Here is a 115,343-nt window from a genome sequence, read left to right as displayed (position 1 = left end):
TGCTTAATAGAGAGAAAGGCGCTGCAAAAGAAAAAGGCTTAAAGTTATTAGAACGTGTAGGCCTATCCAGTCATGCGAACAAATACCCAGCTCAACTTTCTGGCGGTCAACAACAGCGTGTCGCCATTGCTCGTGCTTTATGTATGGATCCTATTGCAATGTTATTTGATGAACCGACATCCGCACTTGATCCTGAAATGATTAATGAAGTCCTTGATGTAATGGTAGAGCTTGCAAATGAAGGTATGACGATGATGGTAGTGACCCATGAAATGGGTTTTGCTAAAAAGGTTGCTGACCGTATTATTTTTATGGATGAAGGTCGAATAGTGGAAGATAGACCTAAAAATGACTTTTTTGATAATCCAAAATCAGCACGAGCCAAAGATTTCCTCGCTAAAATTCTGCATTAATCGCTGCATCTCCTCTGCTGGCGTGCTTTTTTAGCACGTCAGCCCAAAATAATAATTTCGATTAACCTCGCAACTAAATATCAAAAAAACTTATTTTCTCGCAATATCAAAATTATTTTTTCAGAAAATACGCATTTATTCTCTTTTTGGTTTAACTCTTTTCAAGATATCTCGCAATTGTCTTGAAAAAGTTATGCAAACAGTGGCTTTCATTAAGATCAATAGTTGTGGCTATTAGACAAAATCAGCTATGCTATGCAAGTCTTAATTTCATAATAGCGGTTACCCTCCGGTAGCCATTAATTCACCATAGGATTATCGGTGCCATGCAAGAACAATATCGTCCCGAAGATATAGAGCAAACTATCCAGGAACACTGGGAAAAGAACAACACATTTAAAGTGACAGAAGATAATAACAAAGAAAAATATTACTGCCTGTCAATGCTACCTTATCCTTCTGGCCGACTACACATGGGACACGTCCGTAACTACACCATTGGTGACGTGATTTCCCGTTATCAACGAATGCAAGGTAAAAACGTCTTACAACCTATTGGTTGGGATGCATTTGGCTTACCTGCAGAAGGTGCCGCTGTAAAAAATAATACCGCGCCAGCGCCGTGGACTTACGAAAATATCAATTACATGAAAAACCAGTTAAAAAAACTGGGTTTTGGTTACGATTGGGATCGTGAAGTCACTACTTGTACACCAGAATATTATCGTTGGGAACAGTGGTTCTTTACTAAGTTATATGAAAAAGGCTTAGTGTATAAAAAGACCTCCGCCGTTAACTGGTGCCCACATGACTTAACCGTATTAGCTAACGAACAAGTTATTGACGGCTGTTGTTGGCGTTGTGATACCCCTGTAGAACGTAAAGAAATTCCACAGTGGTTTATCAAAATTACCGATTACGCAGAAGAACTGTTAAACGATTTAGATACGTTAGATGAGTGGCCAGAACAAGTTAAGACCATGCAACGTAACTGGATTGGTCGTTCAGAAGGTGTCGAAATTAAATTTGATGTGGCCGATAGCGACGACACAATGACCGTTTATACAACGCGTCCTGATACATTTATGGGCGTCACTTATGTTGCAGTTGCAGCAGGTCACCCATTAGCGCAAAAAGCTGCTCAAAATAACCCTGAAGTTCAGCACTTCATTGATGAATGCCGTAACATGAAAATGGCAGAAGCCGATATGGCAACAATGGAGAAAAAAGGGATTGCAACGGGTCTTTATGCTATCCATCCATTAACTAAAGAGAAAGTAGCTATTTGGGTTGCTAACTTTGTATTAATGGAATACGGCACAGGTGCTGTAATGGCGGTTCCAGGTCATGATGAACGTGACTGGGAATTTGCAACTAAATACAATTTACCAATTAAAGCTGTTATTGCGGATGCTGAAGGTAATCAACCTGACTTATCTGAAGGCGCATTAACCGAGAAAAATAGCCTGATTAACTCTGGTGAATTCTCTGGATTAGACAACCAAGCTGGCTTTAACGCAATTGCAGATAAACTAGCACAAATGGGTGTTGGTGAACGTAAAGTTAACTACCGTTTACGTGACTGGGGTGTTTCTCGTCAACGTTACTGGGGCGCACCAATTCCAATGGCTACCTTAGAAGACGGTACAGTTGTTCCTGTTCCTGAAGATCAACTGCCCGTTATCCTGCCAGAAGATGTAAAAATGGATGGGATAACCAGTCCAATTAAAGCTGATCCTGAGTGGGCAAAAACCACCATTAATGGTCAGCCAGCACTGCGTGAAACAGATACTTTTGACACCTTTATGGAATCATCTTGGTATTACGCTCGTTATACCTGCCCTGATTACGATAAAGGCATGTTAGATCCAAAAGCAGCTAACTATTGGTTACCTGTTGACTGGTATATTGGTGGTATTGAACACGCCATCATGCACTTAATGTATTTCCGCTTCTTCCATAAACTGATGCGTGATGCCGGTTTAGTGAACTCTGATGAACCAGCAAAACGTTTACTGTGTCAAGGTATGGTATTAGCGGATGCGTTCTATTACACCGGTGAAGATGGTGCTCGTCATTGGGTATCTCCTGCTGAAGCTATCGTTGAACGTGATGAGAAAAACCGCATCATAAAAGCGACTGACAGTGAAGGACATGAGCTGACTTATGCTGGCATGAGCAAAATGTCTAAATCTAAAAATAACGGTATTGACCCACAAACGATGGTTGAACGTTATGGCGCAGATACCGTCCGTTTATTTATGATGTTTGCCGCTCCACCAGAATTAACACTTGAATGGCAAGAGTCTAGTGTTGAAGGTGCAAATCGTTTCTTACGTCGTTTATGGCGTTTAGTTCATGAACATACACAAAAAGGAGCGACACAGTCACTTGATCTTTCTGCTCTGACAGAAGAACAAAAAGATTTGCGTCGTGACTTACATAAAACAATTGCAAAAGTATCTGATGACGTAGGTCGTCGTTTAGCCTTTAACACCGCGATTGCAGCCATTATGGAGTTAATGAATAAATTAACTCGTGCAAGTCAAGATACAGAGCAAGATCGTGCATTAATGCAAGAAGCATTAGAAGCCATCGTTCGTATGCTTTCTCCAATCATTCCTCACGCTTGTTTTGTTATGTGGCAGGCATTAGGTGGAAAAGAGGACGTTGATGTTGCACCATGGCCGGTTGCTGATGAAGAAGCAATGATCGATGACACCAAGCTAATAATCGTTCAAGTGAATGGTAAAGTGCGTGGTCGAGTCACTGTTCCGGCTAATTCAGAAAAAGAATATGTTCAGGAAATGGCGACAAAAGAGTACAGTGTTGCTAAATACTTGGAAGATGTGACTATTCGTAAAGTCATTTATGTTCCAGGAAAATTACTGAACATCGTTGTTGGCTGATAAGGAGGCCTAGTGCGATATCTATTTTCGCTATTTTTCGGTTTAGCGGTGTTAATCACCGCTGGCTGCGGTTTTCACTTACAAGGGAAAACTCAGGTTCCAGCAGAATTAAAAACGCTTTATCTTAGCTCTGGTGACCCTTATGGCCCATTATCTCGTGTAATGCGTCAACAACTCAGACTTAGTGATGTTCAGCTTGTTGAAAATCCAACAGCAGATATCCCTATTCTCAAAATTGTCGGTTCGTCAGAGAGTACAGAGACCGTTTCTGTGTATCAAGACGGTAAATCAGCAGAACGTCAGCTAACATTTGTGCTAGATGCGCAAGTGATTATGCCTGATGGAACGATTTACCCAATTTCATCACAGGTTTCACGCCCATTCTTCGATAACCCATTAGAAGCACTCGCAAAAGATGCTGAAAATGACATTATCAAGCAAGAGATGCGTGAACAAGCGACAGCAATATTAGTGCGTAAATTATTGGTTGTTCACAATGCTGAACGCCAAAAAGCTGCACAAGCTGAGCAAGCAAAACAGATAATCTCTCCGGCCAAATGATCCGCTTATATCCAGAACAACTGAATGCGCAGCTCCAAGAGGGGCTGCGCCAAAGTTATCTACTCTGGGGTAATGAACCTCTGTTACTCCAAGAGTCTCAAGATGCCATCCAATCTGTTGCTAAAGCCCAAGGATTTATTGAACACTATCAATTTACTCTTGATAATAATACGGACTGGAATGAAATTTACTCACTTTGTCAATCGCTAAGCCTTTTTTCTCAAAGGCAATCTCTTTTGCTGCATTTACCTGAAAATGGCCCCAATGCAGCCATGTCAGAGAAACTCACAAGGTTATCTCAAGAGTTACATCAAGATTTATTGTTGATTTTACGTGGCAATAAACTCACTAAGGCTCAAGAAAACAGTGAATGGTTTAAAACATTAAGCCAGAATGGAACGTATATTTCTTGTCTGACACCTGAACTTGATAAATTACCTAATTGGGTTGCTCGTCGAGCAAAACAAAAAGGATTAGCGCTGGATGAACAAGGTAACCAACTACTTTGCTACTGCTATGAAGGTAATTTGCTCGCATTAGCACAAGCGATAGAGCGTCTTTCCCTACTTTATCCTGACGGTAAATTGACATTACCTAGAGTAGAAGCGGCCGTTAATGACGCGTCACATTTTACCCCTTATCACTGGGTTGATGCATTACTGACAGGAAAAACACAACGTGCATGGCATATCTTGCAACAACTCAAAAGAGAAGATTCTGAACCTGTTATTTTACTTAGAACTTTACAACGTGAGTTAATGCAGTTGATTACACTACATCGTGAATCTAAAACAGCTTCGTTAAAAACGATTTTTGATAAGCATCGAATTTGGCAAAACAGGCGCCCAATATTCACAGCAGCACTACAGCGTTTATCCGAGCATCAATTGCTAACGGCAATACGGTTATTAGCCAGTATCGAAATGACCATCAAACAAGATTATGGTCAAACTGTTTGGCCATCTCTTAACGCGTTAGGCTTATTGCTTTGTGGGAAAGCATTACCAGAAGGATTTGTAAATCATGCCTAAAAATAATGATCCTACACCTTTAATTAATCAAGCTATCGCCTTATACGGTGGCACATTTGATCCAATTCATTATGGGCATTTACGTCCTGTTGAAGCACTTTCAGGATTAATTGGCTTAAAAGAAGTGGTATGGCTACCCAATAATATTCCCCCTCATCGCCCTCAACCGGAGGCATCTTCTCAACAACGACTTGAGATGGTGCGACTTGCTCTTGAACCCTATTCCTCATTTAAAGTGGATACCCGTGAACTTGAGAAGCCAACACCTTCTTATACTATTGAGACATTAAGAGACTTCAGACAAGAAATTGGTAATAAACAACCTTTAGCATTTATTATTGGCCAAGATTCATTACTTTCAATTAATACATGGCATCAGTGGGATGAACTATTAGATGTATGCCATTTGTTAGTTTGTGCTCGCCCTGGTTATCAAACTCATTTCGAGTCAGCCCAAATGCAAACTTGGCTAACTCAGCATCAGACAAAACAGCAAGAAGATATTCATTGCTTACCTTCTGGCAAAATTTTTCTGGCCGATACACCTCTTTATAATATTTCAGCAACAGATATTCGGGCTCGTCATAAAGCGGGATTAGACTGCCACGATTTACTACCAAATGCGGTTGAAAACTATATCCGCCAACACCAACTCTATAAATAATTTATTATTTCTAAAGTTGTTCTCTGAGATAATCAAAAGCTTGCGGATAAAGTGAGAAGTAGCGTTGATGAATCAAATAATCATCAGGATAAACACTTAGCCAATATTGAAGTAAATTATAAGGCTTGGAAAAAGGCACAACACCTTGACGATATAGCAAAATTGTCTGTGCCAGTTCTTGTTTTTGTTGTGAGTTTAGATTTCGCTTAAAATACCCTGCCATATGCATTAACGCATTAGTTTGCCCTTCTCTATTCGCTGCAACACTGAATGCCTTCATTAGCTTTTCCAGATATTTCGATGCAACTTCTTCAAGGGGAATGGCATCAGAAAAATTAGCAATATCACGCCCCAATTCTCGATAAGCTGCTAGTGAATAAGCCATAATTAAATATTTGTATCGGCTATGAAATTTAACTAAAGCCCCTTTAGTTAATGATTGATTAACCTGTTGTTGGTAATCAAACAGTGTGAAAAATTGGGTAAGAAAATGATCAAAAACAATAGGCTGTAAAAGTTGGTCAATATTTAATTGAGGTAAAGTAAAATTCACGGGTGAGATAAGGCTGTCTCCTTTTTTTCCAATATAACCATAAAGTGGCAACAGGTTATCTCTATTTTGAGCCTCTATCTGCATAATGCCTATCTTTTCTGCCTGAACAGTATCGCAAAGCAAAGCTAACTTTTCTTGCAATTGGTGATTGGTGTTACTCATAATTTCTGAAGATATCCCGAGATAATTCACTTTTCTTTCCATTCTTTTTCTCTCCAATTAAAAAGTCTGAGCATTACACCGTATAATCTGAACACAACAAAGTAAAACACACCTAATTAGGTGTTTGATGAGCATTGACAGACGAGGTTTAGCTGTTATTCTCACCCTCTGTTCCCTTAAGGGAACTGTAAGGTAAAACTGTCGTCTAAATGGAAAAGTTCTTATCTGCCTTCTTTTTGTTATTTATTATGACGCAGTTAATGGACATATATGAATTTTTCTAAATCAAACGTCGAAAAACAAGAAAATGAGATTTATGTTCTTGTTATTGCTAACTGGAATTAATCATCCAGTAAAATAGATTTATTGGTATAAATTCCTTTAAAATAGCATTCATATTCTAAATAATTTGAGGCGCAGTTAGACAACAATTGAAGTAAGTCGCTAGGAATATACCCAAGTATATAACTAGTGCGAATAAATGTAGTCAACAACGCTGCAACTTAAAGTATCACGAGTATGTTATTTTTCGGTTGAATTAACTCATTAGATTAAAGGTGATCCTTTTGCAAGGTTCTGAATTACAGCAATTTATTATTGATAAACTTGAAGATTCTAAAGCTCAAGACATTATTGCATTAGATGTCCGCGGAAAATCAAGTGTAACTGATTACATGATTATTTGTACGGGTACATCAAGCAGACACCTGATGTCTGTTGCAGATAACCTCGTTGATGATTGCCGCGAAGCGGGATTACAACCGTTAGGTGTTGAAGGACAAGGCGTTTCTGACTGGATTGTCGTTGATCTTGGTGAAGCCATGGTACACGTCATGCAAGAAGATAGTCGCCGTATGTATGAACTAGAAAAACTCTGGAGCTGAGTTTGAAATTACAGCTCATTGCCGTTGGTACAAAAATGCCGGACTGGATACAGACCGGCTTTATGGATTATCTTAATCGATTCCCCAAAGATATGCCTTTAGAACTTATCGAGATCCCCGCAGGCAAGCGTGGAAAGAATGCAGATATCAAACGTATTCTCGAAAAAGAAGGTGAACAAATGTTAGCTGCAGTAGGTAAAGGGAATCGTATCGTCACTCTCGATATTCCTGGCGCTCGCTGGGATACGCCAAAACTTGCAGAACAACTTGATCGATGGAAGCTTGATGGTAGAAATGTCAGCTTACTCATTGGCGGCCCTGAAGGATTAGCACCTGCTTGTAAAACTGCGGCTGAACAAAGCTGGTCTTTATCTCCTTTAACCATGCCACATCCCCTTGTTCGTGTCGTGGTTGCAGAAAGCCTTTATCGAGCATGGAGCATTACCACAAACCATCCTTATCATCGTGAATAATCAATAAATTGGCGGGTCAGTAAGTGAAGTCAAATGGGATGAAAAGAAAAAAACGTACCCCGTTTCGAGATTATACTGCGGAATCAAAGCTATTTATCCGTCGTGTGATTGTCGCATTTTCAGTAATTATTATATTGAGTGGTGTTTTGGTTTTTAACCTCAATCACTTACAAATCACTCGCCATGACGATTATCAAACACGTTCAAATGATAACCGAATTAAATTAGTACCGATTGCGCCCAGCAGAGGCATTATTTACGACCGCAATGGTATCCCTCTTGCGCTCAATCGTACTATCTATCAATTAGAAGTTGTGCCTGAAAAGGTAGCAAACTTACAAGAAACACTTGAAAGTTTAAGAGATATTGTTGACTTAACTGATGAAGATATTGCTGCATTCGAAAAAGAGCGCAAACGCTCACGCCGATTTAGCTCTATTGCCTTAAAAACAACATTAAGCCAAGTACAAGTCGCCCGTTTCGCAATCAACCAATACCGCTATCCTGGTTTAGAAATTAAAGGTTATCAGCGTCGTTATTATCCTTATGGCTCAGCATTAACGCATGTGATTGGTTATGTTGCGAAAATTAACGATAAAGATGTTGAACGCCTTGATAAAGAAGGTTTATCACCTAACTATGCAGCGACTCACGATATCGGCAAGTTAGGCATCGAACGTTATTATGAGTCTGTTTTACATGGCACAACGGGCTATGAGGAAGTTGAAGTTAATAGCCGTGGTCGAGTTATTCGCCAATTACACGAGCAGCCTCCACAAGCCGGTAAAGATATCTATCTTACCATCGACCTTGAACTGCAAACCTATATTGAAGAATTACTCACCACAAGCCGAGCCGCGGTTGTAGTAACCGACCCTCGCAATGGTGAAATTTTAGCGCTTGTATCAAACCCTAGTTATGATCCTAACTTATTTGTCGGTGGAATTTCGAATACCGATTATCAAGGGTTACTAAATAACCCAGATAGGCCACTGATCAACCGTACAACCCAAGGTCTTTATCCGCCAGCATCAACCGTGAAACCATTTATGTCTGTTGCGGCATTAAGCGAAGGTGTAATCACAGCCAATACAACAATTCATGATCCCGGTTGGTGGCAACTTCCTGGTTCTGAAAAACGTTATCGAGATTGGAAACGTTGGGGACATGGAAAACTTAATGTGACAAAATCTATCGTAGAATCTGCGGATACCTTCTTCTACCAAGTTGCTTATGATATGGGGATTGATCGCATATCAACTTGGATGAGTCGCTTTGGTTATGGTGAATATACAGGTATTGATTTATCTGAAGAGCGTAATGGGATCATGCCAACACGTGAATGGAAACAGCAACGTTATAAAAAACCTTGGTATCAAGGTGACACGATCCCTGTAGGAATTGGACAAGGCTATTGGACAGCAACGCCCATTCAAATGGCGAAAGCTTTAATGACATTAATTAATGACGGCCAAGTTAAAACTCCTCACCTGCTTTATGGTACAAAACTTGGCAATGAAATGTTGCCTTATGTTGATAAGGAAACACGCCAAATTGGTGATATCAACTCAGGTTATTGGGAATTAGCAAAACACGGTATGTATGGTGTGGCTAACTTCCCAAATGGTACAGGCCGCCGAAGTTTTGCTGATGCACCTTATAAAGTAGCTGCAAAATCAGGAACAGCACAGGTGTTTAGTTACGAAACCTACAATGCAAGCCAATTGGCTGAACATCTTCGTGACCACAAATTGATGATTGCCTTTGCGCCTTACGATAACCCAACCATAGCCATCTCTATTATCCTAGAAAATGGTGGTGCTGGCCCTTCTGTTGGTGATATTACAAGACAAATTCTTGACCACATTCTCCTTGGTGATAACAACACAGTATTGCCAGCTTCTCCACCCGCACCGCGTGGTTCAGAGGAATAATACTTATGACTGAAAATAACAAGAAAAAATCCTTCTGGACACGGATCCATATCGACCCTTTATTCTTGCTCTGTATTATTGCTTTATTAGGATACAGCGCATTTATTATGTGGAGTGCCAGTGGACAAGATCCAGAAATGATGCAACGTAAGTTAGGGCAGATTGCAATGGGTTTTATGATCATGATAGTCATGGCTCAAATCCCACCACGAGTCTATGAAAGCTGGGCTCCTCATCTCTATTTCTTCTGTGTTATTTTACTTATTCTTGTTGATGTCTTTGGTCAAATCAGTAAAGGGGCTCAACGTTGGCTAGATTTAGGCATTGTGCGTTTTCAGCCTTCAGAAATCGCTAAAATAGCCGTGCCTTTAATGGTCGCTCGATTTATGAATCGCGATGTGTGCCCTCCGACATTGCGTAATACTGCTATTGCTTTAGTCATTATTTTTGTGCCAACTTTATTAGTCGCAGCACAGCCTGACTTAGGAACCTCTATTCTTGTTGCCGCATCGGGTTTATTTGTTCTTTTTCTTGCAGGAATGAGTTGGCGCCTTATCACTGTAGCCATAGTTCTTGTTGCTGCTTTTATCCCCATACTCTGGTTTTTCCTTATGCATGATTACCAACAAGCTAGGGTAATGATGCTACTTGACCCTGAATCTGATCCACTCGGCGCCGGATATCATATTATCCAATCTAAAATTGCCATTGGTTCTGGCGGATTACATGGAAAAGGATGGTTACAAGGCACGCAATCTCAATTAGAATTCTTACCTGAGCGCCATACAGACTTTATTTTTGCTGTATTGGCTGAAGAACTCGGATTAATTGGTGTTTTGATACTGCTAGCTCTTTATATACTCTTAATTGCGCGAGGCCTTTACCTTGCAACGAAAGCACAAAATACATTTGGCAGAGTAATGATTGGCGGATTAATGCTAATCTTCTTTGTCTATGTCTTTGTCAACATAGGAATGGTGAGTGGTATTCTTCCTGTTGTCGGTGTTCCGTTACCGCTAATGAGTTATGGAGGCTCGGCCCTAATTGTCTTAATGGCAGGATTTGGCATTGTTATGTCTATTCATACACACCGAAAACTATTATCGAAAAGTTTATAATGAGGTTTCTATGCGTCTGCAATGGGTTTTGGTAGGTATCAGTGCATTGCTACTTTCAGGATGTGTTGTTGATAAGCCGAACACGAATAAACAGCCTGCACCATTACCCAATGTGCCAGCTCAACGTGTTCTTGGTGCTGAACCTCGTTACGAGCCTTATCACCCAACAGCAAATCAAGATTACCGAAAAAATGGTGTGATCTATCGTATTGTGACTGATCCTGCAAACTTTAGTGAGCGAGGAGAGGCTATTGTTTATGATAGCTTAGCGATGAGTCGTTTAACGACTATTGGTGAACGTGTCAATCCCTATGAATTTGCGGCTGCACATCCTACATTACCCATTCCAAGTTATGTAAAAATTACAAACTTACTCAATGGGCGCACAATGGTTGTACGTATTAACGACCGTGGCCCTTACGTTAATGGAAAACAAATTCAAGTCACTCCAGCGGTTTCTGATAGCTTACGTTTAATGCCGACAACCCCATTACTTATTGAAGGGATTGTTGTTGATCAAACTGGCCATATGAGCGGTATTGGTACGCATGGTGCGCAAATAGAAAAGAAAACAACGGCATTACCTGAGCGCCCTAATTTTAATGCTCAACCAGCTGCGCCTGCGCCATTAACAACATCAACGCCTACCAACAACAATATGCCAGTTGAGTCACCTGCGCCAACTCCAGTTCCAGCAAAAACACCAACTCCAGTGCTAGTTCCAACGCCAGCAGAGACGGAAACAAAAGCGTCAAAACCAGTATTATCGGCAAACTCCATAGCGCAAGGTTTTTATGTCCAAGTCAGTGCTCTAAGTAACGAAAATAATGCACAGTTTTTGCTCAATGATTTATCGTCATTATTTAACACACAAGGTGTGATAAATAAAACAGATGGATTATATAAAGTGCAACTCGGCCCTTATTCATCTAAAGAGCAAGCCGAAACGATAAAAAACAAGCTAAAACAAGTTAAAAATATCACTGGGTTTATTATTACCCAATAAAAGATAATGTTACGTAAAATTCTTTTTATATCAGCAAATTCAAGCGTAGAATCATCCGGATTTGCTGATATTTTATTTATCGGTTCCTATTTTTCCCTGAATTTTGGATAAAACAAACAGAATGAAACAGATACTCCCAGCAAAACGACTAAGAACCAGCTTATTAAGTGCCACGTTTGCTTTACTCACAGTCAGTCATCAAGGTATTGCCGAAGATTCCCTAAAAACAATGATACCCGCTGTTCCTAGTATCGAAGCCGAATCTTATATTCTGATTGATTATAATTCTGGGAAAGTATTGGCTGAAATGAATGCTGATGTTCGCCGTGATCCTGCAAGTTTAACCAAGATGATGACCAGCTATGTTATTGGTCAATCTATTCGTGCTGGTAAAATATCTAATAGCGATATTGTACCCATTGGTGAAGAAGCATGGGCAACGGGCAATCCTATTTTTCGCGGCTCTTCTTTAATGTTCTTAAAACCAGGTGATCAAGTTACAGTTGCACAGTTAACACGTGGTATTAACTTACAATCAGGTAATGATGCTTGTGTCGCAATGGCCTCTTATGTTGCAGGAAGCCAAGATACATTTGTGGCTATGATGAACGATTACGTTAAGCGTCTAGGTTTACAAAATACACAGTTCCAAACCGTTCATGGCCTTGATGCCCCAGGACAATACAGCACAGCACGTGATATGGCACTAATCGGTGCTGCATTAATTCGCGATGTACCGGATGAATATGCCATCTATAAAGAAAAAGAGTACACTTACAACAATATCCGCCAAACTAACCGAAATGGCTTGTTGTGGGATACCAGTTTAAACGTTGATGGTATTAAAACAGGTCATACTGCATCCGCAGGCTATAATCTTGTCGCCTCTGCAACTGAAGGCAATATGCGTTTAATTTCTGCAGTTATGGGCGGTCACTCACCTAAAGGTCGTGATGTCGAAAGTAAAAAACTACTTACTTGGGGTTTTCGTTTCTTTGAAACCGTAAAACCATTGCAAGTGGGTAAAGAATTTGCGGCAGAGCCTATCTGGTATGGTGAAACAGATAAAGTACAATTAGGGGTAGATAAAGATGTTTATTTAACTATTCCTCGTGGTCGTTTAAAAGATTTAAAAGCAAGCTATGTTCTTGATAATGTAGAATTACATGCACCAGTCACTAAAAACCAAGTTGTAGGAACAATTAATTTCCAACTTGATGGACAAGTTATTGAGCAGCGCCCGCTTGTTGTGATGAATGAAGTAAAAGAAGGTGGCTTCTTTAGTCGTATTATCGATTACATCAAATTATTATTCTCACACTGGTTTGGCTAAGACTTGAAAAAGGTAAATGTAACCACATATAACTTACATATAGATATTGGCATAAACACATTTACCATTACCATATTTACCCTAATGACTAGTATCGCATTCCTTATTATGTAGGGAATGCGCTTTTTATTTGCTAAGATTAGGTATAGAAATAAATTATTAAAACAACAGCACCTGTTGTCTTAAGGAATTACATTATGATGAAAACAAAATTAAACGAGCTGTTAGAGTTCCCATGTTCTTTCACTTATAAAGTGATGGGTCATGCAAAACCAGAATTAGTGGATCAAGTTGTTGAAGTCATTCAACGCCATGCTCCTGGTGATTACACTCCTTCAGTGAAACCAAGTAGCAAAGGTAATTACCACTCTGTTTCTATTACCATCAACGCCACTCATATCGACCAAGTAGAAACGTTATATAAAGAATTAGGTGAACTTGAACTGGTACGTATGGTTCTATAATCTCTTTTACTCTCCTCGTATTTATTCTCGAGGAGAGTCGCTTTCCTCTCTTTCTCAACATGTAAGATGCACTCTCGTTTATCTAACTTATTAACTTTCTAATACACCCCATTTTTTTAGAATCACATGTTTAGGACTAGGTGATATCTCATGTTTTTTTGGTATAAATATATTTTTTGAACAATAAATAATAATAAAAAGTTATTCAAATAAGCTAAGTTATATCACCTAATTAATTAAGCAAAAACACTTAATTAATTTAACAACAAAAGAGAAGATAATAATTATTTACAGTTTAAAATAATAAAAAATTTAATATTATTAAACAATTAGTATTAGTATTAGTATTATCACTTATTAATATCATCTTTTTTTGTCTTATTAAGCTTATAAACAATAAACAAAGAATAAACAAATACTCTAATTTTACTCTATATAATTGTATTTAGTTATATTGTCTTCTACTATTAATCTAGTACGCTTATTTAGAATACTACTCTTCATCATTTATTTGAGTGAAAGACATGAATAACACTTTACTAGACAAATTACGTAAGAAAAAAATATTTTCTTACTTTATAATAGCATCTCAATTTTCATTTCCTATTGCACTATCATTAACACCTACTATTCAATCTTATGCCGCTACGGTAGAAGAAAATAAATTATCAACAAACACAGAAAATAATAACGGGCGATGGCTTGCTCAGCAAACAAGTCAATTAGGGACTATATTATCTAGTGATAACACCCATGATGCTGCTTCACAATACCTAATAAATCAAGCTAATAGCAAAGTTAATAGAGAAATTGAAAATTGGTTTAATCAATATGGTAAAGCTCAAATAAATTTAGGTGTAGATAAGCATTTCACTCTAAAAAACACAGAAGCTAAAGTCATTATTCCTTTTTACGAAACAGACAATTATCTTTTATTTAATCAAACAGCATTCCATCGTAGTTATGATAGAAACCAAGGTAATATAGGCTTTGGTATCCGTAAATTTGATAATACTCAACTCTATGGTTTTAATACGCATTTTGACCACGATTTTTCAGGTAAAAATAGCCGTATAGGGGTTGGTCTTGAATATCGTCGAGATTATTTTTCAATTAGTTCAAATTATTATAATAGAATAACAGGTTGGAAAGACTCAAGTATTGTAAAAGGTTATAATGAACGTCCCGCAAATGGTTGGGATATTAGAACACAAAGTTATCTTCCTGCTTACCCTCAATTAGGCTTTAGAGCCAATTTTGAACAATATTATGGTGATAACGTTGACCTTTTTAATAACACATCAAACTTATCTAAAGATCCATACGCTATCACTGCGGGGCTTAATTACACTCCTTTTCCACTATTAACAATTAATGCTGAACATAAATTAGGTAAAAGCGGTGATAATGATACTCAATTGGGTCTTTCATTTAATTACCAATTCGGTACACCAATTAATGCTCAATTAGATCCAAATAATATAAAACCATTACGTTTACTTGAAAATAGTAAATATGACTTCGTTGATAGAAATAACAATATCGTATTTGATTATCAAGAGCAGTCTTATCTTTCTTTAAAAACACCTGATTTAATAGAAGGTTATAGTAATGAACAAAAGACTGTCACCATTAGTGTAGAATCTAGTGCGGGTCTTGATTACATTGATATTGACGGTAGCCGTTTTCTTCAACACGGCGGTAGAATTATTGAACAAGGTCAAAATAGCTATCTACTCTATTTGCCTTATTATGATCAACAAGAAGGGGCAACAAATACCTATAATATTGTAGCGACAGCATACGATAAAAAAGGTCGGGCTTCCTCATCTGAAACGACTAAAGTTGTTGTTTTAAAAAGTGGTATAGTGCAAAAAGCCGCTATCTCAGCAACACCACAAAAAATAGGTATCGATGATACATCAATCGTATCCTTAAGCTTTACAAATAATGATGGTGAGCCCATTGAAGTTGATGATGCAAGTATTATCATGAGTAATAGTGCTAAAGGTGCATTGTCTAAAACACAATACAATGCAAAAGATAAAGTTTATCAAGCTAAATTTATTAGTACAGCTCCTGAGATCGTCCATTTTTACGGCTATTTTAACCAAACCGTTCATCAAGATATTTCCACAACAGTGACTGTAGAAAACCAGACGCCTGTTTATAATCAGCTGACGCTAAAAGCAGATAAAAATGATATTACGCTAGGACAGTCAACAATATTACGACTCACTTTCTTTAATAAAGAGATGCAATCAATAGAAGTTGATAATGCAAATATTTTATTAATAAATAGCGATAAAGGTGAGATCTCAAATACAACGTACGACTCGGCAACAAAACAATATATTGCAACCTTTACTGGTAAAAATGTAGGTGATGCTATTTTCCAACCATCTATAAATAATGAAGTTATTACGGATACCAAAGAGAAAGTTAAAATATCTACATTTAAAAATATTGATTTGACTGCTGCAAATGAAATGTATGTTGGAGATTCATCTAAAGTTATCATGACAATATTGGATGATAATAATCAGCCAATGGAAGCTGATAACGCAGTAATCCAAATTGTCAAAATAGATAACCAAACAGGTAACGGTGTTATCTCCGAGACTACCTATAATGCCGCTGAAAAATATTATTCAGCTCAATTTACTGCAACAGAAACGGGTAAAGTAACCTTCTATCCTTATGTTGCAAATACCCCTTATCCTGATAGTAAAGCTGAAACATCTATTCTTTCTCATTCAGAAAAATATAAGATTGTTTCTTTAAAAGCCACCCCTGAGCAAATTATCCAAAATAGAACCTCTGTTATCACAGCAGAAGTGCAAGATAATAAAGGCCAACCTGTCACAGATAAACCTGTTGAAATCGTTTTAACAACAAATATTGGTTCATTGAGCAACACCACCGCAGTATCAGGGAAACCTGGAGTCTATCAAGCAACCTATACAGGTACACAACCGACAACAGCAACTTTTGGCGTTAGTATTGATGATGTTCAAAACAATGATACTAAAGTAAATGTTGTAGTCTGGGGAATGAATGATTTAAATGCAAAACTTGTTGCAGATAAATCATCATTAGATCTAAAAGAAGCGGATCACAGTACAGTATTAAGACTTTCGTTAACAGATAAAAATAATAATCCATTACCAACAGATGATGCGATTATTTTACAAGAGACATCAAATTACGGCACCTTGTCTAATACTCAAAAAATTAACTCAACCCAATATACTGCGAATTTTGATGCAACTGCGGTGGGTACAGCTAAATTCTTTGTCACTTTAGAAGGAGTACGCTTAAATACCACAGCTGAAATTTCGGTGATTGATAGCTCATCTAAAGTTGATTTAGATAACGCCAGTATTATGTCTGATCCAAACCACATCTATGGAACAAAAGAAGAGCAAGGAAAAAATCCACATTCCCGTAGCCTGGATAACGATTGGCGTACCTCTACCATTACTTTAGATATCAAAGATCAATACGGTAATTTATTCCATCCCAATGTTCCCATTGATATTGTTATCAAAGATACACGTAATGGACGAGTGTCTGATGCCACTGAAGATAAATTAAACCCTGGTCGCTATCAGGTCACCTATACCCCAACAGAAAGGAATACAACATATACGGCAACATTCTATGCCGTTATTAACAATGAGAGACAAAATTCACTTTCAGCAACCGTGGTTGTCGATCCACTAAAGCATGATTTTATCGATGGTGCTAATTTAGTGGCGTCACCAAATAGCATTCCAGTTAGTGATAAATCAGAATTGAGTGTTATTTTCTACAATGATCTCAATGAACCATTTATCCCTACTGATCCTGTTGAAATTCGTTTAGCATCTGATTCAACAACATTAGGTCAAGTCAGTAAAACTTTACCAGATGGTAAAGCTTTCAAAGCAATATTTACAAGTGAAAATGTAGGTACCGCAAATTTTGAAGTTTTTGTTAATAATCAACCTTATACTAAAGGTAATACGAGTGCTAGCGTTAGGGTAACTGAATTATATAAAGGTAAATTAGGTTCAGATCCTCGCTCAATTCGTATCAAAGAAACTTCAGTGTTATCACTACAAGTGACAGATCATAAGGGGAAGCCTGTCAATGCTGGTAATGACGTACAAATTATTATGCAAAATAGTAACAGTACGGCGAAAGGAAATATCAGCGAAACTATTTATGATGCAAATTTAATGACCTATAAGGCAACCTTTACAGGTACTAAAGAAGGTGAAGCAGATTTTATCCCTGTCATTAATGGTCAAACCTATAATGATATTACCGCAGACGTAATGGTTAAACCTCTGTTTAGCTCAGCGAGTATGGATAAGGAGTCATCTCCTATTACGCTAAACAATACATCTGATGTTTATCTTACATTAAAAGATGCAGATGGTAATTCTCTCCAAACTGATAATGTGTCTATTGCATTAGATACCCCAACTTTAGGAAATCTAACACTGACTAAATGGGATAATGTCAATAAACGCTATGTGGCAACCTTTAAAGGAACTCAGATTGGAATTGCTAACTTTAGTGCTAATGTAGAGAGTAAAAAGGTAGATGGCGTAAGTACCTCTATCGAGGTCAAAGATAGTCCTGATGCATTCTATAATCCAAATTTGACACCGTCACCAAGTGTCATAATCGTAAACAGTACATCAGAAATTACGTTAACACTCCAAGATATAAATGGTTTACCAATAAAAGGTAATAGCGCGACTATTGTACTCGATACACCTGCATTAGGTACATTAACTGAAACATCTTGGGATAGTAAAACAAACGCCTATAAAGCGACTTTTACAGGTAATCAGGTAGGTAAGGCTAATTTCTCAGCAACAATTAATGGGAAAGTTCGCCAAGCTGAAACATCTATTCAAGTTAATCAAGCTTATAATTCAGCAACATTAACGCCTAATCCAAGTAGCATTATTACGGGAGACTCTTCTGATTTAACGCTTGCGCTATTTAATGAATCAGGTGAACCCGTTAGGATCCAAAATGATAATGTCAGTATCAATTTGATTACCCCCAAATTGGGGACATTAGGCTCAACAAGCTTTGATCCAAAGGCGAAAGTCTATAAAGCTAAATTTAATAGTTTTGGATTGGGTACAGCACAATTTAATGTTTCTATAAATGGCATCTTGCGTTCAGATATCACTGCAAATGTTATTATCAAAAAACCTTATGAAAGCGCATCATTAGTTGCAGAACCTGCTTCAATTTATACAGGCAAAACATCACAATTAACTCTTACGTTTAAAGATGCTAACAATAAGCCAATTGAAGTAGAAGGTGCGAAAATTATCTTACTTAATGATGATGATGGACAATTAACTAGTACGACTTATAACAAAACCCAAAAGGTTTATACCGCTACATTTACTGGTACAGTAGCGACTAATGCTAATTTTAATGCCTCTATTAACAATAATGTTGATGAGTCAATTAAGACAACGGTAGAGGTTAAGGATTTATCCTTAGATAATTTTAATTATCAGCTGACCAGTACGCCAAACTCTATTTATATTAATGACCAATCTGCGTTGGAATTTAAAATAACAGATGATAAAGGCACCGCAGTTTACCTTGATGATGTCAGTATTGCTCAATCATCAAATAACCTTTATGGATTACTAGGTAAAACAACCTATAACAGTAAAACGGGTACTTATTCAGCTACTTTTACAGGTAAAAATGTAGGGACTGAGATATTCAATGTGATTATTCAGCAAACTATGCTGAAAAATGTGAGTGCAACGGTCACTGTGAATAAAGTCGTTCCAATAACAGATATTGCTTACATTAACGCCAAAAATTATTCATTCGAATTAGATGAAGGGTTCCCAACAACGGGATATCGCAATGCGACATTTAATTTTGTTATGAAAAATGGAACTCGTACCAATGATTATAATTGGTCATCCAATCAACCGTGGGTTACTGTAGGTAAAAATAATGGCGAAGTAAGACTCTCTGGTACACCAACGAGTGCGAATAAAACGGTAACAATTACTGCTATTCCTATCGTCGATGGTAAAGGAACTGCATTTAGTTACACATTCACCCCATCTTACTGGTTTACCTTCTATGCAGGTCAAAATATGTCAGCTCCAAGCTCATGGAAAGTGTGTGAAAATAACAACCTAAGTACCTCTCCTGCTAATTTATTAAGTTTAGGACTAAATAATAGAGGTATCGGAACTGTTTTCTCTGAATGGGGTAAAGGTGGTGGATCATTCCAAGCTTGGTCATCAACAACTGAAGGGTCCGATGTTGCCTCAATCAATTTTTCAAATGGTATTATTCAATATGCCGCGGGGCATCACCAATATGAACCTGTCTGTAGAACAGATTTATAATTGGTAACTTTGATTAAGTAAGAGAGTAAATTAAAGTTTATAAGGCCTAATTTCAGTATATTACTGACGTTAGGCCTTTTATCTATTCGAACGAAAATGATCTATTTAGCTTACTATCTAATAATTATATTTTCGTTTGAATTCATAATAATGAATTACACCCCATGTAACACTTTTAAAAAAACGATATGCAATAATCATCATCTCAATCTGGTAGTTCATTTGCTGGGGCGTTATACTGCCCTTCACAATTACGCTACAAATGAAGATTTTCACGGTGCAAGACAAGACAATCATTATTCGCCAATTAGGTGTGAAACCCTATTTACCGGTTTCTGATTCTATGCATCAGTTTACGGAAAAACGGGAAAGTCACACACCTGATGAAATATGGCTCGTTCAACATGAACAGGTTTTTACCCAAGGCCAAGCAGGTAAAGCTGAACACTTATTAAACACAGGAACTATTCCTGTTATTCAGTCTGATCGTGGTGGCCAAGTAACTTATCATGGTCCCGGTCAGCAAGTGATGTATGTTTTAATTGACTTAAAACGCAATCATATCGGTGTTCGTCAACTAGTTACTGCTCTTGAAAACACGGTTATTGATACGCTGGCAGAGTTTAATGTAGAAGCTTATGCTCGCGCTGATGCACCCGGCGTTTATGTAAAAGGTGATAAAATTTGCTCTTTAGGATTACGTATTCGTAAAGGTTGCTCCTTTCATGGACTTGCGCTCAATATCGATATGGATTTATCCCCTTTTGCACGAATAAATCCTTGTGGTTATTCTGATCTCAAAATGACGCAGTTAATTGATTTTGCACCAAATACGTCAACGACACAGGTAGCACCGTTATTAGTTAAGCATTTTTGTACACATCTAGGATTTCAACCACAGCAATAAAAATGCTATAATTTTTTTAACATTTATCATATTTTTTTAAAACCCTGATTACCTCAGTCACATCGTGTTAATCACTCTAGATAACTGGAACTGGCACAATTATGAGTAAACCTATTCAGATGGAACGCGGAGTTAAATATCGCGACGCCGATAAAATGGCACTTATTCCTGTTAAAACAGTCGCTACAGAACGAGAACAACTGCTACGCAAACCTGATTGGATGAAAATAAAGCTACCCGCTGACTCAAGTAAAATACAGGGTATCAAAGCAGCAATGCGTAAAAATGGTCTTCATTCGGTCTGTGAAGAAGCCTCTTGCCCTAACCTTGCAGAATGCTTTAACCATGGAACGGCAACCTTTATGATTTTAGGGGCAATCTGTACACGCCGTTGCCCATTCTGCGATGTCGCTCATGGCCGCCCAAATGCTCCCGATCCACAAGAGCCAGAAAAACTCGCTCAAACAATCAAAGATATGGGGTTACGCTACGTCGTAATTACCTCCGTAGACCGTGATGATTTACGTGATGGTGGTGCTCAGCATTTTGCGGATTGTATTGCTGCAATTCGAGCAAAAAATCCAACCATCCGTATTGAAACATTAGTTCCTGATTTCCGTGGTCGTATGGATAAAGCACTGGAAATCCTCACGGAAACCCCACCTGATGTCTTCAACCATAACTTAGAGAATGTTCCTCGTGTTTATCGTCAAGTACGTCCAGGCGCTAACTATCAATGGTCATTGACTTTGTTAGAGCGCTTTAAGCAAGCTCACCCTGATATTCCCACCAAATCAGGTTTAATGGTCGGTCTTGGGGAAACCAACGAAGAAATTATTGACGTTATGCGTGATCTGCGTAAACATGGGGTAACGATGCTGACTTTAGGGCAATATTTACAGCCAAGTCGTCATCATCTTCCTGTTCAACGTTACGTCAGTCCTGACGAGTTTGAATATATGAAAGAGCAAGCACTCGCGATGGGCTTTACCCACGCTGCTTGTGGGCCGTTTGTTCGCTCGTCTTATCATGCTGATCTTCAAGCTCAGGGGATTGAGGTTAAATAACAATTAATTTCTCATGCTTAATATTGCAATTGCTGTATTTATAGGTGGTGGTTTAGGTAGCGTATTACGCTGGCTGATTAGCTACCGCCTAAATTCTATTTTTCCTCATTTTGCCACAGGCACCTTTGTTGCTAACTGTATTGGTGCTTTTATTATAGCCTTTGGTATCGCTTGGTTTAGCAAAGCCCCCAATATTGATCCTATTTGGAAAATTATGCTAACTACGGGTTTTTGTGGCGGTCTGACAACATTTTCAACCTTTTCTGTCGAAGTTGTCGCACTCTTAACTGAGGGAAAGATAGGATGGGCATTAAGTACGATGGGCGCTAACTTAGCGGGTTCATTTTTAATGACCGCATTTGCGTTTTGGTTACTACGAGAAATGTAATACTCAGAATATAAAAACCCGTTAAACAACGGGTTTTTACTGTCTCAAAGAAGTCGTTAATTAGATAGCGACAACGTTTGCAGCAGATGGCCCTTTCGCGCCGTCAGTAACTTCAAACTCTACTTTTTGACCTTCAGCAAGGGTTTTAAAGCCTTCTGATGTAATAGCGGAAAAGTGTACAAATACATCTTTGCTGCCATCTTCTGGAGTGATAAAACCAAAACCTTTAGTTTCGTTAAACCACTTAACGTTACCTTTTAATTTAGACATCAAGTTTACCTTTAAAATAGAAAATAAACGCAAGCGTTTTGCGTTGACTATAGTAAAACAAAAATGATGATTCCCTGTCCACAGCCTAGATCACGAAACTCACATTTTTTTTCTGCTAAATGATTAATATTCAGACAAATCCCATGCCTTAACGCATAGTTCACTTAAGAAATAATACTTAATACTTACTATCTGAACTATTCATCAATTTCTACTTTTTCATATTGAAGTAGCCAACGCTTAATATCTAACCCACCAGTATAGCCGACTAACTTACCGTTATGACCAATAACTCGGTGGCAAGGAATAATTAAAGAAATTGGATTGCGTGAGTTTGCCATTCCTACCGCTCTGCAATAATTGACTGAACCTAATGTAAGCGCCAATTTTTTATAACTCCAAATTTCGCCATAAGGGATTGTCTGTAATGTCTTCCAAACACGGCTTTGAAACTCTGTTCCTTCTGGTGCCAAAGGCACAGAAAAGGCGGTACGTTTACCCGCAAAATACTCTTTGAGTTGTTTTATACATTGATTAATTACGGAGCTTGGATTCACAGCAACATCTTTGTCATTTACAAAATAGAGGCTAGTGATCCCTTTTTCATTGGCTGTAATAGAAATATAAGGTTTTGGGAAGCCAACAGGGGCATCGAGATAATCTTGGTACATAATATTTTCTCTGCTGATTTGTCTGTAGCACTAAGAGTAAATCATGCCTGATTGATAAAGCAATCATCTAATTACTCGTATATCTAATAAAAATTGATCAATCGAGCGATCTAAAAATAAAATTAATGCACTAACTATTTAATTTTAATGATAATCATTATCAAAAATCAAAATCACCATATATTGTGTGGTTGAAAATAAATAACTCTATATATAGTATTTAATCACTTTCCATTATGGATGTGAAAACAGACGCATCCATATTTTTATAAGGGTTATTTTTATGTCTGTTATCCTCTATACCAAACCGAATTGCGTTCAATGTAGTGCCACAGAGCGCGCCTTAAAACAGAAAAACATTCCGTTTGTTGCTGTTGATCTCACCCAAGATACGCAAGCCCTCGCTCACATTGTTTCTATGGGATATCGCCAAGTTCCCGTTGTTGTTCATGGTGACCAGCATTGGTCCGGTTTCTGCCCTGATAAGATCAGACAGATCACGCTCTAAAGGAGCATTTCATGCAAACTGCACCTTTGATCTATTTTTCAAGTCGCTCTGAAAACTGTCATCGTTTTGTACAAAAGCTCAACTTAAAAGCGACCAGAATTTTTGAAGATGAAACATTGCTTGCAACACAGCCATTTGTGTTGCTTTGCCCTACTTACGGTGGCGGCAGTACTAAAGGTGCGGTGCCTAAAGCGGTTATTCAGTTTTTAAATATTTATGAAAATCGCCAACTAATACGCGGTGTTATTGCTTCTGGAAATACAAATTTTGGTACAGCTTATGGATTGGCTGGCGACATCATTGCACAAAAATGCCAAATCCCTTTTTTGTATCGATTTGAATTATTAGGCACGCCAGAAGATGTAAACCGCGTAAAAACGGGTTTAAGCGCATTTTGGTCAAGCCTTACTGACCAATGCGCCATGAGATAATTAACATGACACAATCAATAGAACAACTTGATTACCATGCCTTAAACGCCATGCTAAACCTGTATGATGAGCAAGGTAATATTCAGTTTGATAAAGACAAATTAGCGACACATCATTTTTTTCGCCAACATGTAAATCAAAACACGGTATTTTTTCATGATTTAAAAGAAAAACTTGAGTTTTTAGTACAACAACACTATTACGAAGCTCAAGTATTAGAACAATATGAATTTGCTTTTATCAAACAGCTATTCAAACATGCTTATAGCAAAAAATTTCGCTTTCAATCTTTTTTAGGCGCTTTTAAATACTATACCAGTTACACCTTAAAAACCTTTGATGGTGAGCGTTACCTTGAGCGCTATGAAGATCGCGTCTGTATGGTAGCGCTTACTCTTGCACAAGGTGATACTGATCTCGCTATTCATCTTGTTGATGAAATCATTAGTGGTCGTTTCCAACCCGCAACACCCACTTTTTTAAATTGCGGGAAACAACAACGCGGTGAATTAGTTTCCTGCTTTCTATTACGTATAGAAGATAATATGGAGTCTATCGGTCGATCGGTAAATTCTGCATTACAGCTTTCTAAACGTGGCGGCGGCGTTGCATTTTTGCTCACTAATTTACGTGAAGCAGGCGCCCCCATTAAGCGTATAGAGAATCAATCTTCTGGCGTTGTTCCCGTTATGAAGATGCTTGAAGATGCTTTTTCCTATGCTAATCAGTTAGGAGCAAGACAAGGTGCTGGCGCTGTTTATCTTCATGCTCATCATCCAGATATTTACCATTTTCTTGATACCAAAAGAGAGAATGCAGATGAAAAAGTTCGAATAAAAACCCTCTCTTTAGGGGTTGTTATTCCTGATATCACTTTTGAATTAGCGAAACGTAATGAAGATATGTACCTCTTCTCTCCTTATGATGTAGAGCGTGTTTATGGCGTACCTATGTCAGAGATCAGTATTAGTGAAAAATACAGTGAAATGGTAAATAACGCGCAAATTCGTAAGAAGAAAATTAAAGCGAGGGAGTTTTTCCAAACATTAGCCGAAATTCAATTTGAGTCTGGCTATCCTTATATCATGTTTGAAGATGCGGTAAACCGCGCAAATCCTATTGCGGGTAGAATAAACATGAGCAATCTCTGCTCTGAAATTTTACAAGTCAACAGCGCAAGTGAGTATCACCCAGACTTAAGTTATCGCCATATCGGTCATGACATCAGTTGTAACTTAGGTTCTATGAATATTGCTATGGCAATGGACTCGCCTAACTTTGCCCATACTGTCAGCACAGCAATTAGAGCATTAAGCAATGTCTCTGAAATGACGAAAATAGAGTCTGTTCCTTCTATTGAAAAAGGTAATCTCGCTTCTCATGCGATTGGTTTAGGGCAAATGAATTTACATGGCTACTTAGCTCGTGAAAGGATTTATTACGGCTCTGAAGAAGCGTTAGATTTCACCAATATCTATTTTTATACCGTCACTTATTATGCGTTATTCGCCTCAAATCAATTAGCTATTGAGAAAAAACAGTACTTTAAAGGTTTTGAAAAATCAAAGTACGCAACAGGTGAATATTTTAATAAATATGTATCACAACCGTGGTTACCTAAAACTCAAAAAGTCCACCAGCTATTTAGCCAATCTAATATTCATATTCCAACACAAGAAGATTGGCAGACTCTCAAGCAATCTATTATGACGCATGGGATCTATAACCAAAATTTACAAGCAATACCGCCGACAGGATCTATTTCCTATATCAACCACTCTACATCAAGCATTCATCCTATTGCCGCGCCAATAGAAATTAGAAAAGAAGGTAAGATTGGACGAGTTTATTACCCCGCCCCCTTTATGACTAATGAAAATCGCCAATATTACCAAGATGCGTATGAAATTGGTGCAGAAAAGATTATCGATACCTATGCAGAAGCGTCACAACATATCGATCAAGGCTTATCACTGACATTATTCTTTTCGGATGAAGCCACAACAAGGGATATTAACAAAGCACAAATCTATGCCTGGCGTAAAGGAATTAAAACCTTGTATTACATTCGTATCCGACAATCCGCATTAGCAGGCACTGAAATCAAAGGCTGTGTTTCGTGTGCACTTTAATAATTACAATAAGGAGAACATAGCATGTCATCACCTTTATTAAGTCATGTTAATGCGATTAACTGGAATCGTATTGAAGACGAAAAAGATTTAGAGGTTTGGAACCGTTTAACCATGAATTTTTGGTTACCTGAAAAAATTCCACTCTCCAATGACATTCCTTCATGGAGTACATTAACTCAAGCCGAAAAACAGCTCACTATTCGTGTTTTTACTGGGTTAACGTTATTGGACACTATCCAAAATACAGTAGGTGCGCCGACATTGATGCCCGATGCATTGACGCCACATGAAGAAGCGGTGTTATCCAACATCTGTTTTATGGAGGCTGTTCATGCTCGCTCTTACAGTTCGATATTTTCTACACTCTGCTTAACAACTGATGTCGATGAAGCATATCGTTGGAGTGAGGAAAACCCTTACTTACAAAAGAAAGCAGAAATTATTTTGCGTTATTACCAAGATGAAGATCCTTTAAAGAAAAAAATTGCCAGCGTCTTTTTAGAATCCTTTTTATTTTATTCAGGATTCTATTTACCAATGTATTGGTCAAGCCGAGGAAAATTAACTAATACAGCCGATTTAATTCGACTCATTATTCGTGATGAAGCCGTTCATGGTTATTATATTGGCTATAAATTTCAAAATCAGTTATTAAATAAATCCGAATTAGAGAAACAAGATATTAAAGATTTTGCATTCTCATTATTATTAGATTTATATGACAATGAAGTGAAATATACTGAAGATCTTTACGACACTGTAGGTTGGACAGAAGATGTCAAAAAATTCCTTCATTATAATGCAAATAAAGCATTAATGAATTTAGGGTATGAAGCTTTATTCCCTGATGAAATAACCGATGTAAGTCCTGCGATTCTTTCTTCATTATCACCAGATGCAAATGAAAATCACGATTTCTTTTCTGGTTCCGGTTCATCTTATGTTATTGGAAAAACGATTAACACTGAAGACGATGATTGGGATTTTTAAGATTTATTAGCCAAATTGAAGGTAAGAGAAACAACAAAATACATTCAATTTGATTATGTATCACATATAAAACATAATGCACTGAAAAATATAGATTATTTTTTTGTGCATTTTTATTTGAGCAATAAACAATCTAATCGATTGATTTTTGCCGTTCAATATTGTCAAAAAATCAATTTTTTTCGAATCATTTCAGCTTAAATTTCGTAGATAAACCTTATCACAAGAGAATAAATATTAATTATACTAATGATTATTGGTTTTTTTTCATTTAATTTTCATCTATTTCATCCTCTATTTTGAGATTAAATTTTCATTTTTATTGAGATCCTAATCAAAATAATAACATCTATAAAAATAAAGTTATTTCAGTTAGTTAGATAGAAATATATCTTTTAATCAATTTTATTTATTTCACTTTATTTAATTATTAATCATATAAAAAATAAAGAAATTACAGCTAAATAATTTAGTTAATTATAATTAACATAGGGTTGTCAGACTCAATCATTGTGGTAGGGTATTTCCCTTACTAAAATTTTATTTAGGAAAAACAATAACACTTATTAATTAATATTTAATTTATTCCTTTCAATATTTAAATAGGAAACTATATATTGCATGGCAATTAAACTCGAAGTAAAAAATCTCTACAAGGTATTTGGCGAGCACCCTAAACGCGCTTTTGAATTATTAGAGTCTGGTATGAACAAAGATCAGATTTTTGATAAAACAGGGCTTACGGTGGGCGTTCAAAATGCAAATCTGGCAATTGAAGAAGGCGAAATATTTGTCATCATGGGATTATCTGGCTCAGGTAAATCCACCCTAGTCCGCCTTCTCAATCGTCTGATTTCTCCTACAAAGGGAGAAGTGCTTATTGATGGTGAAAATATTGCCACCATGTCTGATAAAGAATTACGACAAGTACGCCGTAAAAAAATCAGTATGGTGTTTCAATCATTTGCATTAATGCCCCATATGAACGTGCTTGATAACACTGCATTTGGCATGGATCTCGCTGGATTAAGCAAAGACGAACGTTATAAAAAAGCGATGGATGCCTTAGAGCAAGTCAATTTAGGCAGTTACGCAAACTCTTGGCCTGATGAACTTTCTGGTGGGATGCGTCAACGTATTGGTCTGGCTCGCGCACTTGCCAATGATCCTGATATCTTGTTAATGGACGAGGCTTTTTCAGCACTTGACCCATTAATTCGTACTGAAATGCAAGATGAGTTATTGAGCTTACAAGGCGATAAACAGCGTACGATTGTGTTTATTTCTCATGATCTCGATGAAGCCATGCGTATTGGTGATCGCATTGCCATTATGCAAGGTGGTGGTGTTGTTCAAACGGGCACACCGGATGAAATACTCAACAATCCAGCGAATGATTATGTACGTACCTTTTTCCGTGGTGTTGATATTAGCCATGTATTTAGTGCAAAAGATATTGCCAAACGTCGCCCAGAAACCTTACTGCATATTGCCCCAGGTTTTGGCCCACGCTCCGCCTTGAAAGTACTCGAAGATGAAGATAGAAATTTTGGCTATCTCATTGAACGGGGAAGAAAATTTATTGGCATCGTTTCCGTTACGTCTCTTGAAGAGGCGCTCAAAAATAAACAACCTATTGAGTCAGCTATTCTACCTGAGCCTTGTGCCATTAATGGGGATACACCGTTAAATGAGCTGATTTCAACTGTTGCACAATCTCCCTGTGCTATTCCTGTTATTGATGAAAAAAACCGTTATATCGGCTTAATTTCTAAAGGAATGTTACTACAAGCACTGGATAAGGAGACGCCAAATGAGTAATACAACAGATAAAAATACGACTGTGGATACAGATATCCAAGAAACCATAACAAGCGAGACAGCTCAAGAGACAACCAATAATGCCAATGATGATCCTTGGGCAACAACAGATACTAGCACAACAGAAAGCGATCCTTGGAGTAGTACTGACAGTTCATCAACAGATGCCGATCCATGGGGTGCAGGCGGTGGTGGTGACATTGATACATCATCCGCTGGCAGTGATTGGCTTGATGCCGCACCGACGGATGCCGCACCGACGGATGTCGCACCCGATTCATTCAATCTAATGGATCCGTTTCACAATACGCTGATCCCATTAGATTCATGGGTTACCGATGCGATTGACTGGATTGTGTTGCACTTTCGCCCAGTTTTCCAAGGTATTCGTGTACCCGTTGATTTGGTATTAAGTGGTTTTGAAAATTTCTTAACCTCAATGCCTGCACCTATCGCCATTATTCTGTTTTCTCTGATTGCATGGCAACTTTCAGGCAAAGCCATGGGTGTCGCTTCTTTTATCTCATTAATATTAATTGGTGCAATAGGTGCTTGGTCTGAAGCTATGGTTACCCTTGCATTGGTACTCACTTCATTACTGTTTTGTCTTATTATCGGACTTCCATTAGGGATATGGCTAGCTAACAGCGATAGAGCATCCAAAATTGTCCGGCCTTTACTGGATGCGATGCAGACAACACCTGCGTTTGTCTACTTAGTGCCTATCGTCATGTTATTTGGTATTGGTAACGTCCCTGGCGTTGTGGTCACCATTATTTTTGCTTTGCCACCTATTGTGAGATTGACCATTTTAGGGATCAAACAAGTCCCTGAAGATTTAATTGAAGCAGCACAATCATTTGGTGCAAGTCCTCGCCAAATGCTGTTTAAAGTGCAATTACCGCTCGCCATGCCAACGATTATGGCAGGTGTAAACCAAACACTGATGTTAGCGCTTTCAATGGTTGTTATTGCATCAATGATAGCCGTTGGTGGATTAGGTCAAATGGTATTACGCGGTATAGGCCGTCTTGATATGGGACTTGCTGCTGTAGGGGGCGCAGGTATTGTTATTCTCGCAATTATTCTTGACCGATTAACGCAATCTTTAGGTCAAAACAGCCGTCATAAAGGCAATCGATGCTGGTATATGACAGGGCCTATTGGCTTAATTTGCCGACTCTTTGGCAAAAAAGCATCGTAATAAATATTTTACTATTAATTAAAAATCAATAAAGAACATCACGTTCAATCAATATAAGAAATAGAGGCGACAGTTCGCTGTCGCTATTTATCTCTTACCATAACAACAGAAGGAAAAACTATGCGTAATCCAGTTCTCTGGGCAACAGTATTGTCCGCCACACTGATAAGCACCCAGTTATCCGCTGCTGATTTACCTGGAAAAGGGATTTCGGTTCAACCCGTGCAAAGTACGATTTCTGAAGAAACCTTTCAAACTTTAATCGTCAACAAAGCATTAGAACAATTAGGTTACACTGTTCAGCCAATTAAAGAAGTAGACTATAACGTTGCTTACTCCTCTATCGCCAATGGTGATGCGACCTTTATGGCAGTCAGTTGGGTTCCTCTTCATAATTCACAATATGCAGCGGCAGGAGGTGATAATACCTTTTATCGTAAAGGGGATTATGTCGTTAATGCAGCTCAAGGTTACTTGATTGATAAAAAAACGGCAGAGAAATATAACATCACCAATATTGAGCAATTAAAAGATCCTAAAATTGCCAAACTCTTTGATGCCGATGGTGATGGCAAAGCCGATTTAACGGGTTGTAATCCGGGATGGGGTTGTGAAGAAGCTATTAACAATCACTTGAAAGCCTATGGATTAGAAAAATCTGTCACACATAACCAAGGTAATTACGCGGCAATGATGGCAGATACTATTACTCGCTATAAAGAAGGTAAACCCATTTTTTATTACACTTGGACGCCTTACTGGATAAGTGATGTATTAAAACCAGGTAAAGATGTTGTTTGGTTACAAGTGCCTTTCTCTTCATTACCGGGTGATGATAAAACCGATACTACATTAGCAAATGGTAAAAACTATGGTTTCCCGCCAAGTACTATGCATATCGCAGCGAATAAAAAATGGGCTGAAGAAAACCCTGCAGCGGCAAAACTCTTTGAAGTCATGAAAGTGTCTGTTGCCGATATTAATGCGCAAAACTTACGTATGCATAATGGTCAAAAATCGCAGGCAGATATTGAACGTCATGCTAATGCTTGGATCAAAGCACATCAAAAAACCTTTGATGGCTGGATTGAACAAGCTCAGGCTGCTGCAAAGTAATTAATAAATAATCTTAAATTAAGATTATCACAAAACAGGTCACACTATTGTGGCCTGTTTTTATTTATAAAAAACTATAATTACATGTAATTAGGCAGAGCTAATTTATATAAAAATAAAAAGATCTTAATACTATTTCATTATTAAGATAATTCTTTTTATTAATGGCAAAGATATACCTGTCTTTCATTCTCTCATTTCTTCAATTATGATTATCGTTTTCTCCAGTTGCCATTTTGGCATTCTCATTTTTATATTTATTATTTTAGATAAGGAATAAACTGTGTCTTACACTAACAAACCAGTACCTGAAGAAATTAAACGTTGGAACTGGGGTGCTTTCATGTTTAATATTATTTGGGGTTTTGGTAATAAATCCTATCTTCCATTATTAGCGCTTGTTCCTTTACTTAACTTAGTTTGGATCTTTGTCTGTGGTATTAAAGGAAATGAATGGGCTTGGAAAAGCGGTGATTACGATTCTGTTGAAACCTTTATGAAAGTGCAAGAAACATGGAACAGAGCTGGCTTTGTTTACTTTATTATTAGTATCGTTATGGCTGTTCTTTTCTTTATTTTCTTCTTCACAACCATGATGGCAATGATTGCAACTTCTGCATCACAAGGTTATTAATTCAATATATTGAGTATGAACTCGTAATGACAATAAAACCCCATAATATCTATGGGGTTTATTCGTTTTTATTTTCATAATATTCGAAACATCTTGCCACTGTAACTCGTTGATTACACTATTGATACCCCTATTATATTTAAATCTCATTTAAAACAATACATTAAAAATAAATCAAACTACTTCATCAGCTGTTATAAAATGTTTAATATCCCTTATTTTCATTCCCTTCTTTTAATTCTCTAATTATAATTACGCACACATTTCTAAAGAAAAATTAATCATTCTAAAAATAAAAAATAAACACAAATACAGAACAATCCGATAATTACAATTATATGCATTTGATTTTTGTTTTATTTTTAGAGCTAAATAATTATTAAATCAGGTAAATTTCAGAAATTAGTTTTATGGCTAAATCGTAAATAAATTAAATATTTGAAATAAAGATATTCAATGAGATAAAAATCAGCTAATAATAAATCAATAATTTTGAGATAGTATACGTACTTTTGAACACAAGGATGCGTCATGACAATTTATGACTTAAAACCCAAATTTCAATCTCTATTGCGCCCTTATGTAAAACAATTATTTAAAAAAGGGATCACCGCAAATCAAGTTACACTTTCTGCCTTACTCTTATCCATTGCCGTTGGTGGACTACTTTTGCTTCATCCTTCCCCTCGTTTATTTTTATTACTCCCTTTTGTCCTCTTTTTTCGGATGGCGCTTAATGCCATTGATGGCATGCTTGCGCGAGAACATAAGCAAAAAAGTGCGCTTGGCGCGATATTAAACGAAGCTAGCGATGTTATTTCAGACATTGCACTCTATTTACCTTTTGCTTTTATTTTTCCACAGGCCTACTGGTGGATCATGCTGGCACTTTTTTTAATGATAATGACTGAGTTTTTAGGTGTTCTTGCCCAAACTATTCATGCGTCTCGTCGTTATGATGGCCCCATGGGAAAAAGTGATAGAGCCTTTATTTTCGGTACTATTGCGCTTTTTATCGGAATATTCCCCTCACTGACATTATCAGAAAACATACATTATCTTTTTATTATTATTAATTTATTACTTTTGTTGACTTGTTATCACCGTATTCATCGAGCACTAAAAGAAGCAAAGATGACAGATAAAGATAAGGATACATCGTTATGAATCAACAACCGCAATATCAAACTCAAAGGAATATGATTGAGTCTGAATTTACCACCAGCGATAAGACACCGTTGTATTATCGCCATTGGCCTGCTCAAATCACCACTGAATCAAAAGCAATTATTTTATTTCACCGAGGTCATGAACATTCGGGGCGTGTTTCTCATCTAGTTGATGAATTAGATCTTCCTGATTTTTCAATGTTTGCTTGGGATGCTCGTGGACATGGTAAAAATGAAGGTGCTCGCGGTTATAGCCCATCAATGGGAACATCAATAAAAGATATAGACGAATTCGTTCGTTACGTTTCATCTAACTATAGTATTCCAATGGAGAATATTCTGGTTGTTGGTCAAAGTGTCGGTGCTGTTTTAGTTACTGGTTGGGTACACGATTATGCCCCGAAGATCCGTGGTATGGTGTTGGCCTCTCCTGCATTTAAAGTGAAGTTATATGTTCCTTTTGCACGCACCGGCCTCGCCTTAATGCAAAAAATTCGGGGCCTTTTTTACGTCAATTCATATGTGAAAGCCAAATACTTAACCCATGACCAAAGTCGTATCGACTCTTTTAATCAAGACTCGCTAATCACTCGCCCTATTGCCGTCAATATTTTATTAGAACTTTATAAAACGGCCGATCGCGTGGTTGAAGATGCAAGTGCGATTACTTTACCAACACAATTATTTATTTCAGGTAATGATCATGTAGTTCACGCCAAACCTCAACATCTTTTCTATGAACGTTTAAATACCTCTATTAAAGAAAAGCATGTTTTACCTGGTTTTTACCACGATACATTGGGCGAGAAAGACAGAGCAATCCCCATCAATAAAATGCGTCACTTTATTGAAACATTGTTTGCACAACCGCTTTATCAACACGATTATCAAAATGAAGATATATGGAGCCATAGTGCTGATGTTTATCGCGCATTACAGACCCCTCTTCCTAAATATTGTCCAAAAAAACTTTATTATAAATTAATTAGCCGTTCTATGAGCACGTTAGGTAAAGCGTCTGAAGGGGTTGCTCTGGGTTACGATAAGGGTTTTGATTCTGGATCGACTCTGGATTATGTCTACCGTAATCAACCTCAGGGAAAAGGCTTATTTGGTCGTATCATTGATAAACAATATTTAAACAGTATTGGTTGGCAAGGTATTCGCCAACGTAAAATCAATATTGAAAATACGATCAGATACGCTATTCGCCAATTAACACAAAATAATATGCCAGTACATATTATGGATATTGCTGCAGGACAAGGCCGTTATATTTTTGATGCGGTTAATGACTATGGTAAGGTCGATTCAATTTTAATGCGCGACTATAGCCCGATTAATGTTGAACAAGGCCGACTTGCCATTAAAGAACGCCATTTAGAAGACAAAGTGCGTTTTGAAGAAGGTAACGCTTTTGATGCAGAAAGTTTGAGTGCTGTTTCGCCTTCACCCACTTTGGGTATTGTCAGTGGACTTTATGAATTATTCCCTGAAAACCATCTGCTAAAAGAGTCTTTAAAAGGACTTTCGCTAGCCATTCCAAGTGGTGGCTTATTGATTTATACCTGTCAACCTTGGCACCCTCAACTTGAAATGATTGCGCGCGTATTACCAAGTCACCAAAACGGACAACCTTGGATCATGCGTTGCCGTAGTCAAGGTGAAATGGATGCTTTAGTCAATGAAGCGGGATTTGAAAAGTTAGATCAACAAATTGATCATTGGGGGATTTTTAGTGTATCGATAGCAAAACGTCGCTAATAGAATACACTACCAATAACAGGGCTATCACTATATGTCACTGTATAGCGGTAGCTTTAAGTCCTTGTAAAAAAACATAAACAAATAAAGGGATCTTTGTATGGGGGGAAACCAACACTCTCAAATAACATCATCAAGAAAAAGTATCTGGCTCGCTGGTATTGTATGGCTGTTATGTCTTGCCCCATTTTTCTATTTAACTTATATGCAAGTTAACACTTATACTTCCACTTTATCTGATGTTCCTTCTTTTGTTTATTCGTGGGAAAAAGCAATCCCCTTTTTACCCTGGACAATCATTCCTTATTGGAGTGTAAATATTGCCTATGGTATTTCACTGATTATTTGTACAACGCTAAAAGAACAATTTATACATGGGCTACGTTTAATTGTTGCCTCGCTTATTGCTTGTGCTGGTTTTTTATTATTCCCTTTAAAATTTAGCTTTATTCGCCCAACAACAGAAGGGGTTTCTGGCTGGTTATTTACCCAATTAGAGGGTTTCGATTTACCTTATAACCAAGCCCCTTCTTTACATATTATTTTATTGTGGATTATTTGGTTACGTTTCCGTGCTCATACGCCAAAATCATGGCAATGGCTTTTAAATTTATGGTCATTGCTTATTGCTGTGTCTGTACTAACAACGTGGCAACATCACTTTATTGATATTATTACGGGTTTTGGTGTCGGCGTATTTATTTGCTATTTATTACCAATAAATTCGCGTTGGAAATGGCATTTTACTGGTAGCAAACATAGTTTGCGTATTGGTAAAAACTATGCGTTATCCGCAATGGTGTTTTATCTGTTATCTTTTGGTTTGCAAGGATTCTTTTGGATCTTTCTATGGCCAGCAATCACATTAACTTTTGTAACGTTAGGCTATTTAGGTGCTGGAGCTTCTATTTTTCAAAAAAATGCGCAGGGTGAAGTCCCTCTTTCTGCACAGATAATCCTATTACCTTATCGCTTCTTTGCGTGGTGTACTTATCGTTATTATTTAAAACAGTGCCAAACACCGAGTTTAGTCACTGAAGGTATTTTATTAGGTGGACGCCCTCTTTATAAATTAAAAGCGAACGCTGTTTTTGATTTAACTTGTGAATGGCCAAGAAATAAGTTTAGTCAAAATAAACTTTATTTAGCACAGCCTCAAATTGATTTATTACCTTTATCTCCAGATGATATTAACAAAGCAATGTTATCAATGGAGCAACTCAATCAAGCAGGTACTGTTTATATTCATTGCAAATTAGGCTATTCACGCAGTGCAACTATTGCGGTTGCATGGCTCGTTTATAATGGCACAGTAAATACTCTGCAAGACGCAATAAAACAAGTGTATCAAACTCGCCCTCAAGTGATTTTAAATTTAGAAACACAAGAGGCATTACAAATGTGGTATTCACGTTTCCAACAAAATAGATCACGAGGTAACGATGCTGACAACAAAAACTAGCGGTAAAGTCATTGTATCTTTAACCCAAAGTTGGCGTTATTTACTGCTGTTATCACTGTTACCTTATATAAACACATGGCCTGTTTTTAGCCTTCACTTTCACAATAAATTAGCATTCTTTGGTGCTTCTCTTTTATTTTTATTTACGCAATATCATCTTTTTCGTTTATGGCTTGATAGTCATTTTTTTCAAGCTCTTTATCGCTATCAAGACAATATTAGCTTTGATGAAAGTCTCTCTACATTATTTCCTAAACGCCCGAAAAAACAGACAATGGAAGCCCGCTGGTTGGGAACTAAACGTCTGTTTTCTTTTGCCGTGATTGGTATTTCAGTTCAATGGATATGGTGTTTGACGATGCTCTTTTTTACGTTTTTTAGTTATTAGAATGTCCAGTTAATAACCTTATTTAGCATATAAAACAATATGTTATAACAATTAAATATAAAAGGTTTATATCAAATTAATTGAACATTTCTATCACAGTAATTCTTTTCCCAAAAAAATGACTCATGTTACTATCATTTACCTTACAAATGATTCGTTATGAGTATTATGGAAAACACCGCACCACAAACATCACTAAGCAAAGGCCTTATTTTACTTATGGCGGTTGCCACAGGCATGGTTGTTGCCAGTAACTACTACGCACAACCTCTGCTTGATTCAATCGCAAACTATTTCCACATATCGGCTACTTTGGCCGGATTTATTGTCACTACAGCGCAATTCAGTTATGCCATAGGGTTAATGTTATTAGTACCTCTTGGCGATATTTTTGAACGTCGCTCACTCATTATTACCATGACATTAATTTCAGCGAGTGGTCTATTGATTACCGCTATGGCATCTAATATTTGGGTGATGTTAATAGGAACGGCGCTCTCAGGTATGTTCTCCGTTGTGGCTCAAATTCTTGTTCCTTTTGCTGCTACGCTTGCCGCGCCACATCAAAGAGGAAAAGCCGTCGGAACGATTATGAGTGGTCTTTTACTCGGGATCTTACTGGCGAGAACTGCATCTGGGTTAATGGCATCATTTACTAATTGGCAGGGTATTTTCTGGGTGGCAAGTATTTTTCTGGCCATTTTAGCGATCACTTTATGGCGCTGTTTACCCACTTATAAAAGTGAAACTGACTTAAATTATTTCCAATTGCTAGGCTCTATTTTCAAATTATTTGCAACAACGCCCGTGTTAAGGACTCGCTCATTAGTTGGTGCACTTATTTTTGCTCACTTTGGTTTATTATGGACTTCAATGGCTTTTTTATTGGCTTCTGATCCTTTTAATTACTCAGATGCTGTGATTGGTTTATTTGGTCTTGTAGGCGCCGCAGGTGCATTGATGGCGGGTAAAGCGGGTGTATTAGTTGATAAAGGAAAAGGCAAGAAAACGACTACCGTGGGATTAGTCATCCTCTTTCTTTCTTGGGGTTTTATCGTTATTGCACCTTATTATCACTGGATTGGGCTCATCAGCTTTATTATTGGCGTTGTCCTGCTAGACTTAGCGGTTCAAGGTGTTCATGTCACCAATCAGAGTACCATATATCGTATTTTACCGGATGCTAGAAACCGCCTAACTGCCGCTTATATGACAAGCTATTTTATCGGTGGTGCATTAGGATCTTTACTATCGGGCTATGCTTATCATCAATATGGATGGACAGGCGTTTCTATCGCTGGATTAGTCATTGGTGTTATTGGTCTTATTGTTTGGTTTTTAGGTTATAAAAATGATCCAATAATCCACACTGAATAATTTTCAGACCCAAGGATGGGTTATATTATTTCTTCAATCCTACTCTAATCAGAATAAAATATGAATGTTTTAACAGCGTGATTACTATTAATGTATATCATCATCCTATTCTTTATTAAGAAAATTATATCAATCTTCCCAATAAAGCACTATATAAATAATTTCATTTCGATATCATAAACATAACAACCATTGGTAGTGATAATAAATTTATTACGTGTTTTATCGTAAAAAATGATCCATTTTTTCGTAAATAGACTACTATTCATTGTCAGATAAGTGATAAATTGATTTTATTAACTTATAACAAAGAGATAAGTACCTATCTTTTTTTTTGTGTTATCATTCAGAAAATTTATGAATCAGGTAACATAATCAAAAAAACATAGTGACTATAAATAATAAAAATTGCTAAATTGTGTGTTTAATATACCATTTAACATGTTGATAACAGCATTATCCTAATTTTCGAAACTAACAAGGTGTCTAAAAATGGAAAGCTCATTTACGCCAACAGAAGAATTACTAAACACTCGCGCTACACAACAGAAATCGCTTAACAAAGATATTCCTTATCAAGAAATTTTGTTAACTCGACTTTCTATGCATGTTCAAAGCAAACTTCTTGAAAGTCGTAATAATATGTTGAAGTCTCAGGGTATTAACGAGACATTATTTATGGCATTAATGATATTAGATACGACAGAAAATCGTAGTATTCAACCATCAGAATTAAGTGCGGCTTTAGGCTCTTCAAGAACAAATGCAACTCGTATTGCTGATGAGCTTGAAAAACAAGGTTGGATTGAACGCCGTGAAAGTCATAATGATCGTCGTTGTTTACATCTCCATTTAACTGATGCTGGTGAAGAGTTTTTAAATAGCTTATTACCACCGCAACATCAGTGTTTAAAACAAATCTGGTCTGTATTAGATCAATCTGAACAAAGACAGCTTGAAACGCTAATGCGTAAGCTATTATTACAATTAGATACTTTGGCTGAAAAGGCTTGTGAATAAGTAGCATAATAGATAGTTTTATTGATCTAATCCTATTTAAGCCATAAATCGGCAAACATACTTACCCATTAGCATTTATAATTTATCCTCACGCTAATAATTATTCTAAGATTGACTTTATAATTATGTTTCCAGTTTTAATACTGGAAACATATCTAATGATGTTTTTCTGGTTTTATGGAGATCTTCTAAATGAGTGTTAATGAGGAAAATACCCCCCCTCAGGCTCCCATTCGCAATAAAAAACGAACTCGCCGAAATGTTCTACTGTTTCTAACTATCTTATTTATTGTTGCTGGCATAGCTTACACAGCTTATTGGTTTATGGTGCTAAGGCATCATGAAACGACAGATAATGCTTATGTGACTGGTAATCAAATCATGGTAATGCCTCAGATTTCTGGTTCTGTTACCACTGTTTATGTGGATAACACCGATTTTGTAAAAGCGGGAGAACCCTTAGTTTTATTAGATTCAAGTGATGAAAAACTGGCATTAGAAAAAGCAAAAACAGCATTAGCGAATAGTGTTCGCCAAATGCATCAACAAATCATCAACGGTCGCCAATTAAAAGCAAACATCGTTTTGCGCGAAACGGAGCTCACTAAATTACAAAATGATCTTCGTCGCCGTGAAGTTTTAGGCGAACGCAATGTGATTGGTAAAGAAGAACTTCAACACGCCAGAGAAGCTGTTTCCACTGCAAAGGCTGCTTTAGAAGTTGCAAGAGAGCAATATAATGCTAATCAGGCAATTATCTTAAATACACCAATTGCACAGCAACCTTCCGTTTTACAAGCATCAACCGATGTTCGTAATGCATGGCTCGCTTTAGAACGTACTAAAATTTTAAGTCCAACCGATGGCTATGTTTCACGTCGTAGCGTTCAAGTAGGTGCACAAGTCGCACCGGGTAAACCTTTAATGGCTATTGTTCCCATAACAGGTATGTGGATTGATGCCAATTTTAAAGAAACTCAGCTCGCTAATATGCGTATCGGCCAACCAGCCAAAATTACAACTGACTTTTATGGTAAAAAAGTGATTTATCATGGCACTGTATTAGGTTTAGATATGGGAACTGGGAGTGCTTTCTCATTATTACCTGCTCAAAATGCCAGTGGTAACTGGATAAAAGTTGTTCAGCGCTTACCTGTTCGTATTTCATTAGATGAAAAAGAGTTAGCGGAAAAACCACTGCGTATTGGTCTTTCTTCTGAAGTGACCGTTGATACAATTAACCTCGATGGAAAAGTATTATCACACAGTGAACGCCAAGTACCTGCTTATCATACTGATGCATTAACTATTGATATGTCAGCGATTAATAAACTGATCAATGAAATTATTGAACAGAATGCAGGACAATAAAGGCGAGGTGTAAAGGTGATTAAAGAGCCATTACAAGGAGGAAAACTTGCCTTAATGACCATCGCTCTTGCGTTGGCCACCTTTATGCAAGTTCTCGATTCTACAATCGCTAACGTAGCCATTCCAACTATTGCAGGAAACTTAGGTGCCTCTAACTCACAGGGGACTTGGGTTATTACCTCTTTTGGTGTAGCAAATGCTATTTCTATCCCAATTACAGGTTGGTTAGCAAAACGTATTGGTGAAGTTCGACTCTTTATGTGGTCAACGGCACTTTTTGCGTTAACCTCATGGCTTTGTGGTATTTCACAAAGCCTTGAAATGCTGATTTTCTTTCGTGTGCTTCAAGGTTTAGTTGCCGGACCGCTTATTCCTTTATCACAAAGTCTGTTATTGAATAACTATCCACCAGCAAAACGAAATATGGCACTTGCACTATGGTCAGTAACCATAGTTGTTGCACCGATTTTAGGACCTATTTTAGGTGGCTATATCAGCGATAACTATCACTGGGGATGGATATTCTTTATTAATGTCCCATTTGGTGTGTTGATTATCATGTGTATATCAAACACATTAGCTGGGCGAGAAACAAAAACCGAAATTAAACCAATTGATACCATTGGTCTTGTTTTACTTGTTATTGGTATAGGTGCTTTACAAATCATGCTCGATCAGGGTAAAGAGCTTGATTGGTTTAACTCAACAGAAATTATAGTCCTCACCATTGTGGCTGTGGTTGCACTTAGTTTCTTAATTGTTTGGGAGTTAACAGACGACCATCCGGTGATAGACCTTTCACTCTTTAAGAGCCGAAACTTTACCATTGGTTGTGTCACGCTCAGTCTCGCCTATATGATCTATTTTGGTACCATTGTTTTACTGCCACTACTTTTACAAGAAGTCTTTGGTTATACAGCAACATGGGCTGGATTAGCATCTGCATCAGTAGGTTTATTGCCTTTAATTATCACACCGATTATAGGCAAGTTTGGTGGTAAAGTAGATTTACGCTATATCATCAGCTTCAGCTTTATTATATTTTCTGTGTGTTTTTATTGGCGAGCTTATACCTTCGAACCAGGAATGGATTTTGCCACTGTGGCATGGCCTCAATTTTGGCAAGGCTTAGCGGTTGCATGTTTCTTTATGCCGTTAACAACAATGACATTATCTGGATTACCCCCAGAAAAAATGGCATCTGCGTCAAGTCTTTCAAATTTCTTAAGAACATTGGCAGGGGCAATTGGTGCATCGTTAACTACGACAATTTGGACACAAAGAGAATCACTTCACCATGAAACCTTTGTAGAAAAAATTAATCCACTTGATCCTGATTCACAAATGGCATTCCAGCAAATGAATGATCTTGGTCTTTCAAATGAACAGGCATCGGCCTATTTAGCGAAAACCATTACAGAACAAGGATTAATTATTTCAGCCAATGAGATTTTCTGGTTAGCTGCAGGTATTTTCCTTATCATGATGATAGTGGTTTGGTTTGCTAAACCGCCATTCTCTCCAGGAAAATAACGCAATTCACGTAGATCTTATACATAAAAAAAACCGCTTAAATCACAATGATTAAGCGGTTTTTTATCATTTTTTATTTAACACTATAAAGCAATTAGCCTTGGTGCTGACGCCACCATTCTGCTAATAATACACCTGAAGCTACAGAAACGTTTAAGCTTTCAACGTGTCCAGTACCACCGATGTAAATGCTCATATCACCTTGATTTAAAGTGCTTTCACTTAAGCCATCTTTCTCTTGACCTAAGATAAGTACCATTTTCGCTGGTAATTGTGCTTTTGATAATGGCACACTGCCTTTATGGCTTGATGTTGCCACTAGTGTATAACCCGCCTTTTTAAATTTATCTAAAGTTTGAGCAAAATTATCAGCATCAATACCTTGGATATATTCAGCGCCACCTTCTGCGGTACGAACAGCCGCACCAGATTCTAATACAGCAGAATCAGGAGAAATAACCCCTTTCACACCAAAATGCGCACAACTACGCATAATTGCACCTACGTTATGTGGATTCCCCACATCTTCAAGTGCTAATACGCAATCATGTTCAGGTGCATCTTTCAGATAAGTTTCTGCATCATGACCGACACGTTTTTTAATTAAGAAGCATACACCACCATGGTGATCGGTACGGGCGGCTTTGACCATCTCTTCTTCTTCAACAACGTGATAGGCTTTACGATTTGCAGCCATCCATTTTAGTGCATCACGAAAGCGTGGTGTCACATCTTGTAAAAACCAAGCACGAACAATCGCGTCAGGACGATTTTTAAACATTGCCTGACAGGCATTTTCACCATAAATGCGAGTTTCTTCTAAACGCTGGCGACGTAGCTGTTCTGGATCGATTTGGCTCTTACCAGTAATGCCATCGTGCTCTTTAATTGCCTCTTCACCAGCAGGGCGAGAAACCGTTTTCCATGGAGAAAAACTTCCGCCTTCGCTATCGCGAGAAGGTTTTGATTCATTACGTGATGCGCCACGCCCTGAAGGCTTACCTGCTGCACCGCGGTCATCGCGACGAGAAAATTTGTTATCACCACGTCTGTTATCGCGATTTTTATCGTCGCGGCTATCACCACGTCTATTATCACGATTTTTGTCGTTACGGTTATCACCACGACCATTTTCAGGACGGCGGGATGGTTTTTTAGGTTTATTATCGGCATTGTCCTCACTACGGACATACATCACTTTTACTTTGCCGTTTTTACCTTCATAAGAATCGTTCATTTGTCTCTCCAACTGCAATAGGGGCGCAGATTACATGATAGTTTAGCAACTGTCACCGAGAGAATCACGCAGAGTAAGAGATAAACCTATATCAAAAAACTCTCACTTTAAAAATAAAATTAGATTTAACTTTTTCTCAATAAAAAACAATTGGTATATCAATATGTAAGAGAGCTATTCATTACTAGATTTAAAAAAATTAAAAAGTGTATCCATGATTAATGTTTTCCTAAAATCATGATTAAATGTAGTTTGCTCTTCATCACTCAGGTTAAGAAAATTTTTCCCTGTATTGTGTAATACCGTTTCTATTGTGGATGTTAAATCAGTTTCTTTTCCATTATTTAAGTTATTTAATTCATTTTGTAAACTATCAATATAATTAAGTGCAAAAAGACCACAGCCATTAGGTACATTTTTTTGTAAGTTATCTTCTATATTAAAGGTATTAAATCCTTTTTTTTCTAGACTAGTTAATAATTCATGACGTTCATCATTATCTTCTTTGTTTGAAGATAATGAATCACATAAAAAACAGCTATTTTTATAAGTAAATAAAGCAACCCAATGGTTACCGTTGACTAAAACCACATGATTTTTTAACTCATCAGATTTATTATTCTTTTCTATTTTATTAAGTATTGTTTTATAGTGACCAATATCACATTGATAGGATTGAAGTGAAACCCAAGACTGTAATTCTGATGCAGAGATATAACGATTACTGCTACTTACGCTTTCAGCATTATTAGCAAACACGCTTTTAGTAGATTCTATATTTAAATAATTATCAATCGCTGAGATAAAAACATTATTCCCTTTTCCCTGTTGCCCAGCAATCGCATCCCCACAAGCCATGGCGCTTAATAAAGGTCGCTCTTTGAAATATTCTTTATCGTCTCTTACTTTTATTTCATAGAGTGATTTAATAAATTCTTTAATATCACCTCTTATTGAATTATTTAATTTTGAATAAATTAAATAGAGTTGATTAGTGGCATATAAGCTTATTTCTTTATTTTCATGAAACATGATATTGACTAAATATTCTAAATCTTTTGAACTTCCATTTCTTATTGAATCAGCGAGTTTATCTATTTGACTTTTAGCAATATTAATATTACAAAGTTTAATACCAAAGCTATCAAATAGCTTTTGAATTTCATTATCGTTAATACTCTGTTGATTCGCTATAAAAGAGATTGGCGTTATATTCATATGTCACCACAACTTATTAAATAATAATAATCCTATTACCATCCTATAAATTAACTTTCATAAAAAAAACAACTGATAGTAGACCTTTGGGTATCATGATAATATTCGATTCTTTTTTATCAGTATTGGTCAATCTGTTATGCGTGACAATGCAGTCTCTCGACTTCGTCAATATCGACTTTCAATTTCAACTCGTCCTTTTAAAGCGCGAGGTTTTCGTACAAAACGTTGCACTTTTTGCTTATTACCAGAAAAACAGTGTCTTTGTGATACGATTGTCAATCAACCAGCAAAAAGTCAATTCTGTTTATTGATGTATGATACTGAAGTGATGAAGCCAAGTAATACGGGGAAATTAATTGCCGATGTATTACCAGACACACAGGCTTTTTTATGGTCCCGAACGACTCCAGAACAGGCCTTGCTTGATCTAATCAATACACCAGAAAGGCAAGCTTATGTTGTCTTCCCTGAAAGCTATGCATCAAAAGAACGTATTGTATACAACCAACTCCCTGCAAATAGCAAACCACCTTTATTTATCCTTCTTGATGGTACTTGGAGTGAAGCACGAAAAATGTTTCGCAAAAGCCCCTATCTTGATGCTCTGCCCATCTTCTCTTTAAACGAAGCCAGCAAATGTGACTATGTACTTCGCCAAGCAGCAAGAGAGGATCAACATTGTACTGCAGAAGTTGCGGCTTCTATTTTAGAGAATGTCGGCGATATTCAAGCTTCACAACAACTTTTTTCTCATTTTAGTTACTTTCGTCAACAATATTTACTTGGAAAACCAGACCGAAGTCAGGCAAAAGAAGAGCAAATCAGCTACATTGAATAGCAGTTGATAATGAAACGCTGGAGCGAATATGAGCCAACGAGGTCTTGAAGCATTATTACGTCCTAAATCTATTGCAGTGATCGGTGCCTCTGAAAAATTGGGTCGAGCAGGAACAACAATGATGAGAAACCTGCTCAGCGGCGGGTTTAATGGCCCAGTATTTCCGATTAATCCCTCTCGTGGCTCTGTTTCTGGTGTTTTTACTTATCCTTCTATTGATAAATTACCTCAGATCCCTGATCTCGCGATTATTTGTACACATCATCACCGCAACCTTGAGCTACTAAAACAATTAGGTGAATCAGGTTGTAAAGCCGTTATTGTGCTTTCCGCACAACCTGAACAATTTCAACCAATAAAATTACTTTGCCAGCAATATCACATCCGCTTACTTGGCCCAAATAGCTTGGGGCTTTTAGCGCCGTGGCAAGGTTTAAATGCCAGCTTTTCACCTCTGCCAGTTAAAAAAGGAAAGTTGGCGTTTATTTCTCAATCAGCGGCTGTCGCCAATACGATTTTAGATTGGGCTTATTATCGTAATATTGGTTTTTCCTATTTTATTGCGTTAGGTGATAACCAAGATATCCAAGTTGATGATTTATTAGATTTTCTAGCAAGAGACAGTAAAACCAGCGCTATTTTATTGCACCTCGAACATATCAAAGATGCACGACGTTTTATGTCGGCATCTCGTAGTGCTTCGCGTAACAAACCGATTTTGGTGATAAAAAGCGGTCGTACTCAAAAAGCTCAACTGTTATTAGGCGATACACCGAGTTATGACGTCGCTTATGATGCTGCTTTTCAACGTGCGGGGTTATTACGAGTACAAGATACCCATGAAATGTTTTCTGCCGTTGAAACACTTAGCTATATGACGCCTTTAAAAGGCGAAAGATTGATGATTATGAGCAATGGCTCTGCGCCTGCGGCCATGGCGATAGATGAGTTATTTTTGCATTCAGGCAAGCTGGCGAAACTGACAGATGAAACAACGCAAAAACTACAAATGGTTATTCAAGAAGAAAATAGCATTCGTAACCCACTAAACTTAGGTGATGATACAACCGTTGATCGCTATATTGCAACGCTCAATTGCTTATTAGATAGTCATGATCATGACGCTTTATTACTTATTCATACCCCAAGTGCTATTGCACCTAGTATTGAAACAGCACAACGCGTCATAGCAGCAATTAATCAGCATCCTAGACGAAAATGGCTCACCGTTTTTACTAACTGGGGTGGAGAATATTCATCTCAGCAATCGCGTAAATTATTTAGTGAAGCAGGAATTCCAACCTACCGAACACCCGAAGGTGCCGTCACCGCATTTATGCATATGGTGGAATATCGTCGAAATCAGAAACAATTAAAAGAAACGCCAGCATTACCTTTAGATGTCAAAATGAATACGCAACAAGCACATCGTTGCATTGAAGAAGCATTAAAAAATAAGCAATATCGATTAGATACACACCAAGTTCAGCCCATTATGGACGCTTACGGTTTTAATACACTTCCTACTTGGATTGCTCATAATGCACAAGAAGCTGTAAATATAGCGGAAAAAATTGGCTATCCCGTTGCACTAAAATTACGTTCTCCTGATATTCCTCATAAATCTGAAGTACAAGGTGTCATGCTTTACCTACGTGACAGCACTGAAGTTTCATCAGCGGCCCATGCCATTATTGAACGAGTAACCGAACTCTACCCTGAGGCTCAAATTCAGGGTTTATTAGTGCAAAGTATGGCAAATCGAGCAGGCTCTCAAGAACTACGAGTCGCAATAGAGCAAGATCCGATTTTTGGCCCATTAATTGTATTAGGTGAAGGGGGAGTTGAGTGGCAAATAGAAACGAAAGCCGCAGTTGCTTTGCCACCTCTTAATATGGCGCTTGCTCGCTATCTGGTTATTAATGCAATAAAAAGCGGAAAGATACAGCCAAGAAGTGCTTTACAGCCTCTAAATATCTTAAGTTTAAGCCATTTTTTGGTACAGGTTTCTCACCTACTTTTAGATTGTCCACAAATAGTTAGGCTAGATATTCACCCATTACTGGCTTCTGGTAATGATTTTACACTATTAGATGTTGCAATGGAGTTAGCTCCACTGCAAGGTGATCCTCACCAAAGGCTCTCTATCCGCCCTTATCCTAATGAATTAGAAGAAACATTTTATTTAAGAGATAGCAATCCTTGTTTTATTCGCCCTATTTTGCCTGAGGACGAACCTCTACTAAAAACGTTTATTAATCAAGTGACAAAAGAAGATCTTTACTATCGTTATTTTAGTGAGATAAGTGAATTTACTCATGACGATCTCGCGAATATGACGCAAATTGATTACGATCGAGAAATGGCTTTTGTCGCAATCCGAAATCCTGAAGATCAACCTGAAATCATTGGTGTTGCCCGCGCAATGGCAGATCCAGATAATCAACATGCAGAATTTGCTATCCTTGTACGTTCTGATTTAAAAGGAAATACCTTAGGCCATCAACTTATGACTAAACTTATTAACTATACTAGAGAACATGGCATTAAACGTTTAACCGCAATAACCATGCCTGAAAATCGCAACATGATAAGTTTAGCAAAAAAACTAGGGTTTTCTGTTGAAGTACAATTTGATGAAGGAATAGTCAATCTTGATTTGCAGCTTGAACCATCAAAAAATAGCCTAATGCTATAATCATAAAAGAAAGTTTCTTTATGTGATTGTTCACGCATCCTTTGATAAATTAGCTATATATGATGATTTTATGCGTACATCCCATATAACTAATGTTATGATCAGTAGATCGGTTAAAGAAAATCCACATGGACGATGGCTCCATCTGCCATCATAAACAAGAGAATTAAGCACTGTGATGTTGTCTAAACTAAAACTTGCTAAGCATCAACAACACCTTGCACAACTGCCTAAATTAGCTCAGTCAGTTGCTGATGTTGAAACGCTTTATCAAACATCCGCGTTTCGCAGCACCTTATTGAAATATATTGCTCAAGCCCAAAAAGAGATCTTTATTACAGCTCTTTACCTAGAGCACGATGAGGCCGGTGAAGAGATCCTTGATGCGCTTTACACCGCAAAACAACAACGTCCTGAATTATCCATTACCGTTATTGTTGACTGGCACAGAGCTCAACGTGGGCGAATTGGTGTCTCTGCTGATGCGACAAATGCAGATTGGTATTACCATGTTGCACAACAGCATCCTGATATAGAGCTCCCTATTTATGGGATACCTGTTAATACTCGTGAAGCGCTAGGTGTATTACACCTTAAAGGCTTTATCTTTGATGATACGGTTATTTATAGTGGTGCAAGCATTAATAATGTGTATTTGCATAAGCTAGATAAATATCGCTATGACCGATATCATATTATTCAAAATAGTGAATTAGCAACCACAATGAAACAGTTTATTGTGGACGATCTTCTGCAATCTGAAGCTATTCAACGTCTTGATATCAAAGATAGAGTTCGTTGTGCTGAAATAAAAAATTGCATACGTCAATTTCGTTTTAATTTACGCACGCGTGATGGCTATGATATTAAAACCAATGCTTCTAATCATGAATTAGCCGTCACGCCTTTAGTAGGTTTAGGTAAGAAAAATATCTTAAATAAGACCATTTCTCACCTAATGGCTTCTACAGAAGAAAAATTAGTTATTTGCACACCTTATTTTAATTTACCAGCGATCCTTGTTCGTCAAATCAGCCATTTATTAAGAAATGGCAAACAAGTCGAAATTATTATTGGTGATAAAACGGCAAATGACTTTTATATTCCACCTGAAGAGCCGTTTAAAATTATTGGAGCCCTACCTTATCTCTATGAGATCAATCTGCGTAAATTTACCCAGCGTTTCCAGCGGTTTATTGATAATGACCAATTAACAGTAAGGCTCTGGAAAGACGGTGATAATACCTATCACTTAAAAGGTATGTGGGTTGATGATAATTGGCAATTGATTACAGGTAATAATCTTAACCCACGAGCATGGGGATTAGATTTAGAAAATGCGATATTAATTCATGATCCTAAACATGAATTGCATGAACAACGGCATAAAGAGCTAGATTGTATTCGCCAAAAAACACGTATTGTAAAACACTACCAAGAGCTAGAAAGTATTAAGCTTTACCCACTTAAAGTGAAAAAATTAATCAAGCGGTTACGACGTATTCGTGTTGATAGATTAATTAGCCGTATACTTTAACCAATGCTTCATTCGATAAGCCTTGCTAAATTACAGCAAGGCTTTTTTGTTTAATAATATTGTTTTCTCAAATCAACCTTTATCTTTAATAATCTTCTATATTAAAAACACTCTTATCAATGAAAAGGCTTTTATTTTTTATGAAATTAAAGCTCAAATATTGCTCTCTGATTATTTTATTATCAATAATGACTTTAAATGGGTGCACATCATTTCATTTTGCCAATGATAATTGGCAAGGCAAAGATAAAGCTCAACATTTCTTATTTTCTATGGCAGCCTCTGCGGGAGCAAATGCGTATACAGATCATCAAAAATATGGTCATAGAGAGGGATTATTAATTGGGCTCTCGTTTTCGATTAGTTTAGGGGTAGCAAAAGAGCTTTATGATAGTCGTCCTGAAGGTACTGGTTGGAGCTGGCATGATTTTGCTTACGATGTTGCTGGGGCAGTAGCGGGTTCATTGCTTTATCAGCAATTAAAGTAACACAAAATAGTATTCATAATAGAACAACTATTCTGTATTCCTTTAAGATATGATGAGTCAGCAATATAATATTAATATCGAAACATTATGGGTTATAAGTCCAAGAGTAATGATTAAAAATATCAAACCTTGAATGTGGATTTGTTTTATTGATCTGTTTAAAAACCCCAAAACGCAAAAAAGCCAACCCATTGGGTTGGCTTTCTCGTCTTAATTAATGCCTGGCAGTTCCCTACTCTCACATGGGGAGACCCCACACTACCATCGGCGCTACAACGTTTCACTTCTGAGTTCGGCATGGGATCAGGTGGGACCGCTGCGCTATGGCCGCCAAGCAGAATTCTTCAAATTCTTTAATTATTCGTCTCTTCCTGAGACTCACCCCATTGGGGCCAGTGCTCCGCACTGTTCCAGTTTGTTCCAGACAAACTGGTCGATTTTATTACCCGCTTCTTTCCTTTCGGTCAGTCGCCAGCAATATTCAATCTTAAACAAGCTTACTTCATTAATCTTTGTCTCTCAGACAAAACACCTTTGGTGTTGTCAGGTTAAGCCTCACGGTTCATTAGTACTGGTTAGCTCAACGTATCGCTACGCTTACACACCCAGCCTATCAACGTCTTAGTCTTAAACGTTCCTTTAGGTCACTCAAGGTGACAGGGAAGACTCATCTTGAGGCAAGTTTCCCGCTTAGATGCTTTCAGCGGTTATCTCTTCCGCACTTAGCTACCGGGCAATGCCATTGGCATGACAACCCGAACACCAGTGGTGCGTTCACTCCGGTCCTCTCGTACTAGGAGCAACCCCTCTCAATCTTCCAACGCCCACGGCAGATAGGGACCGAACTGTCTCACGACGTTCTAAACCCAGCTCGCGTACCACTTTAAATGGCGAACAGCCATACCCTTGGGACCTACTTCAGCCCCAGGATGTGATGAGCCGACATCGAGGTGCCAAACACCGCCGTCGATATGAACTCTTGGGCGGTATCAGCCTGTTATCCCCGGAGTACCTTTTATCCGTTGAGCGATGGCCCTTCCATTCAGAACCACCGGATCACTAAGACCTACTTTCGTACCTGCTCGAGCCGTCACTCTCACAGTCAAGCTGGCTTATGCCTTTGCACTAACCGCATGATGTCCGACCATGCTTAGCCAACCTTCGTGCTCCTCCGTTACTCTTTAGGAGGAGACCGCCCCAGTCAAACTACCCACCAGACACGGTCCCCGACCCAGATTATGGGCCTAGGTTAGAACATCAAACGTTAAAGGGTGGTATTTCAAGGTTGACTCCATGCAGACTGGCGTCCACACTTCATAGTCTCCCACCTATCCTACACATCAAGGCTCAATGTTCAGTGTCAAGCTATAGTAAAGGTTCACGGGGTCTTTCCGTCTTGCCGCGGGTACACTGCATCTTCACAGCGAGTTCAATTTCACTGAGTCTCGGGTGGAGACAGCCTGGCCATCATTACGCCATTCGTGCAGGTCGGAACTTACCCGACAAGGAATTTCGCTACCTTAGGACCGTTATAGTTACGGCCGCCGTTTACTGGGGCTTCGATCAAGAGCTTCTCCCTAAGGATAACCCCATCAATTAACCTTCCAGCACCGGGCAGGCGTCACACCGTATACGTCCACTTTCGTGTTTGCACAGTGCTGTGTTTTAATAAACAGTTGCAGCCAGCTGGTATCTTCGACTGGCTTCGGCTCCGTCCGCAAGGGACTTCACTTACCGCCAGCGTGCCTTCTCCCGAAGTTACGGCACCATTTTGCCTAGTTCCTTCACCCGAGTTCTCTCAAGCGCCTGAGTATTCTCTACCTGACCACCTGTGTCGGTTTGGGGTACGATTGTTGGTAACCTGAAGCTTAGAGGCTTTTCCTGGAAGCAGGGCATCAATTGCTTCACCACCTTAGTGGCTCGTCATCACACCTCAGCATTAAGTGACCGGATTTGCCTAATCACTCTGCCTACATGCTTGAACCGGGACGACCGTCGCCCGGACAACCTAGCCTTCTCCGTTCCCCCATCGCAGTTACCACCAGTACGGGAATATTAACCCGTTTCCCATCGACTACGCTTTTCAGCCTCGCCTTAGGGGTCGACTCACCCTGCCCCGATTAACGTTGGACAGGAACCCTTGGTCTTCCGGCGTGCGGGTTTTTCACCCGCATTATCGTTACTTATGTCAGCATTCGCACTTCTGATACCTCCAGCATACCTCACAGTACACCTTCGCAGGCTTACAGAACGCTCCCCTACCCAACGAACGTATCCTTAAATTCGCTTAATCTCGCTTTCGCCTCGACTTTGATGGACGCATTGACGTCACTTCGTTCCGTCAATCGGTTCATCACAAACAAATTTAAGTGATACGTTCGCTGCCGCAGCTTCGGTGCATGGTTTAGCCCCGTTACATCTTCCGCGCGGGCCGACTCGACCAGTGAGCTATTACGCTTTCTTTAAATGATGGCTGCTTCTAAGCCAACATCCTGGCTGTCTGAGCCTTCCCACTTCGTTTCCCACTTAACCATGACTTTGGGACCTTAGCTGGCGGTCTGGGTTGTTTCCCTCTTCACGACGGACGTTAGCACCCGCCGTGTGTCTCCCGTGATAACATTCTTCGGTATTCGCAGTTTGCATCGAGTTGGTAAGTCGGGATGACCCCCTAGTCGAAACAGTGCTCTACCCCCGAAGATGAGTTCACGAGGCGCTACCTAAATAGCTTTCGGGGAGAACCAGCTATCTCCCGGTTTGATTGGCCTTTCACCCCCATCCACAAGTCATCCGCTAATTTTTCAACATTAGTCGGTTCGGTCCTCCAGTTAGTGTTACCCAACCTTCAACCTGCCCATGGATAGATCACCGGGTTTCGGGTCTATACCCTGCAACTCATTCGCCCAGTTAAGACTCGGTTTCCCTACGGCTCCCCTATACGGTTAACCTTGCTACAGAATATAAGTCGCTGACCCATTATACAAAAGGTACGCAGTCACCCCATAAAGAGGCTCCTACTGCTTGTACGTACACGGTTTCAGGTTCTTTTTCACTCCCCTCGCCGGGGTTCTTTTCGCCTTTCCCTCACGGTACTGGTTCACTATCGGTCAATCAGGAGTATTTAGCCTTGGAGGATGGTCCCCCCATATTCAGACAGGATAACACGTGTCCCGCCCTACTCGTCGAGTTCACAATAACAGCATCTTCGGATACGGGGCTATCACCCTTTACTGCCGGACTTTCCAGACCGTTCTCCTGATGCTGCTATTGATTAAGACTCTGGGCTGTTCCCCGTTCGCTCGCCGCTACTAGGGGAATCTCGGTTGATTTCTTTTCCTCGGGGTACTGAGATGTTTCAGTTCTCCCGGTTCGCTTCCTAACACTATGTATTCATGTCAGGATAATATCCATTGGATATTGGGTTTCCCCATTCGGAAATCGTCGGGTATAACGGTTCATATCACCTTACCGACGCTTATCGCAGATTAGCACGTCCTTCATCGCCTCTGATTGCCTAGGCATCCACCGTGTACGCTTATTCGCTTAACCTCACAACCCGAAGGTGTCTTTTCTTGAAGACATCTGGGTGGTGATGGCTGCGCAGATTACATTTCGTCGTTGGGCAGTGCTCGCCATGCTCACATACTTATGTATGTTGCGCTGGCTGTGCGCTGGCCGCCTCGAACTGTAAATTGCTCGCTCATCCCACTTTGATGTCGAAAAACACATTCAAAGTTTGAGATTTTGAGAGACTCATCAATATACCTCGGTGATATATTGATTTGTTTTCAATTTTTCAGCTTGTTCCAGATTGTTAAAGAGCAAAATAATTCGCAGTATACTATTGCTAATATACTCTGAATTATTAGTTTATATTCAAGAGATTATGGTGGAGCTAAGCGGGATCGAACCGCTGACCTCCTGCGTGCAAGGCAGGCGCTCTCCCAGCTGAGCTATAGCCCCATAATGCATTCTTAATACCGTTTTTGTTACTCAGCTTTCTTTCTTATCGGAAATGTTCCTTTAATTAAGAATTGAGCTAATCGTAGTGAGACAAGGCGTGGAGTCACGAAGTTTACTTACAGTAAACGAGTGAGTTCACAACGCAGTATCAATACGATTTGGTAGGCCTGAGTGGACTTGAACCACCGACCTCACCCTTATCAGGGGTGCGCTCTAACCACCTGAGCTACAAGCCTATACCGGTATTTCTGCTCGTTCTTCATCAGACAATCTGTGTGAGCACTGCACATAACACGTATCTCTTAGGTAAGGAGGTGATCCAACCGCAGGTTCCCCTACGGTTACCTTGTTACGACTTCACCCCAGTCATGAATCACAAAGTGGTAAGCGCCTCCCGAAGGTTAAGCTACCTACTTCTTTTGCAACCCACTCCCATGGTGTGACGGGCGGTGTGTACAAGGCCCGGGAACGTATTCACCGTAGCATTCTGATCTACGATTACTAGCGATTCCGACTTCATGGAGTCGAGTTGCAGACTCAATCCGGACTACGACAGACTTTATGAGTTCCGCTTGCTCTCGCGAGGTCGCTTCTCTTTGTATCTGCCATTGTAGCACGTGTGTAGCCCTACTCGTAAGGGCCATGATGACTTGACGTCATCCCCACCTTCCTCCGGTTTATCACCGGCAGTCTCCTTTGAGTTCCCGCCATGACGCGCTGGCAACAAAGGATAAGGGTTGCGCTCGTTGCGGGACTTAACCCAACATTTCACAACACGAGCTGACGACAGCCATGCAGCACCTGTCTCAGCGTTCCCGAAGGCACTCCTCTATCTCTAAAGGATCCGCTGGATGTCAAGAGTAGGTAAGGTTCTTCGCGTTGCATCGAATTAAACCACATGCTCCACCGCTTGTGCGGGCCCCCGTCAATTCATTTGAGTTTTAACCTTGCGGCCGTACTCCCCAGGCGGTCGATTTAACGCGTTAGCTCCAGAAGCCACGGTTCAAGACCACAACCTCTAAATCGACATCGTTTACAGCGTGGACTACCAGGGTATCTAATCCTGTTTGCTCCCCACGCTTTCGCACCTGAGCGTCAGTCTTTGTCCAGGGGGCCGCCTTCGCCACCGGTATTCCTCCACATCTCTACGCATTTCACCGCTACACATGGAATTCTACCCCCCTCTACAAGACTCTAGCCAACCAGTTTCAGATGCAATTCCCAAGTTAAGCTCGGGGCTTTCACATCTGACTTAATTGACCGCCTGCGTGCGCTTTACGCCCAGTAATTCCGATTAACGCTTGCACCCTCCGTATTACCGCGGCTGCTGGCACGGAGTTAGCCGGTGCTTCTTCTGCGGGTAACGTCAATTGACAAAGGTATTAACTTTATCACCTTCCTCCCCGCTGAAAGTACTTTACAACCCTAAGGCCTTCTTCATACACGCGGCATGGCTGCATCAGGCTTGCGCCCATTGTGCAATATTCCCCACTGCTGCCTCCCGTAGGAGTCTGGGCCGTGTCTCAGTCCCAGTGTGGCTGATCATCCTCTCAGACCAGCTAGAGATCGTCGCCTAGGTGAGCCTTTACCTCACCTACTAGCTAATCCCATATGGGTTCATCCGATAGCGCAAGGTCCGAAGAGCCCCTGCTTTGGTCCGTAGACGTCATGCGGTATTAGCCACCGTTTCCAGTAGTTATCCCCCTCTATCGGGCAGATCCCCATACATTACTCACCCGTCCGCCGCTCGTCAGCAAGAAAGCAAGCTTTCTTCTGTTACCGCTCGACTTGCATGTGTTAGGCCTGCCGCCAGCGTTCAATCTGAGCCATGATCAAACTCTTCAATTAAAAGTGTTTGATGCTCAAAGAAATCGAAAACTTAGCTATTCATAAATGAATTTACTTTTGTTGTTCACTCTTCAAGACTTGATACATCTAATATTTTAGAAGATATCGTCTCTGCGAGTGCCCACACAGATTGTCTGATAATTTGTTAAAGAGCAGTGCAACCTTCGCTGCCGTTTCCGGTCTTCTGCGTTGTTGCGAGGAGGCGTATATTACGCTATTCCTCTGAAGAGTCAAGAGTTTTTTCAAACTTTTTTCTTTTCTCTTCACCGTCCTGCGTGGCTTGTTGTTTGCTCATCGCCAGTCAGTGGATGCGCATTATAGGGAGATCTCGGATTAGCGCAAGTGTTTTTTTAAAAAAACTTACCAAGCGAATGCTTTATAAGCAAACACCCCATATTGGTATAAAAAATAGACATCGTTTGTTTAAAAAAGTTTCAATTTTATCTGTGATTCTTAGCGATTTAACGGTTAAATCTTCATTTATAAATTAAGAGCATAAAAAAGAGGCTTAAATAAGCCTCTTTTCAGTTTCACGACATCTCTTATTACTATAGAGAGGATGCTCTATTACTGTTTTGCAATTATCTTATTATTGTCCAAATCTAAGATAATCTCTTTACCTGGTAATAATTTACCAGACAAGATGTCTTGAGCTAATGGGTTTTCAACCTCTTGCTGGATAGCCCGTTTCAATGGACGAGCACCATAAATTGGGTCGAATCCAACTTCGCTCAATTTCTCTAATGCAGCCCCAGTAATAGTAACGTGATAACCACGCTCTTCTAAACGCTGGTATAAACGACGCAACTGAATTTGTGCAATCGCTGCAATGTTTTCTTTGCCTAATGGATGGAATACCACAACTTCATCAATACGGTTGATAAACTCTGGTCTGAAATGATGGCCAACAACATCCATCACAATAGTTTTCATTTCTGGATAATCAATTGTCCCGAAACGTTCTTGAATTAAATCAGAGCCCAAGTTCGATGTCATAATCACAACTGTATTACGAAAGTCGACTGTTCTACCTTGTCCATCCGTTAAACGACCATCATCCAATACTTGCAATAAGATATTAAATACGTCTGGATGCGCTTTTTCAACTTCATCTAATAAGATGACTGAATAAGGACGACGACGAACTGCTTCTGTTAAATATCCACCTTCTTCGTAACCAACATATCCTGGAGGCGCACCCACTAAACGAGAAACGGAGTGTTTTTCCATAAACTCAGACATGTCGATACGAACCATTGCATCATCACTATCAAACAAGAAGTTTGCTAATGCTTTACATAATTCTGTTTTACCCACCCCTGTTGGTCCTAAAAATAGGAACGAACCAATTGGGCGATTAGGATCAGACAACCCAGCACGACTACGGCGGATCGCATTTGATACTGCACTTACAGCCTCAGCCTGACCAATAACACGTCTATGTAGCTCTTGTTCCATTCTGAGCAGTTTTTCACGTTCCCCTTCTAACATTCTAGATACAGGAATACCTGTCCAACGCGCTAAAATTTCAGCGATTTCAGCATCAGTGACTTTATTACGTAACAGCTTCATATGCTTATCTTCAGCTTTATTTGCTTCAGCAAGCTGTTTTTCTAATGTCGGGATTTGTCCATATTGGATCTCCGACATTTTCGCTAAATCACCACTACGACGAGCCTGCTCTAAAGCAATACGAGCCTGCTCTAATTCAGATTTAATATGTTGAGTGCCAGTAAGCTCTGCTTTTTCAGCTTTCCACTCTTCTTCTAAAACAGAATACTCTTTCTCTTTCTCAGCAAGTTCTTCATTTAGCATCTCTAAACGTTTTTTACTTGCATCATCAGACTCTTTTTGCAGTGCCTGTTGTTCAAGTTTGAGCTGAATGATACGTCTATCAAGTCTATCTAGTGCTTCTGGTTTTGAATCCATCTGCATACGTAGGCTTGCACCCGCTTCATCAATTAAATCAATTGCTTTATCTGGCAACATACGGTCAGAAATATAGCGATGAGATAAAGTCGCAGCTGCAACGATAGCTGGGTCTGTAATTTGAACATGATGATGAAGTTCATAACGTTCTTTTAGACCACGTAAAATAGCAATAGTATCTTCAACTGTAGGCTCAGCCACATACACTTTTTGGAAACGACGCTCTAATGCAGCATCTTTTTCAATGTATTGACGATATTCGTCAAGTGTTGTTGCCCCCACACAGTGTAATTCACCACGAGCTAATGCAGGCTTTAGCATATTTCCCGCATCCATAGCACCGTCGGCTTTACCTGCACCAACCATTGTATGTAATTCATCAATAAACAGAATGACACTGCCTTCCTGTTTAGATAAATCATTTAAAACAGCTTTTAAACGCTCTTCAAACTCACCACGATATTTAGCACCTGCTAATAACGAGCCCATATCTAAGGAAAGTACGCGCTTATTCTTTAAACCTTCAGGGACTTCACCATTAACAATGCGTTGAGCCAAACCTTCAACAATCGCCGTTTTACCTACACCCGGCTCACCAATAAGTACAGGGTTGTTTTTAGTACGACGTTGTAAAACTTGAATGGTTCTTCTTATTTCTTCATCACGACCAATAACAGGATCGAGTTTGCCTTGTTCTGCTCTTTCCGTTAAATCCACAGTATATTTTTTCAATGCCTGACGTTGGTCTTCTGCATTTTGATCGTTCACTGTTTCTCCACCACGTATTTTTTCAATCGCTATCTCAAGAGTCGCTTTATTCGCTCCGGCCGCTTTTAGCATGTCAGCAACTTGACCACCCGTTTCCATGGCAGCTAAAAGAAAGAGCTCTGACGAAATAAATTCGTCACCTTTTTTCTGTGCCAACTTATCGCACAAATTAAGGTGTTTAATTAAATCATTTGAGGGATGAACCTCTCCACCAGCACCTTCGACTTTAGGTAATCGAGATAAAGCATCATTAATTCGCTCATTAAATTGCGATGCATTAACACCTACAGATGTTAATAAAGGGCGAATTGAGCCACCTTGTTGATTAAATAACGCACTCAGTAAATGTATGGGTTCTATAAATTGATTATCGTTCCCAAGTGCCAATGACTGGGCGTCTGCGAGAGCTTGCTGGAATTTATTGGTTAATTTATCCAGACGCATAACACCTCCAAGTAAAATTTAAAGTAAAATTCGTAACTGGAGAATAGATGAGGTCATTTTGACAATATTCAAGCTCAAAATAAAAATTTTGAGCAAAAATATTTATCAGTATTTGAGATAAGTGAGAAAAACGGTTAAGAGAAGTTTATTTAATCCAGATTAATGACGCCATTCGACCTGTTATCTGTTCGCGTCTATATGAAAAGAAACGCGATTTCTCTGTCACAGTACAGAAATTACCACCGTAAATCTGAGTTACCCCATTTTCCTGTAAAATTATTCTCGCTAACATATAGATATTAGCTAAATATTTACCATTATGAGGAATAAATGCAGGATCAAAGGCCTTATTTTTTTCAATAAAGGCCAAACGGACTTCAGAGCCTACCTCAAAAGCAGTTGGCCCAATTGCTGGCCCTAACCATGCCATTATTTGATGTTTTGGTGCTTTAAACTTCGCTAGTGTATTTTGTAATACACCATGGCAAAGCCCTCGCCATCCACCATGAGCTGCGCCAACTTCTGTTCCATCAATAGTTGTAAAAAGAACAGGTAGGCAATCTGCCGTCATAATTGCACAAACTTTTTTCTCAGTAGCGGTATAAAGGGCATCACCTCGTACTTCATTATTTTTCTCAGTATTTAGCGTAACAACATGGGTACCATGAACTTGTTCAAGCCATAATGGCATTTCAGGCAGTTGAGCTTGCTGACAAAGTCTGCGTCTATTTTCTTCAACATCAGATAATTTATCACCAACATGAGCACCTAGATTGAGGCTATTATAAGGTGGCAGACTAACCCCCCCCTCTCTCAAGGTACTGCAAGACCCAATATTTTCAGGCTGTGGCCAATCTGGAAAAACCAATGAAGTCATTTACCAATCCATTTCATCTTTAAACTGTTCAACGTCAGCTTTTAGCACATCGATAAGCTTAACCATATCATCAGGTAATGGTGCATGCCATTCCATTTCAATACCTGTTATTGGATGATAAAGACGTAGCATCGTTGCGTGCAAAGCTTGTCTATCAAATAAACGTAACGTTTCTCGTAATTCATCTGAAGCCCCTTTTAAAGGGCGAGGTCTTCCTGCATAAAGCTGATCACCAATTAAAGCATGATGTATATGTGCCATATGAACACGAATTTGGTGAGTACGACCGGTTTCTAAACGTAAACGCAAACGTGTATGAGCACGGAAATGCTCCATAACACGATAATGTGTTACTGCAGGTTTACCCATTGGGTGTACAGCCATATGTGTACGTTTAGTTGGATGTCGAGAAATAGGTTCATTCACTAATCCTCCTGCTGTCATTCTTCCTGTTGCAACCGCTTCATACTCACGCGTGATTTCACGACGTTGTAAAGCTTCGACTAAATGCGTTTGAGCAGGAACTGTTTTTGCAACAACCATTAAACCTGTTGTATCTTTATCCAAACGATGGACAATACCAGCACGAGGTACATTAGCAATCTCTGGATAACGATAAAGTAATGCGTTTAATACGGTGCCATCAGGGTTACCCGCACCAGGATGTACAACAAGATCTCTTGGCTTATTGATAACTAAAATATCATCATCTTCATAAACGATATTTAACGGAATATTCTGAGGCTCCCAGCGAACATCCTCTTCAATTAAGGCATCGATTTCAATTTTTTCACCGCCAAGCATTTTTTCTTTTGGCTTATTGATGATTTTATCGTTAACCTGCACTCTATTGTCTAAGATCCACTCTTTTATACGAGATCTTGAATAATCAGGGAACATTTCGGCCAAAGCCTGATCTAAGCGTTGACCCAGCTGTGAATCTGCGACTGTAGCATTAAGTCGTATTTGTTGAGACATAAATAATTTTCTATTAATTAAGTTAGTGTTTTGACGGCACAGCCGTTTCATTTAAAATGAGTTATAGTGTAACCGATTTCAGGGGAGCTTCACGGAGAGACTCCCCAAACCTATTCAGAGGATAATCAATACGTGATGAGACGCATTAAATACCTAGTGGCAGCGGCCACTGTAAGCCTGTTACTTGCTGGCTGTTCGAGTTCAGACAAAGACGCTACTGCCGATATGTCGCCTTCTGAGCTTTACTCAACCAGTCAGGAAAAATTGCTAGATGGCAATTATGGAGCGGCTATCAAACAATTAGAGTCTCTCGATAATCGCTATCCTTTTGGCCCTTACTCGCAACAAGTTCAACTCGATCTGATTTATGCTTATTATAAATCAGCGGAACTACCAATGGCGATTTCGGCAATCGACCGTTTTATGCGATTAAATCCAACCCATCCTAATATCGACTATGTTCTTTATATGCGTGGCTTAACGGCTCAGGCATTAGATGATAGTGCATTACAAGGGTTCTTTGGTATTGATCGTTCAGACCGTGATCCTCAACATGCTATTGTAGCATTCAAAGATTTTAGTCAATTAGTTCGCTACTATCCAGACAGCCTTTATGCCGCTGATGCAACTAAACGTCTTGTCTTTCTTAAAAACCGTTTAGCGAAGTATGAGCTTTCTGTTGCAAAATTCTATACTAAACGAGGGGCTTATGTCGCGGTTATTAATAGAGTAGAGCAAATGATGCGTGATTATCCTGATACACAAGCCACTCGCGACGCGCTTGTTTATATGGAAAACGCTTATAAAGAATTAGGTCTGACACAAGAAGCAGAAAAAGTAGCTTCACTGATTGCAGCCAATCCAGCCTAATTAAAGCCTCACTATCAAAAACAGCAGCTTATCGCTGCTGTTTTTTTATTCTTTGCTAGCTAAATTGTCTTTACTTTTCATCAGCCCAACCTTCCTAATATGACCGAATAAATACAACTTAACAAGCGGTCTTTTTCAGCTATTTATCATTTGTCACGTTTTTATTACTAGTTACACATACATCTAACAAAAAGTGATTTTGATCATGTTTTAAATTGTGTATCACGATATTCTGAATTTATCGAAGATGGAGTAATAAAGAGGTAACTATATGATTATAAATATTACTAGCAAACAAATGGAAATTACCCCAGCACTACGAGAACACATTGAAAGCCGTCTAACTAAACTTAATAAATGGCAGGTGAATTTAATCAATCCTCATATTATTCTTACGAAAGATCCTAAGGGTTTTAGTGTTGATGCCAGCATTCATACTCCAAATGGGCAATTGGTCGCTAATGCACAACACGCCGATATGTATGTTGCAATTAATGACTTACTCGCAAAACTTGAACGTCAATTAAACAAAGTTCAGCATAAAAATGAATCTCGCCGGGCGAATAACAGCCTGAAAGAAGAGAATTTACTTGTCGATGAAATGTAAATAGTAAAGCAAGATTAAAAATTAGAATAAATCACTGACTCAAAACGCCTCTGCGCATCCTCGTGATGCGCTTTTTGTTGTATTTTTCTTGACTCCTTTCACATCATCATGTTTGATAGCGATATGTTAAATAATTTACCAATCAATATAATGAACAAATATCCACATTTGCCTTTCTTCTTTTTCTTTCTACTCTTTCATTAAGAGGCTTTGTCATTTCAGAAAGAAAAGTAAGAACGACAATAGCCTCCAAGTTGGAGGCTTTTTTATTTATGATGGTATGACATAACGGTATAGGGCTTAAACATGGAAAAACTCGATTTATTAGCAATCAGAGATAAAATTACAACGTTAGATTCAGAATTACTAACGTTGTTAGCAAACAGACGCCAATTATCTGCTGACGTAGCTCAATTTAAATTGAATACACATCGCCCTATTAGAGATAAAAATCGTGAGCGTGAATTACTTGATTTATTAATTGAGAAAGGAAAAAAAGTTGGGCTAGATGGTTTTTATATTAGTCGTATTTTTCAAATGATCATTGAAGACTCTGTATTAACGCAACAAGCCATTCTACAACAACATCTTAATGCAACCCCCAATGAATCAGCCAGAATTGCTTATTTAGGACCTAAAGGTTCTTATTCACATATTGCTGCCCGTCAATATGCAGCCCGCCATTTTGATACCTACGTTGATTGCACTTGTCAGAAATTTGATGACATTTTTACACTTGTCGATACAGGTCAAGCTGATTACGGTTTACTGCCCATTGAAAATACTAGTTCGGGCGCAATTAATGATGTTTACGATTTATTGCAAACAACATCAATCTCTATTGTTGGTGAAATTCGCATCCCTATTAATCATGCGCTTTTAACAAGTGTTGATAGCAGTACAGAAGAATTGCAAACTATTTATAGTCACCCTCAACCCTTCCAACAATGTAGCCATTATTTAAACCAGTATCCAAACTGGAAAATTGAATACTGTGAAAGTACCGCCGCTGCAATGGAAAAAGTGGCTCTCGCACAATCGCCACATATTGCGGCTATTGGTAGTGAAGCTGGTGGCTCTCTTTATGGTTTAAAACCTTTAGCTAATAATTTAGCAAACCAGCAAATAAACGTAACACGCTTTATTGTTATTGCACGAAAAGCCATAGATGTTTCAGAGCAAGTACCTGCTAAAACAACCTTCTTAATGGCAACAGGACAACAAGCAGGTGCATTAGTTGATGCATTAATGATTTTAAAAAAATACGACATTATTATGACAAAACTTGAATCTCGTCCTATTAATGGCACACCTTGGGAAGAGATGTTTTATATTGATGTTCAAGCAAATTTACGTGACATCAATATGCAAAAGGCCTTACACGATTTATCACAAACAACACGTTCATTAAAAATACTAGGCTGTTACCCTTCAGAAAATGTTGTTCCTGTTGAAGTAAAATAAACTCACTCGCAGATAAAAGCCAAATAGCATATAACTATCTGGCTTTTCTTTTTGGCTCTTATTTTAAAATTAATTATAAGAAACCATACATCGCAGCAAATACCCAGCCAAAGACACAGGAAACGGTTACACCAATTAACCCTGGTAAAATAAAGCTATGGTTAATAACAAAACGCCCTATTCGAGTTGTACCAGAACGGTCAAATTGAATTGCCGCTAAGTCACTAGGATAAGTTGGCAGAATATAATAACCGTAACAAGCAGGTGCCGATGCAATGATATAAGCAGGATCAACACCAATACCCAGTGCTAAAGGAACAATTGCAGCTAAAGCTGCCGCTTGAGAGTTAACAAACTTAGATACCAATAGTAAGACAACGGCATAAGCCCAAGGATATTCTCGTACTAATTGTCCTAATGCTGCTTCTATTTCTTTCATATGTGCAGAGAACATGGTTTCTGCCATCCAAGCAATACCATATACAGCAACAATTGCTATCATCCCTGAACGGAATACTTCATTTTTAGATATAAGAGACGGATTGGTTTTACAGATAATAATAATTGATGCGCCTGCTAATAACATAAACATCTGAATAACGAGCACCATAGATAACGGTTTGCCATTAAATACAGGACGTATTTCAGAAAAAGCACCTAATATTGCAACAACAGCAATTGCACCTAAAAATATCCACATTGCCACCCAGTTTTTCATAGGGAGCTTTTTATCTAGAAGTGTCGCTGTATCTCCATAAACATAATCATGGTTTTCAGGAACTGAAACAAACTCTTGGAAACGTTGGTCTTTATCTAAGTCTTTTCCTCTAAACCAGCTAAAGATACCAATGGCTAAAATACCGATAAAAGTAGAAGGTATAGTAATTGCCAATAAGTCTAAAAATTCAAGGTGTTTACCATTAAAAGTCACATCACCGAGCATTGCGACTAATGTAACAACGGCAACGGAAACGGGGCTTGCAATAATCCCCATTTGCGAACCGATTGTACTTGCTGCCATTGGTCTTTCAGGGCGAATATTATTTTTTATCGACACATCATAGATAATTGGCAATATAGTATAAACAACATGCCCAGTACCACATAATATTGTAAGAGTACAAGTTACGAGTGGTGCAACAATAGAAATATATTTGGGATTTTTTCGTAATAATTTTTCTGCTATTTGCAACATAACATCTAATCCACCAGATGCTTGTAATGTTGCTGATGCAGAAACAACGGCAATAATAACTAACATTACATCAACAGGTGGTTTTCCCGGAGGGAGATTAAAAACAAAAACTAAAATAACTAGACCTACACCACCTAATAAACCTAATGCAATTCCGCCCTTCCTAGCCCCATAAAATAGACACACTAATATAATGGCGAGTTGTATTAAAAAATCCATAAATTACCCCTTGAAAAACACGTCGGAATATAAATAAAAAATAATACAATTGAATTTTTAGCACTTCTTGCAAAAAAAAGAGTCTATAAAATATAATTTACGATAATTGTTATAATCATTTTTTTGATCATTGTTATAGTTTACATAATACCTTTCAATTTCATTCAGTTTTAAGATCTCATCAACAAATAACTTTTAACGAAGAGACAATATTGAACATTAATTATTATATAATTAAACCAAGTAATAACAATTAAATAACAAGACATTACTGTATATAAAAATTAATAATTTCCAATTATCAAAAAACATTAAAATCCTATTAAAAATAGAAGTTTAATCACTTACTTTTCCGATATAACGTATACATGATTGGTTTACTTCTTATGAAATACCAGAGAGGTTGTTAGATAAAATAGAATTATGCTTTAAGCATAAATAGGATGGTTATATGAATAAATTTATATTATTGATTTTAAATGTAATTTTTATTTTTTTCACAGCAAATGCTTATGCATCACAAATTTCTTATTCTGAAGTAACAGTAAGTTCGATAAACCAGCTTCATTGTACTGTTAGCCCATGTCCTAATCCTAAGGATTATTAGATAATGCAGTAATAGAGAATTTTTTTGGCATATTAAAAACAGAATATTTTTATACTAAATAATTTAGAGATGTAGATGAATTAGAAGAAGAACTTTATGAATATATCAAGTATTACAATACTGAAAGGATCAAGATAAAATTAAAAGGACTGAGTCCAGTTCAATACCGAACTCAGTCTTTATCTAACTAATTTAAACAGTCCAATAAACTAGAGTCAGTTCACTTCACACAATTAATTGACTGTTTTTTTATAAAATGAAGCTTTAAATTATATTCGGCTATCATTTGCTTTTTGTAATAAGATTCCACTTTCTTTCATAAATTGAGAAGCATAATCACCAAACCAATAACTCACGTTATTAAACGAATGAACAAATTCACTCTTTGCATTTATATCTAATAAATCGATAGCTTGACCTAATGACTGATGATATCGACGAATTAATTCAATATTCTCTTTCGATGACAAAATAATATCAGCATAAAGTTGTGGATCCTGAGCAAATAGGCGCCCTATCATTGCCAATTCTAACCGGTAAATAGGAGATGAAAGCCGCAGTAAACTGGCTAAATCAACTTTTTCTTTTGCTAAATGCTGGCCGTAAGCAAAGGTTGTAAAGTGTCGAAGTGCTTGAATAAAACTCATATTTTTATCATGCTCTTCCGGCGTAATCGCCTCAATTCTTGCTCCCCATACCATTAATTGCTCTAACAACCATTCAAATTTTTGATGATTTCGTCCTTCACAATAAGCCACAACCTGCTTTGCTAAACTGGGCACATCAGGGCCAAACATTGGATGAAGACCTAAAACTGGCCCACTATGTGCTTTTAACATTGCATCTAAAGGTTGTTTTTTAATAGAAGCGAGATCCACTAACAAACAACTTTCAGGTAAAGGAGGAAGCTTCTCAATAACCTCAACGGTTAAATGGATAGGTACACTAATTATTACCATTCCTGCATTATCAAAAATAGCAGGTGATTTAGTTTGCCATTCATCAGCTTCTAAGCTTTCAACTTGATAACCAGAGAGTGTAAACAAACGAGAAAATAGTTTACCCATTTTCCCATTTCCGCCCACAATAACGATTTTACCCAATTGAGGATTAAGCGTTTTAAATCCCTTATCATTCTCTTTAGTATAGGATTCTCTCATTACTCGGCGTAACACATCTTCAATCAAATCTGGGGAAATCCCCATCATTTGAGCATCATTACGACGAGAAGCAAGCATAGAGGCCTCTCTATCAGGTGCATAAATCGGTAAGCCATAACGGTTTTTAACTTCTCCCACTTCAGCTACCAGTTGCATTCTTTTTGCGAGTAAAGAAAGCAGTGATTTATCTACCTGATCAATTTGCTCACGCAAATTTTGTAATTCTTCAGCCATCTATGCTTGCCTCTTTTTATTTATGATTAACTAACTTTTTTTAACTGTGCTTCACGCTGAGCCAGAATCGGGGAAAGTTGAGCATGTAAATTTCTTAACACTGATTCCGTTGTTTCCCAACTAATACATGCATCTGTTACTGAGACACCGTATTTCATTTCACTGCGAGGCTGCTCTGACGATTGATTGCCTTCATTAATGTGACTTTCTAACATAATACCAGTGATAGATTCATTACCTTTAGTAATTTGCTCAATCACTGAATCAACTACCGCCGTTTGACGACGGAAATCTTTATTAGAATTACCATGGCTACAATCAATCATTAATGATGGTTTTAATCCAGCTTTTACCATCTGAGCTTCACACTGAGCAACATCTTCTTCATGATAATTTGGTGTTTTACCACCACGTAAAATCACATGACCATCTGGGTTACCTTGTGTTTGCAATAAACAAACCTGCCCTGATTGATTAATTCCCATAAATCGATGTGGCATAGAAGCCGCTTTCATCGCGTTAATTGCAGTATCTAGATTACCATCTGTACCATTTTTAAATCCAACTGGCATTGAAAGCCCCGATGCCATTTCACGGTGAGTCTGAGATTCTGTTGTTCTGGCTCCAATAGCAGACCAACTAAATAAATCACCTAAGTATTGTGGATTGTTAGGATCTAACGCTTCTGTTGCTAAAGGCAAACCTAATTGCACTAGTTCAGTCAATAACTTACGGGCAATATGTAATCCTTTTTCCATTTCAAAGCTGCCATCCATAAATGGATCGCTGATTAAACCTTTCCAGCCAACAGTAGTACGAGGTTTTTCAAAGTAGACACGCATCACAATGTACAGGCTATCACTTAATTCAGAGGCTAAGACTTTCAGACGTTTTGCGTAATCTAACGCAACATCAATATCATGAATGGAACAAGGCCCACATACCACGAGTAAGCGAGGATCACGACGTTGGACAATTTCAGAAATTGTTTGACGTGACTGAGCAATGGCATGCAGATCATTGCGACTCAATGGGTATTTTTGTTTTAACTCTTCTGGAGTAATTAAAACCAGCTCTTCGCTGATATTCACATTATTGAGTGCGTCTTTTTGCATGATCATAATCTTTACCTTTTTATATCTGTCATTGTGATTTTTGTGTGTCTGAAAGATAAGATAACATGCAATGTAAAGAAATCAATCCATATTTTTGACATTTTCGATAAAATCGTAAACTTATGATTACACAAAAGGTAATGGTCAAAAATAAACAATAAATAACAATAAGTTACAATAAATAAATAGAATAAAGATAATGTGATAAACATTGAACCAAAACACCAAAATGTAATAATATATTTACAGATTATCTTTTAATGAATCTCAATATAAGAATAATAAATAAGATAGGAAGATAGAGGCAACAGAGATGAAAAACTCACAAACAATATTTGCAACATCGGGAGATATAAAAAAGGTCAGCAAATGCTGACCTTTTAACAATAACTTTCGGATGTGCGAAAGCGTATTATTTAGCGTTAAGACGCTCTTTGATACGAGCAGCCTTACCTGAACGCTCACGCAGGTAGTACAGTTTAGCTTGACGAACCGCACCACGACGTTTCACAGTGATGCTATCTACGACTGGAGAGTGAGTTTGGAATACACGCTCAACACCTTCGCCATTAGAAATTTTACGAACAGTGAATGCAGAGTGCAGACCGCGGTTACGAATAGCGATAACCACACCCTCGAATGCCTGCAGACGTTTTTTAGAACCTTCAACAACCCATACTTTAATTTCTAAAGTATCACCAGGACGGAATGAAGGAACATCTTGCTTCATCTGTTCTTGTTCGATTTGTTTAATAATATTGCTCATAATAATTCTCTTACCCTAGGTAAACTGATATTAATGACATCTTGTGTCAGACTTACTCTGCTGTTCCTGACAGATGTTCCCGTTGGAACTCTGTTAACAGCACTCTTTGCTCGTCAGTCAGAGCTAGGCTTTCCAGAAGCTCAGGTCTTCTTAGCCAGGTTCGACCCAGTGATTGTTTCATACGCCAGCGATTAATATGTGCATGGTTTCCTGACAGTAAAACAGCTGGAACTTCCATACCATCTAAAACCTCTGGGCGAGTATAGTGAGGATGATCAAGTAAACCTTCAGCAAAAGAATCTTCTTTCGCAGAGGCTGCGTGTCCGAGAACCCCCGGAACAAAACGCGCTACTGCATCTATCATTATCATGGCAGGTAGTTCCCCACCACTTAATACGTAATCACCAACAGACCACTCTTCATCGATTTCAGTCTGAATGACACGCTCATCTATACCTTCATACCGACCACAAACCAGAATTAACTTCTCATTTGTTGCCAGTTCACAAACTCCTTGTTGATCGAGTTTGCGTCCCTGAGGTGATAAATAAATCACCTTTGCTCCATCACCTGCCGCAGCTTTTGCTTGATGAATAGCTTCCCTTAAAGGTTGAACCATCATCAACATACCAGGACCACCGCCATATGGACGATCATCAACAGTATTGTGTCTGTCGTATGTAAAATCTCGGGGATTCCAACATTCTACATTGAGCAGACCATGCTTCACTGCCCGACCAGTCACCCCGTACTCGGTTATAGAGCGGAACATTTCTGGAAATAGGCTAATTACCCCAATCCACATTTTAGTGTCCCACTATTGAGAACCGTTAACCGGATAATCTAAAAACCAGGATCCCAATCAACGATAATTTTTTTCGCTGAGAGATCGACTTTCTTGATAACCTGCCCATCAAGAAACGGAACTAACCGTTCCCCGATACCGAACGCATCTTTCAGATTCGCTTTAATCACCATGACATCATTTGAGCCCGTTTCCATCATGTCTGTAACGACACCCAGATCGTAGCCTTTGTCCGTTTCCACATGACAACCCATCAGATCTTTCCAGTAATATTCACCTTCAAGTTCTGGAAGTTGCGAAGCATTCACGACAATTTCAAAATTAGTCAGGAAGTTAGCCGCATCTCTGTCATCAATACCTTTTAGCTTGACGATAATATCTTGGTTGTGATGTTTCCAACTTTCAATTTCAATGGTTTCCCACTGTCCATGACGCTGAATAAACCACGGTTGATATTCAAAAATGTTTTCGGCGTGTTCGGTGGAAGAAAAAACTCTGAGCCAACCACGGATCCCGTAAGGTGAGCCCAACTTACCCATAACAATAGGTTCTACAGGCTCTTTTAAGGTTTTTTGTTCGCTCATTGTTACCACCGCGACAGATTAAGCGCTTTTCTTCGCTGATTTGATCAGGCCAGCAACACGTTCTGAAACAGTTGCGCCTTGAGCAACCCAGTGTTCAACACGGTCTACGTCTAAACGTAATTCTTCTGCATTACCGGTTGCCAGTGGGTTATAAAAGCCTACGCGTTCAATAAAACGACCATCACGCGCATTGCGGCTATCGGTTACTACTACTTGATAAAACGGACGCTTTTTTGCGCCGCCACGAGCTAAACGAATTGTTACCATAACATCCTCATTAGTTAATAAAACAACCAGACGCCATCGAGGAACGGAGTCCGGTTGTCATATAAAAAGCCCGAAAAGTTTACTCACTTTGGCGAAAAAAGCAATCCAAAGCACGTTTTTTTTCCAGCTTTTTGATTTTATCGGCCAGGGAATCCAGGTGGCATCATACCTTTCATGCTACGCATCATTTTAGCCATGCCACCTTTTTTCATTTTTTTCATCATACGTTGCATATCATCAAACTGTTTTAATAAACGGTTGACGTCTTGCACTTGTGTTCCAGAACCTGTAGCAATACGGCGTTTTCTGGAACCTTTAATGATTTCCGGTTTTTGGCGTTCTTTTTTAGTCATGGAATTAATAATCGCTTCCATTTTCACTAAAATTGAATCATCCATTTGTGATTTCACTGCATCTGGCACCTGAGACATACCCGGCATTTTGCTCAGCATACTTGCCATGCCGCCCATGTTCTTCATTTGCTTTAATTGATCTAAGAAATCATTTAAATCAAAGCCATCACCTTTTTTAAGTTTTGTCGCTAACTTTTCAGCTTGTGCTCTATCAACTTTGCTTTCAATATCTTCAATTAAAGACAGAACATCACCCATGCCTAAAATGCGGGAGGCGATACGATCTGGGTGAAAAGGTTCTAAAGCTTCTGTTTTTTCCCCAACACCGAGGAATTTAATTGGCTTACCAGTGATATGGCGAATTGATAATGCCGCCCCACCACGCGCATCACCATCAACTTTGGTTAATACAACCCCGGTTAATGGCAATGCTTCATTAAATGCTTTTGCTGTATTTGCCGCATCTTGACCCGTCATGGCGTCAACAACAAATAAGGTTTCCACAGGATTAATGGCTTTATGGAGAAGTTGGATCTCTTCCATCATGCCTTCATCTACGTGTAAACGACCTGCTGTATCCACCAGCAATACATCATAGAATTGAAGTTGCGCATGTTTTAATGCATTACTTGCAATTGTGACTGGATTTTCTTGAACAGTCGAAGGAAAGAAATCAATGCCAACCGTTTCAGCTAACGTTTCAAGCTGTTTAATCGCTGCTGGACGATAAACGTCGGCAGAAACAACAAGAACTTTTTTCTTCTTTTTCTCTTTTAAAAATTTACCTAATTTTGCGACACTGGTTGTTTTACCCGCACCTTGTAAACCAGCCATTAACACAACAGCTGGCGGTTGTGCTGATAGGTCAAGGTCAGTATTCACTTCCCCCATCGCATTGACGAGTTCATTTTGAACAATCTTCACAAACTCCTGACCCGGTGTCAGGCTTTTGTTAACTTCATGCCCTACTGCGCTCTCTTTGACGCGCGCAATAAAATCACGAACCACGGGTAAGGCAACGTCAGCTTCTAATAAAGCCATACGCACTTCACGCAGTGTCTCTTTAATGTTTTCTTCGGTCAGTCTTCCTCGACCGCTTATATTGCGCAATGTGCGCGATAGTCTGTCACTTAAATTCTCAAACATTATCTTAGCTCAGTGTTAAAGTTGGGCTTATCGGTCATGTATGCCACCGATTATATCACGATGACTCGCGGATCTCTGCATAGAGATTTAAGCTTAATGACTTCAATAGTTGGAGCCGTATGCTCCTAGCGCTATACTAGGAAGTTATTCAAACAATATATGTAAGCGAAACTATGCCCGTTATATCAATCTCTATCGTCGCTGTCTGCGCTTATTTACTCAGTCTGGTAATGTTTTTACCCGGTCTGTTACGAAAAGAGCAGAATGGATACCGCGGATTAGCTCTGCTATTTGCGGTAATTGCACTTGTTGCACATGCCATCTCATTAAAATTTTTAATTTTCCGTCCTCACAGTGGACAGAATCTTTCACTCACTAATCTAGGTGCAATTGTTAGCCTAATGGTCTGCGTTATCATGACGATTGTGGCTTCTCGTGGTCGTGCATGGTTCTTACTGCCTATTGTTTATTGTTTCGCAATAGTCAATCTTGTTATTGCAGCACTGATGCCGGGTGAATTTGTTACACATCTTGAAAGTAGCACATCACTCTTTATTCACATTGGATTGGCGTTATTAAGCTATGCCACTCTGTTAATAGCCGCCTTATATGCATTACAACTTAGTTGGCTCGACTATCAACTAAAAAATAAGAAACTAAAATTCTCACCTCAAATGCCACCATTAATGTCAATTGAGCGTAAAATGTTTCATATCACACAAGTGGGTGTGGTATTACTGACACTGACCTTATGTACAGGTTTGGTGTATATGGATAATATTTTTGGTAAAGAAAACATCCATAAATCTATTTTCTCTATCATTGCTTGGTTTGTTTACATCATTTTATTATGGGGACATTTCCGAGAAGGCTGGAGAGGAAAGAAAGTCATTATTTTTAATTTAATTGGCGCTCTTATTTTGACATTAGCTTTTTTTGGTAATCGTTTATTACAAGAGTTAGTACTTAATTAATTTTCTATTTTAGGGTTGCAAAAGGATCTCAATTTTGGAGCATGTGTCGACAACTACGCTCATTATCATACTTGTCTGTATGATTATTGCCTCAGCTTATTTTTCTGGGACTGAAACCAGTATGATGACGATTAATCGCTATCGTCTCCGTCATGCTGCGAAACAAGGAAATCGCTCTGCAAAACGTGTAGAAAAATTATTACAACGTCCTGACAGATTGATTAGTTTAGTATTGATTGGCAATAATCTGATTAATATTGTTGCGTCTGCGCTAGCTACCATTGTCGGTATGCGTTTATATGGTGATGCAGGTGTAGCAATAGCTACGGGTGTACTGACCTTTATTATCCTTATTTTTGCTGAAGTGCTCCCAAAATCAATCGCAGCACTTTATCCAGAGCGTTTTGCTTATCCAAGCAGTGTAATTCTCTCTCCTTTACAAAAATTGATGCTACCTATTGTTTGGTTTTTTAATAAACTCACATTAATATTAATGCGCATTTTTGGTATCAAATCTCCAGTAATACAAGGGAATGCAGTCTCAAAAGAAGAGTTAAGAACTATCGTTCATGAATCTAAATCAAAACTTTCGCAAAGAAATCAGAATATGTTGCTGTCGATTTTAGATTTAGAAAAAGTGACGATTGGCGATATTATGGTGCCAAGAAATGAAATTTTTGGTATCGATGTCAATGATGAATGGAAATCTATCGTAAGACAGTTAACTCATTCTCCTCACGGTCGGATTGTGCTTTATCGTGATACTTTAGACGATGCGATTGGTATGTTGCGAGTACGAGAAGCTTATCGCTTAATGACCGAGAAAAAAGAATTTACCAAACAAATTCTGATGAAAGCTGCCGATAAAATTTACTTTATTCCAGAAAGCACACCATTAAACCTACAGCTCGTCAATTTCCAACGTAACAATGAAAAAGCGGGGATTGTGGTTGATGAATATGGTGAAATTCAAGGTTTAGTAACCGTTGAAGATATTCTTGAAGAGATTGTTGGTGACTTTACTACTTCGATGTCCCCATCTTTAGCTGAAGAAGTTATTCCTCAAAAAGACGGTTCATTATTAGTTGATGGTACGACAAATATTCGAGATATCAATAAAGCTTTCGGTTGGCATTTACCTGAAGATGAAGCTCGAACGATCAACGGCGTTATTATTGAAGAGTTAGGTGACTTACCTGTTGTTGGTAATAAAATAACTGTGAGTGACTATGAATTTGAAATACTTGAAGTTCAGGATAACGTCATCAAAAAGGCGTTAATTCGCCATCTTTCAATCCCACATCATTAGTAAAAAGAAATAAGCGCCTTAGCCTTAAAAGGTGCTTATTTTGGCTGTTTATCCTAACTCAAATCGTAATTTGCTATTACGAAAATCAAACTCTCTGGCAGATTTCATATAGAAAGGCTCTATCGCTTGCTCTTGTACTAATTTGGCTGGCTTTACTTGTTGATAATCAGAATAAAAAACCATGATTTTTAACCCACATAACTAAGTTTAATGCTGGTTGATAAGAATAATCAGCTACATATTCTTCACGCCTGCAAATAAAAAAGAGACAATAAATCAGAATGCGAATTTCCTGATCTATTATCCCCTAATATTATAAATTAGCGATTACTTAAATATGTAACTCTTTTAAAGTCTCTTCAGGCAACGCTAATTCATCGTTATGATTAATACCAATGCTATGAGATAAAATATCACGTGCGATATCTTGTGCTTCTGTCAGCGAATGCATTTCATAGGTACCACATTGGTACACATTTAGTTCTGGGATATGGTTTTGATCTTTTACTTTCAAAACATCTTCCATTGCGGCTTTCCATGCATTAGCTACACGTTGCTCTTCAGGTTGCCCAATTAAGCTCATGTAGAATCCTGTACGACATCCCATTGGGGAAATATCAATTATCTCAACACCATTACCATTAAGATGATTACGCATAAATCCAGCAAACAGATGCTCTAGAGTATGAATTCCTTTCTCAGGCATGGCTTTTTTATTTGGTACCGTAAAACGTAAATCAAATACCGTAATAGTATCACCTGATGGCGTTTTCATGGTCTTAGCAACGCGTACAGCAGGTGCTGACATACGCGTATGGTCAACAGTAAAGCTATCCAATAAAGGCATAAAAAACCTCCTAAGAAAAATTTAAATATTTTTAAGAAAAAATGAAACTTTCTACAAGTAGCACGGTCTTAGTAACGAATACGCGCAAAATGTTATCATCCCTATTTCTCTATAGAATTTTTTAGCCACACAAATCTTAGTGTGGCTTTTTTCTATCTAAGTTTAGGAAGCCACATTATCGGTGTTAGTCCCCGCATGGATCTTCAAATACTCATCAAAAGAAATGGTATCACTCTTTTCTAACTCTTCTTGACGTTTTATGGATGAAATTCTCTCATGTTCAAAAGCTTCATCAGTTAACGTTTCATAAGGTGTTTTAATTAATTCTTGGTAATATTCTTCAGCCAAAGACAAGCCAAAACCACCAATGCCTTGTGTTTTAATTTTGTCTAAAAGTCTGCCTGAAAAAGTTAATTCAGGATTATCGAACATTTCTTCTAACTTAACACAAACTTCCATATATTTAGTGCCTGAACAACAATCAAGAACATTAGCAACACGTGCTAAATCAGCAAATAAGGCTTTACCTACTTGCGCTAATGGCTCTTTTCTTTCGCCACAACCCATTCCAATAACTTGACCTGGCTTACGCCCTTCTAGAATAACGTTATTCCAATTTGAACGGCAGCACGCTAATTCAGAAGCATCCATTTCTGGAGCATCAGCTAATACACACCAAATCAGGAATAAATCAAGGAAGCGAATTTGTGTTTCGTCAACACCAATAGGGGTAAATGGATTGATATCAAGTGAACGAACTTCGATATATTCAATACCACCACGTAATAACGCATCAGAAGGCGATTCATCCCCCTTAACCACACGTTTAGGACGAATAGGTGCATAGAGTTCATTTTCAATCTGCAACACATTGGTGTTTAACTGAATATACTCACCGTTTTTCTTAACACCTAATTTAGCAAACTCTTCTGAAGGCTTATGAATCGCTTTTTTGAGCCCTTTGACATAAGTTTCAAGATGATTAAAGGTGATATCTAAATCGCTTTGAGATTTATTGGTATACCCTAAATCGCTTAAACGTAATGAAGTTGCATAAGGTAAATACTTCGCCCCCTTAAGCGTACTTTCAAATGGTAAATTTGTTTCTCTTCCTTTTAAGAAAGATCCACAAATTGCTGGTGATGCACCAAAGAAAAATGGAATGATCCAGCCAAATCGATAGTAGTTACGAATAAGACGTAAGTAACCATCAGAAATCGCCTCTTTTCCACTCTCTTCATCTTTTACATTTGCCCATGCTTGCCAAAATTCGATAGGTAATGAGAAGTTGTAATGCACACCCGAAATGGTTTGCATTAATGCACCATAACGATTTTTAAGCCCTTCGCGATAGAGTGTTTTAAAACGCCCAACATTTGATGTGCCAAATTGAGCCAGCGTAATCTTATCTTCCGCTTCAATAAAGCAAGGCATACTCATAGGCCACATACGTTCATTATCTAAGTGACGTGCTGTATAGCGATGTAAATCACCTAAAAAATGCAAGGTATGTGCAATGTTGTCATCAACAGGTGTAATAAATTCTAATAGAGACTCAGCAAAATCAGTTGTGATCCATTTATGAGTTAATGATTTACCTAATGAAATAGGATGCTCTGTTGATGCTAAATTGCCTTCTGGCGTAACTCTTAAAGTTTCACGCTCTATACCACGGTGGATGCCACATAAAACTTTAGGGTGTGCTTCTAACCAAGAAAGCGCTTTTGATACGTCCGGGATCAAAGGTGACCTCCCGCGTTGATTGATGTTAGTAAATAGATAGGAGTTACTTTATCGCAAAGTCACTAAATTGTCGCTTATTAGATGATGTTAGCATTGTTAGTTGGTGCTAAACAAAAACGTCATTTATGCAAAATAATAGAATGGTAGAAAGCAAAAAGCCCCGCAATAGCGGGGCTTTTAATATGGTGCATCCTGGAGGATTCGAACCTCCGACCGCTCGGTTCGTAGCCGAGTACTCTATCCAGCTGAGCTAAGGATGCATCGTAGTTATTTTTCTAGCTGCTCATATTGCAATTAGCAATCTGAGTAATGAGATGGTGCATCCTGGAGGATTCGAACCTCCGACCGCTCGGTTCGTAGCCGAGTACTCTATCCAGCTGAGCTAAGGATGCGCCGTTTTAATACTTTACGCTTTTAATGCAAATTATTCACCATTTGCACCAAAATAAAAACCCCATACATTAATCATGGGGTTGGAATATGGTGCATCCTGGAGGATTCGAACCTCCGACCGCTCGGTTCGTAGCCGAGTACTCTATCCAGCTGAGCTAAGGATGCATCGTAGTTATTTTTCTAGCTGCTCATATTGCAATTAGCAATCTGAGTAATGAGATGGTGCATCCTGGAGGATTCGAACCTCCGACCGCTCGGTTCGTAGCCGAGTACTCTATCCAGCTGAGCTAAGGATGCGCCGTTTTAATACTTTACGCTTTTAATGCAAATTATTCACCATTTGCACCAAAATAAAAACCCCATACATTAATCATGGGGTTGGAATATGGTGCATCCTGGAGGATTCGAACCTCCGACCGCTCGGTTCGTAGCCGAGTACTCTATCCAGCTGAGCTAAGGATGCAAATCTAAATGGCGGTGAGAGAGGGATTCGAACCCTCGATGCAGCTTTTGACCGCATACTCCCTTAGCAGGGGAGCGCCTTCAGCCTCTCGGCCATCTCACCATATTTAGAACCACTCGAAGAAGTTCTTACTGAACATCTCGTCTCTGTGTGGCGCACATATTACTTTCTCAGCCTAAGAAGTCAAACGATTTTTCTCAACTTTTTACGAATATACGTTTGTTTGAACACTTCACAAACAAACTGATGCGTTTATCAGCAAGATTGGCTAAAAAAGTCCTGAACACAATGATATCGCTGATGAAAAATCATTCAAGTATTTTATTCTCTTAGTTAATAAATTCATTCACACATAAAATTATTATGAATCGAATTATTAGAGGTAAAAAGACTTTCAATTCTGTCAATCAGAATAAACGGATAGTGCAATAATAAATACAGTTCAAGGAAAGAGAAGATAGGAACAAAGAAGGGAATCAAACGTCTTATAAAGAGAAAAGCGCCCAAACCCGGCAAAAGTGTGGACGCTTACGAATGAATTGTGACTAACTAAAATAGGAATTATTTAGTAGTTATCAGTAGGCTGAGTTTTCTCGGCCTGAATTCGTTGATAGATCTCTTCACGATGGACAGATACTTCTTTAGGTGCGTTTACGCCAATCCGTACCTGATTACCTTTAACCCCTAAAACGGTTACGGTCACATCATCGCCTATCATAAGCGTTTCACCAACTCGACGAGTTAGAATAAGCATTCTTTGCTCCTTGAAAATTTACAAGAGTCGGGTCTCTAGAATTTCCCGGCCATTATCCATCATACATTGTCAATTCGTATAATCATTATTTATCACAAGTAACTTATACTTCATAACAAAATATAAATTTAGTGATTGATTATTTAACGGATTATCAATATCTCAATAAGGCGTTATCCCTATAAATCAGGAATAGCGCCTTTTTTTCAGGTTATTATCGCTTACAGATGCGATTCAACCCACTCGTCAACACTTGCCAAAGCCGCAGGTAAAGCGTCAATATCAGTACCACCAGCTTGAGCCATATCAGGGCGACCGCCACCTTTACCACCGATTTGCTGTGCTACAAAACTAATTAACTCACCTGCTTTAACTTTAGCAGTTAAATCTTTAGTGACCCCAACAATTAAGCTCACTTTACCATCAGAAATAGTGGAAAGCACAATAATTGCAGAACCTAATTGATTTTTTAAATCGTCAACCATTGTTCTTAACATTTTTGGCTCAACACCATTAAGCTCACGAACTAAAAGTTTGATACCTTTCACATTTTTAGCCTGACTACCTAAAGAGGAACTCTCTTGAGCAGCTTGCTGATCTTTTAGTTGTTGGAGTTCTTTTTCTAATAAACGATATTTTTCTTGGACTGTTTTGATTCTTTCGACCAAGTTTGTACCATCGCTTTTTAGAACTTGTGCAACAAGAGAGATAAGATCTGATTGTTCATGAATACTCTCAATTGCTGCAATACCCGTAATTGCCTCAATACGACGAATACCAGCAGCAGTGCCTGACTCACTGACAATGCGGAATAAACCAATATCCCCCGTTCTAGAAGCGTGAGTACCACCACAAAGTTCAGTAGAGAAGTCACCCATTGTTAAAACACGAACTCGTTCGTCGTATTTTTCACCAAAGAGTGCCATCGCACCTTTTTCTTTCGCATCTTCAAGATCCATTAACTCAGTGACAACTGGTGAGTTAAGTCGGATTTGCGCATTGACAATATCTTCAATTTCTCGTAATTGTTCTGGCTTAACTGCTTCAAAATGAGAAAAGTCAAAACGCAGATATTTATCGTTAACCAAGGAGCCTTTTTGAGTAACATGCGTACCCAGAACTTGGCGCAATGCGGCATGTAATAAGTGCGTCGCAGAGTGATTTAAACGAATAGCATCACGGCGAGCAATATCGATAGTGGCATTAATTTTATGGTTAACAATAAATGACCCTACGTTAACTTTACCAATATGACCAATCGCTTTACCGTATTTTTGCGTATCTGTGACTTCAAACAGGCTATCTTTACCTGTTAAAACACCTTTATCACCAACTTGTCCACCAGACTCTGCATAAAATGCGGTTTTATTTAAGAAGATAATACCTTCTTCGCCTGCTTTCAATTCAGTGACTGATTGTCCGTTATGGAAAATAGCAGTGATTGTGCCCTGTTGTTCATCATGATCATAACCAGAGAACTCACTACGGCTATCCACTTTGATTAGACTATTATAGTCAGTACCAAAACCACTAGATTCACGCGCACGTTTACGTTGCTCTTCCATCGCGACATCGAAGCCGTTTTCATCAACCTTGATATTTCTTTCACGACAAACATCGGCAGTTAAATCAAGAGGAAAACCATATGTATCATAAAGACGGAAAGCGGTTTCACCCGGAAGAATGTCATCTGTTAAGTTAGCCAGTTCTTCATCTAATAATTGAAGACCGCGTTCTAATGTACGAGCAAATTGCTCTTCTTCCGTTTTTAATACTTTTTCGACGATAGCTTGTTGACGTTTTAATTCTTCACCTGCCTCTGCCATAACTTCAATTAATGGAGCGACTAACTTATAGAAGAAGGTATCTTTGGCGCCAAGCATATAACCATGACGTACTGCACGACGAATAATACGACGCAGAACATAGCCACGGCCTTCATTAGAAGGGATAACGCCATCGCAGACAAGGAATGAACAAGAACGAATATGATCGGCAATAACGCGTAATGATTTATTTTCTAAATCCGTTGCATTAGTCACTTGTGCAACAGATTTAATTAAAGAACGGAATAAATCAATGTCATAGTTAGAGTTTACATGTTGTAAAACAGCAGTAATACGCTCTAACCCCATTCCCGTATCAACAGATGGTTTCGGCAGTGGATCCATAGTGCCATCTGACTGACGATTAAATTGCATGAAGACGATATTCCAGATCTCAATATAGCGATCGCCATCCTCTTCTGGTGATCCTGGAGGTCCGCCCCAAATGTGATCACCATGATCATAAAATATTTCGGTACAAGGTCCACAAGGGCCTGTATCCCCCATTTGCCAGAAGTTATCTGATGCAAATGGTGCACCTTTATTATCACCAATGCGGATAATTCTTTCTGCTGGAATACCAATTTCTTTATTCCAAATATCATAAGCTTCATCATCTGTGGCATATACCGTTACCCAAAGTCTTTCTTTAGGTAAATTGAACCACTCTTCGCTTGTTAATAATTCCCAAGCAAAATTGATTGCATCATGTTTGAAATAGTCACCAAAACTGAAATTACCTAGCATTTCAAAAAAAGTATGGTGACGAGCGGTATAACCCACATTTTCTAAATCGTTATGTTTACCACCTGCGCGCACACAGCGTTGCGCGGTTGTCGCTCGGGAATAAGGTCTATTATCCAATCCAAGAAATACATCTTTGAATTGGTTCATCCCTGCGTTTGTAAACAGCAATGTTGGATCGTTATTTGGAACCAAAGAACTGCTAGGTACTATTTGATGTCCTTTAGTATGAAAAAAGTCGAGAAACGCCTGACGGATCTCAGCGGTGCTTTTGCTCATAATTATCCCGAAATCAAGCTGGAAAAACAGAAATTAGAAATCTAGTTAGAGGAGGTTTATTATTACCTCTACTTAGCCAACGAATACATAAGTAGGGATAAGATAGAATTTCTTCTGTCAGAAGTAAAACCCCCGATAAACTTATTCGTGTTGACATTGTAAATCGTCTAGTTTTTTTCTGAAAGTGGGATTGTTATCTGAGAATGGGACTTTTCTCTATTTAAGAGCAATTATCTTGGAAAATGTTAGCAACTTAAAGTATTTTCATTTTGTAATTATTAAAAAGTATTTGTTATTACTGCTTTTTTATGAGATGACTCGCTATACGTTTTTTTCCTTTGAATAATCTCTTTTTCTCATGGCAAGTAGTAACAAAAACATAAGAATTATTACTTAAACAATATGTTGATATAGCGATAACTTACTAAAATAAAAGCACTTATTACTAAAAAACACACCTTACATCTCAACAAATCTTTAAATACAATTTAAATTAGATCCAAATATATTGAAGATATTTATCTTTATATGTCAATTATTTATTATCTGGTGCAATCAGATTATAATAATGATTCTTATTTCTATTTTTTATTGGCAAGGATATATCACCAAAATTTCACTATATAAATTTTCATATAACTATCAAAAACAAATTAGTAAAAAATATCGTTATATTAAATAAAGTAGTGTTAAAGGCTATTTTTCATGGAAAGAAAACAAAATAAGACTAATTTTAATCCTCTTTTGAATAAAAGATACAACATATAACAAAAAGGAAGCCATTTGAGAGCTTCCTTTTTTAAGTGAGTTAAATCACATTAATTGGCTAATGGTTAACAACTGCAATGATCGTAATATGTTTTAATATACATTCAATGTGCAATTTAGGCATTAGTAAAAAATTATTTTTCTGTTTCTTCAATATCTGCAGCGTCATCACTATCATTAGCAAAATCAGCTGCGCTAGTAAATTCACCTGCGTGATTTAATAACATTTCACGAAGTTTAGTGTTTAACTCATTGTACATTTCAGGGTGTTCTTTTAAATAAGTTGTTGCATTGGCTTTACCTTGACCAATTTTCTCACCATTGTAGCTGTACCATGCACCAGCTTTCTCTACCAATTTGTGTTTAACACCTAAATCAATCAATTCGCCAAAGGTATTGATGCCTTCACCATACATAATTTGGAATTCAGCTTGTTTAAATGGTGCTGCAATTTTGTTTTTCACCACTTTAACGCGTGTTTCACTACCAACAACTTCATCACCGTTTTTAACAGAGCCGATACGACGAATATCTAAACGAACAGATGCGTAGAATTTAAGTGCATTACCACCTGTTGTGGTTTCTGGATTACCAAACATAACACCGATTTTCATTCGAATTTGGTTGATGAAAATAAGCAGAGTGTTAGAGTTTTTCAAGTTACCCGCTAACTTACGCATAGCTTGACTCATCATACGAGCAGCTAAACCAACGTGTGAATCACCAATCTCACCTTCAATTTCTGCTTTTGGTGTTAAAGCTGCAACGGAGTCAACAACGATAACATCAACTGCACCAGAACGAGATAATGCATCACAAATTTCTAGGGCTTGTTCACCAGTATCAGGCTGAGAACAGAGCAGGTTATCAATATCTACGCCTAGTTTTTGAGCATAGATAGGGTCTAAAGCGTGCTCAGCATCAATGAATGCACAAATTTTGCCTTCACGTTGAGCAGCTGCGATAACTTGTAGTGTTAATGTTGTTTTACCAGAAGATTCTGGGCCATAGATTTCAACAATACGCCCGCGTGGTAAACCACCAGCACCTAAAGCAACGTCTAATGATAAAGAACCCGTAGAGATGGTTTCAACGTTCATGGAACGATCTTCGCCCAGACGCATGATAGACCCTTTACCAAATTGCTTTTCAATTTGACCAAGTGCTGCGGCCAATGCTTTTTGCTTGTTTTCATCAATAGCCATGTTATCTCCCTCTGGGCAGTGAAGCATAAAAATGGGTCACTACCATTAAAACGTATATGATTTTGCTTGTTGAAACTCATTATACTGTATAATCATACAGTATCAAGTTAATTATTAATAATTTCTTTAAGAATTGATTTTAAAGAAAAAATAACAGATTCAGCTCTTATTTGATCTCGAGAACCACTGAATATACAGTGTGTTGCCGTAGTTTGAATACCTGTTGATGTTTTCATTGCAAAGCCAAACCAAACTAAACCAACGGGTTTTTCTTCACTACCACCACCAGGGCCTGCAATACCACTAACTGAAACAGCAAAATCTGCATTTGCAGCGCTAAGTGCGCCTTTCGCCATCTGAAGAACAACTTCTTTGCTAACAGCGCCGTATTTAATCAAGGTTTGCTCATCAACACCTATCATTTCATGCTTCGCTTCATTGCTATATGTTACAAAGCCACGCTGATAATATTCAGAGCTTCCTGCAATATCAGTGATAACTTTCGCAATCCATCCGCCAGTGCAAGATTCAGCTGTTGTTATCGTACGCTTCTTTTCAAGTAACACTTTACCCATTTCAATACTTAGACGGGTCATTTCATCGTAATTTATCATTAAGGTTCATCTAACCTCTATTATAAATCTCAGTGTTTAAGATTTCTTCCTAGTGCAATCCCATAACCATAGACCACCAATTGCTAGGGCAAAAATAGCCCCAAAGCCTATTCCGATAGCAACAACAGATACACCAATGCTTGTAACCAATGAGAATAAACCAAGCATTAATAACATTGCTGTATTTTCACCGAGATTTTGTACAGCGATAGCATTACCAGCACCAACACTGTGCTTTCCTTTGTCTTGTAATAACGCATTCAATGGCACGACAAAGAAGCCACCAAAAACACCGATGATAATGAGAATTAAGTAGGATGGAATAATTGAAGTTTGCAATGAGAAATAAACAACACCAAGACCAATTAAAATACCTGCAGGCATACAGCGCCGTACTGTTTTCAGAGTCACAAATTTAGCAGCTAATCCAGCACCGACCACAATACCAATCGCAACCATCGCATTTAATACTGTTGGGGTTGTATTATCAGTCATACCTAAAGCAATAGGTACCCACTGCACAAGTAAAAAGCGCAATGTTACTCCTGCCCCCCAAAACATGCTGGTTCCCACTAAAGAAAAGCGACTTTCTTTATCAGCCCATAAAGTACGTGTAGCCTCAAGAAACTGTGTAAACATTCTTTTAATGTTCCAACCACGACCAATTTGAGCAGCTGATAATTTAGGTATACCAAAGTTAACAAATACCGCTAAACCATACATTGCCGCACAAACACCTAATGCAAAAACAATGCTCCAATCTGATAGTAAACCACCAATGACAGATCCCAATAGAATAGCGGCAATAGTAGAAGCTTCCATTAAACCATTTGCTTTAACTAAACGTTCGCCATCGGTTAATTCACCTAAGATGCCATATTTAGCAGGAGAATAAACAGCGGCACCAATTCCAACGAGAGCATAGCCAAGGAAAGGATCAGAGCCAACGCAAATAAGAAATGCGCCTACAAATTTTAACAGATTACCACTGAGCATTACCCTACCTTTAGGATTACGATCAGCAAACTGCCCTACAAAAGGAGCTAAAAGAATAAAAGCCAGCACAAAGACCATCTGTAAAACAGGCTGACTCCACTCTGGATACAGTGATGATTTAAACTGCGCAAGAATAGCAAACAGTAAGGCATTATCGGCAAAAGCAGAAAGAAATTGCGACAAAAGTACCGCTTTCATTCCCCTACTCATTAAAGGAGGCTGACTAATATTCTCTGGCATTAATTATTTTCCTGTTCAGCAAGTTTCTTCAATGAAACAAAATCCGTTTTTCCACTTCCTAATACAGGAATCTCTTTGATAAAACGAATGTCTTTTGGTACAGCGATTTCGGCAACACCTTCAGATTTTGCCAGTGTTGATAGTACACTACGATCTAATTGTTTATCTGTTGTAAAAAGAACTAATGATTCACCTCTGCGCTTATCACTTATTGATACAACCGCATGCTCACCTTGAGATGCTTTGCGTGCAAGTTGCTCAACCCCTTCGAGAGAAACCATTTCACCTGCAATTTTTGCAAAGCGTTTAACCCGTCCTTTAATTGTATAGAAACCTTCACTATCGATAGCAACAATATCACCGGTGTCGTACCAACCTTCCTCATCAATACCTTCAGCATTAGCTGCGACTGGGGTTTCCAATTTTTCAGGGGATTCAACGCGTAAGTACCCCATCATTACATTAGGGCCACGTAGTTGTAGTCTACCGCCATCAGTAATGCCATTCATTGGAATTAAACGCCCTTCCATGCCGGGTAATAAACGCCCTACAGTATGAGTTTTGGCACTCATAGGCACGTTGATTGACACAACAGGTGCGCATTCTGTTACGCCATAACCTTCTAAAATACGAATACCAAATTTCTCTTGCCATAAAACACGAGTTGATTCAGAGAGTTTTTCAGCGCCAGCAACCACATATCTCACTCGGGCAAAATCATAAGGATGAGCAAATTTTCCGTAGTTTCCTAAAAAGGTTGATGTCCCAAATAACACCGTACAGTTTTGGTCATAGACTAATTCGGGTATAACTCGATAGTGTAACGGGCTGGGATAAAGAAAAACACGTGCCCCCAAACAAATGGGAGTTAGCAAGCAAGCTGTTAAACCAAATGCATGGAATAACGGCAATGCTGACATAAATTTATCTTTCGGTGAAAAGTCAGCAATAGCACGAATTTGCTCAACGTTAGCCAGTAAACTCGAATGGCTGTGAACAACGCCTTTAGGCGTCCCTTCCGATCCTGATGTAAATAGAATAACGGCTGCATCATGTGCATCTTGCGGTAACATCGCTTTATGTGGCGTAATAAGGTGTTTGAAGATCCAGCGTTTATCTTCACTCGTCACACTATCTTTGAGATCTTCAAGGTAAACCCAATTAGCTTCAGGGGTTTGCTCAGGAATATGTAATAAATTCCCTTTTTCTAAAAACTGGCGTGATGTAAAGATGGTTTTGATTGATGCGGCTTTCATCGCATTTTGTACACCTAAACTACCTGCCGTGTAGTTGAGCATTGCAACAACACGTTGACGCATTGTTGCACCTAATAGCGCAGCCGCAGTTACTGTTGTATTTGGAAGCAGTAAACCTATACGCTCTTTGGGTTCTGTGTAGCGTTCAATCAAACGACTGAGCCCTAACGTTTTTTTCAGTAACCCTTGATAAGAATCTTCTTTTAAGCTGATATCAGAAATTAGCGGACTAAATCGGCCATATTGAGACATTGCCTGTAAAAATGCTTCATACAACGTAAGATTAGGGCGTGTTTGCATGATAGCTTCCATCATGATATCACGCATAGCTTCCCCCGCTAATCGGCGACGCTCAGAAGATTTTTCAGCTTTTGGCATCGGTAAATCAACTGCAGGAAGCACCTTGATAGTGATTTTAGGAAAGAATTGAGACTTTACTCGTAAACTTTTACGTATTCGTGAAAAATAGCTGAATTCAGCCCCTTCAATTCTAACAGGAACAACTTTAGCGCCTGATTTTGCGGCAATAAAAGCAGCACCTTCATAAATTTTCATCAAACCATTTGTTACTGTGATCCTTCCTTCTGGGAAAATCACAATTGGACGACCTTTATCCACTTCTTTAACTAACTGGCGCACGGCCATTGGATTGGCGGGATCTAAAGGTACAATATCAGCATAACGACCTAACCATCTTGTCGTTTTTGCAGAAGCCACTGAAGTATAAACAGCAAACACAGGATTAATAGGTAGGAATAAACGTAATAATATACCATCAATAAAAGAAGTATGATTTGGTGTAATTATACATTTTTCATATTGGGAAAACTGATTAACAAGTCCTTCAATTCTTATTCTAAATAAGAACTTAAATAGTGTTTTAAAAAACGCTATTAACATCATATCCATATCTCATTTTGCTATAATTAGCCTTACTATAAATAGGATGTGATGAAAATAAAATAGATGACCTCTGTTTTGTCCTTTATATCAGACGACTTCCTAATTATTTGGCAAGTTTTGCGAGAATTACCGCAATAATTTCATTAATAGATAACCCAGCATCAACAATAATATCTGCGCATTGCATGTATAAAGGTTCGCGCTTAATTAAAACATCATGCATTTCTGAAACTAATGTTTTACCTGTCAAACTAGGTCTTTGTGCTTCATTTGGATCTTGGGATAAACGTTCAACTAATGTTTCAAGTGAGGCCTGTAAATAAATTGTAACACCCGAGGTTTTCATATAAGCGCGATTTTTATCTGCTAAAACCATACCACCACCCGTTGAAATAACTTGGTTAGGTTGGCTTACTTGGATTAGTGCTTCTGATTCAATTTGACGAAAGAAATCCCAACCTTTCTCTTCCACCATAGAAGATATAGTTTGTTGATATTTTTTGGTTATCCAATAATCCGTATCAATAAATCTATAATTTAAAGAGAGAGAAAGCGCTTTACCTACTGTTGTTTTCCCTGCACCTCGAGGTCCGATAAGGTAAATTGTACTTTCCATAAAATGCACTATCTCCATAGTGTGTTCCCTTTTAGGGTTGTAATTAAAAGTTTACATACTGTAAAGTATAAAATATCATACCTGATGTAACAAAAAAATAAAGCCACACTTTAGAAAGTATGGCTTATTTCATTATCTTAATAATTAGCTACGAATTGTATTATCGCCGTAACCAATCCATTTATAGGTCGTTAAAGCATCTAATCCCATCGGGCCTCTAGCATGTAATTTCTGTGTACTAACAGCAACTTCGGCACCTAAACCGAATTGTCCACCATCGGTAAAACGTGTGCTTGCATTAACATACACAGCAGCAGAATCAACTTGGCGAACAAAACGATCAGCATTAGAGATAGATTGTGTTAAAATAGCGTCAGAGTGCGCGGTACCATAACGGCGAATATGGCTAATTGCCTCTGTTAACCCACTCACTACTTCTACATTTAAATCAAGTGACAACCATTCATCGCAATAATCAGCATCTTTCACATCAACTACAGTAGCTCTGCCTTTTTTCAGCCCTACCAATGCTTTTTCACTTGAATGCAAAGTTACCTTTTGAGTAGCCATGGCATCACTTAACTGTGGCAAAAATAGATCTGCAATATTTTCATGTACTAAGAGCGTTTCTAAAGAGTTACACGCGCTTGGGCGTTGTACTTTTGCATTTACGATAACCGTTAATGCTTTTTCTAAATCTGCACTTTCATCTACAAAAGTATGACAGACACCAATGCCACCAGTGATAACTGGAATAGTTGATTGTTCACGGCAAAGTTTATGCAATCCTGCACCACCACGAGGAATAAGCATATCAATATACTCATCCATTTTTAGCATTTTAGCGACTAACTCACGATCAGGCTTATTAATCGCCTGAATAGCACCAGCAGGAATACCACATTTTTCTAAAGCTTGTTGAATAACGGCAACTACCGCTTGATTGGTATGGTGAGTCTCTTTTCCACCACGAAGAATGGCAGCATTACCTGTTTTCAAACATAAAGAAGCGACATCAATTGTAACATTAGGGCGAGCTTCATAAATAACGCCAACAACACCTAACGGCACACGGCGACGTTCTAAACGTAAACCGCTGTCTAACATACGGCCATCAATAACTTGACCTACCGGATCTTCCAAGCGACATACTTGTCGAACATCATCAGCAATAGCTTTTAAACGTTCAGAAGTTAGCAATAAACGATCAAGCATAGCGGCATTAATATTGGCTTCACGAGCTGCTTGCATATCTTTTTCATTCGCCGCAAGAATTGAGGCCTCATGTTGTTCTAATAAATCAGCCATGACTAATAATGCCTGATTTTTTTGCTCTGTTGAGAGTTGAGCTAAATGCCAAGAGGCTTCTCTTGCAGATTTACCCATTTGTTCTAACATCAGAAGGCTCCTTAGCTAACAATCATATCGTCACGATGCACAGCAACACTGCCATACTCGTAACCTAAAATTTGACTAATTTCTTGTGAATGGTGTCCTGCTATTAAACGCAGTGCATCACTATTATAATGGGCAACACCATGAGCAAGATCTTTACCTTGTAAACTTTGAACGCGGATAACACACCCACGAGAGAAATCGCCTTTAATTTCTTTGATACCTTTTGGTAAAAGGGAGCTACCTTTTTCTTTAATTGCTTTTTCAGCTCCTTCATCAACCACAATCACACCAGCAATTGGCGCGCCAAAGATCCACCGTTTACGCGCTTCTAATGGGCTTTTTAAGCCATGGAATAATGTTCCAACAGGTTCATTATCGATAACTTTAGCAATAACTTCAGGTTGTACACCGGCTGCAATGACAACATCAATACCCGCGCGCCCTGCAACAGTTGCTGCTTGCAGTTTTGTTGCCATGCCCCCCGTACCTAAGCCGGATACGCTATCACCAGCCATTTGGCGTAATTTATCGTTGATATCAAAAACTTCGGGGATCAATTTAGCATCTGGATTACTACGCGGATCAGCCGTATAAAGCCCTTCAATATCTGTTAGTAATAATAGTTTATCTGCACCACCTAAAATAGCAGCTAATGCTGATAAATTATCGTTATCACCCACTTTAATTTCCGCGGTAGCAACAGCATCATTTTCATTGATAACAGGGATAATATGGTTATCTAACAGTGCATGTAATGTATCACGCGCATTTAGGAAACGTTCTCTATCTTCAATATCAGCACGCGTTAATAGCATTTGACCAATATGAATACCATAGATAGCAAATAACTGTTTCCATACTTGAATTAAGGCACTTTGCCCTACCGCGGCCAACAACTGTTTTGAAGCAATAGTTGCCGGCAAATCAGGATAATTCAAATACTCACGCCCTGCTGCAATTGCACCAGAAGTAACAATAATAATCCGGTGACCTTTTTCGTGTTGTTTAGCGCATTGGCGAACCAGCTCAACAATATGAGACTGATCCAGACGTCGTGAACCACCAGTTAGTACACTTGTCCCTAATTTAACAACCAGTGTTTGGCTGCTACTCATAACATTTACCATTCTTGTTGATTATTTAAAAAGATAATACACAGTTTTATCAGGAGAGAAGCGTTATGCCAACCGACATAACGCAAAATCTATGAAAAGTTGCCCTAACACAAAATTAGGGCTGGATGGGGAGCGGAAAATTGTTCATTTTTTCATCTGGCGTAAGTGTCATATCTAATTCACTCGCTGCCGTTTTAAGAAATTGATGAAAACGGATCAGTGTTTCATTGATTGATTCAACAACATCATTTTTACTTATATTCTGATGTATCCAATCACCATTTTTATCGAATAGCCCAATCTGATAATGATAAATGAGCTGTTCATTGTTGCGTTCTAATTCCATCCACCAGCCCCAAAACTCACGTTTTTCTGGTACGATTTTCTTATTTACACAAACAGCTAAACAGTCAAAAAAGAACTGGTTCTCTTGGCATTGATGCTCTCGGATATAAGGGCCGATTTGAGCAAAACGCTTTAATAACTTACCTCGGGTAGGGTTCAAAGATGAAGTCATAAATTCAGTCTCCTTAGAAACTCTACTGTTATATAATCTAATGTAATTAGCAAGTTATTGTTCATAATTAATTATATTAATTTGTCATAGATCCAATCAGCACTTTTTTGTAACGCTAGCTCTAAGCCTTCATAAAGCGGTTTTTCATTAATAGCAAGAATATCACCATCCATAGAAGAGCGAGCAATTAACTGAGAATCCTCTTTAGGACTCATTTCATCCCCTTTCCAGTAAACGCCCATCATAGGAACGGGCATGCGTCGCCCAATCAAGCCTTGGTTTTTCAGGGAGTAACTGCTCAACGATAATCGAAGATTATTCTCATCAATATTCCATAACCCCAAGCGACTTGCTAATACATCAAGATACATCACAGGGATCTTTTTCTGCAATTCAGCTTGGGTAAAGAAAGCATGGATCAAAGGACCTAAAGCAACAACACCTTTAATTAATTTTGGGTAGATATAAGCCAATCGCACAGCAATATTACCGCCAAAGCGAAAGCCCATCACACCAACGCGAGTATGATCAATCCAAGGCACTTCAGAAAGTTGTTTCAGAACCTCACCTTGTAATTGGCATGTATCTTCCGTTAGTTTTTGTTTTACTGAATAACCAATTCCAGGCATATCCAGTGTTAACATTGCAATACCTTTAGAGGAAAGGTAATCACGGAAGAAGCTGACATAATCGCTTTGAAGACCATCTAACCCACCACAAAATAATACTGTAGGATATGGACCTCTACAATCTTTAGGTAAATGCAGAAAACCCGTTGTCGACCCTTTCCCCTCTAATTTAAATGTAAGTTTTTTCACCTCAAAGGATGAAAATTTTGTCGCATTCTCAAATGCTTTCATCGACAAAGTAACGGCTTGATCTGCTAAAAAATCACCATTAATAAAAGGATACGCAGCAATACTATACAGATGTGCAGCCCGCAACCAACAATCAGCGGCCGCATCTCCTGACTCTTTTCTCAATGCTTTTTGTTGCCAAATCATCGCTTGATGTGACCATTCATATGACCAGCCACCTTTGCGGTAACCCACAACAGTATCAATAAATTTATCATCACTACGAGGGGCATCATGTACAGCAATTCGACTTAACACTTCTTCTATTTCAATAGGAGAAATTCCACGCCAAATCCACAGTAAACGTTGAATAGTACGATACCAATTTTGCTGACTTGTACCATTAAGCACAGTATAAGTATTGATATTTGATTTTGGATGAGTGTACTGAATTAGTGTTGAAGTTTCAGCGTGCTTTGCTCTAGGTTTAAATAGCGTTTCAGAAAGGTTTGTATTATTTGCCATATCACTCTTCAAATCAGTCGATATCGAATAAAAAGGGCTAAAAGTCTGGCTTTATCATAGCATGAAATCAACATGAACAGTGTGTATCACCACAAGTGATAGCACGAAGATATAACACAAAGGAAGAATAAATGCATAAAAACAAAAATCCCCGCCAAGGCGAGGATCTCAATTAAAACAGCCAAATAAATGTTATCAAATTATTTTTGATCGCAAACTGGCGGAATAAAGGCGACCCCCATATCCCAAGGCTGTTCAATCCAAGTATTTTGTGGAATATCAACCACGAAATCATCCACTAATGGGCGCCCTTCTGGTTTTGCGAAGATAGTCACAAAATGGGCTTTTGGATACATTTCGCGGATAACTTTAGCAGTACCACCTGTATCGACTAAATCGTCAACAACGATAAAGCCTTCACCATCACCTTCTGCTTTTTTTAAGATTTTGAGGTCACGCTGATGATCATGGTCATAGCTAGAAATGCAAACTGTATCCACATGACGGATACCTAATTCACGAGCAAGTAATGCAGCAGGGACTAATCCCCCACGGCTGACAGCAATAATGCCTGTCCACTGTTCGACTGGTAATAAACGTTGCGCCAATTGACGGGCATGTATTTGCAACATATCCCACGTTACAACATATTTTTCGCTCATAATATTGTGATCCTAGCTACTTGAATTTCGAGAGAAGCTTTTTTGCGGAAAAAAAGGTTGCGCGAGATTATAGTGATTTGAGCGCCTAAAAACCAGAGAAAACGTGAAAACAGGTGAGATTATCCTTATTTTTTTCTGTAATGCCTTTTTCTGATTAAAAAACAAACCATATAAAAAATGAATGCAAAATGGGGACTTAATTTCTTAGATAGAGATGTGAATAGAATGACGCATTCATCAGAAGAAAGTGATATTCTCAACTATATTGGCGTATAACGCTCAGAATAATAAAGCTAACCCTTAAAAAAGCGGTAGGCTATCAATAACACAGATGCTGTTAGAGGAGATCCATCGTGTCTGAACTATCTACTCTATCCCCACAACCACTATGGGATATTTTTGCAAAAATTTGTTCGATTCCACATCCATCACATCATGAAGAAGCCTTAGCTACCCATATTCTTTCTTGGGCAAGTGAAAAAGGACTTTTTGCAGAGCGCGATGCAGTTGGCAATATTTTAATTCGTAAACCAGCCACCAAAGGTATGGAAGATCGTAAAGCCGTTGTTTTACAAGCACACTTAGATATGGTGCCACAAAAAAACAACGACACTGTTCACGACTTCACTAAAGATCCAATTCAACCTTACATTGATGGCGAATGGATCAAAGCTAAAGGCACCACATTAGGTGCTGATAATGGCGTAGGTATGGCATCTGCATTAGCAGTTTTAGCTGATGACACTGTTAAGCACGGCCCATTAGAAGTGCTACTAACTATGACTGAAGAAACAGGCATGGACGGTGCATTTGGTTTACAACCAGGTTGGTTACAAGCTGATATTCTTATCAACACAGACTCTGAAGAAGAAGGCGAAATCTACATGGGTTGTGCGGGTGGTATTGATGTTAAAACCACGGTAAACCTTTCTTACGATACAATTCCAGCTGGCCACGTTGTTAAACAACTGGTTCTGAAAGGATTAAATGGTGGTCACTCTGGTGGTGATATCCATTTAGGTTTAGGTAACGCCAATAAATTATTAGCACGTTTCTTAGCAGGTCACGCAGAAGAATTATCACTGAAATTAATTGATTTCCACGGTGGTACACTGCGTAATGCTATTCCTCGTGAAGCAAATATCGTATTTGCAATTCCAGCAGATAAAGCAAGCCAACTAGAAACAGTAAAAGCGAAATTTGAAGCTCTGTTAAAAACAGAATTAGCTATCGCTGAAAAAAATCTGAAAATTGAGTTAATTGATACAACAACAGATAAAAAAGTTTTCACAGCTGACTGCCAAGAACGATTGATCAACCTACTTAATGCAATGCCAAATGGTGTTATTCGTATGAGTGATGATGTTGACGGTGTTGTTGAAACATCATTAAACGTTGGTGTTGTTAGCATTGTTGACGATAAAGTAGAAATACTTTGCTTAATCCGTTCTCTGATTGATAGCGGAAAAACCTATGTTGTCAGCATGCTGACTGCATTAGCAAAACTAGCTAAAGCTGATATCGAAACAAAAGGCGGTTACCCTGGTTGGAAACCTGATGCTGACTCACCTGTTATGCATTTAGTTCGTGATACCTATCAGCAACTGTTTGATAAAGTGCCAAACATCATGGTAATCCACGCAGGCCTTGAGTGTGGTCTATTCAAAAAACCTTACCCAGATATGGATATGGTTTCTATTGGACCAACAATCCGTGGTGCTCACTCACCAGACGAACGCGTTCACATTAAAAGCGTTGGTCAATACTGGCAGTTATTAACAGCAATTTTAAAAACGATCCCTGCTAAATAATCTTGCTTTAAATATCATAATGAAACCCGCTTAATTGGCGGGTTTTTTGTTACTAACGCTACCATAAAGAAATAATTTATCCCTCTACACACTCTATTTTCCTTAAGTATCATAATTTATTCCTTATAGAACAAATACCAATCCAACTTATTCAATTTTGGAATAAAGAAATAATCTTAATAAAGATAATTTATAGAATGCTAATTATTATCATTAGCATTAATGTTTATTGAGTGGTATTTTCATGCCTTCCGCATTTAAAGTTAAAAAATAAAAATCCAAAGGGTCCTATTGTGTCTAACAAAAATTGCGTTGCTAGCGTCATTCTCGCCTTACCTTTAAGTTTACTCTCTGTTCAAATTCATGCGGCAGTTAATCAAAAGATAATTGTCACCTCCGCTCCATCACAGGACCCACAATCTCCTGTTTCAGGCTTTATTGCCACAAAAACACTATCAACAAATAAAACACCAACTGAAATTGAAAAAACACCGCAATCCATTAGCGTGATCACACGTGACCAAATGGACGCTCAAGATGTCAGTTCAGTTTCTCAAGCGCTACGTTATACACCCGGCGTTTTCACCGAATATCGAGGGAGTTCTAATCGTAATGACGAGGTTTTTATTCGTGGATACAGTTATGCACCACGTTTTCTTGACGGCCTAAGCTATGGAATGGGAGCATCATCATCAACAGGAGCACTTGACCCATGGTTATTAGAGCGCGTTGAAGTTGTTAGAGGGCCAGCATCTGTTCTTTATGGCCAAGTAAACCCAGGCGGCCTCGTTGCAATGACAAGTAAAAGACCAACTGCATCCCCTATTCGCCACATTCAAATACGAGCTGGTAATGATAAATTGGCAGAAACGGCTTTTGATTTTTCAGGTGCATTAAGTGATGACAATCGTGTTCTTTATCGTCTAAATGGTATTGCCAAAACACAGCACACTCAAATAAAAAACTATAAAGAAGAGCGTTTTGCCCTCGCTCCTGCTATTACTTTTTTACCTAATGAACAAACACGTTTAACGTTATTAAGCTTTATTCAGCAAGAGCCTGAAGCGGGTTATCGTAACTTTTTACCCGCTTATGGTACGGTGAAAAAAACACCTGAGGGTACTATTCCTTTTGATTTCGACGTAAACAACCCTGATTACCACCAATCGTGGCGTCAACAATATGGCGTAGGCTATGAATTTGAACATGAATTTAGTGACTCACTAAAAATTGTACAAAATGCACGATATAGCCATATTAATCAGAAATATAAATATCTTGTATTTGGATCTTTAAAAAAAGATAACCCTTATGTCCTTGAGCGCCGAGCGCAACAAGAGCAACGAGAAACAGATACTTTAGGAATAGATACTCGCTTACAAGCCGACTTTACTACGGCAAAACTTAATCATACGGTGATTGCAGGTATTGATTATCAGTGGAGTAAAGATCAAGATAATTTACGCAGGGCTACAGGCTCAGAGTACGATCTGGATTGGCGTGATCCTAATTATAATTATCCGATTAATATGAACTTACAGAAACCTGCAACAGATCAGTTGCAAAAACGCGATCAAATCGGATTATATTTACAAGATCAGATCCAATGGAAAAATTGGATATTACTTACCGGTTTACGCCAAGACTGGGCGCAAGTACGAACTCATGATTTCTTAGCAGCCACATATGATCAACAAGATGATAGTAAACTAACGGGTCGTGCTGGTATTTTATATGCTTTTGATAATGGTATTTCACCTTATATAAGTTACAGCACCTCTTTTGAGCCTAATTTACAAACTCGCCGAGCACCAGGAAGTGCCCCTTTTGAGCCTAGCGAAGGTCGTCAATTAGAAGCAGGAATTAAATACCTCACACCTAATGAACAAACATTGGCAACACTCTCTGTTTATCAATTACAACAACGCAATGTTACCAACTATAATGCTGAAAAAGCGTATTTTGAACCCGTGGGTGAAATTAGAAGTCGTGGTGTCGAAGCACAAATTAATAGCCAACTAACTGAAAATATTTCCTTCATTAGTAGCTATGCTTATACCGATACAGAGGTCAGAAAAACCATTATTGCAGGAACACAAGGAAAAGAGTTACCTAGAGTTCCTAAGCATATGGCATCATTCTGGGGTCAATATGATGAAATCTCTGGGCTATTTAATGGAGCTAAAGCAGGCTTTGGTGTGAGATATGTAGGTGTATCTCAAGGTGATACCAAAAATACAATCAGTGTCCCTGCGGTAACCTTATATGATGCGATGATAGGTTATTCATTAGGTGAGTTATCACCTTCTTTAAAAGGGGCTGAAATTCAGCTTAATATGAATAACATTGCGAACAAACATTATGTTGCATCTTGTGCTGGTGATACCGCATGTTTTTATGGGATCGGCAGAACAATGACAGCAACAATGAATTATCGCTGGTAATACTATATAGATTAACTACATAGATTAACCACATAAATTAATTGCGTTACCCATAGCCTATCTATTGATCGGCTATGGTTTTTTTATTCTTATAATGCTAAAAGAAGTTGTCGTTCTAGTTGTGGATCTTGCAAAGTGACATGAAATCCGATTAATCGCACACCTCGACCATTTCGGCGTTCATGCCATGCTTGGTAGGCAATATTTATTAAATCAGCTTTTTCTAAAATAGGATGAGTATGTTCTTGTGTCGTTAATTGAAAATCATCAAATTTTAGTTTAACGCCTTGTCTTGCTATCCTTAAATCAGGTTTCACTTTTGTCAGTCGCCTTTCTAATTCACTATATAATCCATCGAGTAATGCCAAGCAATCATCCCAAGAATTAATATCTGAAGCAAAAGTACGTTCAACTCCCACTGATTTTCTAAGTCTATCAGGGGTTATTTCACGCTCATCGATACCATGACTGCGCTCCCATAAATTTTGACCAAATTTCCCCAATGCTTTTACCAAAGAAATAACATCGGTACGGCGAATATCAGCACAAGTTTCTAGCCCCATTTCTTGCAAGCGAGCAAATGTTACCTTACCTACACCTGGTATTTTATTAAGCGGTAATTTCATAATGAAATCATCAACTTGCTCAGGAGTAATAACAAATTGCCCGTTAGGCTTATTAATATCAGAAGCAATTTTCGCCAGAAATTTAATTGGTGCAATGCCTGCGGATGCAGTGAGATTTAACTCATCAAAAATTTGTTGGCGAATCTCTTGAGCTATCAATGTTGCCGAACCGTAACAATGCTTACTGTCAGAGACATCAAGATAAGCTTCATCGAGTGAAAGAGGTTCAATAAGATGAGTATAACGAGAAAAAATTTGGCGGATCTTTGCTGATGTCTCTTTATAGAGAGCCATTCTACCAGGTAAAACTTTTAATTGGGGACATAACTTCAAGGCTGTTGCCGTTGACATAGCACTACGGACACCAAAACGACGGGCAGGATAATTCGCCGTACAGATCACTCCTCGGCTAGAAGCATTACCTCCAACTGCAATGGGGATCTCTTTTAGTGCTGGATTATCTCGCATTTCAATCGCAGCATAAAAACAATCCATATCAACATGAATAATTTTACGCATACAATAACCTCACCTTATTTACTGTTTAAATATACAGTAAATAAATATTAACTACAATTTTTATTCCTTCTCATCTCCCTCTATTGAGGTGTAATTCTCATAAAAATCTGAATTAGTCTGTTTATTTATAGAATTGTCACAAAGTGGTGATAAATTGTTTTTGCTCGTTGACTAATTACATTAATTTTAAATATTGTTTTGTAACTATATATAAAACAAGGAAATAATTTTTCATGATCAAATTATTCATCGCTATTTCTCTCTTTTGTTATTCTGTAATTCTTATGGCATCTCCTAAAATTATCGCACATCGTGGTGGCACAGCTGATGCCCCAGAAAATACTGAAATTGCTATAAAAACAGCACTCTCTAATCAAGCTGATGCAATTTGGATCACTATTCAATTATCGAAAGATAATATTCCTGTTCTTTACCGCCCTAACGACTTAAAAAGCTTAACAAATGGGCAAGGTAGTATTTCTGACTTTACTGCACAACAGCTTAAACAATGGGATGCGGGCTATAAATTTGGTGAAGCACAACAATTTCCTTATCGAAATAAAGGTGTCACTATTCCGACATTGGATGAGATCTTAACTCAATTCCCCACAACACAGTTTTATCTTGATTTAAAATCACCAGATGCTGATCCCGTTATTCAAGGTGAAGCGTTAGCTACAGTTCTCAGTAAACATAATGCACTTGATAGAACCCGTGTTTATTCTACTAATACCGCCTTTCTTGAAGCACTCCCGACTAATGTAGAGCGTTTTGAAAGTCGTGATATTACTCGTGATATTTTAGCCAATATCACAATGAGCCATGTTTGCCTGCTACCTGAAAATTTAGATATTACTCGTTGGTATGGACTTGAGCTTCACCGCAAAGTAGAGGTCGTTGAGAAGTACACACTAGGTGAAGCTCGCTCAAAATCTATTCTGAGTTGGGATAAGGATGCCATGTCTTGTTTTCGTGCTGGTGGCAATGCTCATATTGTTCTTTTCGGGATCAATACAGAGAAAGATTATACTCAAGCCACAGAATTAGGTGCTGATGCTGTTATGGTCGACTCTCCAGCAAAAATGAAAATATTTAGAAAAGGATAAATAATCCTATTTAGGTTTACACTTTTATCTTCACGTTATTCTCTTCTACACTTAATAATATCATCCGATAGAAATAAGTAAGGAGGAATAAAATGTTAAACAATAAAATCTCTGGTGACTGGAATTTATTCAAAGGAAAAGTAAAAGAAAAGTGGGGAAAAATCACGCATGATGAACTTGATGTTATCGAAGGCACTAGAGAGCAATTGATTGGTAAACTTCAAGAACATTATGGCTATACCTACGAAGAAGCCAAAAAAGAAGTTTTAGAATGGGAGGGGCAAAACCCTTATCCATGGAAGTAAACCTTTATTAATAGGTGTTGCTTTTTATTATCCTACTTCTATTTTATTAAAAACCTTTTAGCGTTTTCGTATTTACAGAATGAGTGAAATAAAAAAGAGTGATAGATATAAATCTCATCACTCTTTTTTTATCTAAATATATTTTTTATTATTAAAGAATTCGATTCTTTTTCAGTAACTCTTCTCGTGCAGACTCTTTTGCCATACGTTTTTTACGTGCATCACAAGGTTCAGGGCAATCACACTCTTTTTCTATACCCATAGCCCCTAAACCACCGCAACTGCCTTGAAGGCTTTTACGCTTTACAATATATCCTAACGCCATTCCAAAGAAGGCAATCAAGAATAAGATGAAGGCAAAAAGAAATATTTTTAACATAACCTTCTCTCCTTAAATTCTATTTTTTTAAGAATGGGGCGAATGCTTTACTATAACGCTCTTCAAACCCATTTTCAGTTTTCACTATCATAAAGACAGGAATATTTAGTTTATTTGCTACTTCTAACCCTTTTTCAGGTCCTAACACATTCAATCCTGTCGAAAGACCATCAGCACTCATACAAGTTGGTACAATCACAGTGATAGAAACAAGATTATGTTTAATAGGATGGCCTGTGGTTGGGTCAATAGTATGGGAATAACGGATACCGTTTTCTTCAAAATAGTTACGGTAATCACCAGAGGTTGCAATTGAATTATCACCCGGTTCAATAATTAACTGAACACTCTGTTTTGTACCATCATTAGCTGGTTTCTCAATCGCTATACGCCAAGGCTTGTCATTACCATTTACACCTTGTGTTCTTACTTCACCACCAATATCAACCATATAGTTAGTGATATTCTGTGATATTAAATACTCAGCAACAGCATCAACACCATATCCTTTAGCAATAGAAGAGAGATCGACATAAAGCTCAGGGATCTTCTTGATCAGTGTATTTCCTTCAACAGATAAGTAATCAATGCCAATCCACTGCTTACGCTTTGATAATTCATCTTCAGAAGGCTGGTGAGTAAATCGACCCTCTGGGCCAAATCCCCATAAATTGACTAACGGCCCAACAGTCACATCTAAAGCACCATCAGTCATTTTATTAATACGAATGGCTTCACTCACAACTTTAGCGGTAGCAGGCGAAACGGGAAATGGGGTATTAATTTCACGGCTTTGATTGAAACGACTCAATTCAGAATGAGGACGATATGTTGACATTTGATCGTTAACTTCTTCAAGAATACGATCAATTTCTGTTTGTAAGACGTTTTGTGGAGGGGAGTTACTGTCAGGAACATATTTAATCGAGTAATAAGTTCCCATGGTTTCGCCTTCTAATACCTGCTGCTTTTCACCACATGCAGATAATAGAACTAATGCGGACAGCATCACTATCCAATTTATCATCTTTCTTTTTAACATAACTCTCTCTTCTGATCATGAGCGCCCACATAAGTGGGCGCTTGTCATTTCATTCATTTATGCTTGATCGGAGGTTAGGATCAACCGCCAAAGTCATCCAGCATAATGTTTTCATCTTCAACGCCTAAATCTTTGAGCATTTTAATAACAGCTGCGTTCATCACTGGCGGTCCACACATATAGAATTCACAATCTTCTGGTGCTGGATGATTTTTGAGGTAATTCTCAAACAACACATTGTGAATAAATCCAGTATATCCCGTCCAGTTATCTTCAGGTAAGGCGTCTGAAAGTGCGACATGCCATGTGAAGTTTTCGTTTTCTTTTGCAAGCATATCGAAGTCTTCAGTGTAGAACATTTCACGCACAGAACGAGCACCATACCAGAAGCTGATTTTACGTTTAGAATGTAAGCGTTTTAACTGATCAAAAATGTGTGAGCGCATTGGTGCCATACCTGCACCACCACCAATAAAGATCATCTCTGCATCAGTTTCTTTAGCGAAGAATTCACCAAATGGCCCTGAAATTGTCACCTTATCACCCGGTTTTAACGACCAAATATACGATGACATAATTCCTGGTGGCACATCAGGATTACGTGGCGGAGGTGTTGCAATACGCACGTTTAACATGATAATGCCATGCTCTTCTGGGTAGTTTGCCATTGAATAAGCACGTACTGTGGTTTCTTTTACTTCAGAAACATAACGGAACAAATTAAATTTATCCCAATCTTCACGATACTCTTCTGGTACATCAAAATCTTCATAACGTACCGTATGAGGAGGACATTCGATTTGAATAAATCCACCAGCACGGAAAGGTACAACCTCACCTTCAGGGATTTTTAACACTAATTCTTTAATGAAAGTGGCTTTATTATCATTTGAGATAACTTCACATTCCCACTTTTTAACACCGAAGATTTCTTCTGGTAATTCTAATTTCAGGTTATTTTTTACGTTTACCTGACACGCTAAACGACAACCTTCTTTAGCTTCACGTTTGTTAATATGTGAAAGTTCTGTCGGTAAAATATCACCACCACCTTCCAGCACTTTAACGCGACACTGACCACAAGAGCCACCACCACCGCAAGCTGATGAAATAAAAATACCTTCATTTGATAATACGTTAAGTAATTTATCACCTGCTGGTGCATTAAAACTTTTGTCTGGGTCTCCATTGACCTCAACAGAAATATCCCCTGTATTGACCAGTTTTGATTTTGCGAACAAAATCAACGCTGTTAATACCAATACAATCAGGGTAAACATCACGACACCTAGAATAATTATATCCATGAGTTCTTCTCACCCTTTATAGCTGAACACCAGAGAAGGACATGAAACCTAATGCCATCAACCCTGTGGTGACAAAAGTAACGCCTAACCCTTTCATACCTGCCGGTACATCCGCGTACTTCATTTTCTCACGGATAGAAGCCAGTAATACGATGGCTAACATCCAACCAATTCCGGAACCGAAACCATAAACAATAGACTCGCTAAAGTTATAGTCACGTTGTGCCATAAATGACACACCACCGAAGATGGCGCAGTTAACGGTAATAAGTGGCAAGAAGATCCCTAGTGCGTTATACAGCGCTGGGAAATAACGATCTAAAATCATTTCTAGGATTTGTACCAGTGCTGCAATCACACCAATGAAAGTGATAAAGTTTAAGAAACTTAAATCAACACCTTCCATTAATGCATTATCACGTAACACATAGTTGTAAACCAAGTTATTCAACGGTACAGAAAGACCTAGAACAACGGTAACAGCGATACCTAATCCAAAAGCTGTTTTTACATTTTTAGAAACAGCGAGAAATGTACACATCCCTAAGAAGAATGCGAGCGCCATATTCTCAATAAAAACAGCACGAACAAATAGGCTTATATAATGTTCCATGGCGATTAGTCCTCTTCAACCTGTGCAGGTTTTAATGTACGTAATCCCCAAATTAGCAAGCCAATGATAAAGAATGCACTTGGAGCTAACAGGAATAAACCATTAGGCTGATACCAGCCACCATTCTGAATAGATTCCATCACGGTAATGCCGAATAATTTACCTGAACCAAAGAGCTCACGTAAAAAACCAACAAGGATCAAGATAACGCCATAGCCTAAGCCGTTACCAATACCATCCATAAAACTTTCAATAGGAGGCGATTTCATTGCGTAAGCTTCAGCACGCCCCATTACAATACAGTTAGTAATGATAAGGCCAACGAAAACAGAGAGTTGCTTAGAAATCTCATAGGCATAAGCTTGTAAAACTTGGTCAACAACGATAACTAATGAAGCAATAATCGCCATTTGAACAATAATACGAACACTACTTGGTATGTAATTACGGATTAGTGAGATAAAAAAGTTTGAAAATGCAGTAACTAAAGTCACCGCAATTGTCATCACTAATGCAGTTTCAAGTTTTGTTGTTACCGCCAATGCAGAACACACACCTAACACCTGTAAGGCAATCGGGTTGTTATCTAACAATGGCCCAAGTAAAACTCGTTTAATTTCTTTTGTATCAGCCATTGATCTCTCCTTCACGAACTTTTTTCAGGAATGGGCCGAAACCTTTTTCACCTAACCAGAAATCGAACATATGCTGGATACCATTTGAGGTCAATGTTGCTCCAGAAAGCCCATCAATACCATAAGGACTGTCAGATGCGCCACCACGCACAATCTTAATCGCGGGAATACCTTCTTCAGTCAGTAAACGCTTACCTTTCCATTGTGCTTTCCACTGTGGGTTATCGACTTCACCGCCTAACCCTGGTGTTTCACCATGTGAATAATAAGTAATCCCTTTCGCTGTTACTCCATCAATATCTACAGCTACGAAAGCGTACATGACAGACCATAAACCTGAACCATATACAGGTAGCACAACTTCCGTTGTTTTACCTTGAGCATCGAGAACGAAGTAAACTTCAGCGGTATTGGCACGACGACGAATTTTAGCAATATCTTCAGCTGGCGATAACGCAATAGATGTTTCATCGCTACGTAATTCAGCATTTAAATCAAAATTGCCTTTACTATCAGTCAGCTCACCTGTCTGAAAATTAACAATTTTTGCTTTAATTCGAGTGTCATACACTTTCAGTACATCTGTCGCACTCATTTTCGGTACAAGCAGACCCGCAACATCAAGAATATTACGTTGTTTATCAAGAAGTTTCTGTTCTTCTTGTTTAGACTTAAGCCCAACAGCAGCTCCTGCTACTACCACAGAACACACAAGACATAGAATAAATACAACGAGGAACGTTCTTGCGACGCTATCTTTGTTTTTCTCTTTAGCCACGAGCTTTTCTCCGCTTAATATTCGCCTGAACAACCACGTAATCGAACAGTGGTGCAAATAAGTTTGCGAATAAGATTGCCAGCATCATACCTTCTGGGTAAGCCGGATTGACGACACGAATAAGCACAGCCATTACGCCAATCAAAATACCGTATGCCCATTTACCTTTATCGGTAAACGATGCAGATACTGGATCTGTTGCCATAAACATCATACCGAAAGCAAAACCACCTAATACTAAGTGCCAGTGCCAAGGCATTGAGAAGAGAGGATTGGTATCTGAACCGATAAAATTAAATAGGTATGACATTACAATCATGCCCACCATTACCCCAGCAACAATACGCCATGAAGCAATTCGGGCAAAAAGAATGACAGCACCGCCGATTAAAATCATCAATGTTGAAACTTCACCGATCGATCCTGGAATATTTCCAAGGAAAGCATCCATCCAAGAGATAGGTTGTTGAGTGACGGTATTTAATAATGCACTTTCACCCGATACAGACCATTGTGATAATGGTGTCGCACCTGAGAAGCCATCTGCCGCAGTCCAAACTAGATCACCTGAAATTTGAGCAGGATATGCAAAAAACAGGAATGCACGACCTGCTAATGCTGGGTTTAAGAAGTTACGTCCTGTACCACCAAAGATTTCTTTCGCAATAACCACACCAAACGTAATACCTAATGCAGCCTGCCAAAGTGGTAATGTTGGCGGTACGATCAAGGCAAATAAGATTGATGTAACAAAGAAACCTTCGTTAATTTCATGACCACGAATAAAGGCAAAAAGAACTTCCCAAAATCCACCAACCACAAAAACAACAAGATAAATAGGTAAAAAGTAAGTTGCACCAAGTAGCATCTTACTTGCCCATCCAGCATCTGTTGTTAATGATGCGCCGAGGAATTCAGCAAGACGATAGTGCCAATCTGAAGCAATTATTTGCTGTAATTCAGCACCGCTATATAACTGATTAAGTGCAGGGATCGCTTGATGACCGACATTATACATTCCCCAAAACATTGCAGGGAAAACGGACAACCAAACTAAGATCATCATGCGTTTTAGGTCAATAGTGTCACGAACATGACCACCATTACGCGTGACAGTACCTGGCGTATAAAATACCGTGGTAACTGCTTCATAAAGCACATACCATTTTGCTAATTTGCCACCGGGCTCAAAATGGTGCTCTACTTTTTCAAATAAATTTTTCAAACCCATGAGTTACCCTTCCTGCTCAATTTTGGTCAATACTTGGCGCAGTGCTGGGCCATACTCATATTTGCTTGGGCAAACATAAGTACATAATCCCAAATCTTCTTCATCCAATTCCAAACAACCTAAAGCTTGAGAACTGTCAGTATCACCTACAATTAAATCACGTAATAAATGCGTTGCCATAATGTCTAAAGGCATCACTCGCTCATAGTTACCAATTGGTACCATCGAACGTTCACCACCATTCATTGTGGTTGTAAATGCAAAGCGTTTATTTTTTAAGAAGTGACCGATAGTTGTACGCGTGATAGAAAATTTATCGCTACCTGGCATACCCCAACCAAATAACTCTTTATCACGACCTTCACGCAATACAGAAACTTGGTTATGGAAACGACCTAAATAGTGATGAGCCTTATCAGATTTCCATCCCCATAATACAGAGCCAGAAATAATGCGATTCTCACCATCAACTAATTGATCTTTCGTTAACTCATAGAGATCAGCCCCTAAATAAGTACGCACTAAACGAGGTGCTTTTACTTGAGGGCCGGCTAATGCAACAACACGTTCTGTATATAAAGAACCTGTTGTAAACAGATAACCAATAGCAATGACATCTTGATAATTTAAATGCCAAACCATTTTCTTAGTACTCACAGGTTCTAAGAAATGGATATGCGTACCGACTAATCCTGCAGGATGTGGGCCTGCAAATTGGTTATAGCTAATTTGTCCGTCATTTAATTTTGTCGGCGATTTTTCACCATGACAAACATAGACTTTACCTTCGGTTAAACGAGTTAAAACAACAAGGCCATCATTAAATGCCTTCTCATTTTGCTCTATAATAACCATAGGATCGGCTGCTAGTGGATTAGTATCCATCGCAGAGACAAAAATGGCGACAGGTGTTGTGCCTAAATGCGGAGTACGACTATAAGGACGTGTCCTTAACGCAGTCCACATTCCCGAATTAACAAGGTTAGTTTCGACTTGTTCGCGGGTCAGGTCTGAAAGCGTTGAGCTATCATAACGGTTAAAGGTGATTTCTTCATCGCCATCAATTTCGATAACGATAGATTGGAACACACGGCGTTCGCCGCGGTTAATTTCAACGACTTTACCACAAGCTGGGCTGGTGAAAACAACACCGGCATTCTTTTTATCTTCAAAAAGAATTTGCCCTTTTTTTACATGCTCACCTTCCGAAACCATCATAGAAGGACGCATACCGACATATTCTTCACCTAGCAATGCTACGCGTCGAATCGCGGGTCCGTCTTCTATCACTTGGGCAGGCGCTCCTGCAATTGGGAGGTCGAGTCCTTTTTTAATTTTAATCATAAGATTTGCACAAGTTTATCAGTTAAACCCTAAGCTACAAATTCACCCCGAAAATGTAGCGACTCTGTAATAAAAACATCTTAAGGTGTTTTTGAACCCTAAGTTATTTATCTCCGATAATTGTTACTATTTTCTCTTATTCCGCCGAACTGAATTTTATCATCTCAGCCTGAACCTGTCTGACTATTCGAGTGATTTAGCTCAAGCAAATGGGAATATTATTTTGACTGAAACGTTAACAACTCGTATAAACCGAATTAAAATATCATCTTTTTCGACTAGCGATTAAATTTCATACAGAATATTTTGTAAAAGAAAAGAAACTATATCAGATTTTAATTTACAAATTTATTGCTTCATAGCAATCTACGATCTACTTTATCAACAAATTTTAAGCTATTTTTCTGATAAAACCATGACCAGTCACGCAAAACAACTAATCAGTTTTTTAACATTAATGTTAATTTCCTTATTAGTTAACGCCGATAACAGTTTAAGTTTTCTAATGAAACCTGTTAAAAAAAGTACAGGTCAGCCCATCTATATTCAGATTTTCAAAGAAGAAAGTTTACTTGAACTGTATACGGAAAAATTAGATGGACAATTAGAAAAAGTACGTACCTACCCTATTTGTAGCTATTCTGGAGGTCTTGGACCTAAAAAGTTTCAAGGTGATTTAAAAAGCCCTGAGGGCTTTTATCAGGTTAATTTCTCACAATTAAATCCGAACAGTCGATTTTACCGAGCTATTAACCTAGGATTTCCTAATCAATATGATAAATCAAAAGGATACACTGGCGATTTTTTAATGATCCACGGTGCATGTAAATCAGTAGGTTGCTATGCAATGACAGATCCTGTGATGGATGAAATTTATCAGTATGCTGAATTGGCGCTACAAAGAGGTCAATCTACGATTAACATTCATATTTTTCCATTTAAAATGACTGCTGAAAATATGAAAAAACACCAGTATTCAAAAGATATGGATTTTTGGCAACAACTTATGCCTGCCTACCAATATGTTGAAGCATACAAAAAAATCCCATCTATTACTGTTCAAGATGGGCGTTATTTCGTTAATAGCACTTTGGCTTCACCTAATAGTGTAACCCCTGTAATTAACTTATCGCAAAATAGTGAAAACAGATGGTTACAGAATACGAACACCACGATCAAATAAGACAAACTCACCTGCAGGAATACGCTGCCAAGACTCATTTCCAGTTAATGGTAATGTTGAAATAACAGAAACAACATCATCGGATTGTGTGTGTTGCTGGAAATCGATTTCTACATCTTGATCAAGTAATTTGGCTTTGCCGAAAGGCGCTTTACGTGTGATCCAGTGTAAATTCGTTGAACAATATGCCATTACAAATCGGCCATCTGACAACAGCATATTAAAAACCCCTTTTTGCTTTAATTGAGAGGCTAAAACAGCAATAAAACGAAATACAGCTGGCCAATTCACAGGGGTTCGTTTATAACGATTCTCGAGCTGATTTAAGATCCAGCAAAAAGCTTTTTCACTGTCTGTTTGACCGATGGCTCTAAAGCGCCCTGTTTCAAGAGATTGATAACCTTTTAGTTGACCATTATGCGCATAAGTCCAATTTTTTCCCCATAATTCACGGGTAAAAGGATGGGTATTTTCTAAAGAGACATTCCCTCGATTCGCTTGACGAATATGAGCGACCACTGCCTCTGATTTAATTGGATATTCTTGCACGAAGCGAGCGACTGGCGAAATTGCGCTAGCTTGAGGATCTTTAAATGTACGGCATCCTAATCCTTCGTAGAAAGTAATTCCCCAACCATCTTTATGAGGCCCTGTTTTGCCCCCTCTTGGAATTAACCCACTTAGACTGAAATTAATATCTGTCGGTACATTTGCACTCATGCCTAACAATTCACACATCGCTCACTCCTTCTTGCCGATGTTTATTGCTAATTTATAGCAATATCAACAAATTATTTTTCCATTTCTTTTTCAATTAATTGGATCAGAATATGGATAACTTTGATATGGATTTCTTGAATGCGATCAGCATAACCAAAATGAGGAACGCGAATTTCAATATCCGCTGTACCGTCCATTTTGCCACCGTCTTTACCTGTCAGAGTAATGACTTTCATGCCTTTTTCTCGTGCAGCACTAATTGCTTTGATGATATTGCCTGAATTACCTGAGGTTGAAATACCTAGCAGAACGTCACCTTCTTTACCCACAGCTTCAACATAACGAGAGAAGATATATTCATAGCCAAAATCATTACTTACACATGAAATATGGCTTACATCTGAGATAGCAATAGCAGGATAGCCAGGGCGATTTTCGCGGTAACGTCCAGTTAATTCTTCTGCAAAGTGCATGGCGTCACAATGAGAACCACCATTACCACAAGATAATACTTTGCCACCAGCTTTAAAAGAATCTGCTAATAATACAGCCGCTTTTTGAATAGCTTCAATGTTTGCATCATCTTGAAGAAAGCGAGAAAGGGTATCTGCTGCTTCTGTTAACTCACCACGGATAAGATCTTGGTACATAGGATTTTTACTCCAGAAAGGGTAATCGAAATTTTCTGTTTCTCAGTGTAACGGATTAAATGTCATGAAAGAAGATACCTATGATCGACAAATGCTAACTTCTCTCATTTACGAATAAATTGTGAGCTATATTGTAATTAGAATGTAAATATATTGATAAAAGTTGGTGACTGAATTAGATCTAAATAACAAACAACAGGTCTGACCTCTGATCTCTTGGTAAATGCAGGAGTTTATTATGACACTACTCAGTATCGTACTTTTTATTGTTCTTATTGGCGTACTTAGTTATCGCAAATTCAGTATCGCAGTAAGTAGTTTCGCGCTTATTGCTTATACATTAGTTATGGGTCTCACCAATATTTGGAGTTACTGGTTACTCCTTCCCGTTGCATTGGTTTTATTACCCTTTACTATCCCTTCTACTCGTAGAGCCTATATCTCAGTACCCGCACTTAAAGCATTTCAAAAAGTCATGCCTTCTATGTCTAAAACAGAACAAGAAGCCATTGATGCAGGAACAACATGGTGGGAAGGTGAACTTTTCCGTGGCGCTCCAGATTGGAAACAACTTCATAATTACCCTAAACCACAGCTAACGGCTGAAGAACAAGCTTTTCTTGATGGTCCAGTAGAAGAAGTTTGTCGCATGACAAATGACTTTGAGATCACTCATGAACTCGCTGACTTACCTCCTGAAATTTGGCAATACCTCAAAGATAATCGCTTCTTTGCGATGATCATTAAAAAGGAGTACGGCGGATTAGAGTTTTCTGCCTATGCACAATCTCGTGTATTGCAAAAATTAGCTGGGGTATCTGGTATTTTAGCCATCACAGTTGGTGTACCTAACTCTTTAGGCCCTGGTGAACTATTACAACACTACGGCACAGATGAACAGAAAAAACGCTATTTACCTGGTTTAGCCAAAGGGGATGAAATCCCTTGCTTTGCCTTAACAAGCCCTGAAGCGGGTTCCGATGCTGGTGCTATCCCTGACAGTGGCGTTGTCTGTATGGGTGAATGGCAAGGTGAGCAAATATTAGGTATTCGCTTAAATTGGAATAAACGCTATATCACGCTTGCGCCTATCGCGACCGTATTAGGACTAGCGTTTAAATTGCGTGATCCTGACCATCTATTAAGCAATGACGAAAACCCAGGTATTACCTGCGCGTTAATTCCAACTGATGTCAAAGGTGTTGAAATCGGTCATCGTCATTTCCCATTAAACGTGCCATTTATGAATGGACCGACTCGCGGTAAAGATGTTTTTGTTCCTATCGATTACATTATTGGTGGACCAAAAATGGCAGGGCAAGGGTGGAGAATGCTAGTGGAATGTCTCTCTGTTGGACGTGGCATAACATTACCATCAAACTCTACTGGTGGATTAAAAAGTGCAGCAATGGCAACAGGGGCTTATTCTCGTGTCCGTCGTCAATTTAAAATTCCTATTGGTAAAATGGAAGGTATTGAAGAGCCATTAGCTCGCCTTGCTGGAAATGCTTATCTGTTAGATGCTGCATCCACTTTAATTACCACAGGTATCATGTTAGGTGAAAAACCTGCCGTATTATCCGCCATAGTCAAATATCATTGTACTCATAGAGCGCAACGAGGCATTATCGACGCAATGGATATTGTTGGTGGTAAAGGGATCTGCCTTGGCCCTTCAAACTTTGTTGCTCGCTCTTACCAAGGTTCCCCTATTGCAATCACTGTTGAAGGTGCCAATATTTTAACTCGTAGTATGATAATTTATGGTCAAGGTGCTATCCGTTGCCATCCTTATGTATTAGATGAAATTGCAGCCGCACGAGATAATAACCTACATGATTTTGACCGTGCTTTATTTGGTCATATCGGTCATGTGGTAAGTAATACCCTGCGTAGTTTGTGGTTAGGTATCACTCATGGTCGATTAAGTAATTCACCCACTAATGATGAAACCCGTCGTTATTATCAACAAATTAACCGTTTGAGTGCCAATATGGCGCTATTATCTGATGTTTCAATGGGAGTTTTAGGTGGAAGTTTAAAACGTCGTGAGCGTATTTCTGCTCGTTTGGGTGATATTTTAAGCCATATCTTCCTCGCTTCTGCGGTCTTAAAACGCTATGAAGATGAAGGTCGTCATACTGCCGATTTGCCATTAGTGCATTGGAGTGTGAAAGAGTGTCTATACCAAGCTGAAAATGCAATTGATGAACTGTTACGTAATTTCCCGAGCCGAATGATTGCAGGTACTATGCGCGCTATTATTTTCCCTCTAGGTAAAGCGCAAAAACTGCCATCCGATAAACTAGACAGTAAAGTGGCTCAAATTATTCAACAACCATCTGAAACTCGCGATCGTATTGGTAGAGGCCAATTCTTAACACCAAGTGAACATAATCCACATGGTTTAATGGAAGAAGCATTGCTTGATATTTTGGCAGCAGAACCTATTTTCGACCGCATTTGTCGCCTCTACGAGAAAAAATTCAGTTTTACTCAATTAGATAAATTAGCAGACAAAGCACTGGCTGATAAAAGAGTAACTCAAGAAGAAGCTGATATCTTACGCAAAGCAGAGCAGAGTCGCTTACGGAGTATCAATGTTGATGAATTTGACTTTGATGCATTGGCGGTGCCTGCAAAAAAGCCGAAAACTGACCTAATCAAAACAGACAAAGCTGCTTAACAACAGATATAAAGGGAAATATCTCCTCTGATAAAACACAAACACCTCATCACTTTTAGTCATGAGGTGTTTTTATCCAAACCAAATTATTGAGAAGCAAAAAATGAATTAAAGATCTAACTCTAATGCTAATAACTCTTCTATTGTTTGGTGACGACGAATTAATTGAGGAACACCCTCTGTTATCAATACTTCAGGAATAAGTGGTCGACTATTATAATTTGATGACATTGAAGCACCATAAGCCCCTGTATCATGAATCACTAAATAATCATCTACCTGTGCTTGAGGCAATAAACGAGGAACAACCATACCTCCCTCTTGCTGAGTAAAAACATCTCCAGACTCACACAAAGGACCTGCCACAATCGTTTCTTGTAATTCTGTCATTGGTTTAATTTGACCATGGCTATCTAAAACTGAAATTTGATGATAACTGCCATACATTGCTGGGCGCATTAAATCACTAAATCCAGCATCCACCAGCACATAATGACGACTTCCCATTGATTTAACGGCTCTCACTTGTGAAATCAATACACCTGATTCAGCCACTAAGAAACGCCCCGGCTCAATTTCTAACTCAATTGAATGCCCTAAATGTTGTGCAATACGTTGGCGAGCCTTATCCCATAAAGAAAAATAGTGATCCAAATCGACCGTCGCATCCCCTTCTTGATAAGGCGTTGATAATCCGCCTCCTGCCGAAATAGCTTGAATATCAACTTGAGAGGTAAGCACTTGCTCTACCATCGCATCACAGACACTAGAAAGATGGTGATAATCAACACCAGAGCCAATATGCATATGAAAACCAACTAGAGTTAGATTGTATTGTTGGATCACAGCTAACGCTTCAGGCACATCTTCATACCAAATACCATGCTTACTATTTTCACCACCAGTATTGGTTTTTTGGCTATGACCATGCCCAAAGCCGGGATTAATTCTAATCCAAACCGCATGCCCTTGATTGCGTTTACCTAATTGACGAAGCATATCAATAGAGCCTGCATTAACAGGAATATCTAATTCAACAACACGTTCAATGGTTCTTTCATCAAGTAAATCAGCCGTAAAAACAATCTCACTTTTTTCTCTACCACCTTGATAACCCGCAACTAAAGCACGTTCAATCTCCCCTAATGAAACAGAATCAACTTTCACACCCTGTGCTTTCATTAAACGTAAGATATGAATATTGGAACATGCTTTTTGAGCAAAACGAACCACATCAAAAGAGTTAAGCTGAGCAATACGCTGAGAAATTGTATCGCCTTGATAAATCCATAATGGCGTTCCATAAGTTTGTGCTAATTGGTATTGAGCCATAGTTATTGATGTTGTCATGTTATCTACTCATAAAAGTCACAGGTGAATAAAATCATTATTTATTAACTTAAAAGGGAATAAAAATATCAAATAAGCTACACTCTATTCATTTGTGATATAGGAATAGGCCATGAAAACTCCTTTTAATTGGCGGCATATTGAAATTTTTCATGCTGTGATGACTACTCAAAATCTTACTGAAGCCGCAGAGTTACTGAAAACATCACAACCCACTGTCAGTAGAGAATTATCTCGTCTCGAGCATCTATTAGCATTTAAATTATTTGATAGAATAAAAGGCCGTTTACAACCCACGACTGAAGGATTACGCTTTTTTGAGGAAGTACAACGTTCTTATTATGGCTTAGATAGAATAATTAACGCAGCTGAAAACATTCGCTATTTTAACCAAGCAGAATTGAATATCACCTGCTTGCCCGCATTTGCTCAATCATTATTACCTTCAATATGTCGACAATTTCTAGATACATATCCTGATGTCAACTTGACCATCGTTCCTCAAGAATCCCCTTTATTAGAAGAGTGGTTATCCGCTCAACATTATGATTTAGGATTGACTGAACACACACAAACACCAGCAGGAACTCAACAAGAAACCATACTTACACTCAATGAAGTCGCTGTGTTACCTAAATCTCACCCATTATGTAAAAAGCGATTGTTATACCCTGCGGATTTTCAAAGTCAGCGCTTTATTAGCTTGTCTGCCAATGATAGCTACCGACAATTAATTGACACCGTATTTATTAAAGATGGAATTGGGCGACAACTCGTGATGGAAACGCAAAGTGCAGCCTCTATTTGTGCCATGGTAAGCGAGAATATCGGCATTTCAATAGTTAACCCTATCACCGCACTTGATTACATAGATAAATCTATTTGTCTTCGCCCTTTAAGTTTTTCTATTCCCTTTACCATCAGCTTAATTACTCCATCACATCGCCCTTCATCACAACTTGTTTCCTATTTTATTGATGTAATGAAAGAGGCATTATCAGATTACCCCAAACAACTAACTCAAGCTTTTGCCCGATAAAGCGAACCAATAAGGTGATGATGAAAACCATTCAACTAAGAAATCCAACAATGCTCTAACAGCGGTAGGCATATTTTGCCGGCTCGCTAAAACCGCATAAATTCCCATGGGTTGAGCTTGATAGTCAGACAAGACTTGTTCTAAGTCTCCATTATCAAGATAAGGTTTGGCAGAATAATAAGGTTGTAGCGATATGCCCGCTCCTTTTAACGTGGCTTGCAATAAAACAACCGATTCATTTGCACTTAAATTACCGCCAACAGGCACAGAATAACGTTCATCCCCCA

92 protein-coding genes, 8 tRNA genes, 3 rRNA genes, 1 pseudogene and 1 other annotated feature (2 of these 105 cut by a window edge) are annotated in these 115,343 nt (G+C 38.5%); of the genes and pseudogenes, 49 read left to right on the top strand and 55 right to left on the bottom strand.

Annotation, left to right across the window (positions count from 1 at the left end):
- The 5 genes from H1225_RS02730 to nadD form a co-directional block, all read left to right on the top strand.
- Positions 1-413 carry the 3' portion of an amino acid ABC transporter ATP-binding protein gene (locus H1225_RS02730; protein WP_006537725.1) on the top strand. Its footprint begins 313 nt before the window's first position, so the window shows 413 of its 726 coding nt (coding positions 314-726); its start codon lies beyond the left edge, outside the window; the stop codon is at positions 411-413.
- Between the two features lie 326 nt (positions 414-739).
- On the top strand, positions 740-3,322 hold the full coding sequence (leuS, locus tag H1225_RS02725; RefSeq protein ID WP_072062947.1) for a leucine--tRNA ligase: 2,583 nt from the start codon (positions 740-742) through the stop codon (positions 3,320-3,322).
- Positions 3,323-3,334: 12 nt separating this feature from the next.
- The gene (gene lptE / locus H1225_RS02720; RefSeq protein WP_072062948.1) at positions 3,335-3,883 is read left to right on the top strand and encodes an LPS assembly lipoprotein LptE; all 549 of its coding nucleotides are present in this window, start codon (positions 3,335-3,337) and stop codon (positions 3,881-3,883) included.
- Complete coding sequence (gene holA, locus H1225_RS02715; protein WP_161669907.1) at positions 3,880-4,914, top strand: DNA polymerase III subunit delta; 1,035 nt, start codon at positions 3,880-3,882, stop codon at positions 4,912-4,914. Before lptE ends, holA begins: the two co-directional genes overlap by 4 nt.
- Entirely contained in the window at positions 4,907-5,578 is a 672-nt protein-coding gene (gene nadD / locus H1225_RS02710; protein ID WP_006537730.1) for a nicotinate-nucleotide adenylyltransferase, read from the top strand. The genes holA and nadD overlap by 8 nt, the downstream gene beginning before the upstream one ends.
- Positions 5,579-5,588: 10 nt before the next feature.
- On the opposite strand, the gene H1225_RS02705 is transcribed toward nadD, so the two are convergent.
- On the bottom strand, positions 5,589-6,335 hold the full coding sequence (locus tag H1225_RS02705) for a YbgA family protein (protein WP_239739428.1): 747 nt from the start codon (positions 6,333-6,335) through the stop codon (positions 5,589-5,591).
- A gap of 515 nt (positions 6,336-6,850) precedes the next feature.
- Between H1225_RS02705 and rsfS the strand changes: the two genes are divergently transcribed.
- The 11 genes from rsfS to crcB all read left to right on the top strand — a co-directional run bounded on the left by rsfS (position 6,851) and on the right by crcB (position 22,265).
- The gene (gene rsfS, locus H1225_RS02700) at positions 6,851-7,177 is read left to right on the top strand and encodes a ribosome silencing factor (protein WP_006537732.1); all 327 of its coding nucleotides are present in this window, start codon (positions 6,851-6,853) and stop codon (positions 7,175-7,177) included.
- Between the two features lie 2 nt (positions 7,178-7,179).
- The gene (gene rlmH, locus H1225_RS02695; protein ID WP_109847442.1) at positions 7,180-7,650 is read left to right on the top strand and encodes a 23S rRNA (pseudouridine(1915)-N(3))-methyltransferase RlmH; all 471 of its coding nucleotides are present in this window, start codon (positions 7,180-7,182) and stop codon (positions 7,648-7,650) included.
- Between the two features lie 38 nt (positions 7,651-7,688).
- On the top strand, positions 7,689-9,584 hold the full coding sequence (gene mrdA / locus H1225_RS02690; RefSeq protein WP_006537733.1) for a peptidoglycan DD-transpeptidase MrdA: 1,896 nt from the start codon (positions 7,689-7,691) through the stop codon (positions 9,582-9,584).
- Positions 9,585-9,589: 5 nt separating this feature from the next.
- Complete coding sequence (gene mrdB / locus H1225_RS02685) at positions 9,590-10,702, top strand: peptidoglycan glycosyltransferase MrdB (RefSeq protein WP_006537734.1); 1,113 nt, start codon at positions 9,590-9,592, stop codon at positions 10,700-10,702.
- Positions 10,703-10,712: 10 nt separating this feature from the next.
- On the top strand, positions 10,713-11,708 hold the full coding sequence (rlpA, locus tag H1225_RS02680) for an endolytic peptidoglycan transglycosylase RlpA (RefSeq protein WP_115065162.1): 996 nt from the start codon (positions 10,713-10,715) through the stop codon (positions 11,706-11,708).
- A 121-nt stretch (positions 11,709-11,829) separates the two neighbouring features.
- Positions 11,830-13,041 carry a D-alanyl-D-alanine carboxypeptidase DacA gene (gene dacA / locus H1225_RS02675; RefSeq protein WP_109400656.1) on the top strand — a complete coding sequence of 404 codons (1,212 nt, stop codon included), beginning with the start codon at positions 11,830-11,832 and terminating at the stop codon, positions 13,039-13,041.
- 200 nt (positions 13,042-13,241) lie between these two features.
- Positions 13,242-13,505 (top strand): DUF493 family protein YbeD, encoded by a 264-nt coding sequence (gene ybeD, locus H1225_RS02670; protein ID WP_036912266.1) that lies wholly within the window; start codon positions 13,242-13,244, stop codon positions 13,503-13,505.
- 524 nt (positions 13,506-14,029) lie between these two features.
- Positions 14,030-19,903 (top strand): inverse autotransporter beta domain-containing protein, encoded by a 5,874-nt coding sequence (locus tag H1225_RS02665; RefSeq protein ID WP_239739427.1) that lies wholly within the window; start codon positions 14,030-14,032, stop codon positions 19,901-19,903.
- Between the two features lie 262 nt (positions 19,904-20,165).
- On the top strand, positions 20,166-20,810 hold the full coding sequence (gene lipB, locus H1225_RS02660; protein WP_006537741.1) for a lipoyl(octanoyl) transferase LipB: 645 nt from the start codon (positions 20,166-20,168) through the stop codon (positions 20,808-20,810).
- A gap of 101 nt (positions 20,811-20,911) precedes the next feature.
- A complete protein-coding gene (lipA, locus tag H1225_RS02655) occupies positions 20,912-21,877 on the top strand; it encodes a lipoyl synthase (RefSeq protein WP_006537742.1) in 966 nt (321 codons plus the stop codon).
- Between the two features lie 13 nt (positions 21,878-21,890).
- A complete protein-coding gene (gene crcB, locus H1225_RS02650) occupies positions 21,891-22,265 on the top strand; it encodes a fluoride efflux transporter CrcB (RefSeq protein WP_006537743.1) in 375 nt (124 codons plus the stop codon).
- Positions 22,266-22,325: 60 nt separating this feature from the next.
- On the opposite strand, the gene cspE is transcribed toward crcB, so the two are convergent.
- Positions 22,326-22,535 carry a transcription antiterminator/RNA stability regulator CspE gene (gene cspE, locus H1225_RS02645; protein WP_023581133.1) on the bottom strand — a complete coding sequence of 70 codons (210 nt, stop codon included), beginning with the start codon at positions 22,533-22,535 and terminating at the stop codon, positions 22,326-22,328.
- A gap of 197 nt (positions 22,536-22,732) precedes the next feature.
- Positions 22,733-23,206: a methylated-DNA--[protein]-cysteine S-methyltransferase gene (locus tag H1225_RS02640; RefSeq protein ID WP_006537744.1), complete on the bottom strand. Its 474-nt coding sequence runs from the start codon at positions 23,204-23,206 to the stop codon at positions 22,733-22,735.
- A 283-nt stretch (positions 23,207-23,489) separates the two neighbouring features.
- Between H1225_RS02640 and nrdH the strand changes: the two genes are divergently transcribed.
- From nrdH to emrB, 16 genes are all read left to right on the top strand, one after another.
- Positions 23,490-23,714 (top strand): glutaredoxin-like protein NrdH, encoded by a 225-nt coding sequence (nrdH, locus tag H1225_RS02635; RefSeq protein ID WP_006537745.1) that lies wholly within the window; start codon positions 23,490-23,492, stop codon positions 23,712-23,714.
- Between the two features lie 11 nt (positions 23,715-23,725).
- Positions 23,726-24,145 carry a class Ib ribonucleoside-diphosphate reductase assembly flavoprotein NrdI gene (nrdI, locus tag H1225_RS02630; RefSeq protein WP_006537746.1) on the top strand — a complete coding sequence of 140 codons (420 nt, stop codon included), beginning with the start codon at positions 23,726-23,728 and terminating at the stop codon, positions 24,143-24,145.
- Between the two features lie 5 nt (positions 24,146-24,150).
- The gene (nrdE, locus tag H1225_RS02625; protein WP_115065160.1) at positions 24,151-26,277 is read left to right on the top strand and encodes a class 1b ribonucleoside-diphosphate reductase subunit alpha; all 2,127 of its coding nucleotides are present in this window, start codon (positions 24,151-24,153) and stop codon (positions 26,275-26,277) included.
- A gap of 24 nt (positions 26,278-26,301) precedes the next feature.
- Positions 26,302-27,270 (top strand): class 1b ribonucleoside-diphosphate reductase subunit beta, encoded by a 969-nt coding sequence (nrdF, locus tag H1225_RS02620; protein ID WP_109400649.1) that lies wholly within the window; start codon positions 26,302-26,304, stop codon positions 27,268-27,270.
- Positions 27,271-27,891: 621 nt separating this feature from the next.
- A complete protein-coding gene (gene proV / locus H1225_RS02615; protein WP_239739424.1) occupies positions 27,892-29,091 on the top strand; it encodes a glycine betaine/L-proline ABC transporter ATP-binding protein ProV in 1,200 nt (399 codons plus the stop codon).
- Entirely contained in the window at positions 29,084-30,295 is a 1,212-nt protein-coding gene (gene proW / locus H1225_RS02610; RefSeq protein ID WP_239739422.1) for a glycine betaine/L-proline ABC transporter permease ProW, read from the top strand. The genes proV and proW overlap by 8 nt, the downstream gene beginning before the upstream one ends.
- 120 nt (positions 30,296-30,415) lie before the next feature.
- Entirely contained in the window at positions 30,416-31,411 is a 996-nt protein-coding gene (gene proX / locus H1225_RS02605; protein ID WP_006537756.1) for a glycine betaine/L-proline ABC transporter substrate-binding protein ProX, read from the top strand.
- Between the two features lie 283 nt (positions 31,412-31,694).
- Positions 31,695-32,045 (top strand): hypothetical protein, encoded by a 351-nt coding sequence (locus H1225_RS02600; protein WP_006537757.1) that lies wholly within the window; start codon positions 31,695-31,697, stop codon positions 32,043-32,045.
- Positions 32,046-32,576: 531 nt separating this feature from the next.
- Positions 32,577-33,212 carry a CDP-alcohol phosphatidyltransferase family protein gene (locus H1225_RS02595; protein WP_239739421.1) on the top strand — a complete coding sequence of 212 codons (636 nt, stop codon included), beginning with the start codon at positions 32,577-32,579 and terminating at the stop codon, positions 33,210-33,212.
- The gene (locus H1225_RS02590; protein WP_115065156.1) at positions 33,209-34,978 is read left to right on the top strand and encodes a bifunctional alpha/beta hydrolase/class I SAM-dependent methyltransferase; all 1,770 of its coding nucleotides are present in this window, start codon (positions 33,209-33,211) and stop codon (positions 34,976-34,978) included. Before H1225_RS02595 ends, H1225_RS02590 begins: the two co-directional genes overlap by 4 nt.
- A gap of 100 nt (positions 34,979-35,078) precedes the next feature.
- The gene (locus H1225_RS02585; RefSeq protein ID WP_161769700.1) at positions 35,079-36,440 is read left to right on the top strand and encodes a phosphatase PAP2/dual specificity phosphatase family protein; all 1,362 of its coding nucleotides are present in this window, start codon (positions 35,079-35,081) and stop codon (positions 36,438-36,440) included.
- Positions 36,421-36,828 (top strand): hypothetical protein, encoded by a 408-nt coding sequence (locus H1225_RS02580; RefSeq protein WP_109847436.1) that lies wholly within the window; start codon positions 36,421-36,423, stop codon positions 36,826-36,828. Before H1225_RS02585 ends, H1225_RS02580 begins: the two co-directional genes overlap by 20 nt.
- A 168-nt stretch (positions 36,829-36,996) precedes the next feature.
- Positions 36,997-38,205, top strand: coding sequence for an MFS transporter (locus tag H1225_RS02575; RefSeq protein WP_006537765.1), 1,209 nt, complete (start codon positions 36,997-36,999; stop codon positions 38,203-38,205).
- Positions 38,206-38,697: 492 nt separating this feature from the next.
- Positions 38,698-39,225: a transcriptional repressor MprA gene (mprA, locus tag H1225_RS02570; RefSeq protein ID WP_006537766.1), complete on the top strand. Its 528-nt coding sequence runs from the start codon at positions 38,698-38,700 to the stop codon at positions 39,223-39,225.
- Positions 39,226-39,417: 192 nt separating this feature from the next.
- The gene (gene emrA / locus H1225_RS02565) at positions 39,418-40,596 is read left to right on the top strand and encodes a multidrug efflux MFS transporter periplasmic adaptor subunit EmrA (protein ID WP_161669164.1); all 1,179 of its coding nucleotides are present in this window, start codon (positions 39,418-39,420) and stop codon (positions 40,594-40,596) included.
- Between the two features lie 15 nt (positions 40,597-40,611).
- Entirely contained in the window at positions 40,612-42,129 is a 1,518-nt protein-coding gene (gene emrB / locus H1225_RS02560) for a multidrug efflux MFS transporter permease subunit EmrB (protein WP_109847433.1), read from the top strand.
- Between the two features lie 94 nt (positions 42,130-42,223).
- On the opposite strand, the gene H1225_RS02555 is transcribed toward emrB, so the two are convergent.
- Entirely contained in the window at positions 42,224-43,366 is a 1,143-nt protein-coding gene (locus H1225_RS02555; RefSeq protein ID WP_161671345.1) for a tRNA/rRNA methyltransferase, read from the bottom strand.
- A 174-nt stretch (positions 43,367-43,540) separates the two neighbouring features.
- Positions 43,541-44,584: a C48 family peptidase gene (locus H1225_RS02550; RefSeq protein WP_161671344.1), complete on the bottom strand. Its 1,044-nt coding sequence runs from the start codon at positions 44,582-44,584 to the stop codon at positions 43,541-43,543.
- A 139-nt stretch (positions 44,585-44,723) separates the two neighbouring features.
- Here H1225_RS02550 and H1225_RS02545 point away from each other — a divergent pair, with 139 nt between their 5' ends.
- The 4 genes from H1225_RS02545 to H1225_RS02530 all read left to right on the top strand — a co-directional run bounded on the left by H1225_RS02545 (position 44,724) and on the right by H1225_RS02530 (position 50,148).
- On the top strand, positions 44,724-45,425 hold the full coding sequence (locus tag H1225_RS02545; protein WP_115065152.1) for a tRNA-uridine aminocarboxypropyltransferase: 702 nt from the start codon (positions 44,724-44,726) through the stop codon (positions 45,423-45,425).
- 28 nt (positions 45,426-45,453) lie between these two features.
- Positions 45,454-48,123: a bifunctional acetate--CoA ligase family protein/GNAT family N-acetyltransferase gene (locus tag H1225_RS02540; RefSeq protein WP_239739420.1), complete on the top strand. Its 2,670-nt coding sequence runs from the start codon at positions 45,454-45,456 to the stop codon at positions 48,121-48,123.
- Positions 48,124-48,301: 178 nt separating this feature from the next.
- Complete coding sequence (gene pssA / locus H1225_RS02535; protein ID WP_109400636.1) at positions 48,302-49,660, top strand: CDP-diacylglycerol--serine O-phosphatidyltransferase; 1,359 nt, start codon at positions 48,302-48,304, stop codon at positions 49,658-49,660.
- A gap of 140 nt (positions 49,661-49,800) precedes the next feature.
- Complete coding sequence (locus H1225_RS02530; protein ID WP_072062976.1) at positions 49,801-50,148, top strand: YfiM family lipoprotein; 348 nt, start codon at positions 49,801-49,803, stop codon at positions 50,146-50,148.
- Positions 50,149-50,367: 219 nt separating this feature from the next.
- Here the strand turns inward: H1225_RS02530 and rrf are convergent.
- The 8 genes from rrf to rluD form a co-directional block, all read right to left on the bottom strand.
- Positions 50,368-50,483, bottom strand: a 5S ribosomal RNA gene (gene rrf, locus H1225_RS02525).
- Between the two features lie 209 nt (positions 50,484-50,692).
- Positions 50,693-53,694 (bottom strand): 23S ribosomal RNA (locus tag H1225_RS02520).
- A 338-nt stretch (positions 53,695-54,032) separates the two neighbouring features.
- Positions 54,033-54,108: transfer RNA gene (locus H1225_RS02515), tRNA-Ala, on the bottom strand.
- A gap of 159 nt (positions 54,109-54,267) precedes the next feature.
- Positions 54,268-54,344, bottom strand: a tRNA-Ile gene (locus tag H1225_RS02510).
- 71 nt (positions 54,345-54,415) lie between these two features.
- Positions 54,416-55,956: ribosomal RNA gene (locus tag H1225_RS02505) — 16S ribosomal RNA — on the bottom strand.
- Together the 16S, 23S and 5S rRNA genes with 2 tRNA genes alongside form the textbook arrangement of a ribosomal RNA operon.
- Positions 55,957-56,523: 567 nt before the next feature.
- Positions 56,524-59,097 carry an ATP-dependent chaperone ClpB gene (gene clpB, locus H1225_RS02500; RefSeq protein ID WP_109848495.1) on the bottom strand — a complete coding sequence of 858 codons (2,574 nt, stop codon included), beginning with the start codon at positions 59,095-59,097 and terminating at the stop codon, positions 56,524-56,526.
- A gap of 145 nt (positions 59,098-59,242) precedes the next feature.
- Positions 59,243-59,974 (bottom strand): purine nucleoside phosphorylase YfiH, encoded by a 732-nt coding sequence (yfiH, locus tag H1225_RS02495; protein ID WP_115065150.1) that lies wholly within the window; start codon positions 59,972-59,974, stop codon positions 59,243-59,245.
- Positions 59,975-60,952, bottom strand: a complete 978-nt coding sequence (gene rluD, locus H1225_RS02490) for a 23S rRNA pseudouridine(1911/1915/1917) synthase RluD (RefSeq protein WP_006534736.1) — start codon at positions 60,950-60,952, stop codon at positions 59,975-59,977.
- Between the two features lie 135 nt (positions 60,953-61,087).
- Between rluD and bamD the strand changes: the two genes are divergently transcribed.
- The 3 genes from bamD (at position 61,088) to pheA (ending at position 63,893) form a co-directional block, all read left to right on the top strand.
- Positions 61,088-61,822, top strand: a complete 735-nt coding sequence (gene bamD, locus H1225_RS02485; RefSeq protein WP_006534737.1) for an outer membrane protein assembly factor BamD — start codon at positions 61,088-61,090, stop codon at positions 61,820-61,822.
- Positions 61,823-62,093: 271 nt separating this feature from the next.
- Positions 62,094-62,429 (top strand): ribosome-associated translation inhibitor RaiA, encoded by a 336-nt coding sequence (gene raiA / locus H1225_RS02480; protein ID WP_006534738.1) that lies wholly within the window; start codon positions 62,094-62,096, stop codon positions 62,427-62,429.
- A 154-nt stretch (positions 62,430-62,583) separates the two neighbouring features.
- Positions 62,584-62,700: a sequence feature (Phe leader region), on the top strand.
- Positions 62,701-62,735: 35 nt separating this feature from the next.
- Positions 62,736-63,893 (top strand): bifunctional chorismate mutase/prephenate dehydratase, encoded by a 1,158-nt coding sequence (gene pheA, locus H1225_RS02475; RefSeq protein WP_161671424.1) that lies wholly within the window; start codon positions 62,736-62,738, stop codon positions 63,891-63,893.
- A gap of 73 nt (positions 63,894-63,966) precedes the next feature.
- On the opposite strand, the gene H1225_RS02470 is transcribed toward pheA, so the two are convergent.
- Positions 63,967-65,307 (bottom strand): anaerobic C4-dicarboxylate transporter, encoded by a 1,341-nt coding sequence (locus tag H1225_RS02470; protein ID WP_006534743.1) that lies wholly within the window; start codon positions 65,305-65,307, stop codon positions 63,967-63,969.
- Between the two features lie 603 nt (positions 65,308-65,910).
- Here H1225_RS02470 and H1225_RS02465 point away from each other — a divergent pair.
- Positions 65,911-66,105, top strand: a pseudogene (locus H1225_RS02465) (IS3 family transposase); the annotation flags it as partial.
- A gap of 78 nt (positions 66,106-66,183) precedes the next feature.
- Here H1225_RS02465 and tyrA read toward each other — a convergent pair.
- The 7 genes from tyrA to ffh form a co-directional block, all read right to left on the bottom strand.
- Complete coding sequence (gene tyrA / locus H1225_RS02460; RefSeq protein ID WP_161725169.1) at positions 66,184-67,308, bottom strand: bifunctional chorismate mutase/prephenate dehydrogenase; 1,125 nt, start codon at positions 67,306-67,308, stop codon at positions 66,184-66,186.
- 26 nt (positions 67,309-67,334) lie between these two features.
- Positions 67,335-68,429 carry a 3-deoxy-7-phosphoheptulonate synthase gene (locus H1225_RS02455; protein ID WP_109848498.1) on the bottom strand — a complete coding sequence of 365 codons (1,095 nt, stop codon included), beginning with the start codon at positions 68,427-68,429 and terminating at the stop codon, positions 67,335-67,337.
- Positions 68,430-68,835: 406 nt separating this feature from the next.
- Positions 68,836-69,189 (bottom strand): 50S ribosomal protein L19, encoded by a 354-nt coding sequence (rplS, locus tag H1225_RS02450; RefSeq protein WP_006534749.1) that lies wholly within the window; start codon positions 69,187-69,189, stop codon positions 68,836-68,838.
- Between the two features lie 52 nt (positions 69,190-69,241).
- The gene (gene trmD, locus H1225_RS02445; protein WP_006534750.1) at positions 69,242-69,994 is read right to left on the bottom strand and encodes a tRNA (guanosine(37)-N1)-methyltransferase TrmD; all 753 of its coding nucleotides are present in this window, start codon (positions 69,992-69,994) and stop codon (positions 69,242-69,244) included.
- 38 nt (positions 69,995-70,032) lie between these two features.
- Positions 70,033-70,578 carry a ribosome maturation factor RimM gene (gene rimM, locus H1225_RS02440; RefSeq protein WP_006534751.1) on the bottom strand — a complete coding sequence of 182 codons (546 nt, stop codon included), beginning with the start codon at positions 70,576-70,578 and terminating at the stop codon, positions 70,033-70,035.
- Positions 70,579-70,596: 18 nt separating this feature from the next.
- Positions 70,597-70,845, bottom strand: a complete 249-nt coding sequence (gene rpsP, locus H1225_RS02435; RefSeq protein WP_004244772.1) for a 30S ribosomal protein S16 — start codon at positions 70,843-70,845, stop codon at positions 70,597-70,599.
- Positions 70,846-70,982: 137 nt separating this feature from the next.
- Positions 70,983-72,344, bottom strand: coding sequence for a signal recognition particle protein (ffh, locus tag H1225_RS02430; RefSeq protein ID WP_109396311.1), 1,362 nt, complete (start codon positions 72,342-72,344; stop codon positions 70,983-70,985).
- A 173-nt stretch (positions 72,345-72,517) separates the two neighbouring features.
- Here ffh and H1225_RS02425 point away from each other — a divergent pair, with 173 nt between their 5' ends.
- Positions 72,518-73,318: a cytochrome C assembly family protein gene (locus tag H1225_RS02425; RefSeq protein ID WP_072063505.1), complete on the top strand. Its 801-nt coding sequence runs from the start codon at positions 72,518-72,520 to the stop codon at positions 73,316-73,318.
- A gap of 34 nt (positions 73,319-73,352) precedes the next feature.
- Positions 73,353-74,627 (top strand): HlyC/CorC family transporter, encoded by a 1,275-nt coding sequence (locus H1225_RS02420; protein ID WP_072063506.1) that lies wholly within the window; start codon positions 73,353-73,355, stop codon positions 74,625-74,627.
- Positions 74,628-74,675: 48 nt separating this feature from the next.
- On the opposite strand, the gene H1225_RS18300 is transcribed toward H1225_RS02420, so the two are convergent.
- The 21 genes from H1225_RS18300 to gpt all read right to left on the bottom strand — a co-directional run bounded on the left by H1225_RS18300 (position 74,676) and on the right by gpt (position 93,288).
- Entirely contained in the window at positions 74,676-74,810 is a 135-nt protein-coding gene (locus H1225_RS18300; RefSeq protein WP_006534758.1) for a hypothetical protein, read from the bottom strand.
- Positions 74,811-74,958: 148 nt separating this feature from the next.
- A complete protein-coding gene (gene luxS, locus H1225_RS02415; protein ID WP_006534759.1) occupies positions 74,959-75,474 on the bottom strand; it encodes an S-ribosylhomocysteine lyase in 516 nt (171 codons plus the stop codon).
- Positions 75,475-75,636: 162 nt separating this feature from the next.
- Complete coding sequence (gene gshA / locus H1225_RS02410) at positions 75,637-77,217, bottom strand: glutamate--cysteine ligase (protein WP_109399023.1); 1,581 nt, start codon at positions 77,215-77,217, stop codon at positions 75,637-75,639.
- 183 nt (positions 77,218-77,400) lie between these two features.
- Positions 77,401-77,477: transfer RNA gene (locus H1225_RS02405), tRNA-Arg, on the bottom strand.
- Between the two features lie 55 nt (positions 77,478-77,532).
- Positions 77,533-77,609 (bottom strand) — tRNA-Arg (locus H1225_RS02400).
- Between the two features lie 89 nt (positions 77,610-77,698).
- A tRNA-Arg gene (locus tag H1225_RS02395) sits at positions 77,699-77,775 on the bottom strand.
- A 55-nt stretch (positions 77,776-77,830) separates the two neighbouring features.
- Positions 77,831-77,907, bottom strand: a tRNA-Arg gene (locus H1225_RS02390).
- 89 nt (positions 77,908-77,996) lie between these two features.
- Positions 77,997-78,073, bottom strand: a tRNA-Arg gene (locus H1225_RS02385).
- 9 nt (positions 78,074-78,082) lie between these two features.
- A tRNA-Ser gene (locus tag H1225_RS02380) sits at positions 78,083-78,175 on the bottom strand.
- A gap of 463 nt (positions 78,176-78,638) precedes the next feature.
- Positions 78,639-78,827 carry a carbon storage regulator CsrA gene (gene csrA / locus H1225_RS02375; protein WP_004244778.1) on the bottom strand — a complete coding sequence of 63 codons (189 nt, stop codon included), beginning with the start codon at positions 78,825-78,827 and terminating at the stop codon, positions 78,639-78,641.
- A gap of 221 nt (positions 78,828-79,048) precedes the next feature.
- A complete protein-coding gene (gene alaS / locus H1225_RS02370; protein ID WP_072063508.1) occupies positions 79,049-81,676 on the bottom strand; it encodes an alanine--tRNA ligase in 2,628 nt (875 codons plus the stop codon).
- Positions 81,677-82,578: 902 nt separating this feature from the next.
- Positions 82,579-83,649: a recombinase RecA gene (recA, locus tag H1225_RS02365; RefSeq protein ID WP_072063509.1), complete on the bottom strand. Its 1,071-nt coding sequence runs from the start codon at positions 83,647-83,649 to the stop codon at positions 82,579-82,581.
- 107 nt (positions 83,650-83,756) lie between these two features.
- On the bottom strand, positions 83,757-84,263 hold the full coding sequence (gene pncC / locus H1225_RS02360; RefSeq protein WP_006534768.1) for a nicotinamide-nucleotide amidase: 507 nt from the start codon (positions 84,261-84,263) through the stop codon (positions 83,757-83,759).
- Between the two features lie 36 nt (positions 84,264-84,299).
- Positions 84,300-85,499 carry a lysophospholipid transporter LplT gene (gene lplT / locus H1225_RS02355; protein ID WP_006534769.1) on the bottom strand — a complete coding sequence of 400 codons (1,200 nt, stop codon included), beginning with the start codon at positions 85,497-85,499 and terminating at the stop codon, positions 84,300-84,302.
- Positions 85,499-87,658 (bottom strand): bifunctional acyl-ACP--phospholipid O-acyltransferase/long-chain-fatty-acid--ACP ligase, encoded by a 2,160-nt coding sequence (gene aas, locus H1225_RS02350; RefSeq protein WP_115065147.1) that lies wholly within the window; start codon positions 87,656-87,658, stop codon positions 85,499-85,501. Before aas ends, lplT begins: the two co-directional genes overlap by 1 nt.
- A gap of 103 nt (positions 87,659-87,761) precedes the next feature.
- Positions 87,762-88,274 carry a shikimate kinase AroL gene (gene aroL, locus H1225_RS02345; protein ID WP_072063512.1) on the bottom strand — a complete coding sequence of 171 codons (513 nt, stop codon included), beginning with the start codon at positions 88,272-88,274 and terminating at the stop codon, positions 87,762-87,764.
- A 144-nt stretch (positions 88,275-88,418) separates the two neighbouring features.
- The gene (locus tag H1225_RS02340; protein WP_109399027.1) at positions 88,419-89,672 is read right to left on the bottom strand and encodes a glutamate-5-semialdehyde dehydrogenase; all 1,254 of its coding nucleotides are present in this window, start codon (positions 89,670-89,672) and stop codon (positions 88,419-88,421) included.
- An 11-nt stretch (positions 89,673-89,683) separates the two neighbouring features.
- Positions 89,684-90,787, bottom strand: a complete 1,104-nt coding sequence (gene proB, locus H1225_RS02335; RefSeq protein ID WP_161671428.1) for a glutamate 5-kinase — start codon at positions 90,785-90,787, stop codon at positions 89,684-89,686.
- Positions 90,788-90,902: 115 nt separating this feature from the next.
- The gene (gene crl / locus H1225_RS02330; RefSeq protein ID WP_072063518.1) at positions 90,903-91,304 is read right to left on the bottom strand and encodes a sigma factor-binding protein Crl; all 402 of its coding nucleotides are present in this window, start codon (positions 91,302-91,304) and stop codon (positions 90,903-90,905) included.
- Between the two features lie 71 nt (positions 91,305-91,375).
- Positions 91,376-92,626: an esterase FrsA gene (frsA, locus tag H1225_RS02325; protein ID WP_109399028.1), complete on the bottom strand. Its 1,251-nt coding sequence runs from the start codon at positions 92,624-92,626 to the stop codon at positions 91,376-91,378.
- Between the two features lie 200 nt (positions 92,627-92,826).
- Positions 92,827-93,288 (bottom strand): xanthine phosphoribosyltransferase, encoded by a 462-nt coding sequence (gene gpt, locus H1225_RS02320; RefSeq protein ID WP_006534780.1) that lies wholly within the window; start codon positions 93,286-93,288, stop codon positions 92,827-92,829.
- Positions 93,289-93,641: 353 nt separating this feature from the next.
- On the opposite strand from gpt, the gene pepD reads away from it, so the two are divergent.
- Together pepD and H1225_RS02310 are read left to right on the top strand one after the other, a co-directional pair.
- Positions 93,642-95,099 (top strand): beta-Ala-His dipeptidase, encoded by a 1,458-nt coding sequence (gene pepD, locus H1225_RS02315; protein WP_239739419.1) that lies wholly within the window; start codon positions 93,642-93,644, stop codon positions 95,097-95,099.
- Positions 95,100-95,392: 293 nt separating this feature from the next.
- A complete protein-coding gene (locus H1225_RS02310; RefSeq protein ID WP_161725161.1) occupies positions 95,393-97,543 on the top strand; it encodes a TonB-dependent siderophore receptor in 2,151 nt (716 codons plus the stop codon).
- A gap of 89 nt (positions 97,544-97,632) precedes the next feature.
- Here H1225_RS02310 and dinB read toward each other — a convergent pair whose 3' ends face one another.
- Positions 97,633-98,688, bottom strand: coding sequence for a DNA polymerase IV (gene dinB, locus H1225_RS02305; protein ID WP_109848506.1), 1,056 nt, complete (start codon positions 98,686-98,688; stop codon positions 97,633-97,635).
- A 233-nt stretch (positions 98,689-98,921) separates the two neighbouring features.
- On the opposite strand from dinB, the gene H1225_RS02300 reads away from it, so the two are divergent.
- Together H1225_RS02300 and H1225_RS02295 are read left to right on the top strand one after the other, a co-directional pair.
- Positions 98,922-99,794 (top strand): glycerophosphodiester phosphodiesterase family protein, encoded by an 873-nt coding sequence (locus H1225_RS02300; protein ID WP_161706594.1) that lies wholly within the window; start codon positions 98,922-98,924, stop codon positions 99,792-99,794.
- A gap of 92 nt (positions 99,795-99,886) precedes the next feature.
- Positions 99,887-100,099, top strand: coding sequence for a CsbD family protein (locus tag H1225_RS02295; RefSeq protein ID WP_006534787.1), 213 nt, complete (start codon positions 99,887-99,889; stop codon positions 100,097-100,099).
- 151 nt (positions 100,100-100,250) lie between these two features.
- On the opposite strand, the gene nqrM is transcribed toward H1225_RS02295, so the two are convergent.
- The 8 genes from nqrM to H1225_RS02255 all read right to left on the bottom strand — a co-directional run bounded on the left by nqrM (position 100,251) and on the right by H1225_RS02255 (position 107,428).
- Positions 100,251-100,478: a (Na+)-NQR maturation NqrM gene (gene nqrM, locus H1225_RS02290; protein WP_036932601.1), complete on the bottom strand. Its 228-nt coding sequence runs from the start codon at positions 100,476-100,478 to the stop codon at positions 100,251-100,253.
- A gap of 19 nt (positions 100,479-100,497) precedes the next feature.
- A complete protein-coding gene (locus H1225_RS02285; protein WP_006534789.1) occupies positions 100,498-101,520 on the bottom strand; it encodes an FAD:protein FMN transferase in 1,023 nt (340 codons plus the stop codon).
- An 80-nt stretch (positions 101,521-101,600) separates the two neighbouring features.
- Complete coding sequence (gene nqrF / locus H1225_RS02280) at positions 101,601-102,827, bottom strand: NADH:ubiquinone reductase (Na(+)-transporting) subunit F (RefSeq protein WP_072063525.1); 1,227 nt, start codon at positions 102,825-102,827, stop codon at positions 101,601-101,603.
- Positions 102,828-102,843: 16 nt separating this feature from the next.
- Positions 102,844-103,440, bottom strand: a complete 597-nt coding sequence (gene nqrE / locus H1225_RS02275) for an NADH:ubiquinone reductase (Na(+)-transporting) subunit E (protein ID WP_006534792.1) — start codon at positions 103,438-103,440, stop codon at positions 102,844-102,846.
- A gap of 5 nt (positions 103,441-103,445) precedes the next feature.
- Positions 103,446-104,075 carry an NADH:ubiquinone reductase (Na(+)-transporting) subunit D gene (locus H1225_RS02270; protein ID WP_004244801.1) on the bottom strand — a complete coding sequence of 210 codons (630 nt, stop codon included), beginning with the start codon at positions 104,073-104,075 and terminating at the stop codon, positions 103,446-103,448.
- Positions 104,068-104,853, bottom strand: coding sequence for a Na(+)-translocating NADH-quinone reductase subunit C (locus H1225_RS02265; RefSeq protein ID WP_006534795.1), 786 nt, complete (start codon positions 104,851-104,853; stop codon positions 104,068-104,070). Before H1225_RS02265 ends, H1225_RS02270 begins: the two co-directional genes overlap by 8 nt.
- Complete coding sequence (locus tag H1225_RS02260; protein ID WP_072063526.1) at positions 104,846-106,084, bottom strand: NADH:ubiquinone reductase (Na(+)-transporting) subunit B; 1,239 nt, start codon at positions 106,082-106,084, stop codon at positions 104,846-104,848. The genes H1225_RS02265 and H1225_RS02260 overlap by 8 nt, the downstream gene beginning before the upstream one ends.
- 3 nt (positions 106,085-106,087) lie before the next feature.
- Positions 106,088-107,428, bottom strand: a complete 1,341-nt coding sequence (locus H1225_RS02255) for a Na(+)-translocating NADH-quinone reductase subunit A (RefSeq protein WP_109848508.1) — start codon at positions 107,426-107,428, stop codon at positions 106,088-106,090.
- A gap of 415 nt (positions 107,429-107,843) precedes the next feature.
- Here H1225_RS02255 and H1225_RS02250 point away from each other — a divergent pair, with 415 nt between their 5' ends.
- On the top strand, positions 107,844-108,611 hold the full coding sequence (locus H1225_RS02250; protein ID WP_161707126.1) for a L,D-transpeptidase family protein: 768 nt from the start codon (positions 107,844-107,846) through the stop codon (positions 108,609-108,611).
- On the opposite strand, the gene H1225_RS02245 is transcribed toward H1225_RS02250, so the two are convergent.
- Both H1225_RS02245 and lpcA read right to left on the bottom strand, forming a co-directional pair.
- Positions 108,582-109,349, bottom strand: a complete 768-nt coding sequence (locus tag H1225_RS02245) for a class II glutamine amidotransferase (RefSeq protein WP_109399037.1) — start codon at positions 109,347-109,349, stop codon at positions 108,582-108,584. The genes H1225_RS02250 and H1225_RS02245 overlap by 30 nt on opposite strands.
- Positions 109,350-109,402: 53 nt before the next feature.
- On the bottom strand, positions 109,403-109,981 hold the full coding sequence (gene lpcA, locus H1225_RS02240; protein ID WP_006534804.1) for a D-sedoheptulose 7-phosphate isomerase: 579 nt from the start codon (positions 109,979-109,981) through the stop codon (positions 109,403-109,405).
- A 238-nt stretch (positions 109,982-110,219) separates the two neighbouring features.
- On the opposite strand from lpcA, the gene fadE reads away from it, so the two are divergent.
- The gene (gene fadE, locus H1225_RS02235) at positions 110,220-112,667 is read left to right on the top strand and encodes an acyl-CoA dehydrogenase FadE (protein ID WP_239739418.1); all 2,448 of its coding nucleotides are present in this window, start codon (positions 110,220-110,222) and stop codon (positions 112,665-112,667) included.
- Between the two features lie 108 nt (positions 112,668-112,775).
- Here fadE and lysA read toward each other — a convergent pair whose 3' ends face one another.
- Entirely contained in the window at positions 112,776-114,017 is a 1,242-nt protein-coding gene (gene lysA, locus H1225_RS02230) for a diaminopimelate decarboxylase (protein ID WP_161671433.1), read from the bottom strand.
- A 112-nt stretch (positions 114,018-114,129) separates the two neighbouring features.
- Between lysA and H1225_RS02225 the strand changes: the two genes are divergently transcribed.
- Entirely contained in the window at positions 114,130-115,056 is a 927-nt protein-coding gene (locus tag H1225_RS02225) for a LysR family transcriptional regulator (RefSeq protein WP_109848512.1), read from the top strand.
- On the opposite strand, the gene H1225_RS02220 is transcribed toward H1225_RS02225, so the two are convergent.
- On the bottom strand, positions 115,033-115,343 hold the end of the coding sequence (locus tag H1225_RS02220; RefSeq protein WP_161727700.1) for a LysR family transcriptional regulator. It continues 610 nt past the right edge of the window; the window shows 311 of its 921 coding nt (coding positions 611-921); its start codon lies off the right edge, out of view — the gene reads right to left on this strand; the stop codon is at positions 115,033-115,035. The two genes, H1225_RS02225 and H1225_RS02220, sit on opposite strands and share 24 nt — an antisense overlap.

This window comes from Proteus penneri (assembly GCF_022369495.1).
GTDB classification, from domain to species: Bacteria; Pseudomonadota; Gammaproteobacteria; order Enterobacterales; family Enterobacteriaceae; genus Proteus; species Proteus penneri.
The sequence above is the reverse complement of the archived record's forward strand: the minus strand, read 5'-3'. Positions and strand labels throughout refer to the sequence as shown.

Excerpts from the sequence above, each read along its gene's own strand:
- leuS (WP_072062947.1), top strand. The coding sequence starts at position 740 with ATGCAAGAACAATATCGTCCCGAAGATATAGAGCAAACTATCCAGGAA.
- holA (WP_161669907.1), top strand. The coding sequence starts at position 3,880 with ATGATCCGCTTATATCCAGAACAACTGAATGCGCAGCTCCAAGAGGGG.
- nadD (WP_006537730.1), top strand. The coding sequence starts at position 4,907 with ATGCCTAAAAATAATGATCCTACACCTTTAATTAATCAAGCTATCGCC.
- H1225_RS02705 (WP_239739428.1), bottom strand. The coding sequence starts at position 6,335 with ATGGAAAGAAAAGTGAATTATCTCGGGATATCTTCAGAAATTATGAGT.
- mrdA (WP_006537733.1), top strand. The coding sequence starts at position 7,689 with ATGAAAAGAAAAAAACGTACCCCGTTTCGAGATTATACTGCGGAATCA.
- mrdB (WP_006537734.1), top strand. The coding sequence starts at position 9,590 with ATGACTGAAAATAACAAGAAAAAATCCTTCTGGACACGGATCCATATC.
- rlpA (WP_115065162.1), top strand. The coding sequence starts at position 10,713 with ATGCGTCTGCAATGGGTTTTGGTAGGTATCAGTGCATTGCTACTTTCA.
- dacA (WP_109400656.1), top strand. The coding sequence starts at position 11,830 with ATGAAACAGATACTCCCAGCAAAACGACTAAGAACCAGCTTATTAAGT.
- ybeD (WP_036912266.1), top strand. The coding sequence starts at position 13,242 with ATGAAAACAAAATTAAACGAGCTGTTAGAGTTCCCATGTTCTTTCACT.
- H1225_RS02665 (WP_239739427.1), top strand. The coding sequence starts at position 14,030 with ATGAATAACACTTTACTAGACAAATTACGTAAGAAAAAAATATTTTCT.
- lipB (WP_006537741.1), top strand. The coding sequence starts at position 20,166 with ATGAAGATTTTCACGGTGCAAGACAAGACAATCATTATTCGCCAATTA.
- lipA (WP_006537742.1), top strand. The coding sequence starts at position 20,912 with ATGAGTAAACCTATTCAGATGGAACGCGGAGTTAAATATCGCGACGCC.
- crcB (WP_006537743.1), top strand. The coding sequence starts at position 21,891 with ATGCTTAATATTGCAATTGCTGTATTTATAGGTGGTGGTTTAGGTAGC.
- cspE (WP_023581133.1), bottom strand. The coding sequence starts at position 22,535 with ATGTCTAAATTAAAAGGTAACGTTAAGTGGTTTAACGAAACTAAAGGT.
- H1225_RS02640 (WP_006537744.1), bottom strand. The coding sequence starts at position 23,206 with ATGTACCAAGATTATCTCGATGCCCCTGTTGGCTTCCCAAAACCTTAT.
- nrdH (WP_006537745.1), top strand. The coding sequence starts at position 23,490 with ATGTCTGTTATCCTCTATACCAAACCGAATTGCGTTCAATGTAGTGCC.
- nrdI (WP_006537746.1), top strand. The coding sequence starts at position 23,726 with ATGCAAACTGCACCTTTGATCTATTTTTCAAGTCGCTCTGAAAACTGT.
- nrdE (WP_115065160.1), top strand. The coding sequence starts at position 24,151 with ATGACACAATCAATAGAACAACTTGATTACCATGCCTTAAACGCCATG.
- nrdF (WP_109400649.1), top strand. The coding sequence starts at position 26,302 with ATGTCATCACCTTTATTAAGTCATGTTAATGCGATTAACTGGAATCGT.
- proV (WP_239739424.1), top strand. The coding sequence starts at position 27,892 with ATGGCAATTAAACTCGAAGTAAAAAATCTCTACAAGGTATTTGGCGAG.
- proW (WP_239739422.1), top strand. The coding sequence starts at position 29,084 with ATGAGTAATACAACAGATAAAAATACGACTGTGGATACAGATATCCAA.
- proX (WP_006537756.1), top strand. The coding sequence starts at position 30,416 with ATGCGTAATCCAGTTCTCTGGGCAACAGTATTGTCCGCCACACTGATA.
- H1225_RS02595 (WP_239739421.1), top strand. The coding sequence starts at position 32,577 with ATGACAATTTATGACTTAAAACCCAAATTTCAATCTCTATTGCGCCCT.
- H1225_RS02590 (WP_115065156.1), top strand. The coding sequence starts at position 33,209 with ATGAATCAACAACCGCAATATCAAACTCAAAGGAATATGATTGAGTCT.
- H1225_RS02585 (WP_161769700.1), top strand. The coding sequence starts at position 35,079 with ATGGGGGGAAACCAACACTCTCAAATAACATCATCAAGAAAAAGTATC.
- H1225_RS02580 (WP_109847436.1), top strand. The coding sequence starts at position 36,421 with ATGCTGACAACAAAAACTAGCGGTAAAGTCATTGTATCTTTAACCCAA.
- H1225_RS02575 (WP_006537765.1), top strand. The coding sequence starts at position 36,997 with ATGGAAAACACCGCACCACAAACATCACTAAGCAAAGGCCTTATTTTA.
- mprA (WP_006537766.1), top strand. The coding sequence starts at position 38,698 with ATGGAAAGCTCATTTACGCCAACAGAAGAATTACTAAACACTCGCGCT.
- emrA (WP_161669164.1), top strand. The coding sequence starts at position 39,418 with ATGAGTGTTAATGAGGAAAATACCCCCCCTCAGGCTCCCATTCGCAAT.
- H1225_RS02555 (WP_161671345.1), bottom strand. The coding sequence starts at position 43,366 with ATGAACGATTCTTATGAAGGTAAAAACGGCAAAGTAAAAGTGATGTAT.
- H1225_RS02550 (WP_161671344.1), bottom strand. The coding sequence starts at position 44,584 with ATGAATATAACGCCAATCTCTTTTATAGCGAATCAACAGAGTATTAAC.
- H1225_RS02545 (WP_115065152.1), top strand. The coding sequence starts at position 44,724 with ATGCGTGACAATGCAGTCTCTCGACTTCGTCAATATCGACTTTCAATT.
- H1225_RS02540 (WP_239739420.1), top strand. The coding sequence starts at position 45,454 with ATGAGCCAACGAGGTCTTGAAGCATTATTACGTCCTAAATCTATTGCA.
- pssA (WP_109400636.1), top strand. The coding sequence starts at position 48,302 with ATGTTGTCTAAACTAAAACTTGCTAAGCATCAACAACACCTTGCACAA.
- H1225_RS02530 (WP_072062976.1), top strand. The coding sequence starts at position 49,801 with ATGAAATTAAAGCTCAAATATTGCTCTCTGATTATTTTATTATCAATA.
- clpB (WP_109848495.1), bottom strand. The coding sequence starts at position 59,097 with ATGCGTCTGGATAAATTAACCAATAAATTCCAGCAAGCTCTCGCAGAC.
- yfiH (WP_115065150.1), bottom strand. The coding sequence starts at position 59,974 with ATGACTTCATTGGTTTTTCCAGATTGGCCACAGCCTGAAAATATTGGG.
- rluD (WP_006534736.1), bottom strand. The coding sequence starts at position 60,952 with ATGTCTCAACAAATACGACTTAATGCTACAGTCGCAGATTCACAGCTG.
- bamD (WP_006534737.1), top strand. The coding sequence starts at position 61,088 with ATGAGACGCATTAAATACCTAGTGGCAGCGGCCACTGTAAGCCTGTTA.
- raiA (WP_006534738.1), top strand. The coding sequence starts at position 62,094 with ATGATTATAAATATTACTAGCAAACAAATGGAAATTACCCCAGCACTA.
- pheA (WP_161671424.1), top strand. The coding sequence starts at position 62,736 with ATGGAAAAACTCGATTTATTAGCAATCAGAGATAAAATTACAACGTTA.
- H1225_RS02470 (WP_006534743.1), bottom strand. The coding sequence starts at position 65,307 with ATGGATTTTTTAATACAACTCGCCATTATATTAGTGTGTCTATTTTAT.
- tyrA (WP_161725169.1), bottom strand. The coding sequence starts at position 67,308 with ATGGCTGAAGAATTACAAAATTTGCGTGAGCAAATTGATCAGGTAGAT.
- H1225_RS02455 (WP_109848498.1), bottom strand. The coding sequence starts at position 68,429 with ATGATCATGCAAAAAGACGCACTCAATAATGTGAATATCAGCGAAGAG.
- rplS (WP_006534749.1), bottom strand. The coding sequence starts at position 69,189 with ATGAGCAATATTATTAAACAAATCGAACAAGAACAGATGAAGCAAGAT.
- trmD (WP_006534750.1), bottom strand. The coding sequence starts at position 69,994 with ATGTGGATTGGGGTAATTAGCCTATTTCCAGAAATGTTCCGCTCTATA.
- rimM (WP_006534751.1), bottom strand. The coding sequence starts at position 70,578 with ATGAGCGAACAAAAAACCTTAAAAGAGCCTGTAGAACCTATTGTTATG.
- rpsP (WP_004244772.1), bottom strand. The coding sequence starts at position 70,845 with ATGGTAACAATTCGTTTAGCTCGTGGCGGCGCAAAAAAGCGTCCGTTT.
- ffh (WP_109396311.1), bottom strand. The coding sequence starts at position 72,344 with ATGTTTGAGAATTTAAGTGACAGACTATCGCGCACATTGCGCAATATA.
- H1225_RS02425 (WP_072063505.1), top strand. The coding sequence starts at position 72,518 with ATGCCCGTTATATCAATCTCTATCGTCGCTGTCTGCGCTTATTTACTC.
- H1225_RS18300 (WP_006534758.1), bottom strand. The coding sequence starts at position 74,810 with ATGGTTTTTTATTCTGATTATCAACAAGTAAAGCCAGCCAAATTAGTA.
- luxS (WP_006534759.1), bottom strand. The coding sequence starts at position 75,474 with ATGCCTTTATTGGATAGCTTTACTGTTGACCATACGCGTATGTCAGCA.
- csrA (WP_004244778.1), bottom strand. The coding sequence starts at position 78,827 with ATGCTTATTCTAACTCGTCGAGTTGGTGAAACGCTTATGATAGGCGAT.
- alaS (WP_072063508.1), bottom strand. The coding sequence starts at position 81,676 with ATGAGCAAAAGCACCGCTGAGATCCGTCAGGCGTTTCTCGACTTTTTT.
- recA (WP_072063509.1), bottom strand. The coding sequence starts at position 83,649 with ATGGCTATTGATGAAAACAAGCAAAAAGCATTGGCCGCAGCACTTGGT.
- pncC (WP_006534768.1), bottom strand. The coding sequence starts at position 84,263 with ATGATAAATTACGATGAAATGACCCGTCTAAGTATTGAAATGGGTAAA.
- lplT (WP_006534769.1), bottom strand. The coding sequence starts at position 85,499 with ATGCCAGAGAATATTAGTCAGCCTCCTTTAATGAGTAGGGGAATGAAA.
- aas (WP_115065147.1), bottom strand. The coding sequence starts at position 87,658 with ATGATGTTAATAGCGTTTTTTAAAACACTATTTAAGTTCTTATTTAGA.
- aroL (WP_072063512.1), bottom strand. The coding sequence starts at position 88,274 with ATGGAAAGTACAATTTACCTTATCGGACCTCGAGGTGCAGGGAAAACA.
- H1225_RS02340 (WP_109399027.1), bottom strand. The coding sequence starts at position 89,672 with ATGTTAGAACAAATGGGTAAATCTGCAAGAGAAGCCTCTTGGCATTTA.
- proB (WP_161671428.1), bottom strand. The coding sequence starts at position 90,787 with ATGAGTAGCAGCCAAACACTGGTTGTTAAATTAGGGACAAGTGTACTA.
- crl (WP_072063518.1), bottom strand. The coding sequence starts at position 91,304 with ATGACTTCATCTTTGAACCCTACCCGAGGTAAGTTATTAAAGCGTTTT.
- frsA (WP_109399028.1), bottom strand. The coding sequence starts at position 92,626 with ATGGCAAATAATACAAACCTTTCTGAAACGCTATTTAAACCTAGAGCA.
- gpt (WP_006534780.1), bottom strand. The coding sequence starts at position 93,288 with ATGAGCGAAAAATATGTTGTAACGTGGGATATGTTGCAAATACATGCC.
- dinB (WP_109848506.1), bottom strand. The coding sequence starts at position 98,688 with ATGCGTAAAATTATTCATGTTGATATGGATTGTTTTTATGCTGCGATT.
- H1225_RS02300 (WP_161706594.1), top strand. The coding sequence starts at position 98,922 with ATGATCAAATTATTCATCGCTATTTCTCTCTTTTGTTATTCTGTAATT.
- H1225_RS02295 (WP_006534787.1), top strand. The coding sequence starts at position 99,887 with ATGTTAAACAATAAAATCTCTGGTGACTGGAATTTATTCAAAGGAAAA.
- nqrM (WP_036932601.1), bottom strand. The coding sequence starts at position 100,478 with ATGTTAAAAATATTTCTTTTTGCCTTCATCTTATTCTTGATTGCCTTC.
- H1225_RS02285 (WP_006534789.1), bottom strand. The coding sequence starts at position 101,520 with ATGTTAAAAAGAAAGATGATAAATTGGATAGTGATGCTGTCCGCATTA.
- nqrF (WP_072063525.1), bottom strand. The coding sequence starts at position 102,827 with ATGGATATAATTATTCTAGGTGTCGTGATGTTTACCCTGATTGTATTG.
- nqrE (WP_006534792.1), bottom strand. The coding sequence starts at position 103,440 with ATGGAACATTATATAAGCCTATTTGTTCGTGCTGTTTTTATTGAGAAT.
- H1225_RS02270 (WP_004244801.1), bottom strand. The coding sequence starts at position 104,075 with ATGGCTGATACAAAAGAAATTAAACGAGTTTTACTTGGGCCATTGTTA.
- H1225_RS02260 (WP_072063526.1), bottom strand. The coding sequence starts at position 106,084 with ATGGGTTTGAAAAATTTATTTGAAAAAGTAGAGCACCATTTTGAGCCC.
- H1225_RS02255 (WP_109848508.1), bottom strand. The coding sequence starts at position 107,428 with ATGATTAAAATTAAAAAAGGACTCGACCTCCCAATTGCAGGAGCGCCT.
- H1225_RS02250 (WP_161707126.1), top strand. The coding sequence starts at position 107,844 with ATGACCAGTCACGCAAAACAACTAATCAGTTTTTTAACATTAATGTTA.
- H1225_RS02245 (WP_109399037.1), bottom strand. The coding sequence starts at position 109,349 with ATGTGTGAATTGTTAGGCATGAGTGCAAATGTACCGACAGATATTAAT.
- lpcA (WP_006534804.1), bottom strand. The coding sequence starts at position 109,981 with ATGTACCAAGATCTTATCCGTGGTGAGTTAACAGAAGCAGCAGATACC.
- fadE (WP_239739418.1), top strand. The coding sequence starts at position 110,220 with ATGACACTACTCAGTATCGTACTTTTTATTGTTCTTATTGGCGTACTT.
- lysA (WP_161671433.1), bottom strand. The coding sequence starts at position 114,017 with ATGACAACATCAATAACTATGGCTCAATACCAATTAGCACAAACTTAT.
- H1225_RS02225 (WP_109848512.1), top strand. The coding sequence starts at position 114,130 with ATGAAAACTCCTTTTAATTGGCGGCATATTGAAATTTTTCATGCTGTG.